Genomic DNA, 112,687 nt, shown 5'->3' with positions numbered 1-112,687 from the left:
TATGAGTTCCCCGGCAAGGGGGTGGTCAACGCCCTGATCGACCTGCCCTTCGCCCTGCCGACCGCGGTGGCGGGCATCGCGCTCGCCGCCCTCTACGCCGAGAACGGCTGGGTGGGTTCGCTGGTGGCGCCCCTGGGCTGGAAGATCGCCTTCACCCCCCTCGGGGTGGTGGTGGCGCTCATCTTCATCGGCCTGCCCTTCGTGGTGCGCACGGTCGAGCCGGTCATGCGCGACCTTTCGGCCGACGTGGAGGAGGCCGCCGCCAGCCTGGGCGCCGGACGTCTGGACACGCTGTCGCGCGTCGTGCTCCCGGCCCTGGCGCCGGCCTGGCTCACCGGCTTCGCCCTGGCCTTCGCCCGGGGCATCGGGGAATACGGCTCGGTGATCTTCATCGCCGGCAACATGCCCTACAAGTCGGAGATCGCGCCCCTGCTGATCATCATCGAGCTGGAGCAGTACGACTACGCAGGCGCGGCGACCATCGCGGTCGTGATGCTGGCGGCCTCGTTCCTGATGCTCTTCGTCATCAACGCCATCCAGGGCTGGGCCCGACGGCGGTCGGCGTGAGCCCGCGCCGCGCCAACGAGGACGCCCCCTGGGTCAAGGCGGTGATCCTGGCGGTGGTGGCCCTCTTCCTGGCCTTCATCCTGCTGCTGCCCATGGTTTCGGTCTTCTACGAGGCCCTGCGCAAGGGCTGGGCGCCGGCCCTGGAGGCCATCCGCAATCCCGACGCCGTGGCGGCCATCAAGCTGACCCTGATCACCGCGGGCGTCACCGTCCCCTTCAACGCCGCCTTCGGGGTCTGCGCCGCCTGGGCCGTGGCCAAGCACGAGTTTCCGGGCAAGAGCTTCCTGATCACCCTGATCGACCTGCCGTTCTCGGTCTCGCCGGTGGTGGCGGGCCTGATCTATGTGATGGTGTTCGGAGCCCAGGGCTGGTTCGGCGACTGGCTGATCGACCATGACATCAAGATCATCTTCGCCATCCCCGGCATCATCCTGGCGACCATCTTCGTCACCTTCCCCTTCGTGGCCCGCGAGCTGATCCCGCTGATGCAGGAGCAGGGGGTGGACGAGGAGGAGGCCTCCGTTTCCCTGGGGGCGTCGGGCCTGCGCACCTTCTGGAGCGTCACGGCCCCTAATATCCGCTGGGGCCTGCTCTACGGCGTCCTGCTCTGCAACGCCCGCGCCATGGGCGAGTTCGGGGCGGTGTCGGTGGTCTCGGGCCACATCCGGGGCCTGACCAACACCATGCCGTTGCATGTGGAGATCCTCTACAACGAGTATGACTTCGTCGGCGCCTTCGCCGTCGCCGCCCTTCTCTGTTTCCTGGCCATCGTCACCCTGGCCCTGAAGACCCTGCTCGAGATGGTCCAGCCGCAGTCGCGGCCGGCCCGTCACTGACCAAGAGACCCCATGACCATTTCCATCCGCTCGGTGGAGAAGACCTTCGGCCGCTACCCTGCGCTCAACGGCGTGAGCCTGGAGATCGCCGACGGCGAGCTGCTGGCCCTGCTGGGCCCGTCGGGCTCGGGCAAGACCACCCTGCTGCGCGCCATCGCCGGCCTGGAGTTCCCCGAGAAGGGCCAGATCCTGTTCGACGGCCAGGACATGACTTATGCCAGCGCCGCGGCGCGCCAGGTGGGCTTCGTCTTCCAGCAGTACGCCCTGTTCCGCCACATGACGCTGGCCCGCAACATCAGCTTCGGCCTCGACGTCCGCAAGGGCGCGGCCAAGCCCCCCAAGGCGGAGATCGCCCGGCGGGTGGAGGAACTGCTGAACCTCGTGGAGCTGCCGGGCCTCGGAAAGCGCTACCCGGCCCAGCTGTCCGGCGGCCAGCGCCAGCGGGTGGCGCTCGCCCGGGCGCTCGCCGTCAGCCCCAGCGTCCTGCTGCTGGACGAGCCCTTCGGCGCCCTGGACGCCACCGTGCGCAAGTCCCTGCGCAAGGAGCTGCGCCGCATCCACGACGCCACCGGCGTCACCACCATCTTCGTCACCCACGACCAGGAGGAGGCCCTCGAGCTGGCCGACCGGGTCGCCATCCTGAACCACGGCGTCATCCAGCAGGTGGGCACCCCGCAGCAGGTGCATGACGAGCCGGAAGGCGCCTTCGTGGCCGGGTTCGTCGGCGAGGCCAACCGGCTGGAGGGGACGGTCCGGGCCGGTCGCTTCCAGGCCGGGGAGGTCGCCGTCCCGGCGCCGGCCGCGGCCGAGGGTGCGGCGATCGCCTATATCCGCCCGCACGACCTGATCCGTGCGGCGGCGGGGCAGGAGAGTTTCTACATCACCGCCGATCGGATAAACGTGCAGGGTCCGGTGGCCCGGATCGAGGGCAAGACCCCCGGCGGCCAGCGGATCGAGGCGGCCTTCGAACGCAATGCGTCGGAGGGTTTGGCGCCCGGCGCGCGCATCGGATTGACCGTCCAGCGCTCATACATCTTCAGCGCGTAACGGCGCCCTCTCAACTTTAACGAGAGATTCACTATTTGGCGGCGTTATGCCGCACATGGATCATCTGCTCCGATTTCTCGTGACCCTCCGCACCTCGCCACGGCGCGCGATGATGGTTGAGGTCGGCTTCATCGCGGTGGGCGCCTTCCTGCTCGGAGTGACGCTCTTCCGCCTGTAGTCGCTACTGCTGTTGTTGCTGTTGCTGATCGTACTGCAGGGACCCGGGCGCGCCGCGGCGGCGTCCCGTGCGGTTGAAGGACGGCTGGGCGACCCGGATGAACTCCGGCTCGGTGAGCGCGGCGCGCGCCCGGCGCACCGACACCCCCACCGCCAGCTGGCTCTCGGCCTCGCCCTTGTAGACTCCCCGTGACGGCGGCACGTCGTTGTAGTCGCGGCCCACGGCGGCGGCGATGTGGCGCTCCCCGGCCTCGACATTGTTGGTGGGGTCCAGGCCCACCCAGCGCAGGGAGGGCAGGAAGACCTCCACCCAGGCGTGCGTGGCGTCGGGATCGGAGCGGTCGCCGCCCTTTCGGTCGGTGAACAGGTAGCCCGACACGTAGCGGGCCGGGATTCCCCACGACCGGCAGATGGCGATCATGATGTGGGCGAAGTCCTGACAGACCCCGCGCTTGGCGTTCAGCGCCAGGTCGATGGGGCTCTCGGCGTCGGTGACGCCGGCCTCATAGCCGAAGGACTGGTAGATGATGGTGGAGAGCTCGCGCACGGCGGTGAGCGGGTCGCGCACCCGAAGCTGGTCGATGCCCGCCTCGGCGACGAAGGTCTTCAGGGCCTGGGTCTCCACCGCGAAGCCGTGGTGGTGCAGGAAGTCGAAGTTCTCACCGCGCACGAAGTCGCTCTTCAGCCGGTCCCACTCGCCGGTGTCCAGGGCGACGGGGAGGGTGGCCGGCGCCTGGGTCTCCACCGCCGAGCGGGCCAGGATGCTCAGCCGGTCGTGGGGCTGGGGCACGTCGAAATGGTAGACGGCGTTGCCGAAGGCGTCGGCGTAGGAGAACAGCTGGGCCGGCGGGTCCAGCTCCAGGTCGAAGCTCACCAGCCGCTGGCGGGCGCCCTTCTGAGGCTGCATCCACAGCTCCATGACGCTTTCGCGCACATTGGCGGCGTAGTGGTACTGGGTGACGTGGCGCACTTCCAAAAGCATCAGGCTGGCAACCGCATCTCGAGGGAATAGGCGACGAAGGTGTCGTAGATGGCCGTGTGGATCGCCTGGCATTCGTCCAGCACGGTCGACAGCAGGGCGCCGGCGCCCACCAGCTCCATGTTCTCGACGTCGGCATATTGCAGGCGGGCCTTCAGGCGACCGGCGAGGCGCTCGGGCCCCGCCTTGCTGGCGTCCACATAGCGGCTGGCGGCCGACAGGTGCTCCTCGATGCGGGCGGTGGAGAACCGGATCGAGCGGGGAAAGTCCTCGTCGAACATCAGGAACTCCAGGATCAGCTCGGGGCGCACGTCGGCGGTGTAGCGCCGCAGATAGGGCTCCAGGGCGCAGCTCATGCGCAGCAGGCTGGTGAGGGCGAAGTGGTCGGTGAGCGGCCGGCGGCGGTCGCCGAAACAGACCTCCAGCAGGCGGCCGATCAGTTGGGCCCGTTCCAGATGGACCCCCAGCAGCAGGAACCGCCAGCCCTCGCCATGGCTCATGGTGGCGTCGGCGGCGCCCTTGAACAGGTGCAGGTCGGCGATGATGTCGTGCAGGAAGGCCGAGGAGCCGTCGGCGAACTGCTTGGCCGCCCCCGGGCCGGTGACCCGCAGATAGATCAGGTTCAGGCGTTCCCAGGTCTCGGTGGTGATCTGGTCGCGGACCTGGCGGGCGTTCTCCCGGGCGCGGGCCAGGGAGGTGGTGATGGAGCCGCCGTCTTCCCGGTCCAGGGCCAGGGACAGGGCCGCGTCATAGGGAGCGTTGGCCTTGGCGGGGTCGTTGTCGCCGACGGCGGCCAGGACGATGCGGGCCACCTGGCTGGCGGCCTCGGTGCGGTCGAGGGTGGCGTTGAGCATCACGTCCGACAGGCGGCACATGTGCTCGGCGCGCTCCACATAGCGCCCCATCCAGTAGAGGCTGTCGGCCACGCGGGCGAGCATCATGGCTGAACGTCCTGACTGTCGCCGGCCAGGATCCAGGTGTCCTTGGAACCTCCGCCCTGGCTGGAGTTCACCACCAGGGAGCCCTTCTTCAGGGCCACGCGGGTGAGCGCCCCCGGCGTCACGATGATCTTCTCCCCCGACAGGATGAACGGTCGCAGGTCGACGTGGCGCGGGTCGATCTGGCCGTCGATCAGGCAGGGCGCGGTGGAGAGCTGGATGGTGGGCTGGGCGATGTAGTTGGCCGGGTCGGCCCGCAGGGCGTCGGCGAAATCGCTGCGCTCCTGGGCGCTGGCGTGGGGTCCGATCAACATGCCGTAGCCGCCCGACGCGCCCACTGCCTTGACCACCAGCTTGTCCAGGTTGGCCAGGACATGGCTGAGCTGGGCGGGCTCGCGGCAGAGGAAGGTCTCGATATTGGGCAGGATGGCGTCCTCGCCGAGGTAGTATTTGATGATCTCCGGGACATAGGCGTAGACGGCCTTGTCGTCGGCGACCCCGGTGCCCGGCGCGTTGCAGATCACCACGTTTCCGGCCCGATAAGCGTTGAACAGCCCCGCGACCCCGAGCCCGGAATCGCGGCGGAAGGTGAGGGGATCGATGAAGTCGTCGTCCACCCGGCGATAGATCACGTCGATGCGCCGCAGGCCGGTGGTGGTCCGCATGTAGACCATATTGTCGTGGACCACGAGGTCGCGGCCCTCCACCAGGGGCGCGCCCATCAGGCGGGCCAGGTAGGCGTGCTCGTAATAGGCCGAGTTGTAGACGCCGGGCGTCAGCACCACGACCTGGGGATTGGGCCGCCAGTCGGCCGCCATGCCCTTGAGCGTCGTCAGCAGCAGGTCCGGATAGCGGTCGATGGCCCGCACGTTGGAGGCGCGGAAGGTGCCGGGGAAGGTCCGCTTTGAGGCTTCGCGGTTGGCCAGCATGTAGGAGACCCCCGAGGGCACCCGCAGATTGTCCTCCAGCACGGCGAAGGCGCCGTCCGGCTGGCGGATCAGGTCCGAGCCGCAGACATTGGCGTAGGCCTGGTGGGGCACATAGAGGTTCTGCATCTCCCGCCGGTAGGAGGGGGCCATCAGCACCAGGTCGCGCGGCACCACCCCGTCCATCAGGATCTGCTGCTCGCCATAGATATCGGCCAGGAACATGTTGAGCGCCCGCAGGCGCTGGGTCAGGCCCTCCTCGATGGTCGCCCATTCCTCGGCCGGAATGATCCGCGGCAGCAGGTCGGTGGGGATGATCCGTTCGGTGGAGCTCTCGGCCCCGTAGACGGTGAAGGTGATCCCCTGCAGCAGGAAGAAGCGCTCCAGCGTCCTCTGCCGCTCGGACATGTCCTCCTGGGCCAGGGTGGCGATGCGTTGATCGAGGGCTGCGTAATGCTCGCGCACGTCGCCGGACGCCGTGATCATCTCGTCATAGGGCGCCGCCGCCCCGGATGGCGGCTCTACGGCGTTGGTGTCACCCGTTCTTTGCGCCGTCGCCACGCCCCACTCCACCTTGAGATAATCCTTCCGCCTCGACCTGGTTCCGACCCTAGGGAGCGCTCCGGCCAAAGGGGCGGCTTTTCGGAATCGTCAGGCGTCGCGGAGGGGACTGCCCAGTATTTGGGCAGGCTTCCGCTCAGTTTGAAAGCACCTTCCGCGCGACGGGCGGGGTGACAATCTTAGGCGACCCGCTGTAGACCCCAGGACGGGGGCGGCAGGGGAATCTTGACGTTGGGACGACTGGTCTTCGCCGTCGCCGCCTCGGCGGCGCTTTGCGCCCAGGGGGCGGCGGGCTCCGCGCGCGCCGCGGCGCCGAAGGCCGCCGTCGAGGGCGCGCTGAGCGACAGCCTGCGCGCCGCCATCGGCGTCGCGGTGGGCGAGACCGACAAGCCCATCGAGAACCGCTTCGAGGCGCGGCGCCGCGCCCGCGAGGCGGCCGAGGACGCCGTCGCCGTCCTGCGCTCCGAGGGCTACTACGCCAACACCGTCGAGGCCGACGTCACCGAGACCGAGCCCGCCCAGCCCATCGTCAAGGTGACGCCCGGCGAGCGCTTCAGGATCCAGGACCCCAAGGTCGAGTGGATCGCCCCCGAACCCGATCCCGGCGTGCAGCTGGCCGGGGAGGCGGTGATGGGCCTCGCCAACGGCCAGGCCGGCCGCGCCGCCGACGTCCTGGGCGCCGAGGGCCGCATCCTGGCCGCGGTGCAGAAGCGCGGCTACGCCGACGTCGCGCCGGGCGAGCGCCAGGTGATCGTCGACCACGCCGACCAGTCGGTCCGCCCCACCTTCCGCATCGTCTCCGGCGAGCTGGTGCGCCTGGACGGCGTCGAGCTGGTGACGCCGGGCCGCACCAACACCGCCTGGCTGAAGAACCTGGCCCCCTGGAAGGTGGGCGACGCCTACGATCCCGACGACGTCGGCGAGCTGGAGCGGCGGCTGCTGGACACCGGGGTCTATGACAGCGTCACCGTCGCCCTTGCCGGCAAGGAGAAGGCGACTCCCGAAGGCCTGCGTCCGGTGATCGTCAGCATCGCCGATCGCAAGCGCCGGACGATCGAGCTGGGCGCCAGCTATTCCACCAGCGAGGGCGCCGGCGCCGACGCCCGCTGGACCCGCTACAACGTCCTGGGCCGCGCCGACACCCTGTCCTACTACGGCCGCGCCTCGACGGTGGACAGCCGCCTGGGCGCCGAGCTGACCCTGCCGCACTGGCGACGCGCCCAGCAGACGCTCAAGGGCCAGGCCGGCCTCTATCGCGTCCGCACCGACGCCTATGACGAGACCGGGGTCGGGGTCCGCGCCGACGTGGAGCGCCGCTACGGCAAGACCTCCTATGTCACCGTCGGCGCCTCCCTGGACTACAGCCAGACCGACGAGCGCCAGGCCGGGACCCTCTCCTCCCTGGGCCGCAAGCTGGTGACCGCCTCGGCGCTGGGGGCCATGGCCCTCGACCGCTCCGACGACCCCCTGGACCCCAAGCGCGGCTGGCGGGTGGAGGCGCGGCTGGAGCCGACCCTCATCGTGGGCGCCGACACCCTGCCGTACCTCAAGGCCCAGACCCAGGGCTCCGTCTACTTCCCCTTCGACGAGAAGGGCCGCACGGTCCTGGCCGGCCGGCTGAAGGCGGGCTCCATCGTCGGCGGCCTGATCCCGGAGGTCCCGGCCTCCCGGCGCTTCTATTCCGGCGGCGGCGGCTCGGTGCGGGGCTATGCCTACCAGGCCATCGGTCCGCGCCTGGCCGACAACACCCCGCAGGGCGGGCTGGCCCTGCTGGAGGCCTCGGTGGAGCTGCGCCAGAAGATCGGCAAACGCTGGGGCGTGGTGGCCTTCGTGGACGCCGGCTCCGTCGGCTCCGACCAGATCCCCAGCGGCAAGGACCTCAGCCTGGGGGCGGGTCTGGGGGTGCGCTACGACCTGGGCTTCGGTCCCATCCGCGCCGACATCGCCATCCCGCTGGAAAAGCGCAAGGGCGACGCGCCGTTCCAGATCTATCTCAGCATCGGACAGAGCTTTTGACCGGCCCCTCCGACACCCCGGAGACCGTCGCCGAGGTCGCCCACGAGGTGGCCGAGGAGGTGGTGAAGGTCGCCAAGAGCCGCGGCCTGCCCAAGGCCATCGTCGCCATCTGCGTCATCGTCGCCATCGCCCTGGGCGGCGTCCTGCTCACCACCCGCTACGGCGTCCTGCTGCCCCAGGGGCGGCTGCTCATCGAGGCCCGCGCCAACGGGCTGAAGCTCGGGCGCTTCGGCAAGCTGCGGATCGAGGGCCTGGCCGGCGACATCTGGCGCGACTTCACCATCGCCCGGCTCACGGTTTCCGACGAGAAGGGGATCTGGCTGGAGGCCAGGAAGCTCGAGATCTCATGGCACTATGCTGAACTTCTCACGCGGAACTTCCACGCCGAGAAGATCACCGCCCAGCAGCTCACCGTCCTGCGCCGCCCGACCCTGGCCCCCAAGGAAAAATCCAAAGGGCTGCCGGTCTCCTTCGACATCGACCTGATCCAGACCCGGCTGGAGATGAAGCCCGCCTTCTCCTCGGTGCGCGGCGTGTTCGACGTCACCGGCGACCTCGATGTCCGCCGGGCCGGCGGCGGCCAGCAGGGGATGATCTCCATCCGCTCCGTCCTGCACCCCGGCGACCACCTGGCGGCGCAGTTCGACGTCAACAAGAAGCGGCCCCTGCTGCTGGTGGCCAACGCCCACGAGGCCCAGGGCGGGGCCTTGGCCGGCGCCGTCGGCCTGCCCGCCGACCAGCCCTTCGATCTCCAGGTCAGCGCCACCGGCAAGACCTCGGAGGGCCGCCTGATCGCCTTCGCCAGCTCCGGGGTCACCAAGCCGATCGACATCAAGGGCGCCTGGACCCCGAGGAGCGGCCAGGCCAGCGGCAAGGTCCTGCTGACGGCCTCGACCCTGACCCGCAAGCTGGCCGCGCGGCTGGGGCCCGAGGCGGTGTTCGTCCTCACCGGGACCCGGGCCGAGCCCGGGCTCTATGACCTGACGGCCCGCGCGACCTCGGCCAACCTCGCCGTCGTCGCCAGGGGCAAGGGCAATCTCGGCGAGCGCCGCCTCGGGCCCAAGGGCCTGGCCCTCACCCTGGACACCCCCGACCTGTCACAGATCAGCGGTGGCCCGCAGATGGGCCCGTCCCGCGCCGTCGGCGTGCTGACGGGAACCCTCGACGACCTGCGCTTCGCCGGCGATGTCGCCATCACCCGCTTCAAGCTGGGCTCCTATGGCCTGGACCGGATCAGCGGTCCCCTGCAACTCACCCGCAAGGCCAAGGTCTGGGGCGTCAAGGGAACGGCCACCGGCGCGGGCGGGCAGGGGACCGGCCTGCTGGCCGCGGTGCTGGGCGCAAAGCCGGTAGCGACCTTCGACGGTCAGCGTCTGGCCGATGGTCGCCTGGCCCTGCGCGATCTCCAGGCGACGGGGGCCGGGCTCAAGGTCCAGGCCAGCGGCGGCCGCGGCCTGATCGGCGGCCTCAACTTCAAGGGCCGCGCGGAGGTCTCCAACCTGGCCGCGGCGCGCCCCGGCGCCAGCGGCTCGGCGGTCGCCACCTGGAGCGCGACCCAGGGCGGCCCCGGCAAGCCCTGGACCCTGTCGGCGGATGCCAAGGGCGCCAAGTTCGCCTCCGGCTACGCCGAGCTCGACCGCCTGCTGGGGGGCGCCCCCAGCCTGTCGGCCAAGGGCAATATCGAGGGGCGCAAGCTCTCCCTGGCCAGCGCCGACCTCAGGGGCGCGGCGGTGAAGGCCTCCGGCGCCGGGGTGCGCGAGGCCGACGGCGCCCTGAAGTTCAAGCTGGACTGGACCGCCGACGGTCCCTTCCGCGCCGGCCCGGTGGAGATCACCGGCAAGGCCAAGGGCTCGGGCGCCATCACCGGGACCCTGGCCGAGCCCCGCGCCGACCTGCTGGCCGACTTCGACGCCCTGGACGTGCCACGCCTGCCGCTCAAGGCCGCCCACATGACGCTGACCTTCATGCGCCGCCCCGACGGCTCCAGCGGCCTGGTCACCCTGGCGGCGGCCAGCGAATACGGCCCCGCTGTGGGCAAGGCGGCCTTCCGCTTCCCGCAGGGCGGGGTGGACCTCAGCGACCTGGCGGTGGACGCCGGCGGGCTGAAGGCGTCGGGCGCGCTCTCCCTGCGCCGCAGCGCCCCGTCTTCCGCCGATCTGAAGGTCGCGCTCTCCAAGGGCGCCTTCCTGGCCGCCGGGAGCGTCACCGGAGCGGTGAAGATCGTCGACGCCCCCGGCGGCCCCCGCGCCAGCCTGGATCTGCGCGCCGAGAAGGCCATTCCGCCCGGCGCTCAGCTGGAGATCCGCACCGCCCACGTCACCGCCGACGGCCCGCTCGCCCGGCTGCCCTATCAGGCCCAGGCCACGGGAGTGTCGCGCAACGGCGGCTGGAGCCTGGATGGCCGGGGCCTGCTCACCGACACCAAGCCCGGCCATCTCCTGGCCTTCGACGGTCAGGGCCGTTACGGGCGCCGCGACCTGAAGACGGTGGAGACCGCCACCTTCCGCTTCGGCGGGCCCGAGCGCAGCGCCCGGCTGCGGCTGGCGGCCGCCGAGGGCGGCCAGATCGACCTGGACGCGCGGCTGGCCGGCGACAGCGCCGAGGTCCGCGCCCAGATCCGCCAGCTGGGCCTGGGCCTGTTCAACGAGGATCTGACCGGCAAGATCGACGCCAGCCTGTCCCTGTCGGGCAAGGCCGCCCGTCTGGACGGGATGATGACCGCCAAGCTGGACGGGGCGCGGGGCCGCGGCTCGCCCACCTCCCAGGGCCTGGACGGCACGCTGAACGCCCGGCTGGCCGACAGCAGCATGACCATCGACGCGGCCTTCACCAATCCCAGCGGCCTGAAGGCCAACGCCAACCTGGTGTTGCCGGCCGAGGCCTCGGCCGCGCCCTTCCGGGTGGCCATCAACCGCCAGAAGCCGCTGCGCGGCCACGTCTTCGCCGACGGCGAGGTCAAGCCGCTGTGGGACCTGCTGGTGGGCGGGGAGCGGGAGCTGGCCGGCCGGGTGCGGCTGGACGGGACCCTGAGCGGCTCCCTGGCCGACATCAAGACCCGGGGCGAGGCCTCGGTGGACGACGGCCGGTTCTCCGACGGGGCAACCGGCCTGGTCCTGCGCGAGGTGGTGCTGCGGGCGACCCTCACCGACAACGTCATCAACGTCACCCGCGCCACAGGCGCCGACGGCCATGGCGGCTCGGCCACCGGCTCGGGCCGGATCAGCCAGGACGGGGTCAGCACCTTCAAGCTCGACCTGACCGGGTTCCGGCTGATCGACAATGACCAGGCCACCGCCTCGGCCAGCGGCCAGGTCACCCTGGACCGCGACGCCGCCGGCAAGGTCCGCCTGGCCGGCAAGCTGCTGGTGGAGCGCGCCGACGTCTCGGCCCGCACGCCCACCCCCTCCGGCGTCGTCCCCATGGACGTCATCGAGGTCAACAAGCCCATCGACCTGGGGACCGCCCAGCAGGCCGTGGTCCGCCAGGGGCTGGGGATGAATCTCGACGTCACCCTGACGGCGCCGCGCCGGATTTATCTGCGCGGACGGGGCCTGGATGTGGAGCTGTCCCTCGACGCCCATGTCGGCGGGACCACCAACAAGCCGGTGCTGTCGGGCGTCGCCCGGGTGGTGCGCGGCGACTACGACTTCGCCGGCAAGCGGTTCGAGTTCGACCAGCGGGGCGTGGTCTATCTGGCCACCTCGCCCCGCGACATCCGTCTCAGCCTGTCGGCCACCCGCGACGATCCGGCGCTCACCGCTGTGGTCAGCATCCGGGGCACGGCGGCCAAACCGGAGATCACGCTCACCTCCACCCCGGTCCTGCCCAATGACGAGGTGCTGTCCCAGGTGCTGTTCGGACGCTCGGCCTCGCAGCTTTCCCCCTTGGAAGCCGCCCAGCTGGCCTCGGCGCTCTCGTCCCTGGCCGGGGGCGGCGGTTTCGACGTTATCGGCAACCTGCGCACCTTCGCGGGCCTGGACCGCCTGGCCCTGGGCGGCGGCGGCGAAAGCGGCATGACAATTTCCGGCGGCAAGTATCTGACGGACGATGTTTATCTGGAACTCACCGGCGGCGGCCGCACCGGCCCCTCGGCCCAGGTGGAGTGGCGCGTCGGCAAGAACCTGTCCATCATCTCCAAGCTCGCCGGCCAGGGGGACGGCAAGCTCGCCGTGCGCTGGCGCAAGGACTACTGAGCATGACGATGCGGGGGGTTCTGATCGGCGCGGCGGGGCTGCTGGCGCTCGCCGCCTGCGACAGGCCCCTGAGACCCCCGACCCACACCGGCGTCTGCTGGCGGCTGGCCCCGGCCATGAACGGCGCCCAGGACTTCAAGCCCATGACCAACAGCGTCGAGAGCCTGCAGGCCTGCGCGGTCCAGCTCGAGGGCCTGCGCCTCAAGCACGGGGTCCCCATGACCGGCGCCTATCAGGGCCAGCTCATCTTCGTCACCGACCAGGAGATCAGTGCGGCGGCCAGCTCCAAGGCCAGGCGCTACCCCCTGTTCACCCCCGAGCAGCGGGCGGAGATGGACGCCGGTCTCGAACGGCTGATGGCGCAGGAAGGCCGTTAGGCCTTGGCCACGGCATAGGCCTGGCTGCCGCGGGTGAACACCTGGTCCCCGGCCTCGATCGCCGCGATGGGGATGTCGGCGGCGCCCGACAGGCGCTGATAAATCGGGGCGAAGTCCTGCAGGGTGGCGTCCAGCAGGGCCTGCAGGGACGGGATCACGAAATAGACCTGCTGGAAATCGTCGATCCGGTAGGGGGTGCGCATCACCCGCTCCAGATCAAAGCCCAGCCGGTTGGGGGAGGGGTCGTCCAGGGCGAAGATCGACTCGGCGTGGGACGAGACGATGCCGGCCCCGTAGATCCGCAGGCCCTCGGTCGTCTGCAGCAGGCCGAATTCGACGGTGTACCAGTAGAGCCGCGCCAGGTTGTGCAGCTGGCCCCTTCCCAGGGCCCGCAGACCGCCCTCGCCATAGGCGGCCATATAGTCGGCGAACACCGGGTCGGTCAGCATCGGCACGTGGCCGAAGACGTCGTGGAAGATGTCGGGTTCCTGAAGGTAATCAAGCTGCTGCGGCTTGCGGATGAACCGCCCGGCGGGGAAGCGTCGATTGGCCAGGTGCTCGAAGAACAGGGCGTCGGGCACCAGGCCCGGAACCGCCACCACGCTCCAGCCGGTCAGCCGGTTCAGCTCCTCGTTGATCCGCGCGAAGTCGGGGATGCCGCCCCGGTGCAGGTCGAGCGCGTCCAGGCCGTGCAGGAAGGCGTCGCAGGCCCGTCCCGGCAACAGGTTGGCCTGCCGCTCATAGAGGGTCATCCAGACCTGGTGCTCGGCGGGCGTGTAGGCGGCCCAGTCCTGATCGATGGTCCAGTCGGCCCGGGCTCCGGGCGGGGGAAGGCCGTCAGCGCTCATGGCCGGAGAATGGCCCCAAATCGCCGGAAGTTCCGTTCGCAATGCGCGGGTTTCGGCCCGGTCGGCGCGAAAACCTTGCTCGGGAGGGCGCAATCACGCCCAAGCCTTGCCTAGTGGCTGATGCGCGGCCGCAGGGTGTAGTGGCCTTCGTTGAAGGATTCGAAGATCAGCGGCGCCTGGGGGTGGCCCACCGGCTCGCCGCTCTCGTCGGGCAGCAGGTTCTGCTCGGAGACGTAGGCGACGTAGGCGTTGTCGTCGTTCTCGGCCAGCAGGTGATAGAAGGGCTGGTCCTTGCGGGGCCGCACATGCTCCGGGATCGACTGCCACCACTCCTCGGTGTTGGCGAACGTCGGGTCGACATCGAAGATCACGCCGCGGAAATTGAAGACACGGTGCTTCACGACATCGCCGATGGCGAATTTGGCCAGCCGAATGTCCGCGATCGCCGCGGGATTGGGCAGGTGGCCTGCGTTTGGCTTTTCGAGTCGAGCGTCCATAACCTGAGAATCTACACCGCGGGACCTAACTGGGAGATGAACGTAGCGCTCACGCGTCCGTGTTCAAGTGCGCGCCTTCCGGCAGGCGAACTTGCTTGGTACAGTCGCTTTGAAACGAGGCGCCCGTACCGGCGTCTGCGAAGGACTTAAGGTTGGTCCATGTCTGAGGCGCGCAGAAACACGCGATGCGTGTTTCGCCCTCTTGGTCTACGCGCTTTCCGGGCGCCTGAATGAGCGATCAGGCTGGAAGCGCGTCCGCGCCCGGCGCCATGCGGAATGGCCGGGAGAGGTCTGGCGGTGACGCGCCCTGTTATGGCGCCCTCGACCTCGGGACCAACAATTGCCGGCTCTTGATCGCCACGCCCTCGGGTAAGAGCTTCCGGGTGGTGGAGGCCTATTCGCGCATCGTGCGGCTGGGGGAGGGGCTCAGCGCCAGCGGCCGGCTGTCGGAGGCCGCCATGGAACGCGCCATGGCCGCCCTGAAGGTCAGCGCCGAGAAGGTCCGCCGCCGCCGCGTGGTCAAGCTCAAGGCCATCGCCACCCAGGCCTGCCGCATGGCCGAGAACGGCCAGGAGTTCATCGACCGGGTCTTCGAGGAGACCGGCCTGCGCCTGCAGATCATCGCCCCGCGCGAGGAGGCGCAGCTCTCCGTCGCCGGCTGCCTCAACCTGCTGGACCGCAGCGCCGACGCCGCCCTGGTGGTGGACGTGGGCGGCGGCTCCACCGAACTTTCCTGGGTCGATCTCAAGGGCGAGGGCCTGGGGGGCGAGCTCAGCACCTTCGTGGCCTCGAAACTGCCCATCAAGGCCTGGCTCTCCATCCCCATCGGCGTCGTCACCCTGGCCGAGCAGTTCCCGGAGGGGGCCGAGGCCACCGAGGCCTGGTTCCGCGCCATGGTCGACCGGGTGAAGCTCGACCTCGCCGCCTTCCGCCACGCCGACCCGATGCGGCCGATCTTCGACGAGGACCGCGCCCACCTGATCGGCACCTCGGGCGCCATCACCAGCCTGGCCGGCATGCACCTGCGCCTGCCGCGTTACGACCGCTCCCGCGTCGACGGCATCTGGATGACCCGCGACGAGTGCGAGGGCGCGGCCAACCTGCTGCTCGGCCTGACCGCCCAGCAGCGCGCCGACCAGCCCTGCATCGGCCCCGACCGCTCCGACCTGGTCTTGGCCGGTGCCGCCATCCTCCAGGCCGTCCAGGAGCTGTGGCCCTGCACCCGCGTGCGGGTCGCCGACCGCGGCCTGCGCGAAGGCATCCTGATGTCCCTGATGTCCGAAGGCGGCGGCCGCGGCCGCCGCAAGCGCCGCCGCGGCCGTCGCGGCAAACCCCTGCCCCAGGCGGCCGAATGACCGACGAACTCCCTCCGGCCCGCAAGCGCATGGTCAAGCCGCCCATGGGCGGCACCGAGGAAGGCCGCGGCAAGCCCGCGCGCCTGAAGACCGCCAAGATGCGGACCCCGTCCTCCCAGGCCTGGCTGTCGCGCCAGGTGAACGATCCCTTCGCGGCGAAGGCCCGCGCCCATGGCTACCGCTCCCGGGCGGCCTACAAGCTGACCGAGATCGACGACCGCCTGCACCTGCTCAAGCCCGGCATGCGGGTTATCGACCTCGGCGCGGCCCCCGGCGGCTGGACCCAGGTCGCCGTCGAGCGCGGCGTGGTCAATATCGTCGGCGTCGACCTGCTGCCGGTCGATCCCATCTCGCCGGTCCAGATCATCGAGATGGACTTCACCGACCCGGCCTGCGGTCCGCTGCTGATCGAGATGCTGGGCGGGCCGCCGGACATCGTGCTGTCGGACATGGCCCCCAACACCGTCGGCCACCGCAAGACCGACCACCTGCGGATCATGGGCCTGATCGAGATCGGCGTGGACTTCGCCATCAGCGTGCTGAAGCCCGGCGGGTCCTTCATCGCCAAGGCCTTCCAGGGCGGCGAGACCTCGCTCGTCATCGCCAAGCTCAAGCACCACTTCACCGAGGTGAAGAACATGAAGCCCAAGGCCAGCCGCGCGGACTCGTCCGAGACCTACCTGGTGGCCACGGGGTTCAAGGGGCGGAAGTAACCCATTCCTCCGCTCATCCCCGCTTTCGCGGGGATGACCGGTGTGGGTGTAGGGCTCGCGCGCCATCCGCTTTTCCCGCTAAGCTCGCCCCAATTAACAAGGGGAGGCGACGATGGCTGACGGCGCGGTGGGCGGCTTCACGGCTGACAAGTATTCCAAGGTCCGCGAGGCCTTCCAGGCCAACCTCGACTCCGGCGCCGACGTCGGCGCCTCCTTCTGCGCCACGTCGGAGGGCGAGACGGTGATCGATCTCTGGGGCGGCTGGGCCGACGCGGAGAAGACCCGCCCCTGGGTCAAGGACACCATCGTCAACGTCTACTCCACCACCAAGACCATGACGGCGCTGACGGCCCTGCTGCTGGCCGACCGGGGCGACCTCGATTTCGCCGCCCCGGTGGCGAAATACTGGCCGGAGTTCGCGGCGAACGGGAAGGCCGACGTCAAGGTCAGCCACCTGATGAGCCATTCCGCCGGCCTCTCCGGCTGGAAGGAGACCATCACGGTCGATGACCTCTACGACTGGGAGAAGGCGACATCCCTGCTGGCCGCCCAGGCGCCCTATTGGCGCCCCGGCTCGCAGCCCGGCTACCACGCCCTGACCCAGGGCTATCTGGTGGGGGAGGTGGTGCGCCGCATCACCGGCAAGTCGCTGGGAACGGTCTTCCGCGAGGAGATCGCCGAGCCCCTGGGCGCCGACTTTCACATCGGCCTGCCGGCCCGCGAGGACGCCCGCGTCGCAGACCTGATCCCGCCGCCGCCGGGCGCCGGCATCGCCGACGGCGAGCAGAACGAGCTGGTGGCCAACATGTCGCGCAATCCGGGCATCGACCCGCTGGCCACCCGCACGCGGGCCTGGCGCGGAGCCGAGATCCCCGCCGCCGGGGGCACGGGCAACGCCCGCTCGGTGGCCGAGATCCACGTCCTGCTGGCCAATGGCGGCGTCGCCAAGGGCAAGCGCCTGCTGTCCGAGGCCGGCTGCCGCAAGGCCCTGGAGCTGCAGGTGGAGGGCACCGACCTGATCCTCGGCGGCCCCGCCCGCTTTGGCATGGGCTTCGGCCTCCCCAGCGCCACGGTCCCCATGCGCAACCCCAACACCATCTACTGGGGCGGCTATGGCGGCTCGCTGATCATCATCGACATGGATGCGCGCACCACCGTCGCCTACGCCATGAACAAGATGGCCCCCACCACCACCGGCGACATGCGCGCCTTTGCTCTGATGATGGCGATGGGGTAGCCGTCCTCTAGGCCAGCATCCTCACCTTCGGCTCCCGGTCCCACTGGCGCGTGCGGGCGGGCGGCATGAACCCATCAGCGCCCCCCGCCAGGTCCACGACCCCGGCGTCGGGCTCCACATTGGCCTTGTCCAGCAGGGGCTGGGCGTCGGCCGTGAAGCCGATGGCCTTCAGGTGGACGAAGGCGTTGGCCACGAAGTCCACCGCCGCGCTCTCCTTCAGCAGTTCGGCGCAGCCGTCGGCCGACAGCACCAGAGCAACCGCGTCGAACAGCACCGAGGGCGTGCCGGCCAACTGGCCATCCGCCGGCAGTTTCTTGCCGTCCTTCAGGGTCACGCCGCCGACCTTGGGGGCGACGATCTTGACGCTGGCGCCCTCGGCGAGCGCCGCCTTCTTCACCGCATTGATCACCGCCCCGTCGGCGCCGTCGGTCACCAGGATGGCCACCGCCCGGCCCATCAAGGTCTCCGGATACTTGCCGACGATGCGCAGGGCGGGCGAGAGGTCCATGTCCACCGGCTTGACCGCCGCCTCGGACTTGGCTGGCAGGTCCATGGCCAGGCCGTCGGCCACCCGCTTGGCGAGGCCGGCATCGACGTTCTGCAGATTGGAGAGGATGCGCAGGCGCACGTGCTCGAAGCTGCACTTGGACAGCTCGAAGACCAGGGCGCTGGCCAGGTGCGCCTGCTCGATGGGGGTTTGCGAGGCGTAGAACAGCCGCGCATGGCTGTAGTGATCGGCGAAGGTCTCGGCCCGCAGCCGCACCTTCGGACCGTCATTCACCACCTGGGCGGTGCGGAAGCCGCCCTTGGGGTCCTCGCGCGGCCCGCCGGGTTCGCCCGCCTGGCCCAGGCTGTTGGGCTCGTAGTTCGCGCGCCCGACGGGGATCTCCATCTGCATGTGCCCGTCGCGCTGCAGGTTCTGGAAAGGGCAGCCCTTGGCGCGGTTGATCGGCAGCTGGTGGAAGTTCACCGAGCCCAGCCGCGACAGCTGGGTGTCCTGGTAGGAGAACAGCCGCCCCTGCAGCAGCGGGTCCTCCGAGGCGTCGATCCCCGGCGGCATGTTGGTGGGCAGGAAGGCCGCCTGCTCGGTCTCGGCGAAGAAGTTGTCGACGTTGCGGTCCAGCACCATCCGCCCGATCACCTTGATCGGGACCAGTTCCTCCGGGATCAGCTTGGTGGCGTCCAGGATGTCGAAGGGCAGGGCGTCGGCCTGCGCTTGGCTCAGCAACTGCACCCCGAACTCCCACTCGGGGAAGCCGCCCGAATCGATGGCCTCGAACAGGTCGCGGCGGTGATAGTCCGGATCGGCGCCGGCGATCTTCACCGCCTCGTCCCAGCAGGTGGACTGGGTCCCCAGCTTCGGCCGCCAGTGGAACTTGACGAAGGTGGCCTCGTCCTTGTCGTTCAGCAGCCGGAAGGTGTTGACCCCGAAGCCCTCCATCATCCGCAGGCTGCGCGGGATGGCCCGGTCGGACATGGCCCACATGACCATGTGGGTGCTCTCCGGCATCAGCCCGATGAAGTCCCAGAAGGTGTCATGGGCGCTGGCGGCCTGCGGATAGCCGCGGTCGGCCTCCATCTTCACCGAGTGAATGAGATCAGGAAATTTGATGGCGTCCTGGATGAAGAAGACCGGGATGTTGTTGCCCACCAGGTCCCAGTTGCCCTCCCTGGTGTAGAACTTCACCGCGAAGCCGCGCACGTCGCGGGGCGTGTCGACGCTGCCCGCGCCGCCGGCCACGGTGGAGAAGCGGGTGAAGACCTCGGTCTTCACGTCCACCTCGGTCAGGATCTTGGCGCGGGTGTATTTCTCCAGCGACTCCGTCAGCTCGAAGAATCCGTGCGCCGCCGAGCCGCGGGCGTGGACGATCCGCTCGGGGATGCGCTCATGGTCGAAGTGCTGGATCTTCTCGCGCAGGACGAAGTCCTCCAGCAGGGTCGGGCCCCGCGGGCCGGCCTTCAGGGAGTTCTGGTCATCGCTGATCGGCACGCCGAAGTTGGTGGTGATCCGCGCCTCGGGCCCGCTGGCGGTCTGGTGCAGTTCGCCGCCAGTCCCGACGTGCGAGGTCTCGGCGCCGGAGGGCGGGGTCTTGGGCTTGGTCATGTCGAGGATCCTGATCGAGGGCGGTTGGGTTGCTTGCGCAACGCAGGACCCCCCCGATTGGTGACAGACCTCTGGGATTAAAAACGCACTCTGTCAGGTCGCGGACATAAGGCGGGGCAAGGGTTTGCGACGTCAGCCCGAGCCGGCCGGCCGGTTTTCGAAGGCCCCATGTCGGATGGCGCGCGCGCCCTTCGTCCTAGGATCAGGAAACAGCAGGAGCTCCCGATGTCCTATGTCGACGGTTTCATTCTCGCGGTCCCCAAGGCCAATCTCGAGGCCTACCGAAAGATGGCCCGCACGGGCGCCGAGGTCTGGAAGGAATTCGGCGCGCTGGCCTATGTCGAGTGCTTCGGCGACGACGTCCCCTATGGCGAGCTGACCTCCTTCCCCCGCGCCGTCCAGGCCAAGGACGACGAGGTCGTGGTCTTCTCCTGGATCGTCTACGAGAGCCGCGAGCAGCGCGACGCGATCAACGCCAAGGTGATGGCTGATCCGCGCATGCACGAGCACGCCCACGACGTCTTCGACGGCAAGCGGATGATCTACGGCGGATTCGAGCCCTTCCTCGAGGCCTAGAACGCGAAGGGCGAGCCGTCGGGGTTCAGCAGTTTCGGCTGCTGGAACGCCACATAGGCCAGGCGCGCGGGGCGGGGCGAGCCGCCGCGGAAATAGGCCTGGCCCAGGCCGTTCAGCGGCCCGATATATTCCCAGTCGCCCTGGTGGTAGCGGCCCTCGCCCCGCGCCTCGCCGCGATAATAGACCGCTGAGAACCGGGACCTGTCGCCATAGGTCCACTCGCCGGGACCTTCGGCGAGCCCGTCCTTCCAGTTGACTGAGAGCTGGTCGAAATTGGCGGCGTAATAGACCCCGCGCCCATTGCGCGCCCCGCCGCTCACCCCGCCCTCGTACTTGGCGGCGAAGCGGTTGCTGCGGGAATAGACGATGGTCCCCTGGCCGTCGGCCATGCCGTCCACGCAGCGGCCGCTCCAGCGCACGGTGAGCGCCGGGTCGGGGCGGGTGTTGTAGATGGCGCACTTGCTCAAGGGGTCCACGACCCAGTGCGGGTCGTTCGCATAGGCGACATAGCGCGCGCCCGGCGGCTTGGCCTGGGCCGGAACCTGGGCTTGGGCCGCTCCCGCGAGCAGCGCCAGGCCGATCGCCATCATCGCAAGCCTCATCTCAAGACCTCCCGTCATCGCCGACACAGACCGGGAATCCACTCGCCTCGCTGCGGCGGCGCAGCCGCAGCGGCGTCTCGCCCAGTCGCCTGGTCTTCAGCACCAGCACATCGCCGACGACGCGCCCCGTGAACACCTCTCCGGTGGCGGCGACCGTGAAGCTGAGGCCCTTGGCGTCCACCTGGGCGGCGCGCGTGGCCAGAGGGGGCAGGGGGGCGCCCTCCGCCATCTGCACGATGATCCGTGGGGTCACGCCCTGCGCTCGTACGAACACCCGCAGGCCGCGCGCGTCGCCGGTCTCCTGGGACAGGCAGATGTTGGACCAGACCTGGGCGCCGCGCAGGTCCCAGGCCCCATGCTCGGCCAGGGCCGGTCCGCCGAGCGCGCCCAGGGCGCCGGCCAGGATGAGGGTTCGTCGCATCTGCGTCTCCGCCAGGGGGCCCAACCTTCCAGAGGCCGGTGCGCCGCGGCACTGGCGAAAATTGGGCCGCCCTTGACTCAAGAAAGAGAAAGAGAAACATCATTCTCTTCACGGAGGTCGAGATGGGCGAACCGCGGGCGACACCGAGACAGGACGGGCCGGGCGAGGGGCGCTACGGCGGCGATCATGGGGTCGAGGCCCCGCCGCGCCAGGCCCGCAGCCGCGAGACCCTGCGCCGCATCCTGGCCGCGGCCGAGGCCCTGTTCGACGAGGTCGGCTTCCGCGCCGCCACGGTGCCGGAGATCTGTCGCCGGGCGCAGTCTTCCACCGGCGCCTTCTACAAGCGCTTCCGCGACAAGGATGAGCTGCTGGAGGTCCTCTTCGCCGACCTGCTGGCCGACGTGCGTGCGCGGGTGGAGACCCATCTGAGCCCGGCCGCCGTCGCCGCCCACGACCTGGCGCCTTTGGTGGCCTCCACGGTCCTGGCCCTGGCCCAGGCCTATCGCGGCCGCGCCGGGACCGCCCGCGCCCTGATCCTGCTCGGCGATCAGCGGCCGGCCTTCGAGGCTCTGTCCCAGCAGGCCCACGCCGAACTGGTGGCCCAGGTGGCCCGCGCCCTCGCCGCCAAGCGGGGCGAGTTCAGCCATCCCCATCCGCGCCTGGCCGCCGAGTTCGTCGCCCGCCTGGTGACCTCGGTGCTCCAGCAGCAGGTGCTGGTGGCGGGCTTCGGCCCCGGCGCCGACCTGGCGAGTTGGACAGCCCTGGAACAGGAGCTGGCCCGCGCCGTGAGCGGCTATCTGGGCGTCCGCGCCCCGCGCCCGGCCGCGGCGCCCGAGCAACTCAGCCTGGACCTGGGCTAGATGGACGTCGCCGAGGCCCTGGCCACCCGCATCACCTGCCGCGCCTTCTGCGACACCCCGGTCCAGCGCGCCACGGTGGAGGCCATCCTGACGGCCGCCTCCCGCGCTCCCTCCGGCGGCAACCTCCAGCCCTGGCGGGTCTGGGCCCTGGCCGGTCCCGAACTCGCGGCCCTGCAGCACGCCATCAAGGGCCGCATCGCCACAGGCGCCCTCTCCGACGGCCAGACCGAGTACAACATCTATCCGCCCGACATGGGCCCGCCCTTCAGCGACCGGAAGTTCGCGGCCGGGGCGGCCATGTACGCCGCCCTCGGCGTCGCCCACGCCGACCTGGCCGGCCAGATGGAGCAGTACGTCGCCAATTTCGAGCTGTTCGGCGCCCCTGTCGGCCTGGTCTTCGCCATCGACCGCTCCCTGCAACAGGGCCAGTGGGCGGACCTGGGCATGTACCTGCAGTCGGTCATGCTGCTGGCCCGCGAGCACGGCCTGCACACCGCGGCCATGGAGTCCTGGGCCCTGTGGCACGCCACGATCCGCCAGGCCTTGGCGGTCCCCGACGAGCTGATGATCTTCTGCGCCATGGCGCTCGGCCACATGGACGAGGCCGCCCCCATCAACCGCGTCCGCACCGAACGCGCGCCGCTGGCGGAGTTCGCCGTCCTGCGGGGGTTCTGAGCCTGGGCGGGCGGCGCGACCCGGTGTAGGCCTGCGTCTTCCCGATGTCCTGGAGGGGGCCATGGCCCAACTGACCTTTGACGCGGCCGCCGCCAAGGCGCTGGAGGCCATCTACCTCACCCCCGACGTCATCGCCCAGCGCGCCCGGGTCCTCGACCTGCTGGCGCCGCAGCCGGGCGAGCGGGTGCTGGACGTCGGCGTCGGCCCCGGACTGCTGGCCTACGACCTCGCCCGCCTGGTGGGGGAGGGCGGGACCCTGGTGGGCCTGGACCTCGCCCCGGCCATGGTGGCGGCCTCGGCCGAGCGCCTGGCGGCCTTCCCACAGGCGCAGCTCCGCCAGGCCGACGCCACCGCGCTTGGCGGCCCCGACGCCGCCTTCGACGCCGCGGTCTCGACCCAGGTCTACGAGTACGTCGCCGACATGCCCGCGGCCCTGGCCGAGCTGCATCGGGTCCTGGTTCCGGGCGGCCGGGCGCTGATCCTCGACACCGACTGGCGCAGCATCGTCTGGCATTCCTCCGACGAGGGCCGCATGGCCCGCATCCTGGCCTGCTGGGACGCCCACCTGGCCGATCCCCACCTGCCGGCGCGCCTGGGACCGCTGCTGCGGGCCGCCGGCTTCACCGTGCGCCGCGTGGAGATCCTGCCCATGCTGTCGCCCCGCTGGCAGCCGGTCAGCTATGCCGGCGCCATGATGCGCACGATCGCCAACTTCGTGCGCGCCAACGCCGAGCGCGCCGGCCTGAGCCTGGATGAGGTCGATGCCTGGTGGGCCGACCAGCAAGCCCTGATCGCCAGCGACGAATTCTTCTTCAGTCTCAATCGCTACGCCTTCCTCGCCACTCGGGCCTGAGACGGGGCGGTCAGCCTCCGCGCACCTGGGCGTTGATCGCTCCCAGAAGCTCGGCCGACCCCAGCTGCGATCCCGCTGCCTCGCCGGTCAGGGCGTACTCCGGCGGCACGACCTCCGGACCCGCGCCGGGGGGCAGGGGCGGGGTTTAGTAGCCCAGCGCATAGGAGCCCATGGCGTAGCCGATCAGCTGCTGCAGCTCCGGCGCCAGGGTCCGTGCGATTTCCGGCGGGCAGGAGAGATACTGGTTCTCCTCCTGACGCAGCCAGCCGAGCGCATAGGTGATGTTCAGGCCCCAGCGGTCGGTCTCGCCGGTATTGGCCCCGCCGCCATGAAACACCGTGCCCGTATAGACCAGCACCGAGCCGGCTTTCATCGTCGCCCGGCAGATCTCCTCCGGGGTCGCCTTGCGGCTGTCGGGCCAGTCGATGGAGCCGGGCACGACCTGGGTCGCCCCGTTCTCGACGGTGAAGTCGGTGAGCGCCCAGATGGTGTTGAGCTGCGGCTCGACCCCCTTCAGGTGCTTGCCCCAGGCCCAGCGGTCGCGGTGGATCGGCTGCGCCGGCTGGCCGGGCATGATGCGGATCAGCTGGCCCAGGTGCAGCTGGTAACGCGTGCAGTTGGGCAGCAGCAGCGCGTCGCAGATCGCGCGGATCCGGGGATCGAGGATCGCCGTTCGGCAGCCAGGCGAGCGGGCCACGAGGGCCCCGGTCCGCGTGGTCTTGAAACCCGTGAAGCCGTCCTGTCCGGGCTGGGTGGCCTCGACCCAGGGCCGCAGCTCCTCGGCCAGGTCCGCGGCCGCCTGCGGGCTGATCACCTCCTCCAGGATCAGGGCCCCGTCCCGCTCCAGGACCGCCATCACCGCGGCGAGCGGCGCATCGGCCGGCAGACGCTCCAGTTCAGCCATGTCGGACCTCCCAATCCCGGGCCAGGATCGCGGCGCGGGGGCGGGGAGTCCAGCCCCGCGCGGCGGGCCTGAGCCTGGCCCTCACCCCGCCTCGGAGACCCGGGGCTCGGCCCCCACCGGCTCGGCGCGCAGGCGGGTGCGGAACTCGTCCAGGCGGGCGCGATAGCCCTCGGCGTCCCCGTATTCCAGGAATTCGTAATAGCGCCGGTGCGGATCGGAGACCTTCAGGGCGTGCTTGATGGGGCACCAGTACTGCTCGGTGCGGCTCGACACCTCGCGCACATAGGCCACCAGGCCGTTGGCGTAGGCGCAGAAGCTGCAGTTCAGGGCCTCGATGATGTTGAGATAGGACAGCCGGCCGCGGTCCATGGCGATGTAGTCGCGGCGTTTGACCCGGGGAATGCCATACGCCCGGAAGCAGATGGCCTGATAGGCGCTCACCCAGGCGTCGACGATCACCAGGGGGATGATCAGCGAATAGATCACCGGCGCCGTCAGCACCACGGCCAGGGATGTGCCGCCGAGGAACTTGGCCAGACCCAGGCGCAGGCGGCGATGCTCCAGGGTTATGCCGTGCTCGAACTGTCCGATCTGCGCCTTGAGCCTCCAGCCCAGCGCCTTGCGGCGCGCCTCGATCTCCCGGTCGAGATCGCCCTGGAGGCGGACGATCTCTTCGGCGAGATCCTTCATGTGCTGGGTCATGGGCGGGGTGCGGCTCCGGGAGGGACCCGCACCCTAGCCTAAATGCTCAAGGTTTGGGGCGTGACGAGCTGGGGCCATCGCAGCGTGAGCAAATGGGGGCGGCAACCTGAAGTCGACGACGGTCCGGGGTTGATGTAGCGTCACCGTGGGGAGGACCGACATGGACTCAGATCAGCGCGCCGGACAGGCGCAGCGGCTGCGACGTGGCCTGGGGCCCGTGGTGCGCGGCGTGCTCGCCGCCGCCCTGGTGGCGGCGCTCGCCGGTTGCGCCTCGTTCTCGGGCTCGGCTGAGCCGGTGGTCTCGCTGAAGACCCGCCTGGACGCGGTCAAGGCGCTGCCGGAGGCCGAGGCCCTGGCGAACTTCGCCTCGGCGGACGACGAGGATCGGGGCGGCCTGGATCCGAAGAGCTACCGGGACTATGTGGCCGGCGTCTATGTGCGCGCCGCCGACGCCCAGTACCTCGCCTTCCGGACCAATCTCTCGCGGGAGACCAAGGGCGCCGGCTTCGGGTCCAGCACGGCGATCCTGGTGATGAACGGCGCGGCCATCGTCTCGGGTGTCGAGGGCGCCCGGGCGCTGGCCACGGCGGCGGCGGTGACCAGCGGAACCTACTCGGCCCTGAGCAAGGAGGTCTTCCAGGACAAGACCCACCAGGCCCTGCTGGCGGCCATGGACAGCCGCCGCGCCACGGCGAAGATCGCCCTGCAGAAGGGTCTGCAACAGCCCGCCAACGTCTACACCCTGCGCGACGCCTTCGACGCCATCTACGACCTCGAACGCCAGGCCAGCCTCGACGTCGCCGTGCAGCAGCTCACCACCCTGGCCACCGCCGACGCGGCGGCCCAGGAGAAGACGCTGAAGTCCCTCTACCAGGCGCCCATCCTGACCCAGGCCGCCGTGGACCGCCTGGCCGCCATCCTCGACTATGTCGACGCGCTCGCGGCCTCCAACCAGCGGGCGGACCTCGACATGCTCAATGCCATCGCCGCGGCGCCGGGGATCGAGGTGGGGGTCGGGGACACGCCGGGGAAGACCCGCAACAACATCGTGGTCTGGCTGAACGACCCCGCCCAGACGGCGGACATCGACGCGGTGATCGCCAAGCTGAAACCCGTGACCAAGAAGGATACCTACTGATGGCGGACGTCAGGGTGGTGGGGGCGTCGAAGGATCTCGACCTGGCGCTGCTGAATACCTGGATTGGCCAGCGGGAGCGCCTGATGGGTCCGGTGGTGGGCGTCGGCGCGGGCCAGACCCCGGAGGGCCAGCCCGAGACGGCCGTGTCCCTGGACCTCGACCAGCCCCGTCCGAAGAAGAACTTCGCCAAGGTGAAGCTGAAGGTCGGCGGCGCCGCCGTGGTCGCGCCCGACCAGGTCCTGGTCTGCGAAGGCCAGGCCTATATCAGCGGCGTCCTCAGCGACGTCTTCCTGGTCCGCAAGAAGACCTAGCGTGAAAGCCGCGCCGCGGCGGGCGCATGAAGGAGACAAGCGATGAACTGGATGATCCTGCCGCTGAAGCGGGCCCTCGATTTCGGCGGCCGCTCCCGCCGGATGGAGTTCTGGATGTTCGTCCTGTTCTCCGTCCTGGTGGGTGTCGGGGCGGCGATCCTCGACCTGATGCTGGGCTATGGCGCCTCGGCGGCCCATTCCGGGGCCGGCGGCTATGACGCCTGGGTGGAGACCCGTGGCCCGGTGGGCCTGATCAGTTCCCTGCTGCTGGTGGTTCCCCAGCTCGCGGTCTCCGTCCGCCGGCTGCACGACATCAATCGCACCGGCTGGTGGCTGCTGCTGTTGCTGCTTCCCTTGGTCGGCTGGCTGGTGCTGCTCGTCTTCTATGTCACCGAGGGCACGCGCGGCCAGAACCGCTTCGGGCCTGATCCGACGCCGTCCCCGCAAGTCGCCGCGGAGCCGTGATCGGGCGGCGCGCGGACCCGGCGGCGTCCGGGACCGCCGCGCGCGGGCTCAGAGCTTCCCGAACGCCACGCCGCGCCAGCCCCAGCCGCCGGCGTGGGCGGCCTTGATCAGCGGGCCTTTGATCTCGCTGGTGCTGAAGCTGTATTCGTAGATCTTGCCGAAGGAGAGGTCCTCCTCGCGGAAGGCGTAGACCGCCTCGTAGCTCTTCTCCCACTTGCGGCCGCGCGAGGCGCTCGCGGCGGCCGAGAGGGTGGGCACGCCCGCGCGCCATTCCACCTCCCATTCCTCGTCGACGGCCCGGACCTCGCCCTTGGCCTCGTCGAACTTCATCCGCACCTTGAACACGCGCTTGATGCCCGCCTTGGCGAAGATCTCGATCCACTTGGCGTCGACGATCCGCCATTCCGCCACCAGGTCGCAGCCCTCCTTCTTCGTCGCCTCGCGGATCTTGAAGGGGGCGGTGGGGCGGTTCACGGCCATCAGCCGCTTGCGCAGCTTGGCCACGCTCTCGCGGGCGACGCCGCTGGGCGCCGGCTTGGCGCCGCTCAGCCAGTCCAGGATACTCATCGCGACCTCTCCGATGCGCTCTCGACGGGCGCGACTCCTTGACACCATGGCACGATCCCTCCTCAGGTGGCCCCTATTCCTGGTCGGTGACCACAGTTCGAAGGACCGCCAGATGACCCCTCCGTTCCGCAACCGTCTGGGCCGCGCCCTCGGCCTGCTCGCCGTGCTCCTGCCCCTGGCGGCCGGCGCGCCGAGCCAGGCCGCGGCGAAGAAGCCGGTCGGCGAGCTGCGCTGCGGCTGGCTGCAGAACCCGTCGCCGGGCAACTGGTGGCTGTTCGACAACGCCGGCGAATGGACCATTGGCACGCAGGGAGGCTTCCAGGCTCGCGGCCTGGACAGCGTACCCGACCTCACCGAGCACGACTGGGTCGTGACCAACGGCTCATCCTACGGCTATGGCTGCGTCTGCATGCGGGTCGCGACCGACGCCAAGCAACGCCGCATCACTCGCATCCACAGCGTCACGCAAAAGCCGATCAAGGTCTGCCGCGCCGACAAGAGGCTGCCCAAGCAATAGATTAGGCCGCTGGAACAAACGCCGTCATCCCGGGCGCCCCGCAGGGGAGACCCGGGACCCAGGTGGCGGGGCTGGGCCCCTGGGTCCGGGCGCGGAGTTTATCCTTGGGCCGCCTAAGCGGTCGGACCCGAGGGCTTCGCTACGGCCGGGATGACGTTTGGCGTGGCGGCGCTGGGGTTTTCGCGCCCTCGGCCATCAGCCACCCCCGGAACTGATCCAGCGCCCGGCTGCTGACCCCCGGCGCGGCCAGCAGGGCGAAGCCGCTCTGGGCCGGGACGAAGCCGAAGGGCGCGACCAGGCGTCCGCTCCGCACATAGTCGGTCACCAGGGGCCAGGGCATCACCGCGACGCCCAGGCCCGCGATGGCGGCGTCCAGGGCGAAATGCAGGTGGGCGAAGGGCTGTTCCGGCGCCTGCGGCAGTTCCAGGCCGGCCAGGGCGGCCCAGATGGCCCAGCCCTGCGGATGGGTCTGGGCGACCAGACGCGGCGCCCGCAGGGCGTCGGGGAACCGCTCCGCCAGGCCCGGCGACATCACCGCGCCCAGGTGGCTGGGCATGAAGGCCGTGGCCAGGGGATCGGAGAGCCGGCTGGCGGGGACCAGCCGCACCACCGCGTCGGCGCCGCGCTGGCTGACGGCGTGGGACGCCAGCTCGGTCAGATGCAGGCGCACGCCGGGATGGGCTTCGGTGAAGCGCGACAGGCGCGGGATCAGCCACTTCACCGAGATGCTGGCGTTGACCGCGATGTGCAGGTCCTCCGAGCCGCCGCGCACCTGGCGCACGGCGCCGGCGATCTGGTCGAAGGCGGCGGTGAGCGCCGGCAGCAGGGCCGCCCCGGCCGCCGTCAGCTCCAGCCGGTGCTTGGGGCCGGTGAACAGCCGCACCCCCAGGCTCTGCTCCAGGGCCTTCACCTGACGGCTGACCGCCGAGTGGGTGACGTGCAGCTCCTCCGCCGCCAGGGTCGCCCGACCGGTGCGCGCCATGGCCTCGAAGGCCCGCAGGGCGTTCAGCGAGGGCAGAGGGCTTGATGTGAGATTTTCGAACACGATCGTCCCAATATGTCGATTTCCGCCATTAGGCAATCGGCGCATAGACTCGGGATGGCGTCGAAACCCCACCCGCCCCAGACCGTGATCGTCCTGGCCCTGGGCCTGGGGCAGACCATCGCCTTCGCCTCCAGCTTCTACCTGCTGGGGGTCCTGGGCGACGACATCGCCGCCGACCTGGTTCTGGCGCCCACCTTCGTCTTCAGCCTGATGTCGGTGGCCCTGGCCGCCAGCGCGGTCGCCGCTCCGGCGGTCGGACGCTGGGTGGACCGCCGGGGCGGCAAGGCCGTGCTGCTGATCTCCAACCTGGTGTTCGCCGCGGGCCTGGGGCTGGTCGGCCTGGCCCACGGCGCGGTCGTCCTCACCCTCGGCATGGTGGTCCTGGGCCTGGCCATGGCGCTGGGCCTCTACGGCACCCCCTTCGCCATCCTGGTCGCCCTGTACGGGGATCGGGCGCGGCGCGCCATCACCGGCGTCGCCCTGATCGGCGGCCTGGGCTCCAGCCTCGGCTTCCCCGCCACCCACGGGCTCGCCCAGCAGTTCGGCTGGCAGGGCGCCTGCTTCGCCTGGGCGGGCCTGCATCTGCTCGTCTGGCTGCCGCTCGGCGCCGTCCTCATTCCGCGACACGTCGCTGGCCACATGTCGGCCGATGTCGGCGCCCCTACGCCGGTGGTCTGGGACCGCCGGATGATCCAGCTTTCCGTTCTGTTCGCCGGGGCCTGGTTCCTCTCCACCTGCATGAGCACCCACCTGCCGCGGCTTTTCGTGGCCTTTGGTCTCTCCACGACCGTCGCCATGTCCACCGCCGCCCTGGTGGGTTTCGCCGCCGTCGCCGTCCGGGCCCTGGAGTTCGCCGTCCTGCGCCGCTTCCCGCCCCTGATGGCGACCCGCGCGGCGACCCTCATGCACCCCCTCGGGGCCACGGCCCTGCTGGTCTTCGGCAGGGCCGGCGCCCCGGCCATGGCGCTCGGGCAGGGGGCCGGCAATGGCATGCTCACCGTGGCCAAGGGCGTGCTGCCGCTCAGCATCTGGGGATCTGGAAGCTACGCCTACCGCTCGGCCCTGCTGGGACGGCCCGCCCAGATCGCCCAGATCGGCGGCCCGGCCCTCTACGGCCTGGCCCTGGACCGATCCCCGACCCTCGCCCTGCTGGGCGGGGCCGCCCTCTGCCTGGTCATGTTCGCCATGACCTTCGGCCTGAATCAGGAGCCCGTGACATGACCTTGCTGGACGCCACCCTTGCCCGACCCCATACCGACGCCTTATACGCGGCTCGCAAAATGGAGACTCCAATGGAGATTCGCGAAGGGCTCACCTTCGACGACGTTTTGCTCGAACCCGGCGCATCCGATGTGATGCCCGGCCAGGTGGACACCTCCACCCGGTTCACGCGCGAAATCAGTCTGAACATACCGCTCGTGTCCTCGGCCATGGACACCGTCACCGAGAGCCGCCTGGCCATCGCCATGGCCCAGCACGGCGGCCTCGGCGTGCTTCACCGCAACATGACGCCTGAGGAACAGGCCGAACAGGTGCGCGAGGTGAAGCGCTACGAAAGCGGCATGGTCATCAACCCCTTGACCATCAACCCGGACACCCCGCTCAGCGAGGTCCTGGCCATCAAGTCGCGGCGCAAGATCTCCGGCTTCCCGGTGGTCGAGCCCGGCACCGGCAAGCTGGTGGGCATCCTCACCAACCGCGACATGCGGTTCGAGGGCTCCAGCGAAGTCCCGGCCAAGGCCTTGATGACCAAGGACAATCTGATCACGGTTCGCGAGGGCTGCAGTCAGGACGAGGCCCGCGCCCTGCTGCGCAAGCACAAGATCGAGCGGATCATCGTGGTGGACGAGGCCTACCGCGCCGTCGGCCTGATCACCGTCAAGGACATGGAAAAGGCCCAGGCTCACCCGGTCGCGGCCAAGGACGCCCAGGGCCGCCTGCTGGTGGGCGCCGCCTCCACGGTGGGCGACACCGGCTTCGAGCGTTCCATGGCCCTGGTGGACGCCGGGGTGGACGTGCTGGTGATCGACACCGCCCACGGCCACAACGCCGACGTCTCCCGCGCCGTCGGCCGACTGAAGCGCGAGACCAACCGCGTCCAGATCGTCGCCGGCAATGTCGCCACCTATGAAGGCGCCCGCGCCCTGATCGACGCCGGCGCCGACGCGGTGAAGGTGGGCATCGGCCCGGGCTCCATCTGCACCACCCGCATGGTGGCGGGGGTGGGCGTGCCCCAGCTCACCGCCATCGCCGACGCCGTCCGCGCCGCGGCCGGCACCGACGTGCCGATCATCGCCGACGGCGGCATCAAGTATTCCGGGGACCTGGCCAAGGCGCTCGCCATGGGCGCCCAGGTGGCCATGATGGGCTCGGCCTTCGCCGGCGCCGACGAGGCCCCTGGCGAGGTGTTCCTCTACCAGGGCCGCTCCTACAAGGCCTATCGCGGCATGGGCTCGCTGGGCGCCATGTCCACGGCCAACGGCTCGGCGGACCGCTACTTCCAGAAGGAGGTCTCGGCCCTGAAGCTGGTGCCCGAGGGCATCGAGGGTCAGGTGGCCTACAAGGGCCCGATCGCGGCCATCCTGCACCAGATGGTGGGGGGCTTGAGGGCCGCCATGGGCTATACCGGCGCGGCCAACCTCCAGGCCTTCCGCGACAACGCCCGGTTCATCCGGATCACCGGAGCGGGCCTGCGCGAAAGCCACGTCCACGACGTCATGATGACCCGCGAGGCCCCCAACTATACGAGCCCGGTCTGAGACCATGAACGCAGCCCCCGAACTCCAACTCATCGGCGCGGCGATCTTCGTCGGGGTCGTCCAGCTGCTCTGGGCGGCCGGGGCGGCGCGGGCTCAGCAGGACCTGAAGTGGGCGGCCGGCCCCCGCGACGAGGACATGCCGCTCACCGGCGTGGCCGCCCGCCTCGACCGCGCCTTCAAGAACTTCCAGGAGACGTTCCCGTTCTTCGTGGCCGCCATCTTCGCCGCCTATCTGGTGGCCAAGACCGGCCCGCTGACCCTGTGGGGCGCGGTGCTCTATGTCGTCGCCCGGGCGCTCTACGTGCCCCTCTACGCCGCCGGGATTTCCGGCGTGCGCACCCTGGTCTGGCTGGTCAGCCTGGTGGGCATAGGCATGATCGTGGCGGCGATCTTCCTTGCGTGACGGCGGACGCCTCTCGGCGGCCATCGAGGTTCTCACCGACGTCGAGGAACGCCACCGGCCAGCCAGGCTGGCGCTCAAGTCCTGGGGGAACGACGCCCGATACGCCGGCTCCAAGGACCGCGCCTGGGTCTCGGGTCTGGTGCTCGACGCCCTGCGCCGCCGCCGCTCCATCGCCTGGAAGATGGGCGACGACAGCATCCGCGCCGCCATCCTCGGCGTCCTGAAGTACGAGTGGGACTGGCCCGTCGACCGCATTGCCGCGGCCGTCACCGAGGAGCCCCACGGCCACGGCGCCCTGACCGAAGCCGAGATCGCGGCGCTCGAAAGTCCCCGCGACCTGGCCGAGGCTCCGCCCTCGGTGCGGGGCGACTATCCGCAGTGGCTGGAGGCCAGTTTCGCGCGCGCCTTCGGCGACGCGGCGGCGCGGGAAGGGGAGGCGCTCTCCGCACGCGCGCCCATCGACCTGCGGGTCAACACCCTGAAGACCGACCCGGCCCGCGCGCTGAAGGCCACCCAGCCGCTCAACGCCGCCGCCGTGCCGCAACTGGCCACGGCCCTGCGCATCCCCGCGCCCGCGGCCACCGACCGAGCCGGCGCCGTCGAGACCATTCCGGCCTTCTCCAAGGGCTGGTTCGAGGTGCAGGACCTCGGCTCCCAGATCGCCGCGGCCTGCGCCGGCGAGATCAAGGGCGCCCAGGTGCTCGACCTCTGCGCCGGGGGCGGGGGCAAGACCCTCGCGCTCGCCGCCGCCATGGGCAACACCGGCCAGATCTACGCCTATGACAGCGAGGCGCGGCGCCTGGCCGACACCATCCGCCGCGCCGACCGGGCCGGGGTCCGCAACCTGCAGATCCGCTCGCCGGTGACCGAGGGGCCGCTGGACGGTCTCGAAGGCAAGATGGACGTCGTCTTCATTGACGCCCCCTGTTCCGGCTCCGGCGCCTGGCGCCGCCACCCCGACACCAAGTGGCGGCTCAGCGAGGACACCTTCGCACGGCGCCAGTCCGACCAGGACGCCGTGCTGGATCTCGGCGCCACCTTCGTGAAGCCCGGCGGCCGGATGATCTATGTCACCTGCTCGGTCCTGCCCGAGGAGGACGAGGACCGCGTCGCCGCCTTCCTGGCGCGCACCGAAGGTTTCGCTGTGAAACCCGCCGCTTCCGACGAACACCTCTCCGCGCGCCTGACTCCGGAAGGTTATCTCCGCCTGACCCCCGCCACCGCCGACACCGACGGCTTCTTCGTCGCGGTGCTGGAGCGAACCAAACCTCTCGCCGACAAAGCCCCATGACCTCTGAGCCCACCCACGAACGCGTCCTGATCGTCGACTTCGGCAGCCAGGTGACCCAGCTGATCGCGCGCCGCCTGCGCGAAAGCGGGGTCTTCTGCGAGATCCACCCCTACGACAAGGTCGAGGCCATGCTGGCCGACTACGCCCCCAAGGCGGTGATCCTGTCGGGCGGCCCGGCCAGCGTCCACGAGGACGAGAGCCCCGCCGTCACCAAGCGGGTGTTCGAGCTGGGCGTGCCGGTCCTGGGCATCTGCTACGGCGAGATGACCATGTGCGCCGAGCTGGGCGGCAAGGTCGAGGGCGGCCATCACCGCGAGTTCGGCCGCGCCGAGATCAAGATCGAGAAGGCCTCGCCCCTGCTGGCCGGCCTCGGAAACGTCGGCGATCTCGAGACGGTCTGGATGAGCCACGGCGACAAGATCACCGCCATCCCCGACGGCTTCGAGGTCGTGGCCTCCTCGCCGGGCTCGCCCTACGCGGTCATCGCCGACGAGGCGCGGCGCTTCTACGGCATCCAGTTCCACCCGGAGGTGGCCCACACCCCGCGCGGCGCCCAGATGCTGCGGAACTTCACCCACGGCATCGCGGGCCTGACCGGCGACTGGACCATGGCCTCCTTCCGCCAGGAGATGGTGGCCAAGATCCGCGAGCAGGTCGGCGACGGCAAGGTGATCTGCGGCCTGTCCGGCGGCGTCGACTCCTCGGTGGCCGCCGTCCTGATCCACGAGGCCATCGGCGCCCAGCTGACCTGCGTCTTCGTCGACACCGGCCTGCTGCGCCACAACGAGGCCGAGCAGGTCGTCACCCTGTTCCGCGATCACTACAACATCCCGCTGATCCACGTGGACGCCGGGGACCTGTTCCTCGGCGAGCTGGCGGGCGTCAGCGATCCCGAGACCAAGCGAAAGACCATCGGGCGGCTGTTCATCGAGGTGTTCGACAAGGAGAGCGCCAAGATCGAGGGCGCGGCCTTCCTCGCCCAGGGCACGCTCTATCCCGACGTGATCGAGAGCGTCTCCACCAGCGGCGGTCCCTCGGCGGTGATCAAGAGCCACCACAATGTCGGCGGTCTGCCCGACTACATGAAGCTGAAGCTGGTGGAGCCCCTGCGCGAGCTCTTCAAGGACGAGGTCCGCGCGCTCGGCGTCGAGCTGGGCCTGGCCCCGGCCTTCGTCGGCCGTCACCCGTTCCCGGGCCCGGGCCTGGCCATCCGCATCCCCGGCGAGATCACCCGCGAAAAGGTCGCCGTCCTGCAGCAGGCCGACGCCATCTATCTCGACGAGATCCGCAAGGCCGGCCTCTACGACAAGATATGGCAGGCCTTCGCCGTTCTCCTTCCCGTCAAGACGGTGGGCGTCATGGGCGACGCCCGCACCTACGAGGACGTGCTCGCCCTGCGCGCCGTCACCTCCACCGACGGCATGACCGCCGACTTCTTCGAGTTCCCATGGGAGGTCCTGGGCCGCTGCGCGACCCGGATCATCAACGAGGTCCGCGGCGTCAACCGCGTGGTCTACGACGTGACCAGCAAGCCGCCGGGCACCATCGAGTGGGAATGATTCCGATGGGTTCGCGGGCTATCGCGGACCATCGGAATAGACCCTTAGATATCTGAAAAATAACAGAAAACAACTCCCTTTCGTTCGCTACCTATCGCCCCCAAGCGACGGGCTAAAACGGCGTGCCTGACGGTTCGCCGTCATCTTGTCCGCGAGGTCAGTCGCCGATACCGTCAAGGGAATAGAGCGTTCTGACGGTGTTTTTCTGAGGATATCTATCAGAAAAATATAGGGAAATGGACGGTATGGCGGGCCAAAATGGCCTGACGGTCTTTTCCCCGAAATCGGTGCGCTCAACCGACCCTTCGGAGACGTCCCGTGCTCACCGACGCTGCACTCAAATATCTGAAACCAAAGGATAAATCCTACAAGGTTTCCGACCGTGACGGTCTTTATGTCCTCGTCTCCACGACGGGGACTCTGGCCTTCAAATTCGACTACCGCCTGAACGGGCGCCGGGAGACCGTCACCTTCGGCCGCTACGGGCCCGCGGGCCTGTCGCTGGCCCGTGCGCGCGAGAAGTGCCTGGAGGCCCGCAAGCTGGTCGCCGATGGCCAGTCGCCGGCGATCGAGAAGCAGCGGGACAAGCGTCGCAAGCTCGAAGCAAAGAGCTTCGGCGCGCTTGGCGAAAAATGGATGTCCGAGGCCAAGATGGCCGACAGCACCCGGGCTATGCGCCGCGCCATATTCGAACGCGACGTGCTGCCGCCGCTTCGGTCACGGCTGCTGACCGAGATCGCGGCGGATGACGTTCGCGCGGTCTGTCAGAAGGTGAAGGACCGGGGCGCCCCGGCCACCGCCGTACATGTCCGCGACATCATCAAGATGATCTTCGACTACGCGAACCTGCATGGCGCCAAGGTCTCGAACCCGGCCGAGGAAGTCGGGCCCTCCTCGATCGCCACCTTCGTGCCCAGGGACCGTGCCCTATCGCCAACCGAGATCCGCCTTCTCTTCGGGCTTCTGGAGCAGGTGGCGACCCTTCCGACTATCCGCCTGGGCCTGAAGCTGATCGTGCTGACCATGGTGCGGAAGAGCGAGCTGCAGGACGCCACTTGGGACGAGGTCGATTTCGAGAACGCGGTCTGGACGATCCCCAAGGAGCGCATGAAGCGCTCGAAGCCGCACAATGTGTATCTCGCCCAGCAGAGCCTCGACATTCTGGTCGCCCTGAAGACCTGCGCGGGCAACTCGCGCTATCTCCTGCCGTCGCGCTACGAGGCCAACCAGCCGATGTCACGGGCGACCTTCAACCGGGTCACCTCGGCCATCGCCGAGCGCGCGGAGAAGGAGGCATTGCCGCTTAGGCCCTTCACCGTCCACGATCTGCGACGGACCGGCTCGACCCTGCTCAACGAGCTGGGGTTCAACAGCGACTGGATCGAGAAGAGTCTGGCCCACGAGGACGGCCGTTCCTCCCGCGGCGTCTACAACAAGGCCGAGTACGAGCATCAGCGCCGGCACATGCTCCAGGAGTGGGCGACGGCGGTGGACGCCTGGATCGAGGGCCGCAAATACCTCCCAGTCCTGACGCCGCCCATGGCCGCCGTGATCGGGCCCGAGTCCCTTGGCTAGCGGATTTGTCCTCCCGCCCAGATTATAGCCGCTGCCCCTGTCGGCGGGATGGCAGGCGAGCATCTGGGCGACGTTTGCGTCTAGCGCGGGTGCGAGCTGCTGGCGCGCGGTCGGCGGTATCGGCGTCGCGCCGCAGTGATGCGGGGCCATGCCGGCGCGGGGCCTGGGCGGCGCAACCGCAGGGCGTTATGGTGACGCCTGCTATGCGGACGCGCCTCAGATTATGAAGACCACAAAACTCCGCGGCGAGATCATGTCCGCCAGCCCCGACGAGTTCGATCTCTTGATCTCGAGCGTCGCGGAGGGACTCATCCCTCGCTTCGTAAGGTCCAAGCGGCTGGGCGAACGCGACAGATTGGGCATCGACCTCTTCCAGTATGATGCCGATACCGGCGCTGAGACCCTCGCGGTGCAGGTGAAGACCGTCGAGCGGGAGATCAAGCCGCGCCACATCAAGGCGTTCCGAAAGGAGATCGCCAAATTCCAAAAGCTTGGACCCACGGTCGACGAGTACTGGTTGGTGATCAACAAGCCGCTCAAAGTGGCGTCCGAGCGCACCGAACTGACTGACGATCTGGCCAGCTTGGTGACCTCAGGGAAGGCCGCCAAGGCGCGCCTGTTGGATCAGGAGGGGTTAATCAAGCACCTGGAGACGCTGGCGCGCGGCCGGCTCGTGGCGTGGTCAGCCGAGTTGCAGGCGAATTTGAAGGAGGCTTATGCGACGCGCCTCCAAGTGGTGAAGTACATTCAGGACGTCCCGTATTCTGCGGCCAGTCTGGATTGGAATCCCGCGGCTGCCATCGCCAAAGGCGCCCGCGCTTTCCTCGACGCAGTGCATCAGGACCAAGCTGGCCGGGAGCGCAACCCGCCCCGGGTATTGATCGCTTCGGGGTTCGGCTTCGGCAAGACGACCACTTTGCATGCGGTGGCGGAGCGTTGGGTCGCGGCCGGCGGGCACGCATTGTACGTACCGGCCGCGCTCCTACCACAACGGGCGTTCGCCAACGGGGCTGGGCTGGTCGATGGTTTACTGTCGACGATCGCACCTGCCGACTTCCCGCTGCAGAATCCGACCAAGCGCTTACTTCGCGACACCCTGCGAACAGACTTAGAACGCTCGAGGGATTGGATCCTGCTCATCGACGCCATTGACGAAAGCCCGCACTGGTCGAGTCAGGTGCATTTGGCGGCGCTCTGGGCGGGGGTGGCGGCGCTTGGCATCCCGACGGTCGTGTCCGTCCGTGAGGAGGTCTATGAAAGCCGCCGGCTGGAGTTCGATCATCGGGTGGTTCGTAAGGCCGCCGGCGACTTCTTCGAGCGGTTCGAACTGCTCGACTGGCCACCGTCGCTCATCGGAACGTTCTTGGACCAGTTCGCCACAGAGCGGGCGCCGGCCGCACCTTCGGCAGCCTTTCGCCGCTTTCGCGAGGCGGTCAAGACCGAAGCCTATACGGAGCTATATGGCGACATCCCGCGCCGCCCACTGTTCCTCAGTATGCTCGCCGAAGATGCCTGGAATGGCGCGGACCCAGAACAGGACCTGTCCCGGCTCTACGACAAGTATTTTCGGCGAAAATTGATGACCGACTGGTCCGGGGCGGGGGCGGGCGGGCAGGTGGTCCGGGCCGGCGCGCTCACCGAGCGGCACGGCTACGAGGATACGATCGAGCGGATGATGCAGGCCATGCAGGCGGTCGCAACGGAAATGCTCCGGCGGACCAATCCGGCCCTGCCAGCCGGGGTGATCGCAGCGCCGGACCTTGAGCGGTGTTTGCGCCAATCCCTTGGCGAGTTCGCGAATGCCGAGGAGGTGTTGCTGATCTCGGTCCTGAGGCCCGCTGGTCGACATCCGAGCACCCGGGATCGCCTCTTCAGTTTCGCACACCAGTCATTTTTCGACTGGTTCGTCGCCAAGAGCTTGATTGCAGAGCATGGCGCCGCAGCTGACCAATGGGCGACCAACGACGCCGTGCGGCTGTTCCTGAAGACCAGTTAAATCAAATCGGCGCTCGCCGTTTGAAACCGCAATACTGAGCCGCACTTAGCGTGTCACCGGGCGGGTCTTGCGCAGGTGGACGTCAGGGCCTGGCGCCCGAGGCGCGAGGTTCGCGAGCGACGCCGCCCGCCGTTCGTTGATCCAGATCTCGACCTCGGCCAGGCTCCAGACCACGCAGCGCGGGGTGAGGTGGAACCTGCGGGGGAACTCGCCGCGCTGTTCCATCTCATAGATCGTCGTGTCCGCGAGCGGGACGATGCGACGGAGCTCGGGGCGCCGGATCGTCCTCTGAAGGGTGAGGAGGTCACCCTCAGCTCGCCCGGGGGCTGTCCGGCCAGGGGCATGAGAGTGTGGGGCGGTGTCGTTGGTGAGGCTCATCGACATCTATCAACTCCGTTCAATGTCCATGAGATGGAATTGGCAATCGGGGCGGGGAGGGAAGTCTCGGAAAATGAGGCGTAGGGCCACGGCGGTCTGTGGCGTGCAGATCGGAGGGGCGGCGATTCACGACGTCCGGCTTGGCCGCGTGCGGCTTTGAGCAATGCGCATCGAGGCGCCGGGATGATAGACGTCGGTCCGAAGTGGGGAGCGCGATATGGAATGGACCAGCCCATGGGAGCCTGTTGAGGACCTTGAGATCCGTGGTCGGCTGGAGCGGCAACTGCGCCGCGAACTGCCGCCCCATCATGTCTTGGCGCATCTGGATGTCACCGCGATCGCCAGGCTGGCGGGCGCGGACGACGTAATTTTCGCCCTGGCCGATGGTCGGGTGGCGCAGGTTCATCTCACCTGGTCGGAGTCTCCGCCGGCTTCGAACCGCCCTGCGGTTCAGCTCTGCGGCTCGCTCGCGGCCTGGCGGGAGGCTGACGCCCAATAGCGGACCTGCCGCAGGCGGTGGGTTAGGTGGAGTTTGGCCCGATCTTGGCCGCCCCGTTCAATCGAGCCTCAAGGGCGATCACGCTGGCCATCACAGCGTCGAAGGCCGGCGGATCGCCGAAGATCATTCCACTCATGGCGCGATAGTCGCGAACCAGCGGCTCCAGCATTTCCGGGGTCGGGACCAAGGCGAAGGAGCCGGGCGCTGCGCTCGCCAGGTCCAGGTCCGGGCTGTTGAAGAACATCTTGGCATGGGCCACGCAGTCCGCGCCCAGCTCCAGGTTGGCCGCGGCGGCCGGTCCGACATCCGAGGCCATGAGCCGGTGGAGATCGTAGTAGTGGCGGGTCACGCGCTGGCCGCCGCCGCGAAGCTCATGCCGCTTTTCGAACCAGCGGCGCAGGCCATGGGCGATCACCACCTTGTCCCAGAAGGTGCGCTCCGGATCGACGGTGATCACGCCATCGACGTGAAGATCCAGCTCCGGCAGATCATCATCGACATAGGGCCGCACGGTCACCGGCTGGTTCGGGTCCAGCGCCGACTTGGCGCCGGACTCGATCTTCACGGCCGGGCGCACATAGGCGGCGTCGTCTGTCGTGGGGCTGACGGCTGGATACCAGAGCAGCAAGGTCTGGCGGTCGGCATCATCCGGATCGAGCTCCACCCGCGCATCGGGCGCGGCAAGGCCGGTCGCAGTGACCGCCTGGGCCAGCAGCGCGCTCATCTGCTCACGTAGGGAGCCAGCGATATAGGCTTGGCACGCCGCCTTGATCCCTTCGAGCTTGGCCTTGCGCCGCTTGCCGCTCAGGCCTTCGAGTTCCGCCACCGAGGCACCCTGGCCGAGATCGTCGCGGAACACGGTGACGTCGATGTCCTCCGAGAACCGCGAGATCAGCCCATAGCCCTTTGAGAGCGAGGTGCCGCCCTTGAACAGCAGACGTGGCTGTCCAGCCTCGAGCCGGTTGAACAGGGCGTCGAGGGTCCAGCAGACCCAGAAGTCCTTCTCGATATTTCCAGCCCCCGTACCCAGGCGCGCAGCCGTCGTGAGGAAGGCGCCGCGCCGGTCGTCCGCCGGGGCGGCCAGGAAGGCTCCATAGTCAGACATGCAACCGTCCTCCTAGGCGCGCTTGGGATTGTGCGGAGGGTCGACCACCATGTCGCGCAGGAAGTCCTGCATCCAGCCGGGAAGGGCTGAGAAGCCGTCACGAAGGTCCGCGGCGATGGCGGGGCCTTGGGCCGGATCGCTGAGAATGCGCAGTAGACGCTGGCGGATCTGCGCCTGGTCGGTCTGCAGTCGATCCTTCAGCCAGTGCAGGGCCTGCACGACGCGCATCGCCGGCCGACCAGCCCAGTAGAGTTTGCTGGGAGCCGTTCGTTTGAACGCAATGTTCAACCCACCGATCTGCTGGGGGGAGAGCCTGGCGTCCGTATGAACCACGACCTTGGCCGGAACGGCGTCACTCAGGCCTATGTCGTTGGCGGCGGTGATCCCATCCACCAGCATGCGGGCATTGTCGCGCCGGCCCAGGGCGTCGATGACCGCCTTGGGGTCGGGCGGGCTGGACTGGCGGGTCAGGCTGTTGAGGCGCGGGCGGTCGTAGAGGCCCCGACCGATCCGGCGCACGTCACCGGCGCGGACCAGGCGATGCAAGGCCTGGTCCACCGCGTCGCGCGATCCGGCGTCGACGAAGTCTGTGGGCGTTGCGACGCCGAAGGGTGCCTGGGCGTCCATGCGATCCAGGATCGTCGCTTTCAGGTCGAGGGCGGGGCCGCGCATGGGGTTCTCCAGCTGTCAGGAATATGTATGCGAATTTCTGACAAATCAATGAATGTCAGAAAGTCGTATGCAATATTCTGACAAATCTCATCGGCGTCGTCGGCGTGGGGAGAAGGACACGTCCAGGCCCATCCGCCGCGCCTGTTCGTCCAGCCAGGTCTCCGCCGACAGGTCTCGCTTGCGCACATGCTCGGTCAAATCCTGGAAGAGACGGCGAAAGCCGCCCCAGAACACCCGCGGCTCGATCAGGGTGATGTCGTCGCCCAGGTCGTCGTGGAAATTGCGCAGCGCCAGCATCATCACCACCATCGGCTTGTTCTCCGCCGTCTGAACCGCGAACTCCGGCGATTTCAGCCAGACGCTGGCGATGATCGCGAACGGGTCGCTGTCGGTGGCCTCGGCGAACTTGATCACCCGCTCCAGGTCGATGCGATCCTGGCCGGCCTCGAAGCGCTCATAGGTCCGCAAAGGCAGGCCCATCGCGCGGGCGACATCGGCCGCGCGCATCCGTCGGTGCTTTCGCACGCCAACCAAGGCCGCCGACAGCAGCTCGCCGACTGTTGGCTCACCTGGTTTTGGCTCGTCGTCGGCCATGACGCCCCGAACAGCTGCAAACTGGCGCCGCCCTGCGTCGAGCGCATGGCGACCTTACTCCTTTTAGAGTTGTGGAGTCAGCCTCGCGAATGGTCAGCCGGCGGAGGAGGGGGCGGGCGCTGGAACCTCTGTGGAAAGGCCCGCTTATTCGATGCGGCCCGCCGCCGGCGCGCCGTCTCCGGCGAACCCCCTGGCTCATGGACCGGACCCTATTCGCGGCGCCCGCCGGTGACCCTTCTACGGGGTGAACTTCGGGCGCTCAATATCGGGGACTATGATCGGACCGCGCGGGCGGGCGACCGGAACGCGGTCGGCGCGCACCAACCGCGCGTCCGCCGAAAACCGCCGAACGTCCACCACAAACCGCCGTCCCACCGCCGGATTCCGGCGCGGGCGACGGGGTAGGGGCGGCTGCGCGCGCTTTTCCTACCCTTCGGCCGCTTGCCGCGCTCCGATGAGCGATCATGGGCATGCCGTCATCGCGCCGGGATCGTGAGGAGCTTCGGTCGGCTCGGACCGACGGTTCGGCGCGACCCAAGCCCAATCGCGCGGACTTCGCCTGGGAGTTCCTGCGCCGCAATCTTGCCTATCGGACAGTGGCCAAGGCGCGGGTCTGGACGCGCAGCTTCAAGGATCCCCACGGCGAAGAGGCCGCCAGGCCCTGGGGCCTGCAGTTCATCGCCGATCCAGACCTGCCGGCTGGCGTCGCCGATGTCTTCTGGCGCCCCGAGGTCGCGCCCAGCCAAGTCGTGATCCTGGAGCGCTCCCAACTGGTCATGGCGGCGCCCCTGCAGTTGGGAGGCAACATCGCCCTTCAACGCCGTGGGACCGATGGCCTTCACGTGCGGCTGCAGACCGGCGTCCAGGCGCTGGTGCGGGACGGTGATCTTACGGCGCCCCTTGCCGTCGTCCTGCCGATCTCCGGGCAGTTCTCCGCGGCCTTGCGCGCCGCGCAGGGCTTGCAGCGGACACTGGCCGGCGCAACGGCGCCGCAGGACGATCTGAGGTCCCAGCTACGCCAGCGCTTGGTCCGGGCCTTGGCGGCTTTTGACGGAGCCGGGCAGGGGTGGAGCTATCGAGAGATCGCGACGGAGATCTTCGGCAGCGGCATCGTGGCGCGGGAGGCCTGGCGAACCTCGACGGTCCGCGACGCCACAATCCGGCTCGTACGCGCAGGTCGGTTGATGGTGGCTGGGGGATATCGGTCGCTACTGCGGGGAGATAAGCGTCCTCTTGTCGAGACCTGAGAGAATGTCTGGGTTGGGCTCCTAGCCGTCGTTCTTGACGCCCGCTTCCGGGAAAAAGACGCAAGGCCAAGATGACCAGGCTCCACCCCAGGCTTGCGTCCGGCAAGTCTCCTATGAAGATGTTCGGCAGGCCAATCTAGCCGCCGCGTTTTGCCGGTGCCAGGCCGGCGGACCGCGCTATTGTCGCGTAGTGGTTGCACTTTTTTGCTTACCCCGCCGCCCGGATCGTGTGACACAAGCCGAGCTCGGCCATGGGGCCCGCGTCGGAAGAACCTGATCTCGTGCTTCGACCTTCCGATATTCTTGCCGGGGCTGTTACGCCGGGTTCATCCAGCGTCTTCGTGGTTGGAGCCTACGACAGCCGCATCACCTTCTACTCCCAGCAAGTGCGTGCACTCGAGCTTGTCCATGCTCTCCACGAACAGGGACGCCTTGCCAGCAATCCAAAGTGCGCCGTCATTGGCGGAGGGGCCGCTGGCGTGACCGCTGCGGCCGCACTTGCCTTGGTGTCCCAAGGGCCAGTCGACCTATATGAGAGTAATCCGGAAATGCTGGCGCTCCAAAGTGCGAGCACGCGACGCCGACTGGACCCGCATATCTACGACTGGCCTTCGCTCCATACGTCCGATCCTGTCGCAGGCTTGCCTATACTCGACTGGAAGACGGGAACAGCGCAATCGGTACGCAATGATGTCTTCATGGAATTCAACATGTTGGCACTCGCCTTGGGAGGCCGGCCTGCGCGCCTGACCCGCCACGCCGTTCAAGGAATAGCGGTTAACGCCCGGACGCTGGACCTCAGCTTCGAGCGCGACGCCCACGCTGACGACCTCCCTCAAGACATCAAGCCCAACCATCGGATCGATGACACAGCCTCGTATGACATTGTCGTGCTGGCGTTCGGGTTTGGTCTCGAGCCGCCCGTCGCGGCCGGCATTTCGATGCCTAGCTATTGGCTGGATGGCGGCGTTCCCGGCCCTGACATTCAGGGCAAAGCGACGCCGCGGTTCCTTGTCAGCGGCAACGGGGACGGCGGCCTGATCGACCTCGTGGCCGCAGGGACTGCCAATTTCGATCACCAAGGGATGATCGACCAGATCATCCATCAGCCTGGCATCGATCGTGTGCGTGCTGCACTCCTGGAGATTGATCGTGAGGCAAACGCGTTAGCCGTGGCGGGCCAGGGTTTTGACTTCATGAGCGCCTACGACACACGCATTATGCCAGCGTTGCAGCAAATCGGCCTTCCCGCGCGGGTCGGCCAGAGGCTTCGTCCCGGTGTGCAGTTGATTTTGCAGACCCTGGACCCGGAACCACTCTCGGTTGGCTCGGCGATCCTGAACCGCCTTGCGGCCTACTTGGTGATCCGGGCCTGTGACGCAAACGCCATTACCAATTTTCAACACGTCAATGGCCCAGCCTTGGCCCCGATTGGGGCCCCGGCGGCGCCCCCGTATCCAGCGCTTCACTGGTTTGAGTGTGGAGGCCAAGTGATCGGGGCGGACTCTGCGATCATCCGGCACGGGACGGCGCGGATCGCAGTTCGGACGCCATTCGAAAACCTGCTGCAGGATTTCGATGTCCGGCACCGCAAGTGGCGTGCGAAATACGCTGACGCACTCATGGTGCCGCAATTGTCGGCAGACGCGCGTGCCCTTTTTGGACGCGCCGCCCGCCGACAACAAATTCCGTCTGCACGATGGGCGGCGCGGGACGAAGAAGCTCATGCGCCACTGCGTATTGGTCTCGAGACTGAAGGTCCGAACCTGGTGTGGTCGGGAGACGTCGCGACGACTGACGTGGGGCAAATCTGGACCAGCAGCCAGGCACGTGCGGTGGAGTTGTATTGCCCACCGTTTCCGGGCGAGCTCGGCCCAGCGGCGGCGGCCGCCTTCCGGCTGGCGCTCCATTCTTCCCGTTTCACAATGTTCGGAAACGTCGGGGAGTGGGAAGCTTACGCGGTTCAGCGCTCCAGCGGTTCGCCCCACGCACGCCATCTGACGCCGCCGATACTTCGAGCGGGCGCGCCACAAGGGATCGCACACAGCCGCGAGCTCATGACCACGTCCAACCTCGCGACGGCACTACATCAGGCGTTGGATGCTTGGCTGCTTGCTGCTTTGGATGGGCGGATCATCGGCTTCACGACCGATGGAGCCGACCCTGGCTCCGTGGTGACGGTGCCCATGGCGGGCGATGTTCTTACACGTATGGCAGGGGTTTGGGCGGTTTGGCGCGGACAATTCCAGGCGTCGCCCGAACTCCTGAACCGCTTCCTGCGGCTAATGTTGTGCGCTCGGGACGACGAGGCAGCGCGCGATGAGGCGCAGATTCTACTTGGGCCCAAAAAGCTGGACTCGATCACGCGCGCTGTCGTCGTATGCTTGGCAATCGCTTCCGGGTGGACAGAGCTTGGACCGGTCGCGGATCCACCAGGCAATCTGACCCTTGCACGCGCCACTGGCGCACCCTGGTCGGGTCACGCCTGCGGCGCCGACCTGATTGACCGCGAGCCACTCCAGTTGGCCGCCGCACGTTATATGTGGCGGACTGAATTTGTGGTTTTGCCCATGATCGACACGCCCCTTGAAGCGATGCTTCGCGCGGATGTGGCCTTAGCCGATGTCGGCGCAGAGCAGCCTAGCCTCAGCGAAGCCGAGCATGCGACGAGCATCATGCTAAGCACCGACCCTGCTTTCCGGCTCGCCGCTCGAACAAGTCTGGCCGCCCTTGCGGCGCATTTGGCGCAGGCTGAAGTGTCATACTTCACTCGTCTTCGACGGGATGTTCAGGAGGCTCAAGCGTGACCGGCATGACGTCCTCATCACCACTAGAGGAACTGAATGAACTGGCGGCGCGGCTCGCGGCGGCTGCGGAAAGCGTTGGATTCTCGCCTGTCGCGGCCGTCGAGCTCGAACGCGATGTCTTCAAGGGCGGAGAGGGCACGGATGTCGCTCGCCTCCCAGCAACGGACCTGCCGGATACGGTCAGAGCGCTCTCATTCGGCCGCTATATGTTCATCCTGGGGTTACTACCAGTAGAGCCGTCGCCCGCGAGCATCGCGGACTGCGTGCGCCGCTTTCGCAATCAATGCGTCGTTGCGCGATCGTATCTCACGCCGAACCAAGCCCTGGACCTGCAAGGCTTGCTGATGGGCCCTCGCGCGAGCGAGCCATCCGATGAATGGCGCGCGATGTCGCTCATGGTTGAGCGTGACGACCGCGTAGCCCGGAAGTTCGTCTGGCTCCGGCCGACGAACCCGGAGGGTGATGACATCAGCTTCGCAGACCTCTTAAAGCGCACCGTGCTCGCCCGGCCTTGGATCAGCGGCGCTACCTTCACCATGGCCGCCTTGGATAACCTCAATCGGGTGGCCGCGGAATCGCAGGCGGCTGTGCCGCGGGATACCGTCGACCGCTGGGTGAGCTTGTCTCTGACCGTGAAGGACGACCCGGATAAGCTAGTCGAAGAGTTGATCAAAGCCTGGAACGAGCGAGGATCGGCATGAGCCACCTCTACCTACAGTCGGTCGCCATCAAGGACTTCCGCACGTTCGGGGAGTTTTCGGTCGATATCCCTGCCGGCCCAGGCCTAACGCTCCTCACGGGAACCAACGGCCTCGGCAAAAGCAGCTTTTTCGACGCAATGGAGTGGGGGCTGACCGGCCGGGTCGCGCGCTTCCAGCGATATCTGACGAGTACGGCGGAAACCGAATACCTCCTCCGCCGAGGGGCCGATGGTCCTCACTCGGTGACCCTGGAGTTCAACGACGGCGCGCCAATCACCCGCGAAGGTGATGTTGGGCCTGCTGCCGAGCGCATCATCGATCTCCTGCGTCGTCCAGACTGGGGCGCTCAGATTCAGGACATCGGCACCTACCTCGCGTTCACCCATTTTTTGGGACAGGCTGAACCGCAGCGCTTCACGAGCCGAGAGAAGGGCGAGCAGTGGGCTTCTTTGAAGGGGCCCAGCGGAATTGAACGTCTTGAGGAAGTGCGGCGCGGCCTGCGGGGGCGCTCAACGCAGCTCGCCTTCACCCGCCGGTTCAACCAGGCACAAGCCGCTGTGAACGATGCCGAGCGCGCTCTGGCCCAGTGGCAGACATGGCAGGCACGACTGTCCAGATTGAAGGATGCTTCCAGTGCCGCCGGCGCACTATCCACTGCGGAGTTGGCCGACCGCCTCGCGGCCCTCGCGGTCGACCTCGAGGAAGCCGGCTGGCCGGTTCCAACAGCGGCTAGCAATGAGAGCCTGAGTGGTGCGCTTACCCGCCTGAAGGCCGTAATTGACAAGGCGCGGGTCGCGACGACCACGCGCCAAAGGGCGCTGCAGGCTCTTGCTGACCTGCCCGAACGGTTCGCAGCCCGAAGCGCGGCGGTCGGGGCGGCCGAAGAAGCATTAGTTGCTGCGGAATCCCAAAGGGCGGCCGATCGCGCGGCGGAAGGCGAGGCACAAGCAGCATTCGACCAGGCCTCGGAAAATCTAGCCGGGGCGGTCGCCGAAATGACGCGGGCGCAGGCCGAGCTTGATGCGCTGGATTCCGCCCGACAGGACCTCGAAGCGATTGATGCGCTGGCGGCCCGTCACACCTCGGCCACTGCAGACCAGGCTGCTCTCGTCGCGGCGCTTGCTGCCAAGCGTGTGGAAGTCGCTGGTCTTGAAGCGCTCATACCACCGCTCCGCGCGCTGATCGAAACTGCTCGACAGGCACGGACAGGAGCTGACGCCGCAGGTCAGCGGCTCGTTCAAGCTCGCGAGTGGGAGTCTCTGCAGCGACGTAGCGCGCTCAGCGCCGCAGAAGCTGATCGACTGGAGCAGTTGGCCGGCGCATCGAGGACGTCATTGACCACGCTGGTCCCAGTGCGAACGACTTTGACCGAGGAACATCGCGCATCGGCGATAGCGTTAGCCGCGGCGCGAGAGCGCGCGACCAGCATGGCTGTGGCTGTGGCCCAAGTGGCCAGTCATCTCCATGACAGCGACGAAAACTGTCCGGTCTGCCAGAGTCATTTCCCTCCCGGCATTCTTTCCGACCTCGCTCGACGGGCCGCCGCGGCACAGAGCGCGGACTTGGCCGCAGCGGAGGTCGACTACGCCAGATTGTCCACCGAGTTGGCGGCGAACGCGGCCTCCATCGGATCGGCAAATGCGGCTATTGCGGAGGCTGAGTCCGCCCGGCTCGCCGCAGAAGCAGACGGTGATGCGGCTCGGCATGCGCTCGAAGCGCTACAAATCCTGTTTCTAGTCGCAGATGATAATCTGATGGCTGCGGCCACCGCGGCTGACGCCGCGGCGAGTGCGGCAAGCGCGGCGGCGAATGCAAGCGCCAGAACAGCGGAAGGCGATCTGGCATCTGCGCTCAACGCTCATGGAGAGGCCAACGCTGAAGTCGGAAGCCTGATCACGCGATTGGAGGACGCGAGCGCAAGCCTTGCCGTGATAGTGGCAGAGCGGCGCAAGGCCGAGGAACGCGTGGCCTCTGGTCCCTATGCGGGGCTGACCCTGGTGGCATTGATCCCACGCATTCAGACCCAAACCAGTTTAGTCGCCTCCGCTATAGAGTTGCGCGACCAGCGGCAGGCTTCGGTCGATGGAGCCCGAGCGCACTTGGAAGCCGCGCGCCAGGCGGTGACGGGATCGGCCCAATCCTCGGCAGTCGCGGCGGCCTCGCTGCAATCTGAGCGAGACTCCGTCGCGGCGCTCGAAATCCGGTGGCGAGACGCCGGGCTTGCGCAGCCGATTTCCGCGAACACACTGGAGACTGCCGCCGACAGCGCCGCCAATGGTCTGTCGGATCTTGAGAGGTTCGAGGACCGTCGAAGTGAAATTGTCCAAGGAAGCGCTCAAGCTGATCGCGAGATCGACCTGCAGAGCCTGATTGTGGACATGGAAGCGGCGGGCGGCGCGGGTTCGACGGATGCGCCAAAGGCTCGCGAGGATTTCCTCACCACTCAAGTCGCTCAAGCGAGACAAGTTTTTCGCCAGACGCGCGACGCACGGATCGCGGTACGAAAAGTCTCTGAAAAGTTGCGTGACGAAGCCGATAAGTTTTCGACCCAATTCCTCGCGCCACTGAACGATCTCATTGGTGGATTCAACGAGGCTCTGCTCAGTGCGCCCGGTGACTCTGTGCGCTTTCAGGCCGACCATCGGGTCGACACCACGCACTTTGACATGGGTATGCAGTACCGAGACCCGCTGGAAGAAGCGCTCTACAACAACAACCTTCCGCCGCAGGTCTTCTTAAGCGAGGGCCAGCTTGCGGCGAATGGGTTCAGCATCTTATGCGCAGCGAGCACGGCGTATCCCTGGTCACGTTGGCGCTCGCTGCTCCTCGATGATCCGCTGCAGCACAACGACATCATCCATGCTGCAGCGTTCGTGGATTTGATGCGAAACCTCGTTGAAATCGAGGGTTACCAGCTGATCATGTCTAGCCACGACCGGGCGGAAGGCGACTTCATTGCACGTAAATTCGACGCAGCGGGCCTGCCCTGTAAGATCATCGCCCTCACCGCGCCGTCGAAATCCGGCGTGCGATACGAGCAACCTTCGCCGAATCTTGCTGCAGAGCGCTTGCTGGGCGAAGTAAGGGCGAAATCGGCCTAGCTCTTAGTGTGTGTTCGCAGGTCAGCGGCACTCTAGAAGGTGATGCTAGGGCCGACCAACAACCTTCGGAACGTCGCCTATAGCTTGCCACTACCGATGGGTAGCAGACCGATTTGAAATCACCTCGAAAGAAGTGAAGTCTTGCCGATGGCGTCAAGCGCATGCGCGATCCATGCCCGATATTCGGGGTCAGCACCTTCGATCTCGTCAGAGATGCAGATTTCGGTGAGATCGAAGTCGTCCGGCATCGAAAATGGCAATTCCCGCACCAGTAACGCTTTGACGACGTAGTCGTAACCGACGCTGTGGTCTTCGTGATACTCGATCGCGCACAGGCCGAAGCGCTCAGCGATCAGCGGGTCGATAATTGTGTAGATGAATTCCAGAGACAGCGCGCCGAGGTCCCTAATGTCCGGCGCGCAAAAGTGCTGGATGGCGTTTCGAGCCCGCCGCAGCCGCTCAAAGACCTCGAGGTTGGGGATGCGGATGCCCGTCGTCGCCCACAGCACTTGTGGTAGCTTTTCGAAGTCATGTGTCCGTCCCTTGGTCAACAGCGTCTGAAGGGCGAGTTCGTCTGATTTGTTGTCGTCGAGGCTGACAAGATCCTTGAAGATCAGCAGCGGGTGTTCGCTGGCAATGATTGCCTTTAAAAACAGCTCGCCGGCGTGGGCGGTGTTCAGAATGGACATCTGAGGCCAGTGCTCGCTGCCCGGGTCCATGAAGACCGCATGGGTGTTCGCCTGGGCCAAGGCAGCCGTGGCGAGGCCGAGGATTCGCGTGGGAATTCCGCTGAGTTCCGCGTTCATCTGGCCTGATCAGTCCTCGTCGCCGTCATCGCCGGGAGGTTGCGAATCGATCTTCGACTTCAACGTCGTTGGCCGATTGCGGTTGAGGCCGGCAGCAGTGAGGGTCGCGCGGTTCCGCATCCAGGCGTCGTTGATCAGGTCGCGCCATTGGAGGACCTCGATCTGGCCGCGATAGGCGTTGTTCAGCGGTCGTACACGGCCTTGGCCGTTCGACGTGGTCGCCCAATTTGAAAGCTGCTGTTCGAGATCACCGCAGATGTCAGCCACCACGTAACAATGGAAGATACAGTCATCGGCGACGCGCACCCGGGTGCGGTCGAAGGCCTCAATCTGCCCTCCCTTCAACTGCGAGAGATACTTGGTGATCTGCAGCTCAATGTTGTCCTCGGCCTTGGCGTAGGTTGTCCGGCCCGGCTTCTTGAACTCCACGATCATCATCGACCGCAGGGGCTCTGAGACATCCACCGACTCCGGATTGTCGACCTCGGTTACGCCAAGACCATAGGCGAGGTCCCAGACCAGCAGGTCGGGCCGATCTGCAGAGCCGCCGTCAGAAAGAACCGCATCAAGGCGCTTGTCCGAGGAGAAGGCCCTGGTGAAGGCAAGGCGCTCGTCGACTACCCAGAGGTCATGGGCACGGCTCTTCAACTCGGCGCTGTCATCGCCGATGACGCCCATCGGGCATATGAAGGCATGAAGCGTACGCTCAAGGTGGTGGTCATCCTCCTTGCCGTCGCGCGCCCGGATGCGCTTGATGAGCTTGTCCAACAGCTCCAGCGCCAGCTTACGGCGCACCACGTGCTGGGCGAGCGCCAGCTGTTCTGAAGTCTGAATTTCCTTGGCGGCGCTCTCGATGGAGGCCTCCAGATTGACTGGAATGGTTTCGAGATCGAGCGCCTCAATCATTTCCTGGAGCGCGTTCTGACGGCTCTCTTCGCGCCGGATCTGGTACTTGATCAGGCCCGAGGCAAAGTCCTCGGCGGCCTTGGCGTGGAATGGCACACGGTTCAGCTGGGTTTCGTCTGTGTCGAATCCGAAGGTGGGGTAGCGCTCGACAAAGTCCACATAGCTGTCGCGGCGTTCCTTGGCGAACTTGGCCACCTGATCCGGCAGAAGACGGTCCTTCACGATCTCCATACAGGCGCGGCTAACGTCCTTCAGCGTCTTTTCCGTCAGATTGAAGGCCGTCCGACCCTCGTTCACTCGGAGGTCGAGATACTCGCCTGAGACACAGCCGTGGAAGACTAGGTCCGCCTGTCCATCGCGCTCAAGGTTTTCGATGCCCAACAGGTTGTCCACCTTCCGCGTCTCCACGGTCCGGCCGTTGGCCTGGAGATGGAGTTGGTGGTGCCCTTCGAGCCCGGTGCTGGCTTCCGCCTGACAGGTGAAGCCGACGATCGTCAGTGTCCCGAACTCCTTGTGCTCAAACGTCGCATTCAAGGGCTCTCCAACTGTCAGGTCCGACACCGCCTTAGGATACTCGGTGAGGTCTCCATCGAGATCGACGAAGAGGCGTGGCCCGCCGCCAACGAGGAAGTCCGCGATGAAGTGGGCGCTGAAATAGCGGAGGAAAGTGTCGGACCGGCGTGGAAAGTGGTCAGAATACTCCTTGGTGCGAAGGCCCGTGAATTTGATGATCGTACCCTGATCTCCGCCCGCGGCCGGAACGCCTTCATGCCGCGAGACAACCTGTTCGAGGTTGTTGAGCACGAAGTCGAAGACTCTCCTCCTGACGGCGCCCGCCTCCTGGTAGGTGCTTTCAACCTGAATGCTGGAAAATGCATCGAGCCAGAACAGCCGGCCCACGCCTTTGCCGCCACGGGCCTGTTTGAAATCGGTGTCGATCTCACAGAATGCCCCATATCGTTTCGCGTCCAGGCCGATCCCGCCGTCGGCGACGACGATCTCGATGCTATCGGGGCTCGACAGATTGGTGACACGGATGTCAATCCGACCCCTCGCGACGTCCATGGCGAGCCGGTCTTCCAGCGCGAACATGGCGTTGCTCACCGCCTCGAATAACGGCTGCAAGCCCTGCGTTGCGTTGGACGGCTTGGGCAGCTTGCGGACGCGGTTTTCAATGTTGTTCGTCAGGGCGGGCATGAGGCATCGTTGCAGGCCTGCCTGCGTTAAGCAAAGGCGACGCTAGCGCTGGCTCAGTGTCCAGTGGAAGTCGCGAGAGCAGACCGTCAGGCGAACGCCTGATTGTCGGCTGCAAGCCAAGGTCCGGCAATGGCGCAAGGCAGAAGGTGCCGGTTCGAATTCTGTCGGGCTAGCCGAAACTCATCGCTTGAGCGATGCCTCGGCCGCCTGGGTCGCCCCATGGGTGTCGGCGTCCAGGAGCCGCTCGTAGAAATCCATGGCCTGGACCCGAAGCGCCCCGCCGCTGCGCTGCAGGGCGACCGCGATGGCGACCAGGTCGCGATCGCTCCCGAAACCGATCCGATTTCCGTTCGCGATCTGGTAGCCGTCGAAGATCCCCTCGGCCACCCGCAGCACCAGGTTCTCGAAACCAGGGTGCAGCAGCAACTCCTGCAGGCCGTCCGGAAAGCCGGCGCCGCGGCACGCGGCCAACAGGTCCGGATTGGCCAGGGCGTGGACCAGGATCTCCCGCGTGTGGGCGTCGGGCCGAAGGGCCTGGCGGGCGTTTAAGGCTGTGGCCAGCGCCACCGCATCGTCACCCTTGACGCTCGAAGCGATCGGCTCGAGCACCGCATGGGCTGCGGCCCTGAGACGGGGGTCGTCGTCCCGCCACGCCGCCGCCGCGCCGAAGATCGCGCCAAGGCGAGCAGGCCCCGGCTCGCCCCGGAACAAGGCCTCCGACAGGAGTAGGGCCTCGGTGTCTTCCGGATCCACCAGCCGGCCAGCCATGATGAATTCGCCGGCGAGGCGGTGGGTCCTGGGCTCGGGATCGGCGAGCCACGCCAGGACGATCTGGAGCCGCAGGTCGGACGGCAACATCTGGCGGTGGCGCCACAGGGCCCCGGCCACCTCCGCGGTGAAGGCTTCGGGATAGGCAGCCCAGATCGCCCGCAGCAGGGCCTGAGCGCGGTCGCGGTCAGCGTGGTAGAGCGCCCCGAAATACTTGGCCAAGAGCAAGGTCCAGACCTGCGGGTCCTCGGGCCGCGCCACGTGCCGCTCCAGAACCGAAACCCAGGCCTCCACATCAGCCGGCTCACGCCCCAGGACGCCCTTCGCGATAGCGTCTAGCAGGGTGTGATTGCCCTGGGGGAAGATCAGCGAGCCGCCGAGGCCACGCCCGAACAGCACCGCCTGCGGCGCCGTGTCGGGACGGGCGTTCCGCTCGCGATTGGCCTCGTCCTGGTTCCGCCGCCGGGTGACCCGATCGGCCATGACCTGCGGATCGGACTCGATCCAGGATTCCAGGCGAACGAGGTCGGGGTCCGCCAAGCCGCCCAGGCGCCCCGCTAGGGCTTGCAGTGCGAAGGCCGCGTCATGCCGCCAGCTTTGCGAGGCGAACCCGCAGCCCTCCAGTTCGTGGATCAGGGCCAGGAGGTCGGCGGCGGCGACCGTTTCGGCCTCACTGAGCTTCTGCACCAAGGCGCCGGCGGCCATCTCATGCCGCCCGGGACGGAACCGCGCGCGGACCAGGGCCATGGCCCGGGCGGGATGATCCTTGCCGAAGGCCGCGAAGGCCTGTGCAAGTTGGCTCACCCCGCCGACCAGGCCGCGGCGCCCGCGCTGAAGCCGCCGCTCGGTGTTGTCCGGCGTCAGGTCGATCATCCGGAACAGATCGTCATCCGTGGCGTTCGCCATCTGCAGATGCGACATCGGCGGGCCGACGAACGACGCCATCATCGCGCCGCGTCCATTTCCCAGCCGGGGCTGCTCGGCCAATTGTTCCTCCACCTGCCGCCGCCTGCGGGCGCCAAGCGCATCCGTCGGCAACAGGGCGAGGAGGGCGGCGCGTTCGGCCTCGGCATAGCGCCGCCAGTCCCGGCGCTGCTCGGCGTCTGTCGTCAGCCGAGCTTCCTCCCGATAGATATCCCAGGTCTCGATCGCATCCCGCACCCGCTCCAGCCGGGCCTTGTCGAGGTGGGCGGCGCAGGCCTTGAGCAGTTGCCGGGTCGACCAGCCCTCCACGATGTGGCCGACGCCCTCTTCGTCGTCGATGTGAGCCAGCCCGACCCGCAGGCGCCTGCGATCGGCGAGCAGCCAATCCGCCGCCGTCACGGCCACGGCTGGGCCGCCGGCCGCGAACCCTTCGGCCACCATGGCCTGGATGTCGTCGATCTCGATGGCGTGCAGGGACGCCGCCACCGTGCAGAACGCCTCCGACGCCGCCTCAGCCATGCGGTTCAAGGCGGCCTGGAGCGTGGTGTAGAGGCTGTCCGTTTCGCCGATGGCGCGCCATTCGAAGGGCAGGGACTGAGATCTCGGATACTGATCGCGCACCCCGCCCTCGGGGGTGACGGCGCGCTCGGCCTGCCGAAGGACCCAGGGCAGGACAACTGCTACGAAGGCGCCCGGGTCCGCCTCGGCGACCTTGTCGATCCCGTGCAGGGTGACGTCGACGCGGGCTTCGATCGCGAGATGGTCTAGATAGAGCCCCAGTAGGCCGGCCGCGTCGGCCGCCCGACCGGAGGCGGCCATGTCGGTGACGTAGTCGGAGATCGCGTAACCCTCGGGTGTGGCCCTTGCGAAATTTTCCGCGAGCCGCACGCGCACCCTGGGCGACCAGAGGCGGCCCCGCCAACAGATCTCGAATGCCTCGGCGTCGGCATCCGCCCCGGACCAGCCGGCCAGTAGGAGACGTTCAGCCTCAAGCGGGTCGATCGCCGCCTCGGCCACGGTCATTCCCACAGCGCTGTAGGCATAGTCCTGACGGCCGCGAAGACCCAGGATCCGCGGTTTTAGAGCCGCACGCCAGCCGGCCCAGATGGTGAGAAGGCGGCGCACCGCTCGCCGCGCCAGGATCGCGTCTTCGTCGACCAGACGCAGGACCCAGCCCTGTTCCCGCGGCGAGGGATCGGGCTGGGTGGCGATGAGGTCCACTGTCAAGTGGCGCAGATGCCGCCGTGTGCGGCCGTCGCCGAGCAGGAGGTCGATCGCATCGGCATAGGCCATCGGTTCAAGCGCCCGGAACCGCTCCAGAGCGCGCAGGATCGTGGCGCGGCCGAACAGACCATCCTGGCTGGACCAGGCATACTCGGCGAGCGCGCGTCCCGAGCGGAAGGCTCGAGCCTGGAAGTCATCGAGCCAACCCTGATGGGCGAAGCCCAGCTTGCGGTCCTGCCGGACCACCAGCTCGCACGCCTGAGCCCGACCGACCGCGTCCGGGAAATCCTGATCGAATCGATCGGCCGGCCGCCACAGGGTTTCGGTTTCGGTCATGTCCTCGGCCATGGCCTTCAACAGGTCCAGAACTCCCCGGCGTGCGGCCGCGTCACCCAGGGGCGCGGTCCGTAGCCATGCGTTCAACAGTTCGCCCTCGACCAGACGGTCGATGGGCTCGCCTCGGCGAGCCACCTCGACAAACAGCTTCAATTGGAAGGGGCGCCGCAGGGTTTCATGAAGGCCGACGGGCACATGCTCAGAGGGAACGCCCACTGCGTTCAGCAGGGCCGCGACGGCGTCCCAAGCGGGCAGGGACAGGATCACCTGCTTGGCGTCCAAGGCTTGGAAGCGGGCGTCGTATTGGGCTTCGAAAGGCCGAGACGAGACAATCACATGGACGGGGGGCGGATCGTCCTTTCCAGGTGTCCGCCACCGGGTCGCGAGCTGCAGCAGCAGGCGCATCCGCTGGGAGGAGCGGTCCATGATTTCGCTCACAGCGTCGAGTTGATCGATCACCAGCACGACGGGGCCGACCGCCGCCAGGGCCTCGATCTCCGCCGGCAGGTCGCCGATCATGCCCATCGAGCCGCCGATGTCGGTGAGGCTGCGGACCGACTCGTCCAGTTGGTCGGCCTTGAGAGCGAAGACCGTCAAGCCTTCCTCTTCCAGGAGGGCGGTCAATTCCGACAGCACCGCAGACTTTCCGGACCCCGCCGGACCGGTCAGAAGTGTAGTCCCGGCCGGCGCCTGCCGGATCCGCTCGCGCAGCGCCAAGACTTCCGGCCGGTTCAGGTGCAGACCGGCGATGGTCTTCTCCCAGGTCCGAAGGCCTTCCGATCCAGCTAGGGCATCCTTCCGCGCGGCCTTGAGGTCCACCTTCGGGTCCACCTGTGCGTCCATCAGCCGGCGCAGGCCCAACACCCCCAGGCGGGTCTCCTCGACGCCGAGGGCGGTGACGGCGGCGCGCCAGTGGGGGGAGGCGCTCAATCCTGACCGAACCGCCGCAACCAGGGCGGCAAAAGCCCGCTGTAGCCGCTCGGGCTCCAAACGGTAGAGGTCGCGCAGGACCTCATCCCGGTCGCGGCCCCGCAGTTGCGGCGTGATGAAGCGTGCGATGAAGGCCGCGGCTAGGTCCTCGGCGTCCAGGCCTCGGGTGGCGTCCTGGACCGCCACGACCAAATCCTGGGCCAGGACGTGCTTTACATATGCTTCCGACCGCAGGTCTCCGGCCAATTCCGGGGCGACAGAGACGGCGGCTTCCACCGCTCGGGCGCCGATCTCGCCCAGGTCCTGTTGCGCGCCGGCGTGCGTCCATCGCCCCTTGAGGCCCTTACCGGCGCTATCCCCCATCTTGCTGATCACCCAGCCGACGGCGCCGCTGACGATCATTCCGGAAAGGGGTTCAGGCATTGCAGGTGATCTCAACCAGACCGAGAGGCACGGCCTTTGGGGGCTATAGCATCTTTCTCGATTTGTTCACGGCGCGCGCCCTGGCGGCGGGCGCCACCCGCCTCCACGATTAGACGGGGACCGCGACTTGATCGCGGCGGCAGGTCTGGCGCCGGGGCTGGGTATGTGGACACGGACGCAATGTGCGCCAGCTTGGACGCGGCTCTGGGCTAGCGCGCACAAGGCCCGTAGCGCGAAGGGCTCATTTTAGCGGGCCGCCAAGCGACGCCTCAGCTCGGCAAGCCGGGGATCGGCGGTGAGGTCGGGGGCCTCGGACAGCTTCTCGACAAGGGCGGCAGACCCATAGGGCCAGTCGGACGCCGTGTCGGCGAGGATCGCCCAGATGAGGGTTAGCATGGCCGTCGGCTGGTCATCAAGTCGGCGGGATTCCTCGTTGTCGAGAGCGCCCAGGAACCAGGTGTCGGCTGTGACCGGCGTGAGATGCGGGACCAGCGCCTCGACGAGGGCGGAGAAGTCTCCGGGAAAAGAGATCGCGAATTCAGCCAGTTCGGCCGAGGTCTTGGGGGTCTTGACGACGCGTTGCCTGGGCCATGCTGAACGAAATAGCTCGAGCGCCTGGTCCCGCCAGTCGCCTTCGGGGCCTTCGCACCATCGTGCGAGATGCCACAGGACCTGACCGCGAAAACGGTCGCCGCCGGAGATCAGGCTCTCGCGCAATTCCATGTCGCTGATGCAGCGCTCTCCATCGGCGGTGTCGCGGCTCCCCCAGCCGGAGAGCAGCAGGCCGGCAAGGGCGCTGGTGTCGTCGTGATCCTGCCGGCTTTGTCGCGCGAGGCCGAGCATGCCGGGTTTCAGCCGCAGATAGAGCGCCAGGTTCGCAGCGCCGGCGCTGGTGAGGAAGCCGGACCAGAACGCATCCTGATCGTCAGCATCGCCTTGAAGACGTCCGAGTAGGTGCGCTTCCGTCCAGGCGGGGTCGAAATGAAAGAACCACACGATGTTGTAGAGCAGGTGAACCGCGGCAAACCGCCCAGCTTCGCCGCCCAGGCCGAGAAGCTCGGTCACCTTGCTTAGCCAGGCCGCCGGGAAGCCTTCGCCCTCGACGGGCAGGCGGGCCGGGTCGGCCATCAGGGCCTGGGCCAGATGCCCGCTCGGCGAGTTGAGGGCGGACATGCGCCAGTCGGGGCGGCTTGATCGGATGGCCGAGCCTCCGACCTCGGGGTGGGCCCGAAGCATCTCGATCAGCGCCGACCAGAGCCGATCCCGGGTCATTGGCGCCGCCAAGGCCAAGTCCGGCGAGACGGCCTTGAACCAGTCGGTGGCCGGGTAGGTGAGGGCGGCGAGGTGCTGGGGTGAAAGGCGCGCCAGCCGTTCGGCGATCTGCCGCCGCAGCCTGGGTCTTTGGTGCTCGGCGTCCGCGGACAGCAAGGTGCGCCAACCCCATTCGGAGACCCCGCCCTTGCGATCCGACATCACCAGGGCCTTCAAGAGCTTCGTGGGGCGGGCCAGGGCGAGGCCTTCCAGGGGACGGTGCTCGGTGAGATTTCCATGTTCGCGCCGGGTGAGGGTCTCGGCGGCGTCCAGCAGGGTCGCCGGGGCTTCGTCGACCAGGGCGGCGGCGTCGGTGTTGCGGACCACTCCACCGATCCGGCCTTCCAGGGATGCGGCGGCGTTGACCCCGCCGGCGGCGTTCCAGTCCGGAGCGTCCCGCCGCGAGCGATCCAGGGCTGGCTGGGTTTCGACGGTGAAGGCGCAGCCTTGCGCCTCCAACCAGGCGACACGATCGAGGATGGCATAACCCCGGCTTCGGCGGTGTTCACCGGGCGCCTCGCCTTCATATCGTGGGGGACCGCGCAGGATGCGCCGCTCGAGCGTGGCGCGAGATCCGGCTGGAAGTTCGGCCCATCGTGCGGCCAGGGTGAGCAGTAGGTCGCGTTGATGGCGGCTGCTCCAGAAGTGCTCGGGATCGAGGCCGAGGAGCGCACGTGCGGCTTGCGAGGCGGACATCAGGTCCGGTTGTCCCGCCGCCCAGATCTTCAGGCGCGAGAAAACCTTGTCGCCGGCGCGCCAGGCCGCGACCTCCCGACGCGCCGCCTCGACGTCGAGCATGGCGAGGCGCTGGACCAGCGAGATGTAGAAGAAGAACGGCGCGGCGATCCCATTGGAGCGTTCGAAACCGTCGCCTCTCATGTTCGGGTCGTGATGGATCGGGGGCAGGGCGATGTATTCGAACCCCATGGCCTCAATCTCGAGATCAACCCCCAGCTCAAGGGCGCGGCGTGGCCGTTGGCCGGGTCGTAGGGGATGGCCTGGACCCCCTTCGCGGCCCACAGGGCGCGGGCTTCATCGGGCGCGCCTTCCTGGAAGGCATAGAGGCCACCGCTGGTGCGTTCGCCGCCATTCAGCGCCTCCAGCAGATACTGCACGGGCGGATCGTCCGCCGTGTAGCCGACGAAGACGATCTGGCGGCGGCTAAGCATCGTCTGGATGAAGCTCGTGGCCCATCCGTCAGCGAGATAGGCGCGGCCGAAATCGGCGCTCGAGAGTACGAACTCGTCGTCGGAAGCCCCTGAATAGTCGGGATTTACGCGCCCATGAAGATGGACGATGCCGCGGAACTGCCGGTCGTGGCGCGGATCAGGGAGAAGCGGCGGGGCGTGCGCCTGGAGCGATGGATCGCAAGCTTCGAACAGGAGATCGAAGTTGGTCGTGACCAGGCGAACCTGGTGATCTGGGCCGCGCGCGAGATCGAGCATGATGCGATGGGCGGACAGGTCCACCTCGTCGTCGGGCTTCAGGGCGCGGGCGACCGCCTCGCGGACATCCGCCACCTCGAATTCCCGCTCCAACAGGGCGAAGACGCGGTCGGCGGGCAGCAGGCCGCCGACCCCGGCGATCCGGGTCTGCGCCGCCGCAGTCTCGATAAGCTTCCGGGCGGGGCTGTCGGAGGTCGAGCCGAGGTGCTCCACCACGTTGCGCGCCAGCCCATAGAAGTCCGAAAGGCCCGCCCGCGCCCTGGACACCCCGGCGCCGCAGAAGAACACGACCTGGCCCTCGTCACGGGCGATGAGCAGCGCGTCCGGCAGGGCGGGGCCGCCCGCATGGAAACGCATCACCAAGCCCTGATGATGGGAGACGTCCGGCCGCCACGTGACGCGTCGTGGCAGTCCCGGCCGAGGCTCGCGTTTGGCTGCCCTACCCGGTCGGGGGCGGGCGTCACAGGTCCACCCCTTCGAACGGGTTGGGGAAGACGCGACGGGCGATGAACAGGCCGATGATCGGGATGCCGGGGAAGCGGGCGGCCAGCACGGTCTTCATGGCGCGGAAGTGGGTGCCGGCGGTCAGCACATCGTCGAGGACGCCAATGCGGGTCGGGGCGGGCGCCGTCAGGGTCTCGTCGATGCGGTAGAGTTCCAGAAGCTCTTCGACGGTGACGCGGGGCCCGTCGCCGGCTTCGTGGGCGGTCGCCGTCGATCCCTCCTGGATCACCAGGTTGCGGACATCGAGGTTCGGGCGGATCAGGCGGGCGACCCGTTCCATCCGGGTGTCGAAATCGGGATGGCCGGGCGCCTTGGAGCCGGGGACCGGCACGATCGTCGCGGTGTCCAGCCAGGCCGGGTTGAGGGTGGCGCGCAGTTCATTGGCGCAGAGCTGAATGGCGCCGGCCTTGTAGTTCAGCTGGGCCTGGCTGCTGGTGGGCTTCTTCTTGAGATTGTTGATGCGGTCGTTGGTGGCGCTGAACGAGTAGTCGTGGCCGCTGGTGTACTCGTAGAGATAGAGGCACTCGTCATCGACGCCGAGGCGCGAGTGGTCGCCGCGCGTGCTCTCGTCGATCTTCGAGAGCCGGATCACGAATCAAGCGCGCCCCAGATGTCGTCATAGGACCGCACCCGAATTGCGCCCTCGGCCAGGAATTTGTGGGGCCAGGTGAGGCCGGGGCGCTCGAAGCAGGAGTCCAGGATGAACAGCTTGCGGCCCTGATAGAAGGCCGCCCGGGCCTGGGTGAGGGTGCCCGAGGTCTCGCCGGCCTCGACGATGATCGTGGCCTCGGTGAGCGCGCTCATGGTGACGTTGCGCTCGGGGAAGAACAGTCGGTTCTGCGGCACGGCTTGCCGCGCATAGCGCAAGACCGGAACTTGGCTGATCACCAGATGCTCCTGGGCGATCCGCGCCTGCAGGGCCGCGTTCGGCTTGGGGTAGGAGACGCCCAGCGGCGTGCCGATCACCGCAGCGGTGCGGCCGCCTTCGGCCAGGGCCGCGGTGTGAGCGGCGGTGTCGATCCCCTCGGCGAGGCCCGAGACCACGGTGAAATCGCGTTTGACCAGGGCGCGGGCGATCTGCTGGGCGCGCCTCACGCCATCTTCCGACGCCTTGCGGCTGCCGACGACGGCGACGCAACGCGTCTCGGTCAGTTCCCAGGCGCCTTGGTAATAGAGCATCTCCACCGGGTGGCGGGCGTCGCGCAGCTTCTTGGGATAGTCGCCGGCGTGGTTCAAGCGCACGCCGCACTGGTGCACGCCGGCCGCCTTCAGGGTGGCGAACACCTCGTCGGCGCAGGCGTCGGCCCGCGACGGCGGCACGAAATCGGAGGGCAGGGCGGTGGGGTCGGCGGCGAAACGGTCGGCGAGCGATTTGAAGGTCGCGCCCTGTTCGAGCCAGAGCGCCTCATAGGCGCCGAGTTCGCGCCGGGGGGAGATGGGCGCGAGCGCAGGGCCGTCATGGGATAGGGCGAGTTGCATGGGTCACCAGTCTTAAGCCTACCATCATCACGATTCCGCACACCTGCCCAAACGCGCGACGCCGCACCCCGCAACGACGAAGCGCGACTCGGGCGCCGCAGGTTTTCGCAGCATGTTCTTGATATGTTCCAAGGTCGACGTCGTCAATGTTGGGGCAGTCCGAATGGCCGGGCCCGCCTGAAGCGCCACATACGAACCTGAGCGATGGCGAAACACAGGCTAGGGCCGCTGGTGGCGGCATTGCCGAGTGATGCAGGTCTGCGGTGTGAGGGACCGCTTCTTGCTAGATCATCAAGGTCCGGAATTGGCGGCCTAGCCGACTTGCTTTCAGGACAGAAATCTAGGCTGGCGAAGACGCCTCCCGTCCCAGCGCCACCAAGCGCTCCTCGCAGATGGCGCGGACTTCCATCTGCAACGCGCTGATGCGCTCGGTCAGCCAGGCCAGCTCCTCGGGCGTGACCTTATAGTGCCGGGAGTAGCGCGCCTTGATGTAGGCGGCGCGGAGCAGCTCGAAGCAGCGCTTCTCGAACTTGGTATCGGTAGGCCAAATCGCGGTCAGCCTCGGGTCCAGAGGCTCGGCGAGGCTCCGCAGTCGGACGAGGTTGTGTGACTTTGGCGTGTACAGCGTCATTACGAGAAGCAGACAGTTATAGAGATGCTCGGTTCCTTGGTGGAGCAGGAAGGCGGCTTTCTTCGAGAAGCCTCGTTGCTGACTGAAGGCCGCCAGCTCCAGGAACTCGTCGCTGCTGCCCATCCAGTCCTCAAAGTAAGTGCGCGCTTCTTCCAGGGCCGTCGCGGGAGCCAGGTCGCACGGGGCGGCGAGGGCGTGGCCGGCGGTGTTGTGGAGCAGGATGCCGTCGCGGACGATGTCGATGAAGAAGTAGCGGCCGCGTTCAAGCTGATGGTTCACGTCCTGAAGGCTGTGGACGATGAAATTGACCGGGGTGCGCAGGTGCTGTCCGGCGGAGAGTTCCTTGAGGATCCGGGCCTCGGCGGTTTCCCAGAACTCCACCGTGTCGGCCAGGTCCTCGTGGTCGACGATGATCAAGAGGTCATAGTCGGAGAAGTATCGGCCGATCGGGTCCTCGACCCATTCGTTGCGGGCATAGGAGCCGAACAGGATGATCTTCAGCACCTGGCCGTTCTTCAGCCGCGGCGCCATGCGCTTGGCGGTGAGCTTGCCGAACTCCTCCAGCAGGATCTCGACCAGATAGGCCAGCTCGCGCTGTTTGCCGCCGGGCAGGTGTTTGAGGTCGGTTCTCATGCGGGGCCATGATCGGTGATTGGCGGGCCGTTGCAAAGGCTCGGTTGCGCAAGTTCAGGTCGAGGGGCGTCAGGTTTCATCGTCGCCCCCGTCTGGCGTGGAATTGGGTGGTGGGTTGGGGTTGAGCCAGCTGTCGGCCAGGGCGTCGCGGGCGGCAAGGTCGGTTTCGAGATCGGTGAAGATGCGGCGGAAGGCGGCGATCAGCCGTCCAACCTCGATGCGGGCGATGTCGTCGGCCACCCGGTCGTCGAACCGGCGCAACGCCGTCATCAGGGCGCTGGTCAGCTTGTTATCGATGCTGCGCAAGGCGAAGGCGGGAGACCCGATCAGCACCGCCACCACGATGGCGTTGGGGTCGGCGTTGGTGGCGGCGGCGAACGACTTGATCTTCTCGAAATCGAGATGGGTTCGGCCGGCCTCGAAGTGCTGGTAGGTCCGAGGCGCCAGGCCCATGGCCTTGGCGACGTCGATCTGCCTCAGGCCGCGGCGGCGGCGGATCAGCCGCAGCGTCTGCGACAGGATCGCGCTTTCAGCGGAGACTGCGTGCAACGCCGACATGGAACGCGGACTCATTTGGACAACTTGGGGGCATGACAGTGTCAGCCGCGCGCGGCCTTCAATCAATGGTGGCGCCTAGATGTCAAAGGAAAAATCCGCCTACGCTCAATAATTGGATGGGTGACTGAAGGAGCGGTGAGAGTGGATGGCATTCAGATGCGCAAGGAAATTGCGTATGTGGCGCAACGAACCGGCGTATGACTTCGCATGTAGTCGCGTGTTTGTGCTGGACGTTGGTGGAATGGCGTTTTGTCTAACGATATAGACCTGATCGAACTGGACAGTCGGAACGGGAAGGAGCCAGATACTGCATCGCCTGGGTGTGGAGTGTTGAGGCCTTGCGAAGCCGGGACCCCTTCGGCGCCGCCGTCGAAAAACTGCGCGGCCAGATCCGGCGGGGCGAGATCGCGCCCGGGGAGCCGCTCATCGTTCTCGACCTGGCCCGTGTGCTGTCGTTCAGCGCCACGCCGGTGCGCGAAGCCCTGGCCTACCTGGCGGGAGAAGGCCTGATCGACGGCCGCCGCGAGAAGCTTCGCGGTTATGCGACCTGGACCCTGACCGCTGTGGACCTGGCCGATCTCTACCGACTCCACGCGACCCTGGTGCTTCTCGCGCTCGGCGAGGCCGCGAGGCGAGGCGCGCAGCTCGACCTTGGGCGCGCCCTGGCAGGCGCCGACGATCTCGCCACGGCGGCCGGATATGCCCGGGCCACCGAACTGGTCTTCGACCGCATCGTGAGGGGCGCCGGATCTGCGGTCATTCGGCGGGCGCATCGTGTTGTCGCCGATCGCCTGCATCTGGTCCGATTGCTGGAACCCAGTATTCTCACCGAGGCTGCGCAGGAGCTTCGGAACCTTGCGGCGTTCAACGACGCGGGCGCCCTGCTGGCCCAGGCTATTCGCACCTATCACCGGCGCCGCGCGGCAGACAGCGAACGGTTGCTGGCCGCGGCCCAACGGCGCGCCAGCGCCGGGCCCTCAGCCCCATAGCTTGGGGCCAATGCGGAGCGCTCACGCCGGTGGGCGTGGGCGCCAGAGATGGCTGCGGAATGGCTCGCAAAATACTGAAATTATATGAGGAATATAGATTGAATACACCGCTCCGCAGCCGCCCCCTGATGACGCCGCGATGTTGCGGCGAGACCATCGGAAGGAGGCTATCATGCTGAAGTTTTCTCGCCTGATCTCCCTGGGCCAAGCCAAGCGCCTGACCCTCGGCGGGATCATCGGCCTCGTGCCGGAAGAGTTCGACGGCGTCTACGAGGCCTAGGCCGGCGACCGGTGGCGGGCCGAGCTCGCCACCGGGCTTTCCCCGGGAGGGACTTCCGCCGTGACCGACTCCAACTGGCGTTTTCCGAGCCATGTTCACGCCACGACCAGTGGCGGGGACCTCGTGCTGCTCGATGTCCGAAGCGACGCCTACTTCTGTCTGCCCGATGTCGGGCAGGACTTTCAGGTGAGCGCGGCGGACCGCGCCGTTGGAACCTTGCCGCTGGAGGTCCGTACCGAATTGCAGGCCGCCGGGCTGCTGGTCCGAAGCGATGGCGCGCCAAACGGCGAGCGGCCCGCCTTGGCCCCGCGGGACGACCTCTTTGATCAGCCATTTCCGGCGCCGACCCGGCGCGAGCGTCTGGATTTCGCAAGGGCGCTCGTCGGGATGGCCTGGACCTACCGCGGTCGGCCGTTCGAACACATACTTGCCGGCGCCTCTGCGCGGAGCCTTGCCTTGGGAAGAGGCGAAGGCATGGTGGGCGAGGCGCTCGTCCGGCGAAGTCAGGTGTTTCGTCGCCTGCTGCCTTGGTCCCCGGTGCAAGGCGCCTGCCTGTTCCAGGCCGCGCTGCTGCTAGAATTTCTCGGCCAGGCCGGCCTGACCGCCGACTGGGTGTTCGGCGTGCGCACATGGCCGTTCGGGGCCCACTGCTGGCTGCAGGCCGGTTCGACCGTGCTCAACGACACTGTCGATCGTGTGGCGGCCTTCGATCCGATCCTGGTCGCCTAGGTGGCGGCCTATCTGGCCCTGATGTGGAGCGACGAGGCGCCGGCGATCGTGTCTGCGGTCCTTCAGAGTCTTCCCACCGACAGTATCTGGGCGGTATCCGACATTGGGTCCCGCCACATGATCTTCACGCGCGGGCCGGTCTGGCCGCGGATCCGGCGACTGCCTGGCGAGCGCGGTCACGTCATCGGTGACTTTTTCCGGCGCAGCTTTGGAAGTCCGCCCGGCGACGAGGTCGAGAGCCTGACAATATCGCGGCGGGCCAGCGTCCTGACCATTGCGCGAGATCTGAGCGACACCTACTGGGGGCGCTACGTCGCCTTGATCGCCGGCGGGCCTGACGCCGCAGCGAGTGTGTTCCGCGACCCCAGCGGCGCTTTGGACGCCATGGTTTGGCGCCAGGACGGGGTTTGCTTCGCGGCGACCCATCTGCCCGACTGGCTGCCGCGACAGGCCTGGCCGGAGCTTTCGATCGACTGGGGCCAGGTGGCGGCCTGTCTGTCTTCCACCGCGGCCATGGCCGGCGCCTGCGCCCTGAAAGGCCTGACGGCGATCACGCCGGGCGCCTTGTTCACCTTCGGCGCCGGCGAGCAGCAGGTCTGGCGGCCTGCGGAGATCGCGCGGCGGACCCCGCCCAAGGACGCCGCGCGGCTCTTGCCCACCGTGCTCGACGCCTGCGTCGCAGCCCTCGCCGGTGGGGGGCGGGTCTCCGTCGAGATCTCCGGCGGCCTCGACTCCGCGATCGTCGCCGGCAGCGTGGCGACGACCGTCCCCGACAGGGTCGCCGAGTGGATCAACTACCATGCCGCCGACCAGGCCGGGGATGAGCGGGTCTATGCGCGTGATGTCGCCGCGCGGTGGAGCGTCCCGCTGACCGAGGCCTTCAAGCCGGACTTCGCCGTCACCGGCGAGGCCCTGGCCTTGGTCTCCGATGGACTGCGGCCAGGCCTCACGGGCAAGGACATCGAGCGGGATCGGCATGCCGCGGCGCGGATTGTGGAAACCGGTGTCGAGCGGGTGATGACCGGGCAGGGCGGCGACATGGTCTTCTTCCAGACCCCGACGCCCCTGGTCGCCATCGACCATCTGCGGCGCGTGGGACTGCGAGGCCTGTTCGATCCCGACGTCGCCGCCTTGGCGCGCTGGACCCGGACGTCGCTCTGGGCCATCGCGGGGCTGGCGCTTCGCAGGTCCTCCCGCTGGCATGGGGTGCGCAGTGTGGCGAACCACCCCTGGCTGGCCGATACCGACGACCTGCCGCCGGCCAAGCAGACGCAGATCGCGACCCTGGCCCAGGCGCTGTTCGTCCATATCGAAGGGCTTCGGGGCCGGGCCGGCGAGATCGTCCATCCCCTGCTGGCCCAGCCTGTCGTCGAACTCTGCCTGTCCATTCCGGTGCCGGACCTGACCGTGGGCGGGCGGGACCGCGGGCTGGCCCGTCTGGCCTTCGCCGAGCGATTACCGGCGTCGATCCGCACGCGCCGATCCAAGGGTGAACTGGGCGCCTATTACGGCCGGGTGGTCGGCGCGAGCCTAGAGGTCCTACGGCCCCTGCTGATCGACGGGCGTCTGGCGGGCGAGGGGCTGCTCGATCGCGCCCGGCTGGAGACCATGCTCACTCGCGAACACCTGGTCTGGCGCGGCGACTATTCGGGTCTGATGACCGCGGCCGTGCTGGAATCCTGGGTGCGGCATTGGGAGGCGCGGGGCCAGGGCGCCCGGCCATAGTCGCACCGAGGCCCGCACGAGGCGGCGTTCGAGGATCCAAATCCAGGCGAAATCCTCCGCCGAAACCGTTCGTTTACCCGGGGGGCTGGAGGCTCGCCGGGCGCTTGTCGAATCCAAGAGGCGCGTGCCAACTCCTGGTCATTCCTGTAAGGTGTTTCCATGACCCAAGCCGTAGCAAAGTCGCGCAAGCCGAAGGCTCGCGTTCTGGGGACGAAGGCGTTCGCCGCCATCAGCGCCGTCGAAGGTTTGCGACTGAGCGCCTCAAGTCGCAAGCGCCTCGACCTGCTCAAGGCTTCCGGCCTGACGACGGAGGAGCGTCGGGCTGAGGTCCTTCGCACCTATGCGAGTCTCGGCAAGAAGAGATGAGCGGCGAGGGCTACGACGCCTTCGACGATCCGTACGCCTATAGGGGCTCCAGCGTCCTGAAGAACAAGGCGGGGCTGCGCGACGTGGCGCTGCTCGAAGCCTTCGAGCTCGAACTAACGACCCTGCGGTCGGAAGAGCCGCTGCCTCAAGGCCGCTTTGGCCCGGCGCACTATCGCGCGGTGCACAAGCACCTGTTCCAGGATGTCTACGTTTGGGCGGGGCGCTATCGCACCGTCAGGACGTCCAAGCAGGGCAACGCCTTCTGCTATCCCGAACACATTGCGCGAAGCATGGACAAGGTCTTCGAGCGGCTTCAGGCGGCGCCTTTCACAGGCGGCGCGCCGTTTGAGGAATTTGTGGCCGCTGCGGCGGACTTCCTGGCCGACCTTAACGCGATCCATCCCTTCCGCGAAGGGAATGGGCGTTCGCAACTGGCGTTCCTTCACCTCCTTGGCGCCCGCGCCGAGCATCCGCTCGATCTGCGCAAGGTGAGGCGCTCGACGATTTTGCCCGCGATGATCGTGAGCTTCCACGGTGATATCCAGCCCCTGGTGGTGGAGATCACGAAGCTTCGGGCCTGACCTATTTGTGAGGTCGCGCTTAGAGACCTGTCGACGACCACCATCGTTCGCGCGATCAGGCTTTCGAGTTGAAAGGGCGCGGACGCGCGGATGGCTGGAGCTGTGGGGCCGGGCGCCATCGGGGCCCGCTCGGCGCCGGGCTAAGTGATCCCCAATTAAAGTCGGCTTTGCTTAGGTGCGGCGTTATTTTAGCGAATGGCCTTTCGCTTGAACAAGCGGCCTGGGGGGATGGCCACCCAGGTCGCGCGCCCTGGTGCAACGGCAGCGGTGACGGAGGGCGGCGCGCCAACCTGGCTTGGGGACGGCATGGTCAAGGCCAGCCAGTCGAAGATCCGGCCATAGAAGTCCGCGATGTTGGCGGGACTGGCCGATACGTGGCCCTCGCCCCTATAGGTGACCATCTGCGCGTCCTTGCCTTGTCGGTAGAGGGCCGAGAACAGCTCCTGGCTCTGGGCGATATTCTCCTCGTCGGTCTCGCCGTGGATCAGCAGCACCGGGGCGGTGATCCTGTCGGCGGCGAAGAGATTGCTGTTGCGCAGGTAGCGCTGCGGATCGGCCCAGGGCGGCGCACCCATGGAAAACATGCGGGCGCGGCAGCGGGCGCGGTCCGCCTGGAGGCGCTCCCGCGAGAAAAGTACCGCCTGAACCCGCAGAAGCCCGCCTCCGGGTCGACGCATCGGCTGTCGTGGTCCGCTTGCGCCACTTGCGCACAGTCTTGGGGTTTAGCCCGTAGCAGCGGCAAGGGCCCTGCTGCTCCCTTGCGGCACTTGGAGCTCGGCTCGAAGACGCGGCGTCGAGCGGGCGTTGCCGTGAAGAACGCCTCCCATGACGCATCCTCCTCCTGACGACTCAGGACTGTTTATGCACCATCAGAATTCGGGACTGAACACCTAGATGACCACTGGCGGGTTCACCCTTGGGGGCTTGGGCCGGGCGACCGGCTTGCGGAGCAGACGGCCCACACGCATCAGCAGCTGTTGGTCCTGGAAGGGCTTCGAGAGGAAGTCCAAGGCGCCGAGCTTCAGGGCTTCCTGCACGTCAGAGCTTTGGTTGCGCGCCGTCAGCACCAGGGTCGGAACCGCGATCCCTAGCGCCTTCATCCCCCTCAGGACTCCAAAGCCGTCCAGCTTCGGCATGTTGATGTCGAGCACCATCGCGGCGGGCGCGACCTCCTTGAGCCGGGCTAAACCCTCATAGCCGTCGCGGGCGCTGAAGGTGTGGAAGCCGGCCAGGTCCAGTCTCGTCGTGATCAGCTCTAAGACCAAGGGGTCGTCCTCGACCACCAGGATGCGGGGCTGTTTGATCTCGTTCAGCATCGGCGTTGGTCGCCCTGCTCGGAGATCGGCTCCCACTGTGTCCAGTGCGAGATGGCCTGGATGAGGCTAGCGGCGTTCACCGGTTTACGGACGACGTCGTCAAAGCCATCCTCATCGGCATACCTCTGAAGGTCCGTATCCGCTGAGAAGGCCAGAACGGGGATCGAGACGTTTGGTCCAGGCTCACCGCGCAGACGCCTAAGGGTTTGCGGTCCGTCCATGCCGGGCATCCGGATGTCGAGGAGAATGACGTCGTAGGGCAGGGCCGTGGCGAGCTCCAAGGCCTGGGTTCCATCCACCGCCTCGGTGACCTGCGCCCCCACCGCCTCCAAAAACGCCCGGGCGAGCGTCCGGTTCATCGGGTTGTCGTCGACCACCAGCACCCGCACGCCGTCCAGGGTCAGAGAGGGGCCCGCAGCCGGGGCCGCAGCCACCTCGGCGTCGGTCTGCGGCGCGTCAATGAAGAAGTGGAAGGTCGATCCCTGACCGGGCGCACCCCGGACGCCGATCTCACCCCCCATGGCCTCGACCAGGCCCTTGCAGATCGCCAAGCCTAGGCCCGTTCCGCCGTGACGGCGGGTGGAAGAGGCGTCCACCTGCGAGAACCGTTGGAAGAGGCTGGCATGCTGCTCCGGCGTCAGGCCGCCGCCGCTGTCCTCCACCGCCACGTGCAGGCGCTGGAGGGGGGCGTCGTACCGCAGGTGAAGCTGGACGAGGCCTTGTTCCGTGAACTTGATGGCGTTGCCCACGAGGTTGAACAGGATCTGGCGAAGCCGCTCGGCATCCAGCTCAAGGACATCAGGGATCTCACCGTCCGAGCGGAACTCCAGGGACAAGCCCTTGGCCTCGGCCTGAGGTGAGAACATCAGCAGCGCATCGTGGGCGACATCCACCGGCGAGGCCGGGCGAGGCTTGATCTCATACTGGCCGGCTTCGAGCTTTGAGAAGTCCAGGACGTCGTTGACGATGGAAAGCAGGGCTTGGCCCGCGCTAGCGACCCGGCCGACGTGACCCCGGGCGATCTCGTCCAGCCCTTCCCGGGCCGACAGCAGGCTGGAGAAGCCCAGGATGGCGGTCAGCGGCGTGCGGATCTCATGGCTCATATTGGCAAGGAACTCGCCTTTCGCCGCGGCGGCGGCTTGGGCGGCCATCGTGGCTTCGGCCAGGGCGGTTTCCTGGGCGACCTGGACCGTGACGTCTCGGATAACGTCGAGGAAGAGCTTGGCCTCGTCGGGCGCCTCCTCGTGTAGCAGGGAGGGGTTGGATTCCAGCCACACCCAGCGGGCGTCATGTTTGTGCCAGACGCGCCAGCGGACGGGCTCGCCGGGGCGACCCATGGCGACATTGCTGAACACCCGCCGGACCGCAGCGACATCTTCGGGGTGGGTGAGGTCCAGCGGGCGCATGCCGACGAGTTCCCGGCTGTCGTAGCCGGTGATCGCGCGGGAGGACGGCGCGGCGAAGGTGATGCAGCCATCAAGACCGGTGGTGACGATCATGTCAGTGGCGTTCTCGGCCATCAGGCGGAATCGCGCCTCGGCCTCGGCCAAGGCGGCGTAGGCCGCGCGCCGCTCGGTGATGTCGCGCATCTGGGAGACCAGGGCCACGGATTGTCCGGCCTCGTCGCGCATCAGCGCGGAGCGGCCCTCCATCCAGACATACCCGTCCCGCGTGCGCATGCGCAGGCTGCGGTCGCGGGTCGCCTCCACGTCGCAGCCCGCCGCCAACTCGGCGACCGTGGCCAGAACCCGTTTCAGGTCCTCCGGGTGGATGAACTCCCTGCCGCGGCGCCCAACCATCGCCTCGGGGTCGTGACCATAGCGGCGGACGGAAGGGGAGACGTATTGGATCACATCGTCCATACCAACCTTGAGGACGATGTCGCTCGAAGCCTCCGCGAGCAGACGATAGCGCTCCTCGACTTCGCGATGGAGAGTGAGGTCCTCTATCTGGGAGACGAAGTGCTTCGGCTGACCGGCGGCGTCAAGGACGAGGGAAACGGAGAGCCGCACCCACACGGTGACGCCGTCGGCGCGGAGGTAGCGCTTGTCCATCTGGTAGCTTGGAATCTCGCCGGCGACGAGGCGGACGACGTGGCCGAGGTCGATGTCGAGATCATCCGGATGGGTGATGGCCTGGAAGTCGAGGCGCAGCAGCTCGGCCTCCGGATAGCCGACGATCCTGCAGAAGGCCGGGTTGAGCTTGAGGAAGGCGCCCTTGAGGCTGACCAGGGCCGTGCCGATCGGGGCGTGGTGGAAGGCGTTCTCGAAGAGGTCGCGCTGCACCTTTTCCCGCGCACGGGCGCCGGCCAAGGCGGTCTCCGCATGCTTCCGGGCGCTGACGTCACGGAAGGCGTTGAGGATTTCGAGGGGCCGACCGGTGGCGTCGCGCAGCAGCTGGGGATTGCCCTCCAGCCAGACCCAATCTCCGCTCTTGGTGCGGTAACGGTGGGCGCGGTCCGCCGAAGGGTCGACCTCGCCACGGCCCAGCACTTTCAAGTTGGCGACGAAGCGCGCGAGATCCTCGGGATGAACCAGGTCCGCCGCCGATTGGCCGATCAGCTCCTCGGGTTCGTAGCCGAGAGCCCGGCACGCCGGGGAGAGATAGAGCAGGCGGCCGTCCAGACCGGCGCGAACCAGAATGTCGGTGCTCGCTTCAACCAGGCGACGGTAGACATCCGCGTGTTCCGACGCCCGATCGTCCTCATCGCTGATGCTCATCTCGACGCCCCCCAGCGCGCGAGGAAACCATCCTTGCGCGAACCGACCGTCATTCAACGACCTTCGCAAATGGTGAACGCGTAGAGCGTGGACACCCGATCTGGTGCGACAGAACGACCGGATGCAGCCTGGAGGCGTGCGGCGCGGCCGATAAGGCCACCTGCGATTGTTGACGGGGCCGCGGAGCAAGCCGGTTCGCGCATTTGGCCCCTGTCAGCTCAAGCAGCCTTGATAGCCTCGACGGGTAGGACCCGGTCGGTGGGCGCCTTCTGGGTCCACGGCCACCCCGTCGCGGCGCGTCACGCCGATCTCGCCAGACGCGCCAAGAAGCCTTCCGTAAGGGTGGCGAACGCCTCGAGTCCAGCCTCCATGTTCGGCCTTGCGACAACGAAGGATGGAACAACGACCCCCTCTGCGGCCCGGCGCTCGATGAGGCCTAGGCGCAGCAAATTGTTGGTGCGGCGACGGGCTGTTTCATATGGCAGGAGCAGAGACGCCGCGACGGCGTTGACCCTTACGGGTCGCCTGCAGTGACCATGTCGAACGCCGCCAGCTCTTCTGATGTCGCGCCGAGCGTCAGGTCCTTTGCCATGTGTTCGACGTTCGAGACCGACACGGCGCAGAGGCAGAGTAAGAGGACGTCCACGAGATCGACCCCCGCCGTGCAGGAAAGCAGGCAGAGACCGTCGATGAAGTAGTCGACGGAGATGCGGACGGTCTGACGGCGAATATCGACCTGGGGGGCGTCCGCCTGCCGTGTCGCGGTGACGCCAAAGCGGCCCAACTTGTCCACGAAGTCCGTGGTGAGAGACCAGTTCTGATCGATGGCCAACAGGTGCCGTGGGTTCGCCAGGGTCAAGCCGGGTACAATCAGACCGCCGGCGACGCCGACACATAGGCCAACCTTCTTCAAAGCGCCGACGTGACGCCGGACGGTCTCATAGGGACGCCGCATATCCCTCGCCAGGGTATAGGCGCTGATCGGCAGACGCATGGTGTCTGGGGGTATCGAGGTAAGGCCAGCATACTGCGTGCGGGCGCCTGGGTTCTCGGTGATGGCGCTCACGTTGGCGCGCGAGATCGCCAGGATGAGGAGGGCTTTGATCAGATCACGGTCGATGGCCTCAGCCACCAGACGCGCGGCCTGAAGAAGGTAGTTGGCGCCGAGTCTGGTAGTCTGCCGCTTCAGATCGGCCTTGGGCGCGCCTGACGCCATGTTGCTAACGAGGGTCAAGCCACCCACTCCGCCGAGGCCCAGGTAACGCTTCTCTGGGCTTCCTGCGCTCCGGTCGGAAGGTGACGGACGTGCCTAGCTCGTGTCGCGCTTCGAAAACTTTCCGCGCGGCGTTTCGACCTCATCGCTAAGCAATTTGATAACGTTGTTATCTGAGGTTGTGGGATCACAACTTTGCATCGGCGGGACGCCTGGTGCGTTGAACCGGCGCCCCATCCGGCGCCGGTTCAACGGCCATCGGCTCACACGCCCGCTCCTGACGTGCATCCGTCAAGCTGGCCCGCTATCGCGATGCGGATCGCCGCGCCATGATGACGACGAGAGTTAGTTTGGCCATGGCCAGCCTCTTTCGCTGAGGAACATCTCAGCCCCGACCTACAAGGGTGATGGCGCAACGCGCAGGTCGTGATCAGTTTCGGAGGGCCGTCCGTGAACCAAGTCACGGCGCGCGCGCGGGTCGACCTGCATGGCAGCTAGCCCTGACGGGCGACCGCCAACGATGGACCTCAAAGCCCTCTCACATTGTCGGCTAAGGCTTCGCTTCACGCCTGACGTGGAACAGGTAGGTCTCGCTAAAATAGACCTCGACCGCCTCGCACTCGGCGTGAAGGGCCAGCAATTCGCGAGCGCGCGTCAAGGCCTCCAAGTCATTCTCGCAGAGAGCCGGCTCGAAGCGTGTCCCCTCGCCGCCGTCGCGGAGATAGATGGTGTAGGTCTTGAGCACAGCGTCCCCCGACACCCATTGCGGGGTGTGGTCCTGCGCGCACCTTGATCGAGATCAAGTTTCCCCCCGCAGGCGAGGGGCTTGCTAGAGGCGCTTTTGCCACTTCGCCGCCGGCCTAGAAGCGTCCGCCCTAGCCGACAGTTGCGCGCCCATCCGCCGGGGCGTCCTCCTGAGCGGAGGCGGCCAGCCTGCGGGTGTCTCGGCATACGATCAGCGTGTTGCCGACGTCGCCATCCATCACCGGGATCATCGACGGCGAGAAGCCCGAAAGTCTCAGCGCCCTGACGATCCACTGGGCCGGCCAGGACGTAGGGGTGTCGGCCACGTTCCAGACAATGACGCCGCCAGGTCTCATCGCCTTGGCGAGCAGGGCTCCGATGTCGCTGGTGAGCATCGCGTCGGGAATCTTCACGCCTCGGAAGACGTCGACGGCGATGGCGTCCCACTGTCCTGACGTCGACCGAAGGAACGCCATGGCGTCGGCCTTGACGCACTTGACGGTCGAGGGGAGGTGAAACCACCGGCGAGCGATATCGAAGGCGGTCTGCCAGTTGTCGACGGCCGTGACCTTTGCGCCGCGACGGCTGAGCAGGGTCGCCAGCGCACCACCCGCCGTCCCGAGCAGGAGGACACTGGCGGGGCTGGCCAAGGCGTCGTCCATCGCGGCCACATAGTCGAGCAGGTTGTCGCCGGCGACATCCACGTGCGTATAGAGGGCGCCATCTTCGTAGTAGAGCCTGGCGCCGGTGTCCTTCAGCTCGACGACCCGAACGCGTCGGTCGCCCTCGTCATGTTCGACCAGCACCTTCATCTTGAACCTGGTCCCCGCCGATAGCGTGAGTGATGTAGGGCTCCGCGACCGTTGAGCGCTGATACCTTTTCAGGCGGCAAGGATCGGAAGGTCGTCCAGCGGGAGCGCCCGCCCGCCCATGGGAAGGGTCTGCAATCGACAGACGCCGGCCCCGGTGACGAACGGCGCCTTGGCGGCGACGCAGGCGAGCAGCTCAGCGTGACTTCGCACATTGGTCACACCAGGCCAGATCTGCTTGCGCTTGTAGAGGTCAAAGCGATCGGCGAACCGGCGCAGGGCGGCCAGCCGAACCCTGGGCTCAGCCTCCGGCAGGACCAAGGTCACGCTGGAGACGGCATGCAGCGGCAATTTCTCGATCTCGAATCCTGGATCGTTTGTCTGGAGGTCGATGTTGGCGACGTACTTGGACAACATCGTCCGAATGTCGGTAAGCGCTCCAAAGGCAGGGTCTCGCGGCGTGTCATAGACGGTGGCCGTGAACTGCTTTTGGTGTGCGGCGGGCAGCATCGACAAGGCGCTTTCATAGGCTTGGCGTTGAGCCGGTCGGATGATGTTGGAGTAGCAGACCGGTAGAAAGAGCATGTTCTTGGCGCCCTCAACCAGGTAGCGCAGGGCCACGATCACGCAGTCGGCGTCAAAGGTCGCTGTGTCCGTCGGCATATGCACAGCGCCCTCCACCAGACTGAGATGGGTATGGGCCCGGCCGGGCGTGGAACTCACCACGTCGCCGGTGAAGATTTGCCGCGGGACGAAATAGACGCCCTGAAGACCCTCCAGCGCCGGCAGCGGCCTTTCGACGGTCGCGGCGGCCTCCGGCCCGGTCAGCGGCGGCGCCGGTGAGTCTGCGAGGATTGCCTCAGGTTCCATGGCCGCTGCGTCGGGTGTGGAGACCCGGGTCAAGCGCCCGCCTGTCGGCAGAAGGGCGGGGGTCTTGAGGGCTTGGACCAGAGCCTCAGTGTCGAGGGCCGCGAACGCCGTGGCAGCCTCGACAGGCCCCTCAAACAACAGAAGCGCAACGTCGCCGCCCAGGCCCGTCCCGAACAGCTTGGTTTGCAGATCGTCGGCCATCTGCGCCAATTCCCGCAAATCCATCTCTTCGGCGCGCGGATCGGTCAGAAGAAAGGAATAGTGGGTGAGTGGCTGGAACAGCCTCGGCCAGAGCCACCGCGATTCCAGATAGGACCCAGAGAATCTTGAGACGAGCGGGCCAAGCGCAGCTGGCGATAGTTTGACGCGGGTCGCATCCACCGCCACCCGCAAGCAAGCCACCGCGGTCATGTGCGAAATCCTCCAGGCGAACCTGACCCCACACTACCGTTGAGGTTGTCAGATCGCCAAGAACCCCGTCCACGGTGGAGGTGATATCGCATGGTCGAAGTCACCTCAGTCTACGGGCGCCATCGCCAGCGCCGCCTCATCCAGGGCGGCCTCCATGGCGAGCAGCAGCTTGGCGGCGTCGATGGGCTTGGCGACCAGGCCATTCATGCCAGCCTGCCGATAGGCCAACAGATGGTGGGCCATGACGTTGGCGGTCAGGGCGAGGATGGGCGTTCGCGGGCCGCCTTGCCGGGCCTCCTCCTGGCGAATTGTCCGGGTCGCGGTCAGCCCATCCATCACCGGCATCTGGGCGTCCATGAGGATCAGGTCCCAATTGGCCGTCCGCCAGGCGCTCACGGCTTCCTCGCCGTCATTGACGACCACGGGGTTCAGGCCCGCCTGCTGAAGGATCGTTTGGATGACGATCTGGTTCACGGGATTGTCTTCGGCGACGAGGATGCGGAGCGCCCCAGGGTCGGCAAAGTCGGCTTCGTCGGTCCTAGCCTCCTGAGCGGCGCTCTGCGGGCCTTCCAGCCGAGCCAATGGGAGCCTGGCCGTGAAGGTCGAGCCCACACCCTCTTCGCTCTCCACGCTCACATCGCCGCCCATCAGACGGGCGAGTTCGCGGGAAATCGCCAGGCCCAGGACCGACTTGACCAGGGCCCCGATGGCCGTCCCGGTTGATCCCGTGTCGCCAGGGCGCATCGCGGCGTCATCTGGAAGGAACTGCGCGGTCTCCGGGATGGCGAGGATTCGCTCATAGAGCGCGTCCAGCGCGAGCGGAACGGCCCCCTGCATCAGGGGGCGTAGCCCTCGAAGCGCCGCGACGTCGTCGGCGCCGAGCCGCATGAAGTCGAGGCGTTGGCTGATGCTGAATTGCGAGGCCATGCGCCTTCGTCTCCGACCACCTAGTGTTCATCCCTGGGGTCTGACGAAGCTCGCGCATAGTTAACCAGCCATTAGCCGAGCCGGTGAGCCGCCCGGCCTACGTGGCCTTTGCGACATATGGCCGCGACGGTTGGCGATTGCGGCCCATTGCATGACTGCCTCAGGTTGTTGTTGGCCTGAGGCAGTCATGAGCGGGCGCATCCGTCGTGAGGAAACGCCGCGCGGAAATTACATGAGGGTGAAGACACGACAAGGGTGTGCCAATCTGGGTGCTTCGATCAGACAGACGTCAACCTCGCCAGACGTAGGACGATTGTGCTGACAGAAGGCGCGGCCGCCCCCTCGGCTGGCGGGAAGCCGCGCCACGATCCTGCCGATCAACACCCCGAAGAGGCCAGACGAGGATATTCTAACACTCCACGAGCGCGCATGCTAAAGCACAGACTTGTCGAGGTCTTGCAACTATGGACACGATTTCAATAGACGTGTCCGCACACGACATCGTCGAGACTGTGCGCAGCTCGATCCTTGTCCTGAGCGAAGATTTTTACGTCACCGCCGCCAATCGAGCCTTCTACGCTACGTTTGACGTCACGCCTGAGGACACAATAGGCCGGGTCATCTATGATCTCGGGAACGGATACCTGAACATTCCGCCCCTGCGCCGTCTCCTGGAAACGGTGATTCCGGAACATGAGGTGATCGAGGCCTTCGAGATCGAGCAGGATTTCGAGGGCATCGGCCGGCGTTGCTTCGTGCTCAATGCGCGCAAGGTCTATCGCGCGGAGAACAAGACCTCGTTCCTGCTGCTGGTGTTCGACGACATCACCGCGGTGAAGGACGCCCATCGCCTGAGCGAGCTAAACTGGCGCATTGCCGAGAGCGTCGTCGACACGGTCCGAGACCCGCTCGTCGTCCTCGAACTCGACATGACCGTCGTCTCGGCCAGCCGCGCGTTCCTCAAGCTCTTCAACCTGACGAGTGAAGAGATCGTCGGCCGTCGTCTACGTGACCTCGACCAGGGACAGTGGGATGTCGCCGCGCTTCGGGAGCTGTTGGAGCATGTGGTTCCCGATAGCGCAGCGATCAGCGGCTTCGAGGTGGAAGACGATTTTCCCAGACTCGGCCGTCGAATCTTCAAGCTGAACGCCCGCGAGATCTATCGCACGGGCAACGAGGTCGGCCGCCTGCTGGTCGCTTTCGAGGACGTCACGGAGGCGCGCCTCTTGGAGCGCCATAAGGACATCCTGGCGGCGGAGCTGGCGCACCGCATCAAGAACAGCCTGCAGATCATCGGGTCCTTCGTCGCCTTCGAACTGCGCGACGCACCTGAGCCCTGTGTCGAGGGCTACCAGTCCATGCAGACGCGTATCGGCGCGATCGCGCAATTGTACGACCTGATATCCCGTTCGGCGGCGTTCGGGCCGGTTCAAGTCGGGGAGTACCTCGAAGGAATCGCGGCCACGCTAAGCTCAAGCCTGCTCGGCGAGACCTCGAAGATCCACATACGCGTCGAGGCCGAGCCGCTGGCGGTGACCGCCGAGCACGCCGTGACGCTAGGCCTGATCGTCAACGAACTCGCCACCAACGCCGTAAAGTACGCCTTTCCAACTGGCGAAGGGCAGATCGCGCTCGGCTTCGGGCATCGTGACGGCGAGGTGGTCCTCACCGTCAGCGATGACGGCATCGGTCTCGCCGCTGCACTAGCCCAAAGCACTGGATCGAATATGGGCTCGCGCTTTGTGGACGCCTTCACGCGGCAACTCGGCGGGACCTTGGCGAAGGCTTCGGGCGAAAATGGTTCGACGGTCACGGTGCGACTGCCGACCACGATCTTGGCTCAACTCTAGCGACCGCAGGGCGCCCAAGGCGACCGCCACCTGGTGGCGCTCGGTCGCCAGCTTGTGCATTGCAAGAGAGGCCACGTTGTCGAAACATCCGAGGTCAAGCTCGCGCACGGAACAGTCTTGGATCCGGCTGGTGTCGATACCCATTTCGGCCATGGCCACCGCGGCTGCCGGATCCCACGATCGGAGACTGAGCTCCGCGCAACGCGCTATGGTCTGACGCGAAGACGGTGATGGGTGGAGCAAGCTGAATGCGACTTGGATACCCTCACCAAGCCCGGCCCTCTTAATCGGTGTCCGCGATCGCCCGCACGAGGTCCAGGACGGCGCGTCGGCGCTCCCCCTGGCGAATTTCGGCGAAAGCCCGAACCAGATCCAGCGTGCCGGGCTCGCCCATGAGGTGGAGGAGGGCGTCGAAGGGCCGCTGGTCGTCGGCGCTCTCGCCAACCAACTCGGGTATCGTCGTGTCGAGCGCTCGGGCCATTCTGGCTAGCATTGAGATGCTGATGCGATTGGTGGCGCGTTCGTACTTCTGCACCTGTTGGAACGTCACGCCGATCGCATCACCGAGCGCGCCCTGCGAGAGCTTCCGCGCCTGTCGGAGCAATCGCACTCGCGTGCCGACGACAACATCGACGGGGTCCGGCCCGACCTTGATCTCGTCCATGTGTCGCTCCACCCAGGCGCCAGGAATGTGGTCGCCTAGAACTATCGCGCGGTCTTGGCCAATCCAAAACTAACGCTCTGGCGGTCTCGTTGCGAACGTCACATCCTGCGCCAGAGCTTGGCGCGCAAGATCGCGCCAGTAGCGGGCGAGGTAGAGAAACCTGGCGCGCATGTCGGGTGAGCAGGACTGATTGGCCCGCGCCTCCAGTTCATCGGCTTTGATGAGGCACTCTGTCAAAGTCCGCATCGCGGCGGCCTAGCAGAATTGGCCTTAATGATCACCTCAAGCTTGGCCTGTAGCCGGTCCACCGGGACCCGTCGCCTGGAGCGTGCGCTGGCGTCGCCAATCGTTAGTGGGATGGCTCGTTGCCGGGTTCGCGCATGGTTCGACGCCGTAGCTCCGAGAAGAGTGCCTCGGGGTCAGCGCCAAGCGCCTCTGCGAACGCGATGAATTCCACGACATCGATGCGCCGTTCGCCGCGCTCGAAGTAGGAGACAAAGGGCTGCGGCCCTCCAAGGCGAAGTGCAAGTTCCACCTGCATGACGCCCGGGTCCTTGCGGGCGGCGACCAGTATTTCGAGCAGGGACGCATATGCACCGGTGAAGGCCGACTTGGTCATAAGCTGGAACCGCGAAACCAGCTGCGACATATGTTACTTATATATTCCAATGTTGCAGGCGCGGTTGGGTCACCAGTCTTAAGCCTATCACCAACACGATTCCGGAGACGCACCCAACTGCACGCCAGAGCACCCCTCTGGATGTAACGCGGCGCGGGCAGGCTCGGTTTGCCTGTTGACGTTCTTGGTCTGTTCTCGGCCTGGGCGGCCGTCAAGGTGACCCGGAGGGCTTGGGCGCTCTGGCGATAGGCGAGGTTGGGGCGAGCGCCACGCCAGTCGGCGCCAGTTCAGGATGGTCCAGCGCCGGTAGGGTGAGGGCCAGCCAGTCGAAGATCCGCTGATAGAAGTCAGCGATGTTGGCGGGGCTGGCCAGCACATGGCCCTCGCCCCAATAGGTGACCATCTGAGCGTCCTTGCCTTGCCGGTAGAGGGCTGAGAACAGCTCCTGGCTCTGGGCGATGTTCTCCTCGTCGGTCTCGCCGTGGATCAGCAGCACCGAGGCGGTGATCCTGTCGGCGGCGAAGATGTTGCTGTTGCGCAGGTAGCGCTGTGGATCGGCCCAGGGCGGGGCGTGCATGGAAAACTGGCCCTGTTCCACCATGCCGGCCGTGGTCGCCGAGCCGTAGCCGTCTTGCGCGACCACCCACCGGTGCAGGCTGAAGGCGCCCCAGCGCGAGACCAGGTCGTGGGCCCCGGCCACGGCAATCACAGTCCTGAACCTGGGGCTCTGTTCGGCCGCGGCGATGGCGATCAGGCCGCCGAAACTGTGGCCCCAGAGGCCGATACGGTCAGGATCGACCGCGCCGGTGGCGATCGCCGCATCGACCACCGACAGGATCTGATCGGCCACCCCAGCCGTGGGTTCGAGGACCGAGGCGTCATAGGGCAGGCTCGGCGTGAGCACGGCATAGCCCTGGGCCGCCAGCAGTTGCGGGTTCATATGCGGGCTGAGCCCGCCCACCTCGTACTGGGCCAGCGGGCTTGGGAACACCCGGCCGCGATAGGGGATCACCACCAGCGGCAGGCGGTTGGCGCTGAGTTTTGGCGGCAGATAGAGCCAGCTTGTCAGCGGCTCTTCCTTGAGGCCGCGATGATGGATCCCCACGACCCGCGCGGGGGTGACGTCGGCCATCCCCCGGTTGATCTCCAGGACGGTGGTCGCGGCGCCGGTTGCGGAGACCAGCACCAGGCGCCGCACGCCGCTCTCGCCGCGAACCAGCAGCGCCAGGTGGCGGCGGCTGACGGCGAGGGGCTGGGCGCCGGGCGGGATGGCGACCGGGAACGTCGGGCTCGGGCCGTTCCACCAGGTCAGGCCTGTCTGGCCGATGGTGGCGATCCAGTCCCTTGGGAGCTGCGGATTGCTCGCCAGGCGGCTCCCCGGCTCCGGCTCGGGCGAGACCAGAACGAAGTGGTCGGTGTCGTGGGTCAGCCGTTGGTGTTGGCCCTCGCGATCGATACGCCAGATCCCGCCATCGGCTGGGACCAGCAGGTGGTCCGGGCCGACGGCGCCGAGATTTCGGGTGGGCGCGGCGAGACCGGCCGTCAGGTTGATGGGTCCGGTTGAGTTGAGGCGATACCAGTCCGTCCGGCCGCCGGCGGGACGGGCCCAGACGATTGGGTCTTCGCCCATCCAGTCGACCCGAGGGCGCGGCGTCCGCTCCCAGGCGGTCTCGTCGACCTGCAGGGCCAGGCCGGCGGGCAGGAGAGGGCGGTTTGTGCCCGTTGAGGCGCCGACCCGCATCAAAGCCCGGCCGTCGCCGTCAGGTCCCGGCGTCGCCACCAGCAGCTCATCTTCGGTTGGCGACCAGCTCAGCACGCCCAGGGATATGGCGCAGCCGGGACAGGGCGAGGTGACCTGTCCATCGCGGAGATCGAGAAGGGTCAGGCTGCGGTGGCGCGTGGGGAAGGCGGTGTAGAGGCGGTCGGCGGCCCTGGGCTGTAGGTCCGCGCCCTCGGCGATCAAGGCGGCGTATCGCCCACTTGCGGATATGGCGAGGTCGACGAACTCTCCCGTGGCCAAGGTCGAGATGCGGGTGTTTTGGGCGTCGATCCGTAGGAGTCGGCCGGGTTTGTCGCGTGGCCGCACCCCGAGGAACCGGCCGCTGCCGATCGTGGTCACCGCCGGGGTCTTGCCCGAGGCGGTGGCGGCGTCGAGGGTGGCGCGCCGGCCATTGGCCTCCCAGCCAATCGCCAGCTGGCGTGGAAGGTCTCCGGTCGGCCGGGCGATCAGCAGCAACTCGGTCGTTGAGCGCCAGCCCGCGACAGGGCCATGGTTGGCGAGCTCGGGGGTGACCCCGAGCCAGCGGACGCTGCGGGTGGCGAGCGTCGCCAGGCCGGCCTCGAAGCTGTGGCCGCGTAGGCGGTAGACGAGCATTCTCTGGCCGTCCGGCGCGATGGGCCCCGCCAGAAAGCCAGCGTCGGCCTGTTGCGGGAACAGGCTGACGGCCGGCCCGGGCGCCTTGAGATCGACCCGCAGCAGCTCGGTCAGCAGCAGCGGGGTCTGCTGATTGTAATCGAACCGCGCCGCCGTGCGCCAAGGCCGCCGGTGCTCGATGATCGCCCACCGCTCGGTGGGATCGAAGACCACGCGCCCGAAGGCCTCGGTGCTCAGCAGGTCCTCGACGGTGTAGGGCCTCGCGTTCGCCATCGATCCGCAGAACGTGAGTAGCAGGGCGCACAGCGCCGAGAGACGTCGCATTGAAGTTCCGATCCGAGGAGAGGTTAGGTCGCTACCAGCGCTTGGTGAGCTGGAGGGACGCGACGCGGCCCAGGGGATCAGCGTTGGTCGGATCGAAGCCGATATAGTTCGGGGAATCGTAGAACGGCGGATCGGTGTCGAAGAGGTTCTGCACCGACGCCGCCAGGGTCAGGCCCTCAAGGCGCTTGCCCGTCGGTGTCCAGCGGACCTGGAGGTCGGCGGTGGTCCAACTGTCGATCTTGCGACCGGTTTCGGCGCGATAGTCGTCCACATAGTTGAGGGTGAAGGTCGCGCCGAGGGTGTCGCGGGTCCAGTTGAGCGCCGCCCGGGCCCGCAGATCAACGGGATAGCTGGCGATGCCGACCCGCTGCAGAGTCGACGAGGTCGGGGTCAGCTGCTGCTGATAGTCGAACAGGTAAGAGCCGCTGATGCCCAAGTCGAAGCGGTTGTCGCCGAGGTCGAACCTGTAGGCCGCCGAAAGGTCCAGGCCCCTGACGTGCAGGGTGCTGGTATTGACATAGCGGGTGTCGACCACCGCGCCGAAGGCGTTGGCGGGATAGAGCCCCGGGGTCGTATAGGCCGGATCGTTCAATAGGCTCTGGACATAGGCCAGGTCGGCCGGATTGGCTGGATTGAGCAGGCGCACGAACGGCGCGAAGGCCGGCTCCGTCAGGGCGGCGTTGGCGTTCTGGCTGACCGGCCGGTCGATCTGGTTGGTGAAATTGGTGTCGAAGACCGTCGCGCTCAGCTTGAGGCCCGGCACGGCCTGCGGCTCATAGTCAAAGCCCGCCGTCCAGGACTTGGCCGTCTCGGGCTTCAGGTCGAGATTGCCGCCGGTCAGGGTCAGGGACAGCACCCGGGCCGCCCCCTTCAGATACTGAACATTGCTGATGGCCGGCGCGGCATAGACCTCCGTCAAGGTCGGCGCCCGGAAGGACGTGCCATAGGTCGCCCGAAGCCGAAGGCCGGTGGCTGGCGACCACATGACCCCGACCTTGGGATTGGTGGTGGTTCCCGCGTCGTCATAGTGTTCGACACGGGCCGCCAGCGAGACCTCCAGGGCCTGGATGCCTGGTCGGGCGTTGTTCGGGCCCACCAGCGGGATCCGGGCCTCGGCGAAGCCCGCGACGATGTTGCGCTCGGAGGTGGGGCGGGTGGTCAGGGTCGGGGCCACCGACGCCTGGAAGTTGGAGGTGACCTGATCGAAGGTCTCCCGCCTGCCGTGGACACCCACAGCCAGGCGAAGGTCGCCGCCCGGCAGGGTCACGACCTTGCCATCGGCCTGGGCGTTGAAGGAGGCGACCTGGCTTTCATAGCGCTGGCGGCTGTAACCGCTGCCGATGAAGTCCAGCACCGCGCGGCTATTGGCTTGACCCGAACCGTAGGGATTGAAGAAGCCGTCCACCGAGGTCTTGAAGGGGGTGGCGGAATTGTCGGCCGTGGCGCCCACCGCTTCGCGCAGGAACAGGCTGTTGAGGTTGTGGTCGGTGGCCGAGCGCACCAGCTCCCGGGCAAAGGCGAGATAGGCCTCGCCCTTCCAGTCGCCCCAGAGCTTGGCGTCCAGGCCGGCCGAGACCCCCAGGCTCTCGCTGCTCCCCGAGGCGATGCTGGGGCCGAGATCGCCGTTGAACGAATAGTAGATCTGGTTGCTGCGCGCGCCGTTGGGCGACACGAAATAGGGGTTGTTGTCGGCCACCGTGATCGAGGCGCTGGGCGACAGCGAGGCGTAGCTGAAGGTGCGGCGGCTGTAGCGCACATCGCCGCTGGCCTCGATCCGGTCGCCCAGCTCCTGGCCGAAACTGGCATAGAGGCTGTGGCGGTCCTGATCCGGCAGCAGGTCCTGGCCCGCCCGGGGCTCCTGCAGGTTGACCACGCCGCGGATGAAGCTGCTCGGGAGCAGGGGACTCACGCCCGCCGGAATGCCCCAGGTCGGGGTCGCGGCGTTGGTCACCGGGTCAACGAGGACGATGTTGCCAGGGCTGGAGATGTTGGTGCGGCGGTCCGTACCGCCCAGGGACCGAAGATCGGCCGATTGCGTATAGGATCGGTCGGCGAAGGCCAGGGCGTTGCGCTGGTAGTACTCATAGGAGATCAGCGCCCGACCCGTGCTCCAGGCCTTGCCGAAGGTCTGGGCGAACTGGGTTTCCGCCGCCCCCCCCTGGGCCGCGCCAAATCGCGCCCGGGTCTCGGCGCCGTCGAAGTCGCGCCGTAGGATGATGTTCACCACCCCGCCCACGGCGTCTGAGCCATAGAGGGCCGAGGCGCCGTCCAGCAGGACGTCGACCCGCTGCACCGCCGCGGTGGGGATCGCCGAGACGTCGGCGAAGTCGCCCTTGCCGCCGGTGCCGGCCATCCGGCGGCCGTTGACCAGCACCAGGGTGGCGTCGGCCCCCAGGCCCCGAAGATTGACAGCCGTGGCGCGGCCGGCGTTCTGCGAGGTGACGTCGACCCCCGTGGTCAGCACCGCCGGGTTCGCCGACCCGGAAAAGTTCTGCGGCAGGTTGGAGAGCGTGTCGGCCACCGTCGCGCGGCCCTGCCGATCGATCTCGTCGCGGTCGAGGCTGACCACCGGGGCCGGCCCCGGGCCGACCCCCCGGATGTGGGAGCCGGTGACGACCACCTCGTCGAGCATGGTGGGCGCGGCCTGGGCGACCTCGGCCTGGAGGGTCTGTTCGCTGTTGGCGATCAGGCCAATGCGCAGGACGATGACGCCGGGCCGGCTTTGCTGGGCGGTGATGCCGGCTCTGTCCAGGAGACGCGCCAGGGCGGCCTTGGCCGTGAAGGCCCCGGAGAGACCCTCGCTGCGCCGTCCCCTGACGACGTCGGGGGTGTAGAGGAGCTGGACATGGGCCTGGGCGGCATAGGCCGTCAGCACGCTCTCTAGCGCGCCGCCGGCGATGGCGAAGGTCAGCACCGGTTCGGCGGGCGCTGAGATCGCAGCGGGCGCCGCCGCCAGAAGGGCCAGCAGGCTGGCCGAGCCCCAGGCCCATCGCCGTGCCGCGGATTTAGACTTCATATTGAACGCTCCCCAATTCGCGCGGCCGTCGGCGCTTGGCGCTCAAGACGGTCGCTATTGGGTAAGAAGCACCGCAGGGGAGGGGTCACCCTGACGAGGCTAGCAAAAACAGTCTTGAATTGTCTTTGAGAAATCTCACACCCAAGAGTTGGGTGAACCTAGCCTTTCGGCGTCAGTCGGATCTCGCTGTCCTCGGGCTCGACGGTCAGTTCGAACAGGTCGCGGACCGCGGCCACGAAGGCCTCGGTGTCGCCGACGTCGAACACGCCGTTCACCGGCACCTGCTGCAGGCGCGGGACATCGACCACCACCTTGCGGCGGCTGTAACGGTTCACCTCGGCCACCGCCTGGGCCAGCGGGGTCTCCCGGAAGGTCAGGCGCCCCGCGGTCCAGCTGGTCGTGGCCGCCACATCCACCCGCTTGGGCTGGGCCGCCGTCTCCCCCGGGGACAGGGTTTCTCCAGGCGTGAGGCGCCAAGCCTTCGGCCTATCGGCCTGGGTGACTTCGACAGAGCCTTCGACCAGGGTCACCTTCACCGCGTTTCCGGTCAGCCGGACGTCGAACCGCGTGCCGAGCGCGCGAACCGCCGTCCCGTCGGCGTGGACGATGAAGGGGCGGCTCGTGTCATGGGCGACATCGAAGAAGGCCCGACCCCGGAGAAGTTCAACATCGCGCTCGTGATCGCCTAACCGGACCTTCACGCGGGAGTCGGTGTCCAGCCGCAGGCGCGTGCCGTCCTCCAGGGTGACCAGGCGCTGCTCGCCGACCCCGGTGCGATATTGCCCAGACTGAACGGTGATGATCGAGATGCCGATCGCCAGGATCAGGCCGGCGGCCAGGGCGATGGCGCCGGTCCGGCGCGGGATTGGGCGTCGCCATAGTCCGAGCACCTGCTGGATCGGGGCGCGGCGGCTGAGCGCCTGGGTGACGCCGCGCTGGATGTCCGGGTGGCCTTGCAGTCGCCCGCCGACCTCCCAGAGCGCTTCCATCCGCTCATAGGCCGCGTCATTGGCGGGCACGCGCCGCCAGTCCTGAAAGCGCTCCAGGGCGTTGGTCGTGATCGACAGGGTGTTGAGCTTGGCGAACCAGTCGGCTGCCTCCCGCTCGGCCTGTTCGTCCTCTGATCGCAAGGTCGCCATGGCGCCTTCAGTCCCGCATCCACGCGGCGATCAACGCCAGCGCTTTCGACATCCGGGATTCGACCGCCTTTTCGGACAATCCGCAATGCCTGGCGATCTCGCCATAGGTCATGCCGGCGTAGCGGCTCATCATGAAGGTGTCCCGCAAGGGCTGCGGCAAGGCCTCGACCACCTGCTTGAACAACAGGGCCTGAAGCTGTTCGGCGTCGGTGTAGGGCTCATGACAGCGGCTCACCTCGGCGAGGCGGTCCACCCGGCGACGGTCCCGTCGGGCGCCTCGCGCCTGATTGTAAGCTAGGTTCTCGGCGATCCGAAGCAAGAGGCCTTTCGGATGCCGGACCTCGCCACGAGCCTGGTAGGGGCCGAGCCGGACATAGGTCTCCTGCATCAGGTCCTCGGCCTGTTGCGGATCGAACCGCCGGCGCAGGATTGCCGTCAGCCATCGGGAGTGCCGACGATAGAGCTCTTCGAGCGTCGGACGCTCTTCGACAGGCGCCTCGGCGCCCGGTCCGTCCACAGGTGTCATGGCCCACTCCCTGGTCACCCTGGAGGGGCTGCGGCGCGCCGCGACTGGAACATCCTGCGGTGATCAGGCGAATCCACACGCAAGCTCGCGCCCCCGTCGAAACGGTTGCGAGCCTGGCGCCAGCCGACAAGGCGGGGCGATGACGTGAACGCTGCACAGGGGATTCCAAGCCCCTACCGAAGCTCTCGCCGCGGCGGGGGAAGTCTGAATCAATTGGAATGGCCGCGCAAGCCGCCGCGGAAAATGGGGTCGGGCGTTGGAATCCTCAGCAGGTGAGGCCCGTGATTTCGGAGGTCCGACCGCTGCCGCGCAATGGCGAACCATCGCCCCCCGGCTCCAGATCGGCTCCTATGGTCGGCGCCCGAGCGCCCAGGTCTAAGGGGCCTGAAGTCGTTGGACAAGCAATGGGCGGGACCTGTGCAGCGCATTGGTCGCTGGGATGGGAGTCGAACGCTGCTCAAGTCTTGCGTTGGATGCTGTCGATGAGGGCGTCGTAGAAGACCGGGGTGTCGACGTCCCTGCCGTGAAGAACGCTTCCCATAACGCATCCTCCTCCTGACGGCTCAGGGGCAATGATGCGCCATCAGAGGCTGGGACTGCACACCTAGGAGCCCGTCCGAGCAATCCACTCGACGGCTGGGGTGAAGCTTGATCCACTCTTTCTATGAGCAAGACGTTTCGATGATGGATGTGGACCAGGGGTGGCTGTTGCCGCCGTCGGTTCATGAGTTCGTGCCGGCGGGTCACCTGGCGCACTTTGTGCGGGACACGGTGCGCTGGGGCTGGACCTTTCGGCGATCCTTGGGGCCTACGAGGTGGACCGGGGCCAGCCGCCGTATCATCCGGGAATGATGGTTGCGCTGTTGCTGTATGGCTACAGTCGCGGAGTCTACTCGTAGCGACGTTTAGCCTACATCATCCGCTCCGACAACGACGACGCCAGCTCCGTCGATCCGCAAATAGGGAACGCACCTATCGGAGGAGGCCGCGCGCCGTGGACGGGTTAAAGAAGCAGCCGATGGCGGAGACGGCGAAGGGCCTGCTTGCGGATAAGGGCTGGTTGCCTGAGCTTCTGCGGACCGAGCCGCTGGCGGTTGAGCCGGTCGCTCAAGCTGCCGAGTAGGGATCGCGTCTTGAAGGGCCGCCTGTGGCGCTTTTCCTCGCCGGAGGCCCGAGGACCGCCCGCCACAGGCGGCCGGTCGTGTCCCGCCCATACGTGAGCTCGGCGCGCTATATCCGACGAAATTCCACCCGGTCCCGGCCAGCGATCAGATGAGCCTCCAGGCCGACATCTCGCCACGCCGCGCATTGGACGTGGGAGGTCTCAGGAGAGGAGTCGTTGGCCCACCACTGCGGGCGCTCGGCGCTCTTGGGCAACATGGCCCCCACAATCCGCTCGATCTCGACGAACGTGAGCTCAAAGCGTTCCACCCTCTGGCGTCGAAGGTATCTCTTCAGTGGATCGTACTTGCCCATCGCGAACACTATGCACGCTCGCCACAAGGCGGCAAGCGCCGCACTTGGGCCAGGGGACCACGGATGCACCGAGCGCCTGGACATCGTGCCGGCGCAACTTCGGGTGCTGGTGGTCCGGCAGCCGAAGTACGCCTGCCGGACCTGCGAGGAATTGGTCGTGCAGGGTTTACCGGTCAGCCGTACCTTCTTCGCACGCCGCTCAAATCTCAACATGCTGTCCTGCGCCGGCGGCAGACCCGCGACCAATTGCCTTGATCGCCCGCACCATGGCGTCGCCGCGCTGAAGCAATCGATCAGCTAGGGCGATCACGAGGGGATTTGGGGTGGCAAACGGAGCTACCTCTCGGAGCCGAGCGGCGATCACCACTTCGACGCCGACGCCGCCTCGCAGGCAGGCACTGACGTAGCCGACTGCAGTAGAACGGCTGATGCCGGCCCAGCAGTGAATGAGCAGCGCGGAGCGTCGGTCCCACGTTTCGAGGAAGGCGAGCAGCGAGATCAGATGGGCTTCGTTCGGAGCGACGAGTCCGTCCGACGGTGTGGCTATGTCGTTGAACGCCAGATGCAATCGCCTGCCGGGTGGTAGGGCAAGCTCAGGCGGGCTGGCGCCAGGCGATAGTAAACTGATGACGTGGGTCGGCGACCGTGTCTGGACCACGCCCTCGACGGCGCTGAGGGGACAAACGATGATCGTCATCGAATCAGCACCGCTGCGGCGCCCAACAAGAACCCAACTTCGAAAAGCTGTTCGACAGCGCCCAGCACGTCGCCCGTGTGGCCGCCGACCAGCCTGCGGGCCTGCACCACGATGGCCGCGGCGAGAACCGACCCCGCCACAACACCCGCCAAGGCGACCAACGGGGGTAGAAAAATGAACGGCCACACCGCCAGCAACACACCAAGGGCAGCTTCGCCCGTGCTAACGCCGCGCGGCACAGGCTTCCACTTTCCCGCCCGGCCAGCGACGGCGTACGGGGTCAGGCGTATGGCCACGACTGCCGCAGCGCGGGCGAGGCCGTGGGCGGCGACCAGGACGACGGCCGCCTTGAACGCCGGCATTCCGGCCAATGCGGCGACCTTCAGCGCCAGGGACAGGACGATCGCCAGGGCGCCATAGGTCCCGATGCGGCTGTCCTTCATGATCTCCAGACGCCGCTCAGACGTCTCGCCGCCGCCCAGGCCGTCGGCGGTATCGATCAGGCCGTCCTCATGGAAGCCGCCGGTAATCAGCACGCCCGTCGCGATCGCTAACAGCGCGGCAATCCAGGGGTTCCAGAGGTGGGCGGCCCCTATCAGGATCAGGGCCGAGAGTGCGCCCACCATCTGGCCGACCAGAGGGAAGTAGCGGGCGCTGCGGGTGGTCCAGTCAGGGTTGAAGTGGCCGAGCTTGGGCACGGGCAGACGCGTTAAGAACTGTACGGCGCACAGGAACAGCTGGACCTGCCTGCGCACCGTCAGAGCCGCCCGGCCAGCACGTCATCCAAGCTGGCCACCTCTGTCAGCAGCGCGCATGCGGCCCGCGTCAGCGGAAGGGCTAGCAGCGCGCCGGTGCCCTCGCCAAGCCTAAGGTCGAGATCGAGTAGCGGCCTAGCGTCCATCGCTGCCAGCATCAGGCCATGCCCGCGCTCGGCGGACCGGTGGCTGAAGACGCAGTAGTCCCGCACCGCGGGCTGCAGCCGTATCGCGGTCAAGGCCGCTGACCCGCAGATGAAGCCATCGATCAAGACAGGTCGGCCGGACGCCGCCGCGCCTATCAGTGCGCCCACCATCATGGCGATCTCCAGCCCGCCGAACTCTGCAAGGACACCGAGGGGCGCCGTAGCGGCTGAGCGCGCCGCGGCTTGCTCCAGAACCGTGCGCTTGCGGGCGAGGCCAGCCGCATCATGACCAGCGCCGACGCCGACGCAGTCGCCGAGCGGCGCTGGGCCGAGACGGTGCAGGATCAGGGCAGCTGAGGCGCTGTTGCCGATGCCCATCTCGCCCAGCAGCAGGATATCGGCGTCTTGGGTCGCCTGGCCCCCGATCTCGGCGCCACGGGCCAGCGCGGTTTGCACTTCGGCTCGGGTCAGCGCTGGCTCCACGGCGGCATTGCGCGTCCCGGCCCGGACCTTGGCAGCGATCAAACTGGGGTGCTCGGACAACGTCGCCGCCACGCCTGCATCCACCACCGTGACCGTAGCCCCCACGGCCTTTGCGAAGGCGTTGGCGCTGGCCTTGCCGGCCAGGAGCGTAGCGACCATCGCCTGGGTCACCTCGGAGGGATAGCTGGAAACGCCGGCTTGGGTCAGGCCGTGATCGCCCGCGAATACCAGCAATCTGGCTCGAACCGCCTGCGGCGTGACGCTGCCGGCGATCAGCGCCAGTTGCACGGCCAAGTCTTCGATGCGGCCTAGGGAGCCGGATGGCTTGGCCTTGCCGTCGATCAGGGCGCGCAGGCCGCGTTCGGCGGCGCGATCAAGGGGAGGGACAATAGGCAGGGTCATGATGGGGCCTCCAGGCCGGCCAGCCGAGCCAAGGCCGGAATGTCGAGACTGACTTCGAGTACGGCGGCAATCTCGTTCAGCGCTCTATCGATGGCGATGCCGTGATCAACGGCGTGGAACGTGGCGCCGAGCTGAGCCAGCAGGGCAGCCCGCGCGGGGCCAGCGCCGAACAGGCCATGGACGTAGCAACCGGCCACCCGCCCATCAGCGGATATGGAGCCATCGACCGCCCCGTCCTCGAAGATCAGCAGCGGGCGTAACAGACCGGCGCCTTCGGTGCGGCCGACATGCATCTCGTAGCCCTTGAAGTTGGCGTTGTCCGCCGTCAGCCGTCCCTTCACCGGGCGCAGGATCTTTTCGCTGGTCAGCACGGTCTCGACATCCAGCAGGCCGAGCCCCTCCGCTTCGCCCGCCACCCCCTCGATTCCATCGGGATCGATGATCCGACGGCCCAGCATCTGATAACCCCCGCAGACGCCCAGCACCCGGCCCCCACGGCGTACATGGGCGGCCAGGTCGATGTCCCAGCCCTGCGCGCGCAGGAACGCCAGATCGGCCAGGGTCGCCTTGGTTCCCGGTAGGATGACCAGATCCGTGTCTCCCGGCAGCGGCTGCCCGGGCGGAACGAAGCCGAACTCCACCTGCGGCTCGGCCCGCAGCGGGTCGAAGTCATCGAAGTTGGCGATACGCGACAGCATGGGCACCACGATCTTCACCTGACCGCTCTCGCGTCCGGCGCCGCGTTCGAGCACCACGGCGTCTTCCGCCGGCAGGCTGCGCGCCGCGGTCAGCCAGGGCGCCATGCCCAGGTCCGGCCAGCCGGTGCGCCGCACGATCTCGGCGCGGCCATCCTGGAAGAGGCTGGGGTCGCCGCGGAACTTGTTGATGAGAAAGCCCCGGATCATGGCCCGGTCGCCCTCATCCAGCACCGCATGGGCGCCGACCAGGGCGGCGATCACATGCCCCCGATCGATGTCGCCCACCAGCACCACGGGCACGTCGGCGGCGCGGGCGAAGCCCATGTTGGCGATGTCGCCCTTGCGCAGGTTGATCTCGGCGGGGCTGCCGGCGCCCTCGACGATCACCAGGTCCGCTTCGGCTTCCAGGGTGCGGAAGCTATGCAATACGGTGTCCAGCAGGGATGCCTTGCGTTCCTGGTAGCCGAGCGCTTTCCAGGTTCCTTGCATCTTGCCCAGCACCACGAGTTGGGCGCCGATGTCACTCTGGGGCTTCAGCAGGACGGGGTTCATATGGACGGTGGGCGCTACGCGGCAGGCCAGGGCCTGCAAGGCCTGGGCGCGCCCGATCTCGCCCCCATCCGCAGTTACCGCCGCGTTGTTGGACATGTTCTGGGGTTTGAAGGGCCTCACTCGCAGCCCTCGGTTGGCGAACAGCCGACAAAGCCCGGCCACCAGCACCGACTTGCCAACGTCGGACCCGCAGCCTTGGATCATCAGCGCGGCCAAGCGACACCCCCCAGAAGAAACGCTGTCGCCAGCAACACGCAGGCGCGCAGATAGAGACCTAGGCCGCGCCTGAGATCGTCAGCCCCAGGAGGCAGGCCATCACCAAACACCGGCCGATCGTGCGCCACCCCGTCATAGGTCGCCGACCCGCCAAGTCGAACATCGAGCGCACCGGCCATCGCAGCCTCCGGCCAACCGGCGTTGGGCGAGGTATGCTTGTCGGCATCGCGCCACATGACCCTCCAACCGCGATGACCGACCAGCGCTATCAAGGCGCCGGCGATCCGCGCGGGGATCAGGTTCATCAAGTCGTCCGTCCGCGCCGCTGCCCAGCCGAAACGCCGCCACCGAGGCTCCATGTGGCCTATCAGGCTGTCGGCGGTGTTGACCGCCTTGTAGGCGAACAGGCCAGGCAGGCCGGCGACCAAGAACCAGAACAGGGGCGCCACGACCCCGTCGTTCAAGCTTTCGGCCAGGCTCTCCAGGGCGGCGGCGGCGACACCGGCCTCATCAAGGCTTTCCACATCACGCCCCACGATCCGCCCCACCGCCAGGCGGGCTTCGGCGATGTCGCCCGCGTCTAACGGGCGGGTGACGGCAGAGACGTGATCATAGAGGCTGCGGCTGGCCAGCCCGAAAGCGCCAAGCCCCGCGATGACTGCCGCGGCGAAGGGCAGGGGCGCCAACAGACGCTCAATGCCGACCCCCGCGAGCGCGGCGGCGCCTGCTACGATCGCCACCACCGCCACGCCCAGTAGGAGCCGGATCCCTGGCGACCACGCTGGCCGGTTCCAGGCACGCTCGAGGCCTGTAATCGCACCACCTGCCCAAGCTACCGGATGTGGCAGGCGGGCATGGAGCCGCTCAGGGTAGCCGACCAGCCCTTCCAGCGCCCCGGCGGCGAGTACGATCCACGGATCAACCAATGCGCCCGACCACCTCGATCAGGGCCCCGGCCGCGCCCTCGGCCAGCCGCGCCTCGACCCCGTAGGCCTGCGCCAGAACCTCGGGACGAAGGGCGTCGCGGGGCGCGCCGTCGGCCAGCACGGCGCCGCGGGCCAGAACCAGGACCCGGTCCGCCATGCGCGCGGCCAGGGTCAGGTCATGCAGGGTCACGATCACCCCGGCGCCCCGGCTCGCCAGAGCACGGAACAGGGCGACAGCATCAAGCTGATGGCCGGGATCGAGGCCGGACAGGGGTTCGTCGGCCAACAGCCACTGTGGACGGCCGGCAAGGGCCCGCGCGATCAGCACCCGCGCGCGCTCGCCGCCGGACAGGCTGGTCACCGGGCGATCGGCAAAGACGGCGACCTCAGCCTGTCGCATGGCGTCGTCCACCGCCTCACGATCCTCCGTCGTCAGACCACGGGCGCCGAGGAAGGGGGTGCGGCCCAGACCAACCAGGGTACGCACGTCGACCGCCCAGACGATCTCTGGCGTCTGTTCGAGCAGGGCGACGTGGCGGGCGCGCTCGCGCGGAGCCATGGATAGCAATGGCTCGCCGCCCAGCCTTGTCTCGCCACGCTCAGGTCTGCGCAACCCGGCCAGGCAGGTCAGCAACGTCGATTTTCCGGCGCCGTTGGGGCCGACGAGCGCGGTCACCGCACCCGGTTTGAAGCTGAGGGTCAGGCCGCCGATGATGGAAACGCCGCCGATGCTGACGGCGATGTCAATCGCGCCGAGGGTGCTCATGCCATTCTCCGTCGCATCGAGAGCAGCAGCACGAAGAAGAAGGGGCCGCCCAGCGCGGCCATTGCCACACCCAGCTTCACCTCTCCCGCTGAAGGGGTCATGCGCACCACGATGTCGGCGACCAACACGATCAGCGCGCCGCCTATGGCGCTGGGCAGCAGCAGGGCGCCTGGTCGCGAGCCAACGAACGGCCGCAACAGATGCGGTGTCACCAGGCCCACGAAGCCGATGACCCCGGTAACCGCGACGCTGGCCCCGGCGGCCAGGGCGATCCCGATCGCCAAAAGCCATCGGGTCGCGCCCATGTTGACGCCCAGGGATCGGGCCCCGGTCTCGCCCAGGGTCAGGGCGTCGAGCGCCCGACCGGTCAGGAGCAGCAGCCCACAGCCGACGACGATGAAGGGCGTCGCCAATTTCAGGTCGTCGATGCTACGGTCGGCCAGCGAGCCCATAAGCCAATTGACGATCTCGCTTACAGCCCAGGGGTTGGGGGCCAGGCTCAGCGCCAGCGAGACGCCCGCAGCGGCTACCGTGTTGAGGATTACGCCGGCCAGGACGAAGGTGATGGTGCTGGAAGCCGAGCCGGACAGCGCCATCAGCAACAGCACGCCGATCAGCGCGCCGCTCATCGCGCCTGTCGCCAACACCCAACTCTGCGCCGCGCCAGCCCCGAGATAGAGAGTCAGAACCGCCCCCAGGGCGCCCATGGCTGAGACGCCCAAGACGCCGGGGTCGGCCAAGGGGTTGCGGGTGTAGCCCTGCATCGCCGCCCCGGACATGCCCAGCGCCGCCCCCACAACTATGGCCAGGATCGTGCGCGGTAGGCGCAGTTCAAAGACGATGGTCCAGCGCGGGTCGCCGCGGTCCACCCAGGCGCTGAACGGCGCAAAGACCCGCCCGGACATCAGACTGAGTAGCGCCAGCAACACCACGAGCAGGATCAAGCCCGCGATCAGCGCGGGCTTCGGAACGGCTTTCATGAGCGCAGCTCTAGCGCTTCGCTGCGGGCCTTGGCGAGCATCTGCGCCGTCTCGATCAGCACCGGTCCGCCGCAGTACATCAGCCTCTGCGGGAAGACGGCCCGGTGCATCCGCCCCGATATGGCCCTCAGCGCCGGGTGGGTTAGGACCCGGTCGGCCCAAGTGGGGACGCCTGGCTTGGGCTGGCCGGCCAACAGCACGTCGGGCGGGTCGGCGATCAGGCGTTCCAGCGGCACGTTGCCCGTGGCCTTCAGGCCATAACGGGTGGCAGCGTTGATGAAGCCGGCTTCGCGCATCATTTCGTCGACCAGGGTGCCCTTGGCGGAGGCAAAGCCGTTGGACTGGTAGACGAGCGCGGTCAGCGCCCGGGCGCCCGGCGGCGGCGCGGCGGCGGCGATGGCGGCCCGGATACGGGCGACCAGTTCCGCGCCCCGCGCCGGCCTGTCGATCACCGCGGCCATGTGGACGACCTGGGCCAGGCTCGCTTCGACCGTGCTGGGCACGTCGAACAGCTCGGCACGTACGCCCAACCGCTTCAGCGCAGCTCTGGTGGCGGGCGACGAATGGCGACCGGTGAGCACCAGGTCGGGGAGCAGGGCGACCACCTCCTCGGCGCTCTCGTAGGTGAAGGGGAAGGTCCGGGCGAGGTCGGCGATGCTGGAGCTGTCGCGGTCGCGAGAATAGTGGCTGAGCGCGGCGATCTGAGCGCGGTCCGCCAGCTGGACCAGGATGGCGTCAAGGCAGGGGTTCAGCGACACCACCCGGCGTGGTTCGTGGGCGGACACGACCTCGGCGCCATGGACCCCGTTGCCGTGGATGATCATGGCCGCACCCGCCGCCAGACCGATGGCTGCGTCGCGCCGGGTCAGGGGCGGGTTCAAAAATCGATCCCCCGCTGCGCCTTGATGCCCGCCTCAAAGGGGTGCTTCACCAGCTTCATATCAGTGACCAGATCGGCGATCTCTATAAGCTCAGGCTTGGCGTTGCGCCCGGTGATGCAGACGTGCTTGTCGCGCGGCCGGGCCTTCAGGGCCTCCACCACCTCGTGGATGTCCAGATAGTCGTAGCGCAGGGCGATGTTCAGCTCGTCCAGCAGCACGAAATTCAGGTCCGGGTCGGCCAGCATTTCCAGCGATTTGGTCCAGGCGGCCCGGGCGGCGGCGATGTCTCGGCTCCGGTCCTGGGTGTCCCAGGTGAACCCCTCGCCCATGATTTCGTAGCGGACCTGATCAGGGAATTTCCGGAAGAACTGCCGCTCGCCGGTAATCCACTTGCCCTTGATGTATTGCACGATCCCCACCTTCTGGCCCCAGCCCAGGGCGCGTGCCACCATGCCGAAGCCGGCGGTGGACTTGCCCTTGCCGTCGCCGGTGTGAACCAGCAGCAGGCTTGGCGCGTCGATCTTTTCGGCCATCATCGCGTCACGCTCCGCCTTGAGGGCTTTCATTGCCTCGGTGTGACGGCGGTTGGCCTCGGCTTCGGTGTCGACTTCATCGGGGGTCATGGAGGTTCCTCACAGACGTCGCAGGGCGGCGGTCAGTCTGACCCACCCGCCGCGGCCAGGCAGGCCGAAGCGCAGCAGGGTCGGATCGTGGGCGAAAGGTCGGGTGAGCACGCCATGGCTGGCCAGAATAGCGAAGCGCCGAGCTGCATCGGCGGAGCGGGTCAACCGAAAGAGCGTCGTGCCGCCCGCCGAGGTGAATCCGGCGTCGATCAATAGGGCGTCGAGCCGCTCGGCAGCGTTAGTCAGCTTGGAGACGGCGGCCCGCCTCCATGCGGCGTCGGCATAGGCGGCGGTCCCCAGGGCTATGGCGTCGGCGCTGACCGGCCAGTCACCGACCAGCGCGCGTGTCCGCGCCGCCACCCCGGGCTCGGCGACGATGAATCCCAGCCGGGCGCCAGGCAGCCCATAGAACTTTCCGAAGGAGCGCAGCTCGATGGTGCGCTGCAAGGCGGCACCGGCCACGCTGAGGTCCGGCACGGTCTCCGCGAACGACTCATCAACGATCAACCAGCGGCGGCCATCGACCAGAGACGCCGGCGCACATCTGACGCCGTCCGGGTTGTTGGGATTGACCACCACCAGGGCCTCGGCGTGGCTGACGCCTGCCTCAGCCAGGGCGATGCCGCTGACTTTCTTGCCGGCGTTGCGCCAGGCGTCGGCGTGCGCTCCGTAGGTCGGCGAGACGATGGCGACCGACGCCGCGCCCGTCAGGTGGGGAAGCAGGCGCAGTCCCGCCTCCGCCCCGGCCACGGCGGCCACACAGGCTGGATCGGCTCCAAAGGCGCCGGCCGCCGCGGCCTCTAGTGCGGCGACGGCATATGGATCAGGCAATCGACGCAGGTCGGAAACCCTGGCGCGGGGCCCGCGCCAGGGATCGGGATTGATGCCCGTGGACAGATCCAGCCAGGGCGAAGGCGCGTCGGGAAAGGCCGCTTTCGCCGCCGCCAGTCGTCCGCCGTGGCGGCGGAAGCCATCGATGTTCGCCACCGGGGTCTCCGCCACCGGCGGCATCAGAAGCGCGCCCGCACGCCCACATAGCCCGCGCGGCCGGGAGAACCGTAGTTGCGGGTCGTCTCGTAAGCCTTGTCAGTCAGGTTTTCGACGCGGCCATAGAGCACAACGGCGTCGGTCACGGGATAGGAGACCCGCAGGTCCACGAGGGTGTAGCCCTTCAGGCGCGTCGTATTGGCGACGTTGTCGAAGGTGTCGCCTGTGTAGCGGATGCCGACCGATGTGGAGACCTTCGCCGGCCATACCCAACTGACCCACAGGTTCGCCTGGTGTTCAGGCCGCCGCGCCAGGAGCTTTCCGAAGTTGGCGCTTCCGCCCACGTCGTTCTTGGCCTCGGTCCAAGTGTAGTTGCCCTGTAGGGTTAGGAGGCCCACCTTGGTCGAGCCGGCCAACTCCACCCCACGGGCCTTCGTTCTGGCGGTATTGTCATAGTAGCCGGACCGCTTCACGACGCCCGCGAAACAGAGCGGATTGGTGGTCACCGACGGGCAGGATACGAAGTCGATCTGATTGGTGGTCTGCCGGTCGAAATAGGCGGCGGAGACCTTCACGCGCCGGTTGAGCATGGACTGTTCGAGGCCCGCATCCCAGCTGTCGGCTTCTTCCGGAGCCAGGGCGGTGTTTCCGTACTGGCTGTAGAGTTGATACAGCGTCGGCGCCTTGAAGCCCTGGCCGAAGCTGGCCCGCAGCACCGTGTCGCCGTCGTTCAGCGACCATGCCGCCGCCGCTTGACCCAGCGTCTTCTCGCCGAAGGTGCTGTGGTGATCGTGGCGCAGACCGCCGGTCAATGTCAGCCCCTCCAAGACCGTTCCCTGCACCTGGACGTAGAGGCTATCAATCTTGGCCTCGCCACGGATCGGCGCCGGGTTGGGCTTGGCCGACGAAGGCGAGGCGGTCCGCATGCTGGCGTCTTCATGCTCGGCGCCGAAGGTGGAGTTCCAGCCGTGGGCGATGTCGAAGACGCCCTGGTATTCCCAGCGCTTGTTGTCGCCGCGGGCGCCAAAGGTGGTCGTCGTCACCGCCTGCGTGGGATTGAAGTTATCGCGGTCGGTGCGGGTGTAGCCGTAAGCGACTCTGTTCTGCAGGCGCCCGTTCAGCAGGCCGAAATTGAGGCCGCCGTAAGTCACCAGATCCTTGGTCGTTCCGTATTCGGGGTCGTCGGCGAAAGCGAACAATGGCGCCGGAAAGCCGTCGAATTCGTTGCGACCCTTGGAGTAGACCGCCCGCAGATCCACCGACACGTCGTCGGCCAACTTCACGTTCACCCGGCCGGTCAGGCCGGTGTTGCGGTAGCCATCCCTTTCCGCGCCGAACCGGTAGGTGGAGATGCCTGACGTGACGTAGTGGCTAGCGGCCAAGCGCCAGGTCAGCCATTCGCCGACGCCGCCGACGCCGCCGCGCAGGTAGCTGGTGTTCATCGAACCCCCATCGACGCTGAGCGTCCCCTCGAAGCGCGCGGTCGGCCGGGCGGTGATGATGTTGACCACCCCGCCGATGGCCTGGCTGCCCCACAGCGTGGACTGGGCGCCGCGCAGCACCTCGACACGCGAGGCATCGCCGGCGAGCAGGTTGCCGAAGTTGTAGCCGCCACCGGCCTGGGAAGGATCGTTGAGCTTCACCCCGTCGATCACGACGACAGTCTGGTCGGTTTCCGCACCGCGGATGCGCAGCGACGTGGTCTGGCCCACACCGCCGTTGCGCGAGAGACTGACGCCGGGCGTCTGGATCAGCAGATCGGAGATCGCCACGGCCTGGCTGGCCTTGATCGCCCCAGCATCGAGAACGGTGACGGATTGGCCGATCCGGTCGGAGCGCTGGGCGGACCGGTTGGCCGTGACCACCAGGGTCTCGACAGCGTTGGCGGCCTGGGCGTCACCGACATCGGGTCTGGACGTGGCTTCGCGAGCATGGGCCGAGCCGGCGGCCAGGATCGCGGCGCCGACGGTCGAAAGCAGTAGCGTCTTCATAGCGGGTCTTTCCCCATTCGATCGACGAACCGCGTGGGGAGACGGCGGCAGCCGCGCACAGGCGCACGACTACGGACGCCGCCCCTGGCGCGGCCCACAGCAGTCGTCGTTGCTCGGGAGAACCCGTTCACCTGGCGCACCCCGGCCATGTGAAGAACGACCGCGACGGGCAGGTCTCCTGGCTCGCGGGTCATCACCGATTGCGCGCCGCCTTCCCAGACCCGAGGGTCCAGTGGCTTTCGGCGCGCAGGCTCACCGCTTACAGTTGCGGGGGCAGCCCAGGCATCACACCTGAGTTCCCTATTAATCCCCTCTCGGGGAACCTGTCGCGGCGCCTGTCGTAAGCGCCGCGGTAAACAACGTCAATCCGCAGGAGTCAGCCTTGCCTTTCACCCTCGTCCTCGGCGGCGCCCGCTCGGGCAAGAGCGCCTGGAGTCAGGCGCGGGCGGAGACGCGGGTGGCGGAAGGTGGTGGACGCCTGGTGATGATCGTGACGGCTCAAGCCCTGGACGACGAAATGGCGGATCGCATCGCCCGCCATCGCGCTGAGCGCGGCGAGGCATGGAAAACGGTCGAAGCGCTGTTAGATTTGCCACAAGCGCTCGACGAACTCTCGTCCGGGGACGTGGCGGTCGTTGATTGCCTGACCCTTTGGCTCAGCAACCTGATGCTCGCCGAGGCCGTGCTGGCTGATGCCTTCGCGGCCCTCGAAAAAGCAGCGAGAGGCAGCCGGGCGGACATTCTTCTAGTCTCGAATGAGGTCGGCCAAGGCGTTGTGCCCGACAACGCGCTTGCCCGCCGCTTCCGTGATGAGGCTGGCCGCCTGCATCAGCGTCTGGCGGCAAGCGCAGACGCGGCGGTGTTGATCGTCGCGGGACTGCCGATTTGGCTGAAGCGCCCTGGTGCGCCTCCGCCCTGAGTTTGGCGTCAACTGAGGTTGCACGGCCTTCCGTATCGGTGAAGATTTAGGAGATTCTCGATAATCTTCGTGCTCTCGGTGTCCAGCTTAACCGCTACCCATCTCGTCGGCCTTCGCCACATCGTTCCAGTCGCCAAAGGTTCGGGCGGAAAAGCGGGTGAGGCCCGTTGAATTACATGTGATCTTCTTGGAATGCAGGTTAGTCGCGCATGACGGACGTCATGTCTGGGGCCTCTAACACGGCCTTCAAAGCCGGTCCTAGGCGCCGGCCCTGCGCCACCGGTTGAAGCGGTTTACCCACGTCGTGTGAGGCCCATGCCCCGCGTTTGGCCAAGGCCTGGCGCAGGCGTCGCTGTCGTAAGCCCGATCGCCCAGCAAGATATGGCCCGCTTCGATCAAGGTCAGCATGTCGGCGGCGCTGCGGCCGTTGTAGGCCGGGCCCTCGGTGAGCTTAATGGGGTAGACGGCCCTCGACCCAACGGCATCGCGAGGTGCCTCGGTGGTGCGTCAAAAAAGGAAGGATCTGCCCAACGGAAATTACCACGGCTGGATTGGTTATCGCCAAGATTGTCTTTTAGATCCACGGCGTCGATAGCACGGCAAAGCGATGTTGCACCGCAAGGTCGGTCGCGACCAGCTCCTGTCAGCACTGGGCGACTTGGCCCCCCGCTTGATTGGGATCGAGGCCTACGCCACCCGCCCATCATTGGACGCTCCAAATCCAGGCGCTGAGCCACGAGGTCAAGCTGACGCCGCCGGCCTATGTGAAACGATGAGTCAGACGCCGAGGCCATCTGCGAAGCTGTGACCCGCCCGACCATGTGATTTGAACTAATCAAGTCCGTCGATGCTCAAAGCATCCTGATGCTGCACCGAGCGCGAGATCTGGTGGTCCGCCAACGCACCGCCCAGATCAGCGCCTTCCGCGCTCACCCAGCCGAATATGGGATCGTCGCCCCAGCCGGCCGCCGCCAGGTCCAAGATCTGGTTGCCGTGCTCCACACGAGTGAAGTTGCCCCATCTATCGCGCCTAATTCTTCACGGGCTACCCACCTGCGGGCCAACGCCTATGTGAACTGATCGATGGGTGGCCGGAACCTGCGCCTGCAGGTTCGGCTCGTGTCCTCCACCCAGATCGAGCCCAACTCTATCAATATCGCGGCGGCGGTGAAATCCACCACCAAGATCGCTCAGTACTGGGAGGCCGACCTTACCTATCGGGCCGAACTGCCTTGGGACACGGCCCCGACCGTCTCGGTTGAGAACCTGCGCGACAAGAATCCGTCGTTCGCGATCGGCACCCAGTACAACCCCGACCCGGGTAGCGGAAACCCGCCGGGCCGCATATGGCCGGTTGAAGCGCTCCTATGACCCCGCCCGCCTCCCCCCGGGAGGCGTCGGATGCCTTCTCTTGGCGAGCGCGTCTTTCATGCAACATAGGCACTCGGCAAATGCGGTGCCGCACCCTCCGCCGCACCTCAAAAATTCGAAGTGCGGGTATGTGCTCCTGAGCGGAGCATCCCCAATCTTCGAAACTCTCACCCCCCGATTTCGTAAAGGAAACCTGATCGGGAGAGCCCGCACGGCGGCGGGCCGATCCCCGCAACCCCAAGCCGGTCCCGGCAAAATTGATCGTTGATCACCAGACCCCCAGTGTGCGGCGCAGCACATAGCGCGGATATGTTTCAGTTACGAAAAACTCCTGGCGCTCCACCGAACGGCGTCCGATGCTATTTTCATCTTAGGAGTCAAACTCGTCCATACGAATTAGGGCGGTGCTCAAGGGGAAGGGAAATTTCATGTTGAAGCGCAGGTATTTCTGCGGCGGCTCGGCCTTGGCCGTCATCGTTGCGTGCGGACTGGCGGCACCGGCCCTGGCTCAGGGCACGACGACCGTCGAAGAGGTGGTCGTCACCGGGTCCTATATTGCGGGCACCCCCACCGACGCCGCCCTGCCGGTGAACGTTATCGGCGCCGCGGACCTCAAGAAGCAGGGTTCGCCCTCCACGGTCCAACTCGTGAAGAACCTTACCGTGGCCCAGGGGTCCATCGGGGAGAGCAATCGCTTCCTCGGCACCGCCGCCGGTGCGGCGACTGTCAACCTGCGCGGCTTCGGCTCGGGGAGGACCCTGGTGCTGTTCAATGGCCAACGCATGGCCCCGTCGCCCGCCGCCGTCGCCATCGAGTCGACGGACATTAACTTCATCCCCAACGTCGCGATCGGCCGCATAGAGGTGCTACGCGATGGTGCGGCGGCCACCTACGGCTCCGATGCGGTCGGTGGGGTGGTCAACTTCATCACCCGTCGCGACCTGCAGGGACTTGAGGTCAGCGGCAACTACGCCAAGATCGACGGCTCGGCCGGCGACTACGACGCCAGCGCCGCCTATGGCTGGGTCTTCGACCGCGGCGACGCTATGGTCACCGCCAGCTACCGCCGGCGCAGCGAACTGCGCACGACGGATCGCGATTGGGCGCTGCAGTCCTTCGCCACGAACAACTTCGGCGGCTGGTCGACAGCCTCCAACCCCGGCGTCTTCACCACGGGCACGTCGGCGCAACTGGCGGCGGGCACCTTCTCGCAGTCGTTCGTCGACAATGGATGCGTGGAGCTGGGCGGCGTCCTGGTCAACCCAGCGACCCCCGCCTCCGGCTGCCGCTTCCAGTTCACCCAGTTCGATAACCTGGTGAACGACGAGTATCACTACAGCCTCTACGGCCAGGTGAACTTCGAGGTCACCGACGACATAACCTTCCACGGCGAGGCGCTCTGGTCGCGGCACGACGTTCCGGTCGAACGCGTGTCCCCGGCGCAGTCTACCACCCAGTTCCCGACACCGATCGCGGCCTCGGGCGGGTCGGCGGGTGGCGGCACCTCGCCCTATCCGGCGGTGGGGCTGAACCAGCAGTCGCGGTTCTATGTACCCAACACCAACCCGGGCCTCATCGCCTTCCTGGCCAACCCCATCAACTGCCCTGCGCTGGGCACGATCTGCACCAACGCCGCGGCTAACGGGGTCGTCACCTCCCAGACGGGCTGGCGACCCGAGGGGTACGGCGGCAACCCGCTGTTCGGCGACGGCGCCGACCACCAGCATCGCGCCGCGACCGCCTTCCGGGTCGCCGCCTCTCTGAAGGGCCATGTCTTCGACGATATCGGCTGGAGCCTCTCTACGACGTTCCAGGAAAATCATGGTGAAGGCGGCGCTGGCCCCGACATGTCTGTGACCCGGCTGCAGTTGGCCATTCGGGGCCTGGGCGGTCCCGGCTGCAATCCCCTCACCGGCACGCCCGGCGTCGGATCCTGCATGTATTTCAACCCCTTCGCCAACGCCTATCCCAACAGCCTGGGCACGGGCGGCGCTAATCCGTTCTATGTCTCCGCGGCTAGCAACAACAAACTCGACCTGCTGAACTGGATCCATCAGGATCTGGTGGCCGACACCTACACGCAGATCGCGGTGGTCGAGGGCGTCTTGAACGGCAAGGCACCAATCGAACTTGGCGGCGGCGCCGTCTCCTGGGCGCTCGGCGCGCAGTGGCGCTATGACCGCACCCAGGTCAACGTGCCGGATTATTACGACATTAACGCCGCCCCCTGCGTCGACAGCCTTCCTTATGGGGACGGCCTGCCGGGCTGCGGGACCGCCGGTACCGGCGCCTTCACCTTCTATTCCGGGGTGCAGGAGGTCGATGTCGACCGCGTGGTGTCGTCGGTGTTCAGTGAAATAAAGCTGCCGATCACCGACAACCTCGAAATCTCCGGCGCGATCCGCTACGAATATTATGGCGGCGGCGTGGGCTCGACCACCAATCCGAAGCTCTCGGTGCGCTGGCAGGCGCTCGACTGGTTGGCCTTCCGCGGTTCGGCCGGCTCCACCTTCCGGGCTCCGCAACAGACCAGCCTGACCCCCGGCAACGTCCGCGGCTTGGCCCAGTTCAACCTGCCCGGCGTCGGCTCGCTCTATCGTCCGGTCGACACCGCCAATAATCCGAACCTGCAGCCGGAAACCGCCGATACCTACAATGTCGGGATGATCGTGAACGTGGGGAACTTCCGCGGCACGGTCGACTATTTCCGCTTCAAGTTCGCAGACGAACTGACCAGCGAGACCGCCGCAGCCCTCGTCTCGACCATGTTCCCGAGCGCCACGGCCTCCACCTGGAAGTGCGGGGAGGCGGCCTTCCGCAGCCGGTTCACCTTCGCTGACGACGGCAACATGGCCACCGACGACTGCGCCCCTGCCAACCTCTTGGGCGTGAAGGCCAACCTGATCAACGGGCCGAGCGTCGACACCTCGGGCGTGGACTTCCAGGGCACCTATCTCTGGGAAAACGCGCTGTTCGGCGGCGACCTGCTGTTCGGTGGCGACGGTACCTACACGATCGAATACAAGCGCGGCGCCCTTGTAACCCTCGACGGCTTCACCATCGCTTCGGCGCTGGATCGGGCCGGCAAGACCGAGCTGCTTAGCGCCTTCTATTCGTACCCGCGGATTCGGGCCAACGCCTACATCAACTGGTCGTCAGGCGGCCACAACCTGCGCCTAACCACCCACTATAAGCAGGGCACCGACAACCTGATCGGTACCAGCATCCTGCAGACCGACGACGAGATCACCACCGACCTAGTCTATACGGGCCAGCTTCCCTGGGACACGACGCTGACCCTAGGCGTGATCAACATCGCCGACAGCGATCCGCCCTTCACCCGCAGCCAGTACAACTACGACTACACTAACGCCTACATGCTAGGCCGGGTGTTCCAGGTCGGGCTGCGCAAGCACTTCTGAGGCGACTCAGGCCGTTGGACGATCCGCCTGTCGCCGGATCGTCCAACGCAATAGACGGGCGTCGTCCACCGGACGGCGGCCTTTTTGTGTCAGGTCGGCTGTTTGGCGGGGAAGGGGTTTCGGCGAAGTTGGGTTCTCAGCTCGCGCCAGTCGTTGAGGTCGAACCTACCTTAGCCAAGCCGCCAAACTGAGCGGAGATCCGGCGCCACCTCACTATCGCCCTGCGATTCGGGGGCTTGGGCCGAAATCCTCCCGGGTGACGACCACGTCACTCCGAATGATGGTCGCCCTGACCGATATCTCCAATGGCGACTCCGATCTGTTCGAGGCGGACATCGAGAAATTTACGATCCATGCTCCGGCCGTCATCCCCGAACTGGTCCAGGTACTGAACGCCCGCCGCGTCCAGCGCCGTGGCGACCCAGCCCCGTCGCCCTCCGGCCTAGCCGAGGCCGGCCGCAACGGACCTTGCTCTTGCGGCTCAGGCAAGAAGTAGAAGAAGTGCTGCGGACTTAACTGAACCAGCCGAACCGCCAAGAGGTGGGGGGCTGGCGCCAGTTACGTCTATTTCGTCCGCCGGCGATGAGCGCCCGCTGCTGGCTCTTGCCGCCGCGACCGTAAGGGCAGGCCGCTACGCGGCCGGAGGGCGAAGGGGGCGTTGCTTCGATCCATGGCGACGCCAGACTGGGCAGGCGGACAACCGGCACCCCCTTACCCATCACGTGCCGCCATCTCGATCCAGATGCGTCGGAGCTGACGGACTGAGATATCGGTGGGGGCAGCAATGTCGATTGGCGAAAGTAACCGCACGCCAAGTTCAACACCGCGCCGCCAGATGAGTTGAGCCTCGAAGCACTCGCCCTCCTTGGCTAAAACGACCCGGAATTGCTTCGGAAGAGCCAACGGCGAAACGATACGAAGCCTTGCACCCACAGTGCTTCGATCCCGAAGGACACCGTCAACCGTCAAATCATCCGTGCCGAACACAATCTTGCAGGTCAGCAGACAGCGGTGGCGCGCGTCCACGCGGCGACGTCGATGATCGGCATTCCCAAGAGCGGCATTCATCGTCGCAATCTAGAATACCGGCCTTTCCCGAACGTAAATCATGCCAGGAGAGGCATGGTTTCGGCAGCGATCAGGATCGTGTCCCAGGCCGTGGTGTAACTGCGGGGTGATGATCACCGCGCTCTCCGGCGGGGCGAGATCGGGCTGCCTGACCCGTATGACCTTGCGTCGAATTCGGATGCGGGCGCCGACGGCGAGGTCGATCGGATCAGGGCTTTCCATGAGATCGTCTCATAGGGTGCCTGGGGCGTTGGCCACAACAGCGTCGATAGCCTCACCCAGGCGGTTCCCAGGACCCGACGCTTACCCATGGGCCTGGAAGGGGCTCCGCCCCTCGCGGCGGCCAGGGTAAAGCGCCGCGGCGCCGCGCGGGCGGTCTCCCCAACCTTCCGCGCCTCCGAGGGTTGGCGCGGAGGCAGGTCCTTCAGGCTTGTGCAGGCCGGGCGATCCCCCTCCGCCCGCGCGCCCTGGCCTCTGCTACCCCCGGTCTCGCCGACGGGCAGGGCCGCATGCGCGCTTTGCGCATGCAGCCCTGACCCCAAAGGAGGTCGTTATGTCCGTCGAAACCCACACCGAAGTCGTCCCGGAAATCGTCACCGGAACCGAGATCGAAATCCCCCTCAACAGGCTCAAGACGTCGCCGCACAACGCGCGCAAGGTCCCGCACACCGAGGCCGCCATCGAGGCGTTGGCTGCCAGCATCGGCGCCAAGAAGATGCTGCAGAAGCCGGTGGTGGAGCCGGAGCGCGACGAGGCCGGGGGCCTCACCGGCTTCTGGCTGGTGACCATCGGGGAGGGGCGCAGGCTGGCGCTCTGCCTGCTCGCCCGCCGCAAGCAGATCAAGAAGACCCATCCGGTGGCCTGCGTCATCGACACCGAGTTCGATCCCGGCGAGATCAGCCTGGACGAAAACGTCACCCGCTCGGCCATGCACTCCGCCGATCAGTTCGAGGCCTTCCGCGACTTGGCGCAGCGCAAGGGCTGGGGCGCCGAGGAGATCGGCGCGCGGTTCGGGGTGTCCGCCCAGGTGGTGCGCCAGCGCCTGCGGCTGGGCGCGGTCAGTCCCAGGCTGATGGCGGTCTATCGCGAAGACGGTCTGACCCTGGACCAACTGATGGCTTTCGCCGTGACCGACGACCATGCGCGCCAGGAGCAGGTCTATGACGGCCTCTCCTACAACCGCTCGGCGGGGTTCATCCGTCACGCCATGACGCAGGCCAAGATCGCCGCCGACGACCGCCGGGCGATCTTTATTGGTGTCGAGGCCTATGCGGCGGCGGGTGGCGAGGTGGTCCGCGACCTCTTCACCGAGGACGGCGGCGGCTGGTGGGAGGACGTGGCCCTGGCCGACCGGCTGGTGGTGGAAAAGCTCGCCATCTTGGCGCAGGAGGTCCGCGACGCCGAAGGCTGGAAGTGGGCCGAGGCCCATCTGGACTATTCGTCCGCCCACGGCCTCGCCCGGGTCTATCCCCATCGGGTGGAGCGCACCCCGCAGGAGGTCGTCGACGCCGAGGCGATGTCGGCGGAGTATGACGCGCAGATCGAAAAGTTCGCCGACGTGGACGAACTGCCGCCCGAGGTGGAGGCCCGGCTCAAGGAGATCGAGGCGGCCCTGGAAGCCTTCGGTGACGCCTATGCCTATGCGCCGGACGAGCTGGCGCGCGGCGGGGTGTTCGTCACCCTCGGACATGATGGAGTCGCGCGGATCGAGCGCGGCTTCATTCGGCCCGAGGATGTGGCGCCCGCCCCGGAACCGGAGGCCGAGGCTGGCGATGGTGCGGGCGGCGGCGCGGGGCCCGAGCCCGAGGCTGAGGCTGAGCCGCAGGAGGCCGAAGAACCTGACGGCCTGACGCCGCTCTCCGACCGGCTGGTGGCCGACCTCACGGCCTATCGCACCGCGTCCCTGCGCGACGCCCTGGCCGACCGACCGGACGTGGCCTTCCTGGCGGTGGTTCACGCCCTGGCGCTGCGTGTCTTCTATCCCGGCGCCAACGCCACCTGCCTGGATATCCGGATGGCGTCGCGCAGCCTGGGCGGCGACGCGCCGGGCGTCGAGGACGGCCCGGCCTGCCGCCGGATCGACGCGCGGCACGCGGCCTGGGCGCGTCAGCTCCCGCAAGCTCCGGACGCGCTCTGGGGCTTTGTCGCGGGGCTCGACACCGACAGCCGCTTGGCGATCTTCGCCCACTGCGTCGGACTTTCGGCGGATGCGGGGCTGGCAGGGCAGGCCGATGGCGCTGGCCCAGGCCGACGCCCTGGCGATCCAAGTCGGTCTCGACATGACGGCGGACTGGTCGGCGACCGGTTCGAGCTACCTGTCGCGTGTCACCAAGGCCCGCGTCCTAGAAGCGGTCGAAGAGGCGGCGGGCGCCGAGGAAGCTGGGCGCCTCGTCAGCTTGAAGAAGCCGGACATGGTGGCCGCCGCCGAACCGCTGATGGCGGGCTGGTTGCCGCCGCTGCTGCGCACGGCGCCGCCATCGGAGCTGCATATGGTCGAACCCGAGCCGGTCGCCGCCTGACCGGACCACCCCGGCGCGCGCTTCACGGCGCGCGCCAACGGGCCGCCGCGCGTTCGACGCGCGGCGGCTTCGTCGCGCCTAGGGCTTTGAGCCGGCGATGACCGCGTCGTTCGCCACCCGCCAGGCCGCCGTCACCAGGGGCTCCAGCAGAGCCTCGTCGAGTCCCGCCAGCCGCACACGGGTCACGCCCCGTTGACCGCGTCCGCCAGGCTCCGGGCTCAAGGCCTGCGACTTCGCCAGGAAGTCCGCCTGGTCGTCAGGCGTCAGCCGCACCACCGCCCAACCGGCCTGCGGCCAGCCCAGGGTCGCGAAGGCCTTGTCCCGGACCCGGAACTCCTGCGATCCCAGGATCAGCTTTTCGAGTGCGCGCGGGAGGCTGAGCGCCTGCAGGCGAAATCCCTCGGTGGTGACCATCGGGCCGCGATCCGCCTAGGCCGCCGTGGCCAAGGTGCGGTCCTGGAACACGGCGTCGGCATGCCATCGGATCGGCGGCGCGGCAGGGCTGGGCGGGTCGGCCGCGCGAGGCCTGGAGGCGACTGTGGGAGGCGCCAGCAGGGTGTTCAAGCCCTGGCCGAGCGCCCGGCCCCAGCGGGCGTGACCCGGCCCCATCTCCCGATTGATCGCCTCGCAATGTTGCAGATGCAGCACCGTGTAGCCGCCATCGGCGTCGCGGCGGGCCAGGGCGGCGAGGCCGGGCGCGCGGATGAAGCGGCCATCGTGGTGCGACACGGCGCAGAACGGCGCGCCGTCGATGAGGATGGGGTCAGCCATGAGAATCGTCTCCGTCGCGGCAGCATGACCGAGGTCTCGTGCGGCGGCGAGGGTCGCTCCTGCGACCAAGCGACCAGCTGGCCACGTCGGCGTCACGTTGCGAGACCGGGAACTGGCAGCGCCTTGGCGGGGCTCGTCCAGGCGCGGCGATAATCCGTTCCCGTCGCAGACAAGGCGATGGCGGGGCAGGGGACCTGACCGTCGTCGTGGCAAAACCGGCCCATGCCGCCTCTCTGGGCGTGATCGGTCCGGAGGGTGCGGGCTTCGCCCCGATCGCCCCCGCAACGCCGCCGGTTGGCTTCTTTCCCCTGTCGCGCCAAACGGCGCGCCATTCCTCGCGAGGCAAAGAAACCGTCCCGCGACGTCCTCCGCTGCGCTGCGGGCCTTTTGGCTGCGGGCGCGCTCGCCCCCCGCCCTGGGGATCGCCATCGAGGCCGCGATAGGCGCGGTCCGAGCGACAACAGGAGATACCCCCATGGCCACCATCGGCACCTTCGCCAAGCAAGAAGACGGCTCCATCTCGGGCGCCATCAAGACCCTCACCCTTAACGTCAAGACCGCCCAGTTCCGGCCCAGCGAAAGCGACAACGACAAGGCGCCCGACTACCGTATCTTCGCCGGTGCCACCGAGTTCGGCGCCGCCTGGAAGAAGACCTCCCGCGAGAACCGCGACTACCTCGCCGTCAAGCTGGATGACCCCAGCTTCCCCGCGCCGATCTACGCCTCCCTGGTCGACGCCGACGAAGGCTACGCCCTGATCTGGTCGCGCAGCCGCGCCGCCGACTGAAGCCCCGCCGCCGCCCCGCTGTCGGCGGGGCGGCGCTCTTCCCCCAAAAACTCGAACCTCCGGGAGGCCGCCATGTCGCGCCCCAACCCCTCCGCACGCCCCGACGCCAGGCCCGATCTCTATGCCCGCGTCACCAACATGATCCTCGCCGATCTCGAACGCGGCGTTCGACCCTGGACCAAACCCTGGTCCGCCGAGCACCTCGCCGGCCGCATCAGCCGGCCCCTGCGCCACAACGGCCAGCCCTATTCCGGGATCAACGTCATCCTGCTCTGGTCGGAGGCCACGCTCCGCGGTTACGCCGCCCCGATCTGGATGACCTTCCGCCAGGCGCTTGAACTCGGCGCCCATGTCCGCAAGGGCGAGACCGGGTCGACCGTGGTCTACGCCAACCGTCTGAAGCGCACCGAGACGGGCGATGACGGACAGGATGTCGAGCGCGAGATCCCGTTCTTGAAGGCCTATACGGTGTTCAATGTCGAGCAGATCGAAGGTCTGCCCGGAGCCTATCAGGCGCTCGCCGAACCCCAGCTCGACGCCGGCCAGAAGATCGCCCGGGCGGAGGCCTTCTTCGCCGCCACCGGCGCCGATATCCGCCATGGCGGGAACAGCGCTTACTACGCGATCCATGCCGATTACGTGCAGTCGCCGCCCTTCGAGAGCTTCGTGGACCCGGAAAGCTACTACGCTACCCTGGCCCACGAATGCACCCACTGGACCCGGCATCCGACCCGGCTCGACCGGGATTTCGGCCGCACCCGCTTCGGCGATGAAGGCTATGCCCGCGAGGAGCTGGTGGCGGAGCTTGGCGCGGCCTTCCTTTGCGCCGATCTTGGTCTGGAGCTGACGCCGCGCGAGGACCACGCCGCCTATCTCGACCATTGGCTGGGCGTCCTGAAGGGCGACAAGCGGTTCATCTTCACGGCGGCGGCCCACGCTCAGCGGGCTTGCGACTATCTTCACGGGTCGCAGTCGCCGGGGTCGGGCGGCTGAACGCCCGGATGGCGGAATCGCGACCATGCGATTTCGCCATCCACCCCCTGATTCGTCCCGCGCCAGGCTGTCCAGGTCCCCGCCGCAGAACGCTGCGGCGGCCCGGAGAAACCTTGGAGCCCGCAGATGACCGACACCCCCGCCGCCATGCCCCCGCGCATGCTTCGCACCCCAGAGGCCGCCCGTTTCCTTGGGCTCTCGGGCCGAACGCTGGAGAAGCATCGCACCTACGGCACCGGCCCCAGCTACAGGAAGATCGGCGGGCGGGTGATCTATGCTGTGGGAGACCTGCAGGCC

At 67.4% G+C, this 112,687-nt stretch carries 100 protein-coding genes, 3 pseudogenes and 1 riboswitch (2 of these 104 cut by a window edge); of the genes and pseudogenes, 46 read left to right on the top strand and 57 right to left on the bottom strand.

The annotated features are described in order from the left end of the window. The 4 genes in view from cysT to ACO06I_RS07140 are tightly spaced (at most 55 nt apart) and all read left to right on the top strand, a layout consistent with a single transcriptional unit that may run on beyond the window. On the top strand, positions 1-567 hold the 3' portion of the coding sequence (cysT, locus tag ACO06I_RS07155; RefSeq protein ID WP_421931889.1) for a sulfate ABC transporter permease subunit CysT. It extends 303 nt beyond the left edge of the window; only the last 567 of its 870 coding nucleotides appear in the window; the start codon falls outside the window, past its left edge; the stop codon is at positions 565-567. Then, complete coding sequence (cysW, locus tag ACO06I_RS07150) at positions 564-1,403, top strand: sulfate ABC transporter permease subunit CysW (protein ID WP_421931888.1); 840 nt, start codon at positions 564-566, stop codon at positions 1,401-1,403. Before cysT ends, cysW begins: the two co-directional genes overlap by 4 nt. A 12-nt stretch (positions 1,404-1,415) precedes the next feature. Next, positions 1,416-2,450, top strand: coding sequence for a sulfate/molybdate ABC transporter ATP-binding protein (locus ACO06I_RS07145; RefSeq protein WP_421931887.1), 1,035 nt, complete (start codon positions 1,416-1,418; stop codon positions 2,448-2,450). Positions 2,451-2,505: 55 nt separating this feature from the next. Beyond that, positions 2,506-2,628: a hypothetical protein gene (locus tag ACO06I_RS07140; protein WP_421931886.1), complete on the top strand. Its 123-nt coding sequence runs from the start codon at positions 2,506-2,508 to the stop codon at positions 2,626-2,628. A gap of 3 nt (positions 2,629-2,631) precedes the next feature. Here the strand turns inward: ACO06I_RS07140 and ACO06I_RS07135 are convergent, their stop codons facing one another. Genes ACO06I_RS07135 through ACO06I_RS07125 form a run of 3 tightly spaced genes read right to left on the bottom strand, consistent with a single transcriptional unit; the run spans position 2,632 to position 5,956 of the window. After that, on the bottom strand, positions 2,632-3,609 hold the full coding sequence (locus ACO06I_RS07135) for a transglutaminase family protein (RefSeq protein WP_421931885.1): 978 nt from the start codon (positions 3,607-3,609) through the stop codon (positions 2,632-2,634). Next, positions 3,609-4,547 (bottom strand): alpha-E domain-containing protein, encoded by a 939-nt coding sequence (locus tag ACO06I_RS07130; RefSeq protein WP_421931884.1) that lies wholly within the window; start codon positions 4,545-4,547, stop codon positions 3,609-3,611. Before ACO06I_RS07130 ends, ACO06I_RS07135 begins: the two co-directional genes overlap by 1 nt. Beyond that, positions 4,544-5,956 carry a circularly permuted type 2 ATP-grasp protein gene (locus ACO06I_RS07125; RefSeq protein WP_421933607.1) on the bottom strand — a complete coding sequence of 471 codons (1,413 nt, stop codon included), beginning with the start codon at positions 5,954-5,956 and terminating at the stop codon, positions 4,544-4,546. Before ACO06I_RS07125 ends, ACO06I_RS07130 begins: the two co-directional genes overlap by 4 nt. A gap of 300 nt (positions 5,957-6,256) precedes the next feature. Here ACO06I_RS07125 and ACO06I_RS07120 point away from each other — a divergent pair, with 300 nt between their 5' ends. Genes ACO06I_RS07120 through ACO06I_RS07110 form a run of 3 tightly spaced genes read left to right on the top strand, consistent with a single transcriptional unit; the run spans position 6,257 to position 12,617 of the window. Then, positions 6,257-8,047, top strand: coding sequence for an autotransporter assembly complex protein TamA (locus ACO06I_RS07120; RefSeq protein ID WP_421931883.1), 1,791 nt, complete (start codon positions 6,257-6,259; stop codon positions 8,045-8,047). Beyond that, positions 8,044-12,240: a translocation/assembly module TamB domain-containing protein gene (locus tag ACO06I_RS07115; protein WP_421931882.1), complete on the top strand. Its 4,197-nt coding sequence runs from the start codon at positions 8,044-8,046 to the stop codon at positions 12,238-12,240. Before ACO06I_RS07120 ends, ACO06I_RS07115 begins: the two co-directional genes overlap by 4 nt. 2 nt (positions 12,241-12,242) lie before the next feature. Further along, positions 12,243-12,617 carry a hypothetical protein gene (locus tag ACO06I_RS07110; RefSeq protein ID WP_421931881.1) on the top strand — a complete coding sequence of 125 codons (375 nt, stop codon included), beginning with the start codon at positions 12,243-12,245 and terminating at the stop codon, positions 12,615-12,617. Here the strand turns inward: ACO06I_RS07110 and phhA are convergent. Continuing rightward, on the bottom strand, positions 12,614-13,465 hold the full coding sequence (gene phhA, locus ACO06I_RS07105) for a phenylalanine 4-monooxygenase (protein WP_421931880.1): 852 nt from the start codon (positions 13,463-13,465) through the stop codon (positions 12,614-12,616). The two genes, ACO06I_RS07110 and phhA, sit on opposite strands and share 4 nt — an antisense overlap. Positions 13,466-13,575: 110 nt before the next feature. Then, the gene (gene hspQ / locus ACO06I_RS07100; RefSeq protein ID WP_304699997.1) at positions 13,576-13,962 is read right to left on the bottom strand and encodes a heat shock protein HspQ; all 387 of its coding nucleotides are present in this window, start codon (positions 13,960-13,962) and stop codon (positions 13,576-13,578) included. 230 nt (positions 13,963-14,192) lie between these two features. Between hspQ and ACO06I_RS07095 the strand changes: the two genes are divergently transcribed. The 3 genes from ACO06I_RS07095 to ACO06I_RS07085 all read left to right on the top strand — a co-directional run bounded on the left by ACO06I_RS07095 (position 14,193) and on the right by ACO06I_RS07085 (position 17,267). Then, positions 14,193-15,317, top strand: coding sequence for a Ppx/GppA phosphatase family protein (locus ACO06I_RS07095; protein ID WP_421931879.1), 1,125 nt, complete (start codon positions 14,193-14,195; stop codon positions 15,315-15,317). Next, positions 15,314-16,030 (top strand): RlmE family RNA methyltransferase, encoded by a 717-nt coding sequence (locus tag ACO06I_RS07090; protein WP_421931878.1) that lies wholly within the window; start codon positions 15,314-15,316, stop codon positions 16,028-16,030. The genes ACO06I_RS07095 and ACO06I_RS07090 overlap by 4 nt, the downstream gene beginning before the upstream one ends. A 112-nt stretch (positions 16,031-16,142) precedes the next feature. Beyond that, a complete protein-coding gene (locus tag ACO06I_RS07085) occupies positions 16,143-17,267 on the top strand; it encodes a serine hydrolase domain-containing protein (protein ID WP_421931877.1) in 1,125 nt (374 codons plus the stop codon). Between the two features lie 7 nt (positions 17,268-17,274). Here the strand turns inward: ACO06I_RS07085 and ACO06I_RS07080 are convergent, their stop codons facing one another. Continuing rightward, positions 17,275-19,371: a catalase gene (locus tag ACO06I_RS07080; protein WP_421931876.1), complete on the bottom strand. Its 2,097-nt coding sequence runs from the start codon at positions 19,369-19,371 to the stop codon at positions 17,275-17,277. A 225-nt stretch (positions 19,372-19,596) separates the two neighbouring features. Here ACO06I_RS07080 and ACO06I_RS07075 point away from each other — a divergent pair, with 225 nt between their 5' ends. Next, entirely contained in the window at positions 19,597-19,947 is a 351-nt protein-coding gene (locus tag ACO06I_RS07075; RefSeq protein WP_421931875.1) for a DUF1428 domain-containing protein, read from the top strand. Here ACO06I_RS07075 and ACO06I_RS07070 read toward each other — a convergent pair. After that, entirely contained in the window at positions 19,944-20,549 is a 606-nt protein-coding gene (locus tag ACO06I_RS07070) for a hypothetical protein (RefSeq protein ID WP_421931874.1), read from the bottom strand. The two genes, ACO06I_RS07075 and ACO06I_RS07070, sit on opposite strands and share 4 nt — an antisense overlap. Position 20,550: 1 nt before the next feature. Next, entirely contained in the window at positions 20,551-20,970 is a 420-nt protein-coding gene (locus tag ACO06I_RS07065) for a hypothetical protein (protein ID WP_421931873.1), read from the bottom strand. Positions 20,971-21,092: 122 nt separating this feature from the next. On the opposite strand from ACO06I_RS07065, the gene ACO06I_RS07060 reads away from it, so the two are divergent. The 3 genes from ACO06I_RS07060 (at position 21,093) to ACO06I_RS07050 (ending at position 23,358) form a co-directional block, all read left to right on the top strand. Beyond that, the gene (locus tag ACO06I_RS07060; protein ID WP_421931872.1) at positions 21,093-21,830 is read left to right on the top strand and encodes a TetR/AcrR family transcriptional regulator; all 738 of its coding nucleotides are present in this window, start codon (positions 21,093-21,095) and stop codon (positions 21,828-21,830) included. Beyond that, positions 21,831-22,505 carry a nitroreductase gene (locus ACO06I_RS07055; RefSeq protein WP_421931871.1) on the top strand — a complete coding sequence of 225 codons (675 nt, stop codon included), beginning with the start codon at positions 21,831-21,833 and terminating at the stop codon, positions 22,503-22,505. Between the two features lie 61 nt (positions 22,506-22,566). Next, positions 22,567-23,358, top strand: a complete 792-nt coding sequence (locus ACO06I_RS07050; RefSeq protein ID WP_421931870.1) for a methyltransferase domain-containing protein — start codon at positions 22,567-22,569, stop codon at positions 23,356-23,358. A 145-nt stretch (positions 23,359-23,503) separates the two neighbouring features. Here the strand turns inward: ACO06I_RS07050 and ACO06I_RS07045 are convergent, their stop codons facing one another. Further along, on the bottom strand, positions 23,504-24,262 hold the full coding sequence (locus ACO06I_RS07045; RefSeq protein ID WP_421931869.1) for a phytanoyl-CoA dioxygenase family protein: 759 nt from the start codon (positions 24,260-24,262) through the stop codon (positions 23,504-23,506). An 81-nt stretch (positions 24,263-24,343) separates the two neighbouring features. Beyond that, a complete protein-coding gene (locus tag ACO06I_RS07040) occupies positions 24,344-24,964 on the bottom strand; it encodes a hypothetical protein (RefSeq protein ID WP_421931868.1) in 621 nt (206 codons plus the stop codon). Positions 24,965-25,124: 160 nt separating this feature from the next. Between ACO06I_RS07040 and ACO06I_RS07035 the strand changes: the two genes are divergently transcribed. Genes ACO06I_RS07035 through ACO06I_RS07025 form a run of 3 tightly spaced genes read left to right on the top strand, consistent with a single transcriptional unit; the run spans position 25,125 to position 26,878 of the window. After that, positions 25,125-26,102 carry a hypothetical protein gene (locus tag ACO06I_RS07035; RefSeq protein WP_421931867.1) on the top strand — a complete coding sequence of 326 codons (978 nt, stop codon included), beginning with the start codon at positions 25,125-25,127 and terminating at the stop codon, positions 26,100-26,102. Then, complete coding sequence (locus ACO06I_RS07030) at positions 26,102-26,413, top strand: hypothetical protein (protein WP_421931866.1); 312 nt, start codon at positions 26,102-26,104, stop codon at positions 26,411-26,413. Before ACO06I_RS07035 ends, ACO06I_RS07030 begins: the two co-directional genes overlap by 1 nt. Positions 26,414-26,455: 42 nt before the next feature. Beyond that, positions 26,456-26,878 carry a DUF805 domain-containing protein gene (locus ACO06I_RS07025; protein WP_421931865.1) on the top strand — a complete coding sequence of 141 codons (423 nt, stop codon included), beginning with the start codon at positions 26,456-26,458 and terminating at the stop codon, positions 26,876-26,878. 48 nt (positions 26,879-26,926) lie between these two features. On the opposite strand, the gene ACO06I_RS07020 is transcribed toward ACO06I_RS07025, so the two are convergent. Beyond that, the gene (locus ACO06I_RS07020; RefSeq protein ID WP_421931864.1) at positions 26,927-27,445 is read right to left on the bottom strand and encodes a hypothetical protein; all 519 of its coding nucleotides are present in this window, start codon (positions 27,443-27,445) and stop codon (positions 26,927-26,929) included. 112 nt (positions 27,446-27,557) lie between these two features. Here ACO06I_RS07020 and ACO06I_RS07015 point away from each other — a divergent pair, with 112 nt between their 5' ends. Continuing rightward, positions 27,558-27,962 carry a DUF4087 domain-containing protein gene (locus tag ACO06I_RS07015; protein ID WP_421931863.1) on the top strand — a complete coding sequence of 135 codons (405 nt, stop codon included), beginning with the start codon at positions 27,558-27,560 and terminating at the stop codon, positions 27,960-27,962. 139 nt (positions 27,963-28,101) lie between these two features. Here ACO06I_RS07015 and ACO06I_RS07010 read toward each other — a convergent pair whose 3' ends face one another. Beyond that, on the bottom strand, positions 28,102-29,007 hold the full coding sequence (locus ACO06I_RS07010) for a LysR substrate-binding domain-containing protein (RefSeq protein WP_421931862.1): 906 nt from the start codon (positions 29,005-29,007) through the stop codon (positions 28,102-28,104). Between the two features lie 54 nt (positions 29,008-29,061). Between ACO06I_RS07010 and ACO06I_RS07005 the strand changes: the two genes are divergently transcribed. The 7 genes from ACO06I_RS07005 (at position 29,062) to ACO06I_RS06975 (ending at position 38,590) form a co-directional block, all read left to right on the top strand. Further along, positions 29,062-30,228, top strand: a complete 1,167-nt coding sequence (locus ACO06I_RS07005; protein WP_421931861.1) for an MFS transporter — start codon at positions 29,062-29,064, stop codon at positions 30,226-30,228. A gap of 71 nt (positions 30,229-30,299) precedes the next feature. Next, the gene (guaB, locus tag ACO06I_RS07000; RefSeq protein WP_421931860.1) at positions 30,300-31,766 is read left to right on the top strand and encodes an IMP dehydrogenase; all 1,467 of its coding nucleotides are present in this window, start codon (positions 30,300-30,302) and stop codon (positions 31,764-31,766) included. A 4-nt stretch (positions 31,767-31,770) separates the two neighbouring features. Next, positions 31,771-32,169: an MAPEG family protein gene (locus ACO06I_RS06995; RefSeq protein ID WP_421931859.1), complete on the top strand. Its 399-nt coding sequence runs from the start codon at positions 31,771-31,773 to the stop codon at positions 32,167-32,169. Continuing rightward, the gene (locus tag ACO06I_RS06990; RefSeq protein ID WP_421931858.1) at positions 32,162-33,460 is read left to right on the top strand and encodes an RsmB/NOP family class I SAM-dependent RNA methyltransferase; all 1,299 of its coding nucleotides are present in this window, start codon (positions 32,162-32,164) and stop codon (positions 33,458-33,460) included. Before ACO06I_RS06995 ends, ACO06I_RS06990 begins: the two co-directional genes overlap by 8 nt. Next, complete coding sequence (guaA, locus tag ACO06I_RS06985) at positions 33,457-35,019, top strand: glutamine-hydrolyzing GMP synthase (protein ID WP_421931857.1); 1,563 nt, start codon at positions 33,457-33,459, stop codon at positions 35,017-35,019. The genes ACO06I_RS06990 and guaA overlap by 4 nt, the downstream gene beginning before the upstream one ends. Positions 35,020-35,337: 318 nt before the next feature. After that, on the top strand, positions 35,338-36,594 hold the full coding sequence (locus ACO06I_RS06980; protein WP_421931856.1) for a tyrosine-type recombinase/integrase: 1,257 nt from the start codon (positions 35,338-35,340) through the stop codon (positions 36,592-36,594). A gap of 223 nt (positions 36,595-36,817) precedes the next feature. Then, the gene (locus ACO06I_RS06975) at positions 36,818-38,590 is read left to right on the top strand and encodes an NACHT domain-containing protein (RefSeq protein WP_421931855.1); all 1,773 of its coding nucleotides are present in this window, start codon (positions 36,818-36,820) and stop codon (positions 38,588-38,590) included. Positions 38,591-38,635: 45 nt separating this feature from the next. Here the strand turns inward: ACO06I_RS06975 and ACO06I_RS06970 are convergent, their stop codons facing one another. Next, the gene (locus ACO06I_RS06970) at positions 38,636-38,968 is read right to left on the bottom strand and encodes a helix-turn-helix transcriptional regulator (RefSeq protein ID WP_421933606.1); all 333 of its coding nucleotides are present in this window, start codon (positions 38,966-38,968) and stop codon (positions 38,636-38,638) included. A gap of 217 nt (positions 38,969-39,185) precedes the next feature. On the opposite strand from ACO06I_RS06970, the gene ACO06I_RS06965 reads away from it, so the two are divergent. Beyond that, a complete protein-coding gene (locus ACO06I_RS06965) occupies positions 39,186-39,467 on the top strand; it encodes a hypothetical protein (RefSeq protein ID WP_421931854.1) in 282 nt (93 codons plus the stop codon). A 22-nt stretch (positions 39,468-39,489) separates the two neighbouring features. Here ACO06I_RS06965 and ACO06I_RS06960 read toward each other — a convergent pair whose 3' ends face one another. The 3 genes from ACO06I_RS06960 to ACO06I_RS06950 all read right to left on the bottom strand — a co-directional run bounded on the left by ACO06I_RS06960 (position 39,490) and on the right by ACO06I_RS06950 (position 41,838). After that, positions 39,490-40,572, bottom strand: coding sequence for a nucleotidyl transferase AbiEii/AbiGii toxin family protein (locus ACO06I_RS06960; protein ID WP_421931853.1), 1,083 nt, complete (start codon positions 40,570-40,572; stop codon positions 39,490-39,492). Positions 40,573-40,584: 12 nt separating this feature from the next. After that, positions 40,585-41,244 (bottom strand): DUF6088 family protein, encoded by a 660-nt coding sequence (locus ACO06I_RS06955; RefSeq protein ID WP_421931852.1) that lies wholly within the window; start codon positions 41,242-41,244, stop codon positions 40,585-40,587. 87 nt (positions 41,245-41,331) lie between these two features. Continuing rightward, positions 41,332-41,838 (bottom strand): helix-turn-helix domain-containing protein, encoded by a 507-nt coding sequence (locus tag ACO06I_RS06950; RefSeq protein WP_421931851.1) that lies wholly within the window; start codon positions 41,836-41,838, stop codon positions 41,332-41,334. A 464-nt stretch (positions 41,839-42,302) separates the two neighbouring features. On the opposite strand from ACO06I_RS06950, the gene ACO06I_RS06945 reads away from it, so the two are divergent. The 4 genes from ACO06I_RS06945 to ACO06I_RS06930 all read left to right on the top strand — a co-directional run bounded on the left by ACO06I_RS06945 (position 42,303) and on the right by ACO06I_RS06930 (position 49,694). Next, the gene (locus tag ACO06I_RS06945; RefSeq protein WP_421931850.1) at positions 42,303-43,085 is read left to right on the top strand and encodes a DNA -binding domain-containing protein; all 783 of its coding nucleotides are present in this window, start codon (positions 42,303-42,305) and stop codon (positions 43,083-43,085) included. A 251-nt stretch (positions 43,086-43,336) separates the two neighbouring features. Beyond that, positions 43,337-45,892 carry an ABC-three component system protein gene (locus ACO06I_RS06940; protein WP_421931849.1) on the top strand — a complete coding sequence of 852 codons (2,556 nt, stop codon included), beginning with the start codon at positions 43,337-43,339 and terminating at the stop codon, positions 45,890-45,892. 5 nt (positions 45,893-45,897) lie between these two features. Beyond that, a complete protein-coding gene (locus ACO06I_RS06935) occupies positions 45,898-46,593 on the top strand; it encodes an ABC-three component system middle component 1 (RefSeq protein WP_421933605.1) in 696 nt (231 codons plus the stop codon). Beyond that, positions 46,590-49,694, top strand: coding sequence for an AAA family ATPase (locus ACO06I_RS06930; protein ID WP_421931848.1), 3,105 nt, complete (start codon positions 46,590-46,592; stop codon positions 49,692-49,694). Before ACO06I_RS06935 ends, ACO06I_RS06930 begins: the two co-directional genes overlap by 4 nt. A gap of 119 nt (positions 49,695-49,813) precedes the next feature. Here ACO06I_RS06930 and ACO06I_RS06925 read toward each other — a convergent pair whose 3' ends face one another. The 9 genes from ACO06I_RS06925 to ACO06I_RS06885 form a co-directional block, all read right to left on the bottom strand. Further along, positions 49,814-50,500, bottom strand: coding sequence for a hypothetical protein (locus tag ACO06I_RS06925; RefSeq protein WP_421931847.1), 687 nt, complete (start codon positions 50,498-50,500; stop codon positions 49,814-49,816). A 9-nt stretch (positions 50,501-50,509) separates the two neighbouring features. After that, complete coding sequence (locus tag ACO06I_RS06920; protein WP_421931846.1) at positions 50,510-52,603, bottom strand: hypothetical protein; 2,094 nt, start codon at positions 52,601-52,603, stop codon at positions 50,510-50,512. 180 nt (positions 52,604-52,783) lie between these two features. Beyond that, positions 52,784-57,208, bottom strand: a complete 4,425-nt coding sequence (locus ACO06I_RS06915; protein WP_421931845.1) for an AAA family ATPase — start codon at positions 57,206-57,208, stop codon at positions 52,784-52,786. Positions 57,209-57,454: 246 nt separating this feature from the next. Beyond that, positions 57,455-59,446 carry a hypothetical protein gene (locus ACO06I_RS06910; RefSeq protein ID WP_421931844.1) on the bottom strand — a complete coding sequence of 664 codons (1,992 nt, stop codon included), beginning with the start codon at positions 59,444-59,446 and terminating at the stop codon, positions 57,455-57,457. Then, positions 59,395-60,321: an SIR2 family protein gene (locus tag ACO06I_RS06905; protein ID WP_421931843.1), complete on the bottom strand. Its 927-nt coding sequence runs from the start codon at positions 60,319-60,321 to the stop codon at positions 59,395-59,397. The genes ACO06I_RS06910 and ACO06I_RS06905 overlap by 52 nt, the downstream gene beginning before the upstream one ends. Before the next feature lie 103 nt (positions 60,322-60,424). Next, positions 60,425-61,060 (bottom strand): hypothetical protein, encoded by a 636-nt coding sequence (locus ACO06I_RS06900; RefSeq protein WP_421931842.1) that lies wholly within the window; start codon positions 61,058-61,060, stop codon positions 60,425-60,427. Next, complete coding sequence (locus ACO06I_RS06895) at positions 61,057-61,947, bottom strand: DNA-processing protein DprA (protein ID WP_421931841.1); 891 nt, start codon at positions 61,945-61,947, stop codon at positions 61,057-61,059. The genes ACO06I_RS06900 and ACO06I_RS06895 overlap by 4 nt, the downstream gene beginning before the upstream one ends. 340 nt (positions 61,948-62,287) lie before the next feature. Next, positions 62,288-63,211 (bottom strand): HEPN domain-containing protein, encoded by a 924-nt coding sequence (locus ACO06I_RS06890; protein WP_421931840.1) that lies wholly within the window; start codon positions 63,209-63,211, stop codon positions 62,288-62,290. A 69-nt stretch (positions 63,212-63,280) separates the two neighbouring features. Next, entirely contained in the window at positions 63,281-63,769 is a 489-nt protein-coding gene (locus ACO06I_RS06885) for a helix-turn-helix domain-containing protein (protein ID WP_421931839.1), read from the bottom strand. A gap of 338 nt (positions 63,770-64,107) precedes the next feature. Here ACO06I_RS06885 and ACO06I_RS06880 point away from each other — a divergent pair, with 338 nt between their 5' ends. From ACO06I_RS06880 to ACO06I_RS06860, 5 genes are all read left to right on the top strand, one after another. Further along, positions 64,108-64,758, top strand: coding sequence for a GntR family transcriptional regulator (locus tag ACO06I_RS06880; RefSeq protein WP_421931838.1), 651 nt, complete (start codon positions 64,108-64,110; stop codon positions 64,756-64,758). Between the two features lie 340 nt (positions 64,759-65,098). Then, positions 65,099-65,767: a lasso peptide biosynthesis B2 protein gene (locus ACO06I_RS06875; RefSeq protein ID WP_421931837.1), complete on the top strand. Its 669-nt coding sequence runs from the start codon at positions 65,099-65,101 to the stop codon at positions 65,765-65,767. Between the two features lie 117 nt (positions 65,768-65,884). Continuing rightward, entirely contained in the window at positions 65,885-67,492 is a 1,608-nt protein-coding gene (locus tag ACO06I_RS06870; protein WP_421931836.1) for an asparagine synthase-related protein, read from the top strand. Between the two features lie 159 nt (positions 67,493-67,651). Continuing rightward, positions 67,652-67,858: a hypothetical protein gene (locus tag ACO06I_RS06865; RefSeq protein WP_421931835.1), complete on the top strand. Its 207-nt coding sequence runs from the start codon at positions 67,652-67,654 to the stop codon at positions 67,856-67,858. Beyond that, on the top strand, positions 67,855-68,439 hold the full coding sequence (locus ACO06I_RS06860; protein WP_421931834.1) for a Fic/DOC family protein: 585 nt from the start codon (positions 67,855-67,857) through the stop codon (positions 68,437-68,439). Before ACO06I_RS06865 ends, ACO06I_RS06860 begins: the two co-directional genes overlap by 4 nt. A gap of 188 nt (positions 68,440-68,627) precedes the next feature. Here the strand turns inward: ACO06I_RS06860 and ACO06I_RS06855 are convergent, their stop codons facing one another. The 9 genes and pseudogenes from ACO06I_RS06855 to ACO06I_RS06815 all read right to left on the bottom strand — a co-directional run bounded on the left by ACO06I_RS06855 (position 68,628) and on the right by ACO06I_RS06815 (position 77,449). Further along, on the bottom strand, positions 68,628-69,014 hold the full coding sequence (locus ACO06I_RS06855) for an alpha/beta hydrolase family protein (protein ID WP_421933604.1): 387 nt from the start codon (positions 69,012-69,014) through the stop codon (positions 68,628-68,630). A gap of 97 nt (positions 69,015-69,111) precedes the next feature. Next, a pseudogene (locus ACO06I_RS06850) lies at positions 69,112-69,266 on the bottom strand (IS481 family transposase); the annotation flags it as partial. Between the two features lie 63 nt (positions 69,267-69,329). Continuing rightward, positions 69,330-69,755, bottom strand: coding sequence for a response regulator transcription factor (locus tag ACO06I_RS06845; protein ID WP_421931833.1), 426 nt, complete (start codon positions 69,753-69,755; stop codon positions 69,330-69,332). After that, positions 69,749-72,475: a PAS domain S-box protein gene (locus ACO06I_RS06840; protein ID WP_421931832.1), complete on the bottom strand. Its 2,727-nt coding sequence runs from the start codon at positions 72,473-72,475 to the stop codon at positions 69,749-69,751. The genes ACO06I_RS06845 and ACO06I_RS06840 overlap by 7 nt, the downstream gene beginning before the upstream one ends. A gap of 514 nt (positions 72,476-72,989) precedes the next feature. Next, positions 72,990-73,709: a hypothetical protein gene (locus ACO06I_RS06835; RefSeq protein ID WP_421931831.1), complete on the bottom strand. Its 720-nt coding sequence runs from the start codon at positions 73,707-73,709 to the stop codon at positions 72,990-72,992. A gap of 529 nt (positions 73,710-74,238) precedes the next feature. Then, positions 74,239-74,433 carry a hypothetical protein gene (locus tag ACO06I_RS06830; protein ID WP_421931830.1) on the bottom strand — a complete coding sequence of 65 codons (195 nt, stop codon included), beginning with the start codon at positions 74,431-74,433 and terminating at the stop codon, positions 74,239-74,241. Positions 74,434-74,563: 130 nt separating this feature from the next. Then, the gene (locus ACO06I_RS06825; RefSeq protein ID WP_421931829.1) at positions 74,564-75,244 is read right to left on the bottom strand and encodes a spermidine synthase; all 681 of its coding nucleotides are present in this window, start codon (positions 75,242-75,244) and stop codon (positions 74,564-74,566) included. Between the two features lie 69 nt (positions 75,245-75,313). After that, complete coding sequence (locus ACO06I_RS06820) at positions 75,314-76,522, bottom strand: hypothetical protein (RefSeq protein ID WP_421931828.1); 1,209 nt, start codon at positions 76,520-76,522, stop codon at positions 75,314-75,316. Between the two features lie 105 nt (positions 76,523-76,627). Beyond that, positions 76,628-77,449 carry a response regulator gene (locus tag ACO06I_RS06815; protein ID WP_421931827.1) on the bottom strand — a complete coding sequence of 274 codons (822 nt, stop codon included), beginning with the start codon at positions 77,447-77,449 and terminating at the stop codon, positions 76,628-76,630. Positions 77,450-77,913: 464 nt separating this feature from the next. Between ACO06I_RS06815 and ACO06I_RS06810 the strand changes: the two genes are divergently transcribed. Then, positions 77,914-79,299, top strand: coding sequence for a sensor histidine kinase (locus ACO06I_RS06810; RefSeq protein WP_421931826.1), 1,386 nt, complete (start codon positions 77,914-77,916; stop codon positions 79,297-79,299). A 283-nt stretch (positions 79,300-79,582) separates the two neighbouring features. On the opposite strand, the gene ACO06I_RS06805 is transcribed toward ACO06I_RS06810, so the two are convergent. The 6 genes from ACO06I_RS06805 to ACO06I_RS06780 all read right to left on the bottom strand — a co-directional run bounded on the left by ACO06I_RS06805 (position 79,583) and on the right by ACO06I_RS06780 (position 87,952). Continuing rightward, positions 79,583-79,963, bottom strand: a complete 381-nt coding sequence (locus ACO06I_RS06805) for a helix-turn-helix domain-containing protein (RefSeq protein ID WP_421931825.1) — start codon at positions 79,961-79,963, stop codon at positions 79,583-79,585. Between the two features lie 349 nt (positions 79,964-80,312). Then, positions 80,313-80,612 (bottom strand): helix-turn-helix domain-containing protein, encoded by a 300-nt coding sequence (locus ACO06I_RS06800; RefSeq protein WP_421931824.1) that lies wholly within the window; start codon positions 80,610-80,612, stop codon positions 80,313-80,315. 181 nt (positions 80,613-80,793) lie between these two features. Continuing rightward, positions 80,794-83,229, bottom strand: coding sequence for an alpha/beta hydrolase family protein (locus tag ACO06I_RS06795; protein WP_421931823.1), 2,436 nt, complete (start codon positions 83,227-83,229; stop codon positions 80,794-80,796). 82 nt (positions 83,230-83,311) lie between these two features. Next, positions 83,312-86,296, bottom strand: coding sequence for a TonB-dependent receptor (locus tag ACO06I_RS06790; RefSeq protein ID WP_421931822.1), 2,985 nt, complete (start codon positions 86,294-86,296; stop codon positions 83,312-83,314). Positions 86,297-86,454: 158 nt separating this feature from the next. Continuing rightward, on the bottom strand, positions 86,455-87,435 hold the full coding sequence (locus ACO06I_RS06785; protein WP_421931821.1) for a FecR family protein: 981 nt from the start codon (positions 87,433-87,435) through the stop codon (positions 86,455-86,457). 7 nt (positions 87,436-87,442) lie between these two features. Beyond that, positions 87,443-87,952 carry an RNA polymerase sigma factor gene (locus ACO06I_RS06780; protein WP_421931820.1) on the bottom strand — a complete coding sequence of 170 codons (510 nt, stop codon included), beginning with the start codon at positions 87,950-87,952 and terminating at the stop codon, positions 87,443-87,445. Positions 87,953-88,625: 673 nt separating this feature from the next. Here ACO06I_RS06780 and ACO06I_RS06775 point away from each other — a divergent pair. After that, positions 88,626-88,857: pseudogene (locus ACO06I_RS06775) on the top strand (IS5/IS1182 family transposase); the annotation flags it as partial. Positions 88,858-89,191: 334 nt separating this feature from the next. Here ACO06I_RS06775 and ACO06I_RS06770 read toward each other — a convergent pair. Beyond that, a complete protein-coding gene (locus ACO06I_RS06770; protein WP_421931819.1) occupies positions 89,192-89,437 on the bottom strand; it encodes a DUF7662 domain-containing protein in 246 nt (81 codons plus the stop codon). Between the two features lie 67 nt (positions 89,438-89,504). Here ACO06I_RS06770 and ACO06I_RS06765 point away from each other — a divergent pair. Beyond that, a pseudogene (locus ACO06I_RS06765) lies at positions 89,505-89,600 on the top strand (IS66 family transposase zinc-finger binding domain-containing protein); the annotation flags it as partial. A 36-nt stretch (positions 89,601-89,636) separates the two neighbouring features. On the opposite strand, the gene ACO06I_RS06760 reads toward ACO06I_RS06765, so the two are convergent. The 11 genes from ACO06I_RS06760 to ACO06I_RS06710 are packed head-to-tail and all read right to left on the bottom strand — an operon-like array spanning position 89,637 to position 100,540. Beyond that, entirely contained in the window at positions 89,637-90,134 is a 498-nt protein-coding gene (locus ACO06I_RS06760; RefSeq protein ID WP_421931818.1) for a tyrosine phosphatase family protein, read from the bottom strand. Further along, the gene (gene cobS / locus ACO06I_RS06755) at positions 90,131-90,889 is read right to left on the bottom strand and encodes an adenosylcobinamide-GDP ribazoletransferase (protein ID WP_421931817.1); all 759 of its coding nucleotides are present in this window, start codon (positions 90,887-90,889) and stop codon (positions 90,131-90,133) included. The genes ACO06I_RS06760 and cobS overlap by 4 nt, the downstream gene beginning before the upstream one ends. A 2-nt stretch (positions 90,890-90,891) precedes the next feature. Then, positions 90,892-91,920 (bottom strand): nicotinate-nucleotide--dimethylbenzimidazole phosphoribosyltransferase, encoded by a 1,029-nt coding sequence (gene cobT / locus ACO06I_RS06750; RefSeq protein ID WP_421931816.1) that lies wholly within the window; start codon positions 91,918-91,920, stop codon positions 90,892-90,894. Next, entirely contained in the window at positions 91,917-93,386 is a 1,470-nt protein-coding gene (locus ACO06I_RS06745) for a cobyric acid synthase (RefSeq protein ID WP_421931815.1), read from the bottom strand. The genes cobT and ACO06I_RS06745 overlap by 4 nt, the downstream gene beginning before the upstream one ends. Beyond that, complete coding sequence (cbiB, locus tag ACO06I_RS06740) at positions 93,374-94,312, bottom strand: adenosylcobinamide-phosphate synthase CbiB (RefSeq protein ID WP_421931814.1); 939 nt, start codon at positions 94,310-94,312, stop codon at positions 93,374-93,376. Before cbiB ends, ACO06I_RS06745 begins: the two co-directional genes overlap by 13 nt. Further along, a complete protein-coding gene (locus tag ACO06I_RS06735) occupies positions 94,305-95,078 on the bottom strand; it encodes an ABC transporter ATP-binding protein (protein ID WP_421931813.1) in 774 nt (257 codons plus the stop codon). The genes cbiB and ACO06I_RS06735 overlap by 8 nt, the downstream gene beginning before the upstream one ends. Further along, positions 95,075-96,058, bottom strand: a complete 984-nt coding sequence (locus tag ACO06I_RS06730) for a FecCD family ABC transporter permease (protein WP_421931812.1) — start codon at positions 96,056-96,058, stop codon at positions 95,075-95,077. Before ACO06I_RS06730 ends, ACO06I_RS06735 begins: the two co-directional genes overlap by 4 nt. Beyond that, positions 96,055-96,939 carry an ABC transporter substrate-binding protein gene (locus ACO06I_RS06725; protein WP_421931811.1) on the bottom strand — a complete coding sequence of 295 codons (885 nt, stop codon included), beginning with the start codon at positions 96,937-96,939 and terminating at the stop codon, positions 96,055-96,057. The genes ACO06I_RS06730 and ACO06I_RS06725 overlap by 4 nt, the downstream gene beginning before the upstream one ends. Next, complete coding sequence (gene cobO, locus ACO06I_RS06720) at positions 96,936-97,562, bottom strand: cob(I)yrinic acid a,c-diamide adenosyltransferase (protein WP_421931810.1); 627 nt, start codon at positions 97,560-97,562, stop codon at positions 96,936-96,938. The genes ACO06I_RS06725 and cobO overlap by 4 nt, the downstream gene beginning before the upstream one ends. Before the next feature lie 9 nt (positions 97,563-97,571). Further along, on the bottom strand, positions 97,572-98,549 hold the full coding sequence (locus ACO06I_RS06715; RefSeq protein WP_421931809.1) for an aminotransferase class I/II-fold pyridoxal phosphate-dependent enzyme: 978 nt from the start codon (positions 98,547-98,549) through the stop codon (positions 97,572-97,574). Between the two features lie 23 nt (positions 98,550-98,572). Continuing rightward, positions 98,573-100,540 (bottom strand): TonB-dependent receptor plug domain-containing protein, encoded by a 1,968-nt coding sequence (locus ACO06I_RS06710; RefSeq protein WP_421931808.1) that lies wholly within the window; start codon positions 100,538-100,540, stop codon positions 98,573-98,575. A gap of 151 nt (positions 100,541-100,691) precedes the next feature. Next, positions 100,692-100,882, bottom strand: a riboswitch (cobalamin riboswitch). Positions 100,883-100,922: 40 nt separating this feature from the next. Between ACO06I_RS06710 and cobU the strand changes: the two genes are divergently transcribed. After that, positions 100,923-101,459 (top strand): bifunctional adenosylcobinamide kinase/adenosylcobinamide-phosphate guanylyltransferase, encoded by a 537-nt coding sequence (gene cobU / locus ACO06I_RS06705; RefSeq protein WP_421931807.1) that lies wholly within the window; start codon positions 100,923-100,925, stop codon positions 101,457-101,459. An 831-nt stretch (positions 101,460-102,290) separates the two neighbouring features. Here the strand turns inward: cobU and ACO06I_RS06700 are convergent. After that, entirely contained in the window at positions 102,291-102,461 is a 171-nt protein-coding gene (locus tag ACO06I_RS06700; RefSeq protein ID WP_421931806.1) for a hypothetical protein, read from the bottom strand. 117 nt (positions 102,462-102,578) lie between these two features. Between ACO06I_RS06700 and ACO06I_RS06695 the strand changes: the two genes are divergently transcribed. The 3 genes from ACO06I_RS06695 to ACO06I_RS06685 all read left to right on the top strand — a co-directional run bounded on the left by ACO06I_RS06695 (position 102,579) and on the right by ACO06I_RS06685 (position 106,748). Further along, the gene (locus tag ACO06I_RS06695) at positions 102,579-102,830 is read left to right on the top strand and encodes a hypothetical protein (RefSeq protein ID WP_421931805.1); all 252 of its coding nucleotides are present in this window, start codon (positions 102,579-102,581) and stop codon (positions 102,828-102,830) included. Between the two features lie 428 nt (positions 102,831-103,258). Continuing rightward, the gene (locus ACO06I_RS06690) at positions 103,259-106,252 is read left to right on the top strand and encodes a TonB-dependent receptor domain-containing protein (protein ID WP_421931804.1); all 2,994 of its coding nucleotides are present in this window, start codon (positions 103,259-103,261) and stop codon (positions 106,250-106,252) included. 277 nt (positions 106,253-106,529) lie between these two features. Beyond that, positions 106,530-106,748: a hypothetical protein gene (locus tag ACO06I_RS06685; RefSeq protein WP_421931803.1), complete on the top strand. Its 219-nt coding sequence runs from the start codon at positions 106,530-106,532 to the stop codon at positions 106,746-106,748. Positions 106,749-106,963: 215 nt separating this feature from the next. On the opposite strand, the gene ACO06I_RS06680 is transcribed toward ACO06I_RS06685, so the two are convergent. After that, a complete protein-coding gene (locus ACO06I_RS06680) occupies positions 106,964-107,320 on the bottom strand; it encodes a PilZ domain-containing protein (protein ID WP_421931802.1) in 357 nt (118 codons plus the stop codon). Positions 107,321-107,329: 9 nt separating this feature from the next. Next, a complete protein-coding gene (locus ACO06I_RS06675) occupies positions 107,330-107,542 on the bottom strand; it encodes a hypothetical protein (protein ID WP_421931801.1) in 213 nt (70 codons plus the stop codon). 331 nt (positions 107,543-107,873) lie between these two features. Here ACO06I_RS06675 and ACO06I_RS06670 point away from each other — a divergent pair, with 331 nt between their 5' ends. Further along, positions 107,874-109,940 carry a ParB N-terminal domain-containing protein gene (locus tag ACO06I_RS06670; RefSeq protein ID WP_421931800.1) on the top strand — a complete coding sequence of 689 codons (2,067 nt, stop codon included), beginning with the start codon at positions 107,874-107,876 and terminating at the stop codon, positions 109,938-109,940. Here ACO06I_RS06670 and ACO06I_RS06665 read toward each other — a convergent pair. Together ACO06I_RS06665 and ACO06I_RS06660 are read right to left on the bottom strand one after the other, a co-directional pair. After that, entirely contained in the window at positions 109,918-110,253 is a 336-nt protein-coding gene (locus ACO06I_RS06665) for an MmcQ/YjbR family DNA-binding protein (RefSeq protein ID WP_421931799.1), read from the bottom strand. The two genes, ACO06I_RS06670 and ACO06I_RS06665, sit on opposite strands and share 23 nt — an antisense overlap. Before the next feature lie 15 nt (positions 110,254-110,268). Then, positions 110,269-110,610 (bottom strand): hypothetical protein, encoded by a 342-nt coding sequence (locus ACO06I_RS06660; protein WP_421931798.1) that lies wholly within the window; start codon positions 110,608-110,610, stop codon positions 110,269-110,271. Between the two features lie 475 nt (positions 110,611-111,085). On the opposite strand from ACO06I_RS06660, the gene ACO06I_RS06655 reads away from it, so the two are divergent. The 3 genes from ACO06I_RS06655 to ACO06I_RS06645 all read left to right on the top strand — a co-directional run. Beyond that, entirely contained in the window at positions 111,086-111,397 is a 312-nt protein-coding gene (locus ACO06I_RS06655) for a DUF736 domain-containing protein (protein WP_421931797.1), read from the top strand. Between the two features lie 72 nt (positions 111,398-111,469). Then, complete coding sequence (locus ACO06I_RS06650; protein ID WP_421931796.1) at positions 111,470-112,390, top strand: ArdC family protein; 921 nt, start codon at positions 111,470-111,472, stop codon at positions 112,388-112,390. Positions 112,391-112,516: 126 nt separating this feature from the next. Further along, on the top strand, positions 112,517-112,687 hold the 5' portion of the coding sequence (locus ACO06I_RS06645) for a helix-turn-helix transcriptional regulator (RefSeq protein ID WP_421931795.1). 102 nt of this gene lie beyond the right edge of the window; the window shows 171 of its 273 coding nt (coding positions 1-171); it begins with the start codon at positions 112,517-112,519; the stop codon falls past the right edge of the window.

Source organism: Phenylobacterium sp. (assembly GCF_965229015.1).
Taxonomy (GTDB): Bacteria; Pseudomonadota; Alphaproteobacteria; order Caulobacterales; family Caulobacteraceae; genus Phenylobacterium.
The sequence above is the reverse complement of the archived record's forward strand: the minus strand, read 5'-3'. Positions and strand labels throughout refer to the sequence as shown.

Coding starts and splice junctions, on each gene's coding strand:
- ACO06I_RS06905 (WP_421931843.1), bottom strand. CDS start 60,321: ATGCGTTTCCATGCGGGCGGCCCCGCCCTGCCGGACGCGCTGCTCATC.
- ACO06I_RS07095 (WP_421931879.1), top strand. CDS start 14,193: ATGAGCGATCAGGCTGGAAGCGCGTCCGCGCCCGGCGCCATGCGGAAT.
- ACO06I_RS06800 (WP_421931824.1), bottom strand. CDS start 80,612: ATGTCGCAGCTGGTTTCGCGGTTCCAGCTTATGACCAAGTCGGCCTTC.
- ACO06I_RS06660 (WP_421931798.1), bottom strand. CDS start 110,610: ATGGCTGACCCCATCCTCATCGACGGCGCGCCGTTCTGCGCCGTGTCG.
- ACO06I_RS06885 (WP_421931839.1), bottom strand. CDS start 63,769: ATGTCGGCGTTGCACGCAGTCTCCGCTGAAAGCGCGATCCTGTCGCAG.
- ACO06I_RS06950 (WP_421931851.1), bottom strand. CDS start 41,838: ATGGCCGACGACGAGCCAAAACCAGGTGAGCCAACAGTCGGCGAGCTG.
- ACO06I_RS06810 (WP_421931826.1), top strand. CDS start 77,914: ATGGACACGATTTCAATAGACGTGTCCGCACACGACATCGTCGAGACT.
- cobT (WP_421931816.1), bottom strand. CDS start 91,920: ATGACCCTGCCTATTGTCCCTCCCCTTGATCGCGCCGCCGAACGCGGC.
- ACO06I_RS07125 (WP_421933607.1), bottom strand. CDS start 5,956: ATGATCACGGCGTCCGGCGACGTGCGCGAGCATTACGCAGCCCTCGAT.
- ACO06I_RS07080 (WP_421931876.1), bottom strand. CDS start 19,371: ATGACCAAGCCCAAGACCCCGCCCTCCGGCGCCGAGACCTCGCACGTC.
- ACO06I_RS06925 (WP_421931847.1), bottom strand. CDS start 50,500: ATGAACGCGGAACTCAGCGGAATTCCCACGCGAATCCTCGGCCTCGCC.
- ACO06I_RS07075 (WP_421931875.1), top strand. CDS start 19,597: ATGTCCTATGTCGACGGTTTCATTCTCGCGGTCCCCAAGGCCAATCTC.
- ACO06I_RS07060 (WP_421931872.1), top strand. CDS start 21,093: ATGGGCGAACCGCGGGCGACACCGAGACAGGACGGGCCGGGCGAGGGG.
- ACO06I_RS07055 (WP_421931871.1), top strand. CDS start 21,831: ATGGACGTCGCCGAGGCCCTGGCCACCCGCATCACCTGCCGCGCCTTC.
- ACO06I_RS06965 (WP_421931854.1), top strand. CDS start 39,186: ATGGAATGGACCAGCCCATGGGAGCCTGTTGAGGACCTTGAGATCCGT.
- ACO06I_RS06935 (WP_421933605.1), top strand. CDS start 45,898: ATGACGTCCTCATCACCACTAGAGGAACTGAATGAACTGGCGGCGCGG.
- ACO06I_RS06960 (WP_421931853.1), bottom strand. CDS start 40,572: ATGTCTGACTATGGAGCCTTCCTGGCCGCCCCGGCGGACGACCGGCGC.
- ACO06I_RS06870 (WP_421931836.1), top strand. CDS start 65,885: ATGATCTTCACGCGCGGGCCGGTCTGGCCGCGGATCCGGCGACTGCCT.
- ACO06I_RS06910 (WP_421931844.1), bottom strand. CDS start 59,446: ATGGGGTTCGAATACATCGCCCTGCCCCCGATCCATCACGACCCGAAC.
- ACO06I_RS06915 (WP_421931845.1), bottom strand. CDS start 57,208: ATGCCTGAACCCCTTTCCGGAATGATCGTCAGCGGCGCCGTCGGCTGG.
- ACO06I_RS07035 (WP_421931867.1), top strand. CDS start 25,125: ATGGACTCAGATCAGCGCGCCGGACAGGCGCAGCGGCTGCGACGTGGC.
- ACO06I_RS06970 (WP_421933606.1), bottom strand. CDS start 38,968: ATGAGCCTCACCAACGACACCGCCCCACACTCTCATGCCCCTGGCCGG.
- ACO06I_RS06685 (WP_421931803.1), top strand. CDS start 106,530: ATGATGGTCGCCCTGACCGATATCTCCAATGGCGACTCCGATCTGTTC.
- ACO06I_RS06825 (WP_421931829.1), bottom strand. CDS start 75,244: ATGAAGGTGCTGGTCGAACATGACGAGGGCGACCGACGCGTTCGGGTC.
- ACO06I_RS06955 (WP_421931852.1), bottom strand. CDS start 41,244: ATGCGCGGCCCCGCCCTCGACCTGAAAGCGACGATCCTGGATCGCATG.
- ACO06I_RS06760 (WP_421931818.1), bottom strand. CDS start 90,134: ATGACGATCATCGTTTGTCCCCTCAGCGCCGTCGAGGGCGTGGTCCAG.
- ACO06I_RS06845 (WP_421931833.1), bottom strand. CDS start 69,755: ATGCTGAACGAGATCAAACAGCCCCGCATCCTGGTGGTCGAGGACGAC.
- ACO06I_RS06930 (WP_421931848.1), top strand. CDS start 46,590: ATGAGCCACCTCTACCTACAGTCGGTCGCCATCAAGGACTTCCGCACG.
- ACO06I_RS06790 (WP_421931822.1), bottom strand. CDS start 86,296: ATGAAGTCTAAATCCGCGGCACGGCGATGGGCCTGGGGCTCGGCCAGC.
- ACO06I_RS07025 (WP_421931865.1), top strand. CDS start 26,456: ATGAACTGGATGATCCTGCCGCTGAAGCGGGCCCTCGATTTCGGCGGC.
- guaB (WP_421931860.1), top strand. CDS start 30,300: ATGGAGATTCGCGAAGGGCTCACCTTCGACGACGTTTTGCTCGAACCC.
- guaA (WP_421931857.1), top strand. CDS start 33,457: ATGACCTCTGAGCCCACCCACGAACGCGTCCTGATCGTCGACTTCGGC.
- ACO06I_RS06805 (WP_421931825.1), bottom strand. CDS start 79,963: ATGGACGAGATCAAGGTCGGGCCGGACCCCGTCGATGTTGTCGTCGGC.
- ACO06I_RS06945 (WP_421931850.1), top strand. CDS start 42,303: ATGGGCATGCCGTCATCGCGCCGGGATCGTGAGGAGCTTCGGTCGGCT.
- ACO06I_RS06890 (WP_421931840.1), bottom strand. CDS start 63,211: ATGAGAACCGACCTCAAACACCTGCCCGGCGGCAAACAGCGCGAGCTG.
- ACO06I_RS07020 (WP_421931864.1), bottom strand. CDS start 27,445: ATGAGTATCCTGGACTGGCTGAGCGGCGCCAAGCCGGCGCCCAGCGGC.
- ACO06I_RS06785 (WP_421931821.1), bottom strand. CDS start 87,435: ATGGCGACCTTGCGATCAGAGGACGAACAGGCCGAGCGGGAGGCAGCC.
- ACO06I_RS07015 (WP_421931863.1), top strand. CDS start 27,558: ATGACCCCTCCGTTCCGCAACCGTCTGGGCCGCGCCCTCGGCCTGCTC.
- hspQ (WP_304699997.1), bottom strand. CDS start 13,962: ATGGACGCTCGACTCGAAAAGCCAAACGCAGGCCACCTGCCCAATCCC.
- ACO06I_RS06690 (WP_421931804.1), top strand. CDS start 103,259: ATGTTGAAGCGCAGGTATTTCTGCGGCGGCTCGGCCTTGGCCGTCATC.
- ACO06I_RS06770 (WP_421931819.1), bottom strand. CDS start 89,437: ATGGGCAAGTACGATCCACTGAAGAGATACCTTCGACGCCAGAGGGTG.
- ACO06I_RS06940 (WP_421931849.1), top strand. CDS start 43,337: ATGGGGCCCGCGTCGGAAGAACCTGATCTCGTGCTTCGACCTTCCGAT.
- ACO06I_RS06675 (WP_421931801.1), bottom strand. CDS start 107,542: ATGGAAAGCCCTGATCCGATCGACCTCGCCGTCGGCGCCCGCATCCGA.
- ACO06I_RS06710 (WP_421931808.1), bottom strand. CDS start 100,540: ATGAAGACGCTACTGCTTTCGACCGTCGGCGCCGCGATCCTGGCCGCC.
- ACO06I_RS07110 (WP_421931881.1), top strand. CDS start 12,243: ATGACGATGCGGGGGGTTCTGATCGGCGCGGCGGGGCTGCTGGCGCTC.
- ACO06I_RS07005 (WP_421931861.1), top strand. CDS start 29,062: ATGGCGTCGAAACCCCACCCGCCCCAGACCGTGATCGTCCTGGCCCTG.
- ACO06I_RS07145 (WP_421931887.1), top strand. CDS start 1,416: ATGACCATTTCCATCCGCTCGGTGGAGAAGACCTTCGGCCGCTACCCT.
- ACO06I_RS06840 (WP_421931832.1), bottom strand. CDS start 72,475: ATGAGCATCAGCGATGAGGACGATCGGGCGTCGGAACACGCGGATGTC.
- ACO06I_RS06670 (WP_421931800.1), top strand. CDS start 107,874: ATGTCCGTCGAAACCCACACCGAAGTCGTCCCGGAAATCGTCACCGGA.
- ACO06I_RS06650 (WP_421931796.1), top strand. CDS start 111,470: ATGTCGCGCCCCAACCCCTCCGCACGCCCCGACGCCAGGCCCGATCTC.
- ACO06I_RS07050 (WP_421931870.1), top strand. CDS start 22,567: ATGGCCCAACTGACCTTTGACGCGGCCGCCGCCAAGGCGCTGGAGGCC.
- ACO06I_RS06820 (WP_421931828.1), bottom strand. CDS start 76,522: ATGACCGCGGTGGCTTGCTTGCGGGTGGCGGTGGATGCGACCCGCGTC.
- ACO06I_RS06665 (WP_421931799.1), bottom strand. CDS start 110,253: ATGGTCACCACCGAGGGATTTCGCCTGCAGGCGCTCAGCCTCCCGCGC.
- ACO06I_RS07045 (WP_421931869.1), bottom strand. CDS start 24,262: ATGGCTGAACTGGAGCGTCTGCCGGCCGATGCGCCGCTCGCCGCGGTG.
- ACO06I_RS06815 (WP_421931827.1), bottom strand. CDS start 77,449: ATGGCCTCGCAATTCAGCATCAGCCAACGCCTCGACTTCATGCGGCTC.
- ACO06I_RS07090 (WP_421931878.1), top strand. CDS start 15,314: ATGACCGACGAACTCCCTCCGGCCCGCAAGCGCATGGTCAAGCCGCCC.
- ACO06I_RS06855 (WP_421933604.1), bottom strand. CDS start 69,014: ATGGGTGCGCCGCCCTGGGCCGATCCGCAGCGCTACCTGCGCAACAGC.
- ACO06I_RS06865 (WP_421931835.1), top strand. CDS start 67,652: ATGACCCAAGCCGTAGCAAAGTCGCGCAAGCCGAAGGCTCGCGTTCTG.
- ACO06I_RS06995 (WP_421931859.1), top strand. CDS start 31,771: ATGAACGCAGCCCCCGAACTCCAACTCATCGGCGCGGCGATCTTCGTC.
- ACO06I_RS07085 (WP_421931877.1), top strand. CDS start 16,143: ATGGCTGACGGCGCGGTGGGCGGCTTCACGGCTGACAAGTATTCCAAG.
- ACO06I_RS07135 (WP_421931885.1), bottom strand. CDS start 3,609: ATGCTTTTGGAAGTGCGCCACGTCACCCAGTACCACTACGCCGCCAAT.
- ACO06I_RS06795 (WP_421931823.1), bottom strand. CDS start 83,229: ATGGCGAACGCGAGGCCCTACACCGTCGAGGACCTGCTGAGCACCGAG.
- ACO06I_RS06895 (WP_421931841.1), bottom strand. CDS start 61,947: ATGCAACTCGCCCTATCCCATGACGGCCCTGCGCTCGCGCCCATCTCC.
- ACO06I_RS07065 (WP_421931873.1), bottom strand. CDS start 20,970: ATGCGACGAACCCTCATCCTGGCCGGCGCCCTGGGCGCGCTCGGCGGA.
- ACO06I_RS07040 (WP_421931868.1), bottom strand. CDS start 24,964: ATGACCCAGCACATGAAGGATCTCGCCGAAGAGATCGTCCGCCTCCAG.
- phhA (WP_421931880.1), bottom strand. CDS start 13,465: ATGAGCGCTGACGGCCTTCCCCCGCCCGGAGCCCGGGCCGACTGGACC.
- ACO06I_RS07030 (WP_421931866.1), top strand. CDS start 26,102: ATGGCGGACGTCAGGGTGGTGGGGGCGTCGAAGGATCTCGACCTGGCG.
- ACO06I_RS06735 (WP_421931813.1), bottom strand. CDS start 95,078: ATGAGCACCCTCGGCGCGATTGACATCGCCGTCAGCATCGGCGGCGTT.
- ACO06I_RS07140 (WP_421931886.1), top strand. CDS start 2,506: ATGGATCATCTGCTCCGATTTCTCGTGACCCTCCGCACCTCGCCACGG.
- ACO06I_RS06680 (WP_421931802.1), bottom strand. CDS start 107,320: ATGAATGCCGCTCTTGGGAATGCCGATCATCGACGTCGCCGCGTGGAC.
- cobO (WP_421931810.1), bottom strand. CDS start 97,562: ATGACCCCCGATGAAGTCGACACCGAAGCCGAGGCCAACCGCCGTCAC.
- ACO06I_RS06730 (WP_421931812.1), bottom strand. CDS start 96,058: ATGAAAGCCGTTCCGAAGCCCGCGCTGATCGCGGGCTTGATCCTGCTC.
- ACO06I_RS06975 (WP_421931855.1), top strand. CDS start 36,818: ATGAAGACCACAAAACTCCGCGGCGAGATCATGTCCGCCAGCCCCGAC.
- ACO06I_RS06655 (WP_421931797.1), top strand. CDS start 111,086: ATGGCCACCATCGGCACCTTCGCCAAGCAAGAAGACGGCTCCATCTCG.
- ACO06I_RS06860 (WP_421931834.1), top strand. CDS start 67,855: ATGAGCGGCGAGGGCTACGACGCCTTCGACGATCCGTACGCCTATAGG.
- ACO06I_RS06920 (WP_421931846.1), bottom strand. CDS start 52,603: ATGCCCGCCCTGACGAACAACATTGAAAACCGCGTCCGCAAGCTGCCC.
- ACO06I_RS07130 (WP_421931884.1), bottom strand. CDS start 4,547: ATGATGCTCGCCCGCGTGGCCGACAGCCTCTACTGGATGGGGCGCTAT.
- ACO06I_RS07070 (WP_421931874.1), bottom strand. CDS start 20,549: ATGAGGCTTGCGATGATGGCGATCGGCCTGGCGCTGCTCGCGGGAGCG.